Annotated in this window: 91 protein-coding genes and 1 tRNA gene; 39 read left to right on the top strand and 53 right to left on the bottom strand. The window is 50.9% G+C overall.

Annotated elements, in window-relative coordinates:
- The first annotated feature begins 77 nt into the window (after window positions 1-77).
- From K9N57_06785 to K9N57_06805, 5 genes are all read left to right on the top strand, one after another.
- Window positions 78-1,262: a Xaa-Pro peptidase family protein gene (locus K9N57_06785; GenBank protein ID MCF7803876.1), complete on the top strand. Its 1,185-nt coding sequence runs from the start codon at window positions 78-80 to the stop codon at window positions 1,260-1,262.
- 30 nt (window positions 1,263-1,292) lie between these two features.
- Complete coding sequence (locus K9N57_06790) at window positions 1,293-2,825, top strand: tetratricopeptide repeat protein (GenBank protein ID MCF7803877.1); 1,533 nt, start codon at window positions 1,293-1,295, stop codon at window positions 2,823-2,825.
- Window positions 2,826-3,688: 863 nt separating this feature from the next.
- On the top strand, window positions 3,689-4,633 hold the full coding sequence (locus K9N57_06795) for an aldo/keto reductase (GenBank protein MCF7803878.1): 945 nt from the start codon (window positions 3,689-3,691) through the stop codon (window positions 4,631-4,633).
- Window positions 4,634-4,849: 216 nt separating this feature from the next.
- Complete coding sequence (locus K9N57_06800) at window positions 4,850-5,740, top strand: NAD(P)-dependent oxidoreductase (GenBank protein ID MCF7803879.1); 891 nt, start codon at window positions 4,850-4,852, stop codon at window positions 5,738-5,740.
- 254 nt (window positions 5,741-5,994) lie between these two features.
- Entirely contained in the window at window positions 5,995-7,260 is a 1,266-nt protein-coding gene (locus K9N57_06805; GenBank protein ID MCF7803880.1) for an Nramp family divalent metal transporter, read from the top strand.
- 476 nt (window positions 7,261-7,736) lie between these two features.
- Here K9N57_06805 and ubiE read toward each other — a convergent pair whose 3' ends face one another.
- Both ubiE and K9N57_06815 read right to left on the bottom strand, forming a co-directional pair.
- Entirely contained in the window at window positions 7,737-8,459 is a 723-nt protein-coding gene (gene ubiE, locus K9N57_06810) for a bifunctional demethylmenaquinone methyltransferase/2-methoxy-6-polyprenyl-1,4-benzoquinol methylase UbiE (GenBank protein MCF7803881.1), read from the bottom strand.
- Window positions 8,460-8,529: 70 nt separating this feature from the next.
- A complete protein-coding gene (locus tag K9N57_06815; protein ID MCF7803882.1) occupies window positions 8,530-9,759 on the bottom strand; it encodes an amidohydrolase family protein in 1,230 nt (409 codons plus the stop codon).
- Between the two features lie 228 nt (window positions 9,760-9,987).
- Here K9N57_06815 and K9N57_06820 point away from each other — a divergent pair, with 228 nt between their 5' ends.
- The 3 genes from K9N57_06820 to K9N57_06830 all read left to right on the top strand — a co-directional run bounded on the left by K9N57_06820 (window position 9,988) and on the right by K9N57_06830 (window position 12,220).
- Window positions 9,988-10,605: a hypothetical protein gene (locus K9N57_06820; GenBank protein MCF7803883.1), complete on the top strand. Its 618-nt coding sequence runs from the start codon at window positions 9,988-9,990 to the stop codon at window positions 10,603-10,605.
- A gap of 72 nt (window positions 10,606-10,677) precedes the next feature.
- On the top strand, window positions 10,678-11,778 hold the full coding sequence (aroB, locus tag K9N57_06825) for a 3-dehydroquinate synthase (GenBank protein MCF7803884.1): 1,101 nt from the start codon (window positions 10,678-10,680) through the stop codon (window positions 11,776-11,778).
- Window positions 11,765-12,220 carry a type II 3-dehydroquinate dehydratase gene (locus K9N57_06830; protein ID MCF7803885.1) on the top strand — a complete coding sequence of 152 codons (456 nt, stop codon included), beginning with the start codon at window positions 11,765-11,767 and terminating at the stop codon, window positions 12,218-12,220. Before aroB ends, K9N57_06830 begins: the two co-directional genes overlap by 14 nt.
- A 256-nt stretch (window positions 12,221-12,476) precedes the next feature.
- Here the strand turns inward: K9N57_06830 and K9N57_06835 are convergent, their stop codons facing one another.
- The 5 genes from K9N57_06835 to K9N57_06855 all read right to left on the bottom strand — a co-directional run bounded on the left by K9N57_06835 (window position 12,477) and on the right by K9N57_06855 (window position 18,056).
- Window positions 12,477-13,355 carry a DMT family transporter gene (locus K9N57_06835; protein ID MCF7803886.1) on the bottom strand — a complete coding sequence of 293 codons (879 nt, stop codon included), beginning with the start codon at window positions 13,353-13,355 and terminating at the stop codon, window positions 12,477-12,479.
- A gap of 147 nt (window positions 13,356-13,502) precedes the next feature.
- Window positions 13,503-13,709, bottom strand: coding sequence for a heavy-metal-associated domain-containing protein (locus K9N57_06840; GenBank protein ID MCF7803887.1), 207 nt, complete (start codon window positions 13,707-13,709; stop codon window positions 13,503-13,505).
- Between the two features lie 284 nt (window positions 13,710-13,993).
- On the bottom strand, window positions 13,994-16,498 hold the full coding sequence (locus K9N57_06845) for a heavy metal translocating P-type ATPase (protein MCF7803888.1): 2,505 nt from the start codon (window positions 16,496-16,498) through the stop codon (window positions 13,994-13,996).
- Window positions 16,499-16,758: 260 nt separating this feature from the next.
- Window positions 16,759-17,040 carry a metal-sensitive transcriptional regulator gene (locus tag K9N57_06850; GenBank protein ID MCF7803889.1) on the bottom strand — a complete coding sequence of 94 codons (282 nt, stop codon included), beginning with the start codon at window positions 17,038-17,040 and terminating at the stop codon, window positions 16,759-16,761.
- Between the two features lie 383 nt (window positions 17,041-17,423).
- Window positions 17,424-18,056: a cation transporter gene (locus tag K9N57_06855; protein MCF7803890.1), complete on the bottom strand. Its 633-nt coding sequence runs from the start codon at window positions 18,054-18,056 to the stop codon at window positions 17,424-17,426.
- A 173-nt stretch (window positions 18,057-18,229) separates the two neighbouring features.
- Between K9N57_06855 and K9N57_06860 the strand changes: the two genes are divergently transcribed.
- Together K9N57_06860 and gdhA are read left to right on the top strand one after the other, a co-directional pair.
- Entirely contained in the window at window positions 18,230-18,682 is a 453-nt protein-coding gene (locus K9N57_06860; GenBank protein MCF7803891.1) for a hypothetical protein, read from the top strand.
- Window positions 18,683-19,114: 432 nt separating this feature from the next.
- Complete coding sequence (gene gdhA / locus K9N57_06865; GenBank protein ID MCF7803892.1) at window positions 19,115-20,455, top strand: NADP-specific glutamate dehydrogenase; 1,341 nt, start codon at window positions 19,115-19,117, stop codon at window positions 20,453-20,455.
- 411 nt (window positions 20,456-20,866) lie between these two features.
- On the opposite strand, the gene K9N57_06870 is transcribed toward gdhA, so the two are convergent.
- The 3 genes from K9N57_06870 to ligA form a co-directional block, all read right to left on the bottom strand.
- The gene (locus K9N57_06870; GenBank protein ID MCF7803893.1) at window positions 20,867-23,812 is read right to left on the bottom strand and encodes a hypothetical protein; all 2,946 of its coding nucleotides are present in this window, start codon (window positions 23,810-23,812) and stop codon (window positions 20,867-20,869) included.
- Window positions 23,813-23,915: 103 nt separating this feature from the next.
- Window positions 23,916-25,661 carry a DUF2207 domain-containing protein gene (locus K9N57_06875; protein ID MCF7803894.1) on the bottom strand — a complete coding sequence of 582 codons (1,746 nt, stop codon included), beginning with the start codon at window positions 25,659-25,661 and terminating at the stop codon, window positions 23,916-23,918.
- Window positions 25,658-27,682: an NAD-dependent DNA ligase LigA gene (ligA, locus tag K9N57_06880; protein MCF7803895.1), complete on the bottom strand. Its 2,025-nt coding sequence runs from the start codon at window positions 27,680-27,682 to the stop codon at window positions 25,658-25,660. Before ligA ends, K9N57_06875 begins: the two co-directional genes overlap by 4 nt.
- Window positions 27,683-28,318: 636 nt before the next feature.
- Here ligA and K9N57_06885 point away from each other — a divergent pair.
- The 5 genes from K9N57_06885 to K9N57_06905 all read left to right on the top strand — a co-directional run bounded on the left by K9N57_06885 (window position 28,319) and on the right by K9N57_06905 (window position 32,638).
- A complete protein-coding gene (locus tag K9N57_06885; GenBank protein MCF7803896.1) occupies window positions 28,319-28,696 on the top strand; it encodes a hypothetical protein in 378 nt (125 codons plus the stop codon).
- Window positions 28,696-29,325, top strand: coding sequence for a hypothetical protein (locus K9N57_06890; protein MCF7803897.1), 630 nt, complete (start codon window positions 28,696-28,698; stop codon window positions 29,323-29,325). The genes K9N57_06885 and K9N57_06890 overlap by 1 nt, the downstream gene beginning before the upstream one ends.
- Window positions 29,326-29,408: 83 nt before the next feature.
- On the top strand, window positions 29,409-30,539 hold the full coding sequence (locus K9N57_06895) for an esterase (protein ID MCF7803898.1): 1,131 nt from the start codon (window positions 29,409-29,411) through the stop codon (window positions 30,537-30,539).
- 783 nt (window positions 30,540-31,322) lie between these two features.
- Window positions 31,323-31,994, top strand: a complete 672-nt coding sequence (locus K9N57_06900; protein MCF7803899.1) for a TIGR00730 family Rossman fold protein — start codon at window positions 31,323-31,325, stop codon at window positions 31,992-31,994.
- A gap of 452 nt (window positions 31,995-32,446) precedes the next feature.
- Complete coding sequence (locus tag K9N57_06905; protein MCF7803900.1) at window positions 32,447-32,638, top strand: hypothetical protein; 192 nt, start codon at window positions 32,447-32,449, stop codon at window positions 32,636-32,638.
- A 12-nt stretch (window positions 32,639-32,650) separates the two neighbouring features.
- Here K9N57_06905 and K9N57_06910 read toward each other — a convergent pair whose 3' ends face one another.
- The 4 genes from K9N57_06910 to K9N57_06925 all read right to left on the bottom strand — a co-directional run bounded on the left by K9N57_06910 (window position 32,651) and on the right by K9N57_06925 (window position 37,363).
- The gene (locus K9N57_06910) at window positions 32,651-33,583 is read right to left on the bottom strand and encodes a glycosyltransferase (protein MCF7803901.1); all 933 of its coding nucleotides are present in this window, start codon (window positions 33,581-33,583) and stop codon (window positions 32,651-32,653) included.
- A gap of 4 nt (window positions 33,584-33,587) precedes the next feature.
- Window positions 33,588-34,700, bottom strand: coding sequence for a glycosyltransferase (locus K9N57_06915; protein MCF7803902.1), 1,113 nt, complete (start codon window positions 34,698-34,700; stop codon window positions 33,588-33,590).
- A 70-nt stretch (window positions 34,701-34,770) separates the two neighbouring features.
- A complete protein-coding gene (locus K9N57_06920; protein ID MCF7803903.1) occupies window positions 34,771-35,901 on the bottom strand; it encodes a glycosyltransferase in 1,131 nt (376 codons plus the stop codon).
- Between the two features lie 4 nt (window positions 35,902-35,905).
- Entirely contained in the window at window positions 35,906-37,363 is a 1,458-nt protein-coding gene (locus tag K9N57_06925) for an oligosaccharide flippase family protein (GenBank protein ID MCF7803904.1), read from the bottom strand.
- Window positions 37,364-37,463: 100 nt separating this feature from the next.
- On the opposite strand from K9N57_06925, the gene K9N57_06930 reads away from it, so the two are divergent.
- The 3 genes from K9N57_06930 to K9N57_06940 all read left to right on the top strand — a co-directional run bounded on the left by K9N57_06930 (window position 37,464) and on the right by K9N57_06940 (window position 39,563).
- Complete coding sequence (locus tag K9N57_06930) at window positions 37,464-37,895, top strand: response regulator (GenBank protein MCF7803905.1); 432 nt, start codon at window positions 37,464-37,466, stop codon at window positions 37,893-37,895.
- Between the two features lie 293 nt (window positions 37,896-38,188).
- A complete protein-coding gene (locus tag K9N57_06935) occupies window positions 38,189-38,668 on the top strand; it encodes an HNH endonuclease (GenBank protein MCF7803906.1) in 480 nt (159 codons plus the stop codon).
- A gap of 283 nt (window positions 38,669-38,951) precedes the next feature.
- Window positions 38,952-39,563, top strand: a complete 612-nt coding sequence (locus K9N57_06940; protein MCF7803907.1) for a cell wall-active antibiotics response protein — start codon at window positions 38,952-38,954, stop codon at window positions 39,561-39,563.
- 26 nt (window positions 39,564-39,589) lie between these two features.
- Here K9N57_06940 and K9N57_06945 read toward each other — a convergent pair whose 3' ends face one another.
- Together K9N57_06945 and K9N57_06950 are read right to left on the bottom strand one after the other, a co-directional pair.
- On the bottom strand, window positions 39,590-41,500 hold the full coding sequence (locus K9N57_06945; GenBank protein MCF7803908.1) for a PAS domain-containing protein: 1,911 nt from the start codon (window positions 41,498-41,500) through the stop codon (window positions 39,590-39,592).
- Window positions 41,501-41,787: 287 nt separating this feature from the next.
- Window positions 41,788-41,860 (bottom strand) — tRNA-Lys (locus K9N57_06950).
- 166 nt (window positions 41,861-42,026) lie between these two features.
- On the opposite strand from K9N57_06950, the gene K9N57_06955 reads away from it, so the two are divergent.
- The 6 genes from K9N57_06955 to K9N57_06980 all read left to right on the top strand — a co-directional run bounded on the left by K9N57_06955 (window position 42,027) and on the right by K9N57_06980 (window position 47,059).
- Window positions 42,027-43,145: an N-acetyltransferase gene (locus K9N57_06955; protein ID MCF7803909.1), complete on the top strand. Its 1,119-nt coding sequence runs from the start codon at window positions 42,027-42,029 to the stop codon at window positions 43,143-43,145.
- Entirely contained in the window at window positions 43,142-44,125 is a 984-nt protein-coding gene (locus K9N57_06960) for an NAD(P)-dependent oxidoreductase (GenBank protein ID MCF7803910.1), read from the top strand. The genes K9N57_06955 and K9N57_06960 overlap by 4 nt, the downstream gene beginning before the upstream one ends.
- Window positions 44,076-44,978 (top strand): phosphatase PAP2 family protein, encoded by a 903-nt coding sequence (locus tag K9N57_06965; GenBank protein ID MCF7803911.1) that lies wholly within the window; start codon window positions 44,076-44,078, stop codon window positions 44,976-44,978. The genes K9N57_06960 and K9N57_06965 overlap by 50 nt, the downstream gene beginning before the upstream one ends.
- The gene (locus K9N57_06970) at window positions 44,965-45,354 is read left to right on the top strand and encodes a hypothetical protein (GenBank protein ID MCF7803912.1); all 390 of its coding nucleotides are present in this window, start codon (window positions 44,965-44,967) and stop codon (window positions 45,352-45,354) included. Before K9N57_06965 ends, K9N57_06970 begins: the two co-directional genes overlap by 14 nt.
- A gap of 820 nt (window positions 45,355-46,174) precedes the next feature.
- Window positions 46,175-46,756, top strand: a complete 582-nt coding sequence (locus tag K9N57_06975) for a thioredoxin family protein (GenBank protein MCF7803913.1) — start codon at window positions 46,175-46,177, stop codon at window positions 46,754-46,756.
- A gap of 21 nt (window positions 46,757-46,777) precedes the next feature.
- Complete coding sequence (locus tag K9N57_06980; protein MCF7803914.1) at window positions 46,778-47,059, top strand: co-chaperone GroES; 282 nt, start codon at window positions 46,778-46,780, stop codon at window positions 47,057-47,059.
- 379 nt (window positions 47,060-47,438) lie between these two features.
- Here the strand turns inward: K9N57_06980 and K9N57_06985 are convergent, their stop codons facing one another.
- The 14 genes from K9N57_06985 to K9N57_07050 all read right to left on the bottom strand — a co-directional run bounded on the left by K9N57_06985 (window position 47,439) and on the right by K9N57_07050 (window position 61,329).
- Window positions 47,439-48,017 carry a biotin transporter BioY gene (locus K9N57_06985; GenBank protein MCF7803915.1) on the bottom strand — a complete coding sequence of 193 codons (579 nt, stop codon included), beginning with the start codon at window positions 48,015-48,017 and terminating at the stop codon, window positions 47,439-47,441.
- 413 nt (window positions 48,018-48,430) lie between these two features.
- Window positions 48,431-49,207: a biotin--[acetyl-CoA-carboxylase] ligase gene (locus K9N57_06990; protein MCF7803916.1), complete on the bottom strand. Its 777-nt coding sequence runs from the start codon at window positions 49,205-49,207 to the stop codon at window positions 48,431-48,433.
- Entirely contained in the window at window positions 49,185-50,171 is a 987-nt protein-coding gene (locus tag K9N57_06995) for a hypothetical protein (protein MCF7803917.1), read from the bottom strand. Before K9N57_06995 ends, K9N57_06990 begins: the two co-directional genes overlap by 23 nt.
- The gene (locus K9N57_07000; protein ID MCF7803918.1) at window positions 50,152-51,798 is read right to left on the bottom strand and encodes a methylmalonyl-CoA mutase family protein; all 1,647 of its coding nucleotides are present in this window, start codon (window positions 51,796-51,798) and stop codon (window positions 50,152-50,154) included. Before K9N57_07000 ends, K9N57_06995 begins: the two co-directional genes overlap by 20 nt.
- A 94-nt stretch (window positions 51,799-51,892) precedes the next feature.
- A complete protein-coding gene (locus K9N57_07005) occupies window positions 51,893-52,864 on the bottom strand; it encodes an NAD(P)-dependent alcohol dehydrogenase (protein ID MCF7803919.1) in 972 nt (323 codons plus the stop codon).
- A gap of 21 nt (window positions 52,865-52,885) precedes the next feature.
- Window positions 52,886-53,857, bottom strand: coding sequence for an NAD(P)-dependent alcohol dehydrogenase (locus tag K9N57_07010; GenBank protein ID MCF7803920.1), 972 nt, complete (start codon window positions 53,855-53,857; stop codon window positions 52,886-52,888).
- Window positions 53,854-54,825: an NAD(P)-dependent alcohol dehydrogenase gene (locus tag K9N57_07015; GenBank protein MCF7803921.1), complete on the bottom strand. Its 972-nt coding sequence runs from the start codon at window positions 54,823-54,825 to the stop codon at window positions 53,854-53,856. Before K9N57_07015 ends, K9N57_07010 begins: the two co-directional genes overlap by 4 nt.
- A gap of 39 nt (window positions 54,826-54,864) precedes the next feature.
- A complete protein-coding gene (locus K9N57_07020; protein MCF7803922.1) occupies window positions 54,865-55,104 on the bottom strand; it encodes a helix-turn-helix transcriptional regulator in 240 nt (79 codons plus the stop codon).
- Window positions 55,105-55,106: 2 nt separating this feature from the next.
- Window positions 55,107-55,553 carry a hypothetical protein gene (locus K9N57_07025; GenBank protein MCF7803923.1) on the bottom strand — a complete coding sequence of 149 codons (447 nt, stop codon included), beginning with the start codon at window positions 55,551-55,553 and terminating at the stop codon, window positions 55,107-55,109.
- Window positions 55,554-55,752: 199 nt separating this feature from the next.
- Complete coding sequence (locus K9N57_07030) at window positions 55,753-56,502, bottom strand: LytTR family DNA-binding domain-containing protein (GenBank protein MCF7803924.1); 750 nt, start codon at window positions 56,500-56,502, stop codon at window positions 55,753-55,755.
- Window positions 56,499-57,524, bottom strand: coding sequence for a histidine kinase (locus K9N57_07035; GenBank protein ID MCF7803925.1), 1,026 nt, complete (start codon window positions 57,522-57,524; stop codon window positions 56,499-56,501). The genes K9N57_07030 and K9N57_07035 overlap by 4 nt, the downstream gene beginning before the upstream one ends.
- Window positions 57,521-58,372 (bottom strand): hypothetical protein, encoded by an 852-nt coding sequence (locus K9N57_07040; protein MCF7803926.1) that lies wholly within the window; start codon window positions 58,370-58,372, stop codon window positions 57,521-57,523. The genes K9N57_07035 and K9N57_07040 overlap by 4 nt, the downstream gene beginning before the upstream one ends.
- 258 nt (window positions 58,373-58,630) lie before the next feature.
- Window positions 58,631-60,814, bottom strand: coding sequence for a TonB-dependent receptor (locus K9N57_07045; protein ID MCF7803927.1), 2,184 nt, complete (start codon window positions 60,812-60,814; stop codon window positions 58,631-58,633).
- Window positions 60,811-61,329 carry a hypothetical protein gene (locus K9N57_07050; GenBank protein MCF7803928.1) on the bottom strand — a complete coding sequence of 173 codons (519 nt, stop codon included), beginning with the start codon at window positions 61,327-61,329 and terminating at the stop codon, window positions 60,811-60,813. Before K9N57_07050 ends, K9N57_07045 begins: the two co-directional genes overlap by 4 nt.
- A gap of 410 nt (window positions 61,330-61,739) precedes the next feature.
- Between K9N57_07050 and K9N57_07055 the strand changes: the two genes are divergently transcribed.
- Window positions 61,740-62,780: a site-specific DNA-methyltransferase gene (locus K9N57_07055; GenBank protein MCF7803929.1), complete on the top strand. Its 1,041-nt coding sequence runs from the start codon at window positions 61,740-61,742 to the stop codon at window positions 62,778-62,780.
- A gap of 314 nt (window positions 62,781-63,094) precedes the next feature.
- Window positions 63,095-63,712, top strand: coding sequence for a methyltransferase domain-containing protein (locus tag K9N57_07060; protein ID MCF7803930.1), 618 nt, complete (start codon window positions 63,095-63,097; stop codon window positions 63,710-63,712).
- Between the two features lie 401 nt (window positions 63,713-64,113).
- Here K9N57_07060 and K9N57_07065 read toward each other — a convergent pair whose 3' ends face one another.
- From K9N57_07065 to K9N57_07075, 3 genes are read right to left on the bottom strand one after another with little or no spacing between them, the layout of a single operon-like run.
- The gene (locus tag K9N57_07065) at window positions 64,114-64,422 is read right to left on the bottom strand and encodes a hypothetical protein (protein ID MCF7803931.1); all 309 of its coding nucleotides are present in this window, start codon (window positions 64,420-64,422) and stop codon (window positions 64,114-64,116) included.
- Entirely contained in the window at window positions 64,423-64,905 is a 483-nt protein-coding gene (locus K9N57_07070; GenBank protein ID MCF7803932.1) for a hypothetical protein, read from the bottom strand.
- On the bottom strand, window positions 64,902-65,246 hold the full coding sequence (locus tag K9N57_07075) for a helix-turn-helix domain-containing protein (GenBank protein ID MCF7803933.1): 345 nt from the start codon (window positions 65,244-65,246) through the stop codon (window positions 64,902-64,904). Before K9N57_07075 ends, K9N57_07070 begins: the two co-directional genes overlap by 4 nt.
- Window positions 65,247-65,788: 542 nt before the next feature.
- Here K9N57_07075 and K9N57_07080 point away from each other — a divergent pair.
- The 4 genes from K9N57_07080 to K9N57_07095 all read left to right on the top strand — a co-directional run bounded on the left by K9N57_07080 (window position 65,789) and on the right by K9N57_07095 (window position 72,367).
- Window positions 65,789-66,772 carry a hypothetical protein gene (locus K9N57_07080; protein ID MCF7803934.1) on the top strand — a complete coding sequence of 328 codons (984 nt, stop codon included), beginning with the start codon at window positions 65,789-65,791 and terminating at the stop codon, window positions 66,770-66,772.
- 576 nt (window positions 66,773-67,348) lie between these two features.
- A complete protein-coding gene (locus tag K9N57_07085) occupies window positions 67,349-68,422 on the top strand; it encodes a hypothetical protein (protein MCF7803935.1) in 1,074 nt (357 codons plus the stop codon).
- A gap of 491 nt (window positions 68,423-68,913) precedes the next feature.
- On the top strand, window positions 68,914-71,241 hold the full coding sequence (locus K9N57_07090) for a TonB-dependent receptor (protein ID MCF7803936.1): 2,328 nt from the start codon (window positions 68,914-68,916) through the stop codon (window positions 71,239-71,241).
- A gap of 343 nt (window positions 71,242-71,584) precedes the next feature.
- Window positions 71,585-72,367 (top strand): DUF4249 family protein, encoded by a 783-nt coding sequence (locus K9N57_07095; GenBank protein ID MCF7803937.1) that lies wholly within the window; start codon window positions 71,585-71,587, stop codon window positions 72,365-72,367.
- A 170-nt stretch (window positions 72,368-72,537) separates the two neighbouring features.
- Here K9N57_07095 and K9N57_07100 read toward each other — a convergent pair whose 3' ends face one another.
- From K9N57_07100 to K9N57_07110, 3 genes are all read right to left on the bottom strand, one after another.
- On the bottom strand, window positions 72,538-73,731 hold the full coding sequence (locus tag K9N57_07100; protein ID MCF7803938.1) for a radical SAM protein: 1,194 nt from the start codon (window positions 73,729-73,731) through the stop codon (window positions 72,538-72,540).
- A 373-nt stretch (window positions 73,732-74,104) separates the two neighbouring features.
- Window positions 74,105-74,992 (bottom strand): VOC family protein, encoded by an 888-nt coding sequence (locus tag K9N57_07105; protein MCF7803939.1) that lies wholly within the window; start codon window positions 74,990-74,992, stop codon window positions 74,105-74,107.
- Window positions 74,993-74,994: 2 nt separating this feature from the next.
- Window positions 74,995-75,276, bottom strand: coding sequence for an Lrp/AsnC ligand binding domain-containing protein (locus K9N57_07110; protein ID MCF7803940.1), 282 nt, complete (start codon window positions 75,274-75,276; stop codon window positions 74,995-74,997).
- Between the two features lie 190 nt (window positions 75,277-75,466).
- Here K9N57_07110 and malQ point away from each other — a divergent pair, with 190 nt between their 5' ends.
- Window positions 75,467-76,972 carry a 4-alpha-glucanotransferase gene (gene malQ / locus K9N57_07115; GenBank protein MCF7803941.1) on the top strand — a complete coding sequence of 502 codons (1,506 nt, stop codon included), beginning with the start codon at window positions 75,467-75,469 and terminating at the stop codon, window positions 76,970-76,972.
- A gap of 17 nt (window positions 76,973-76,989) precedes the next feature.
- Window positions 76,990-78,033 (top strand): alcohol dehydrogenase catalytic domain-containing protein, encoded by a 1,044-nt coding sequence (locus K9N57_07120; GenBank protein ID MCF7803942.1) that lies wholly within the window; start codon window positions 76,990-76,992, stop codon window positions 78,031-78,033.
- 415 nt (window positions 78,034-78,448) lie between these two features.
- Here the strand turns inward: K9N57_07120 and K9N57_07125 are convergent, their stop codons facing one another.
- Window positions 78,449-80,209, bottom strand: a complete 1,761-nt coding sequence (locus K9N57_07125; protein ID MCF7803943.1) for a sodium:solute symporter — start codon at window positions 80,207-80,209, stop codon at window positions 78,449-78,451.
- Window positions 80,210-80,736: 527 nt separating this feature from the next.
- Between K9N57_07125 and K9N57_07130 the strand changes: the two genes are divergently transcribed.
- From K9N57_07130 to K9N57_07140, 3 genes are read left to right on the top strand one after another with little or no spacing between them, the layout of a single operon-like run.
- The gene (locus K9N57_07130) at window positions 80,737-82,392 is read left to right on the top strand and encodes a ribulokinase (GenBank protein ID MCF7803944.1); all 1,656 of its coding nucleotides are present in this window, start codon (window positions 80,737-80,739) and stop codon (window positions 82,390-82,392) included.
- Window positions 82,393-82,398: 6 nt separating this feature from the next.
- Window positions 82,399-83,094 (top strand): L-ribulose-5-phosphate 4-epimerase, encoded by a 696-nt coding sequence (locus K9N57_07135; protein ID MCF7803945.1) that lies wholly within the window; start codon window positions 82,399-82,401, stop codon window positions 83,092-83,094.
- 54 nt (window positions 83,095-83,148) lie between these two features.
- On the top strand, window positions 83,149-84,549 hold the full coding sequence (locus tag K9N57_07140) for an L-fucose/L-arabinose isomerase family protein (protein MCF7803946.1): 1,401 nt from the start codon (window positions 83,149-83,151) through the stop codon (window positions 84,547-84,549).
- A gap of 351 nt (window positions 84,550-84,900) precedes the next feature.
- Here K9N57_07140 and K9N57_07145 read toward each other — a convergent pair whose 3' ends face one another.
- The 12 genes from K9N57_07145 to K9N57_07200 all read right to left on the bottom strand — a co-directional run bounded on the left by K9N57_07145 (window position 84,901) and on the right by K9N57_07200 (window position 102,230).
- Window positions 84,901-85,875, bottom strand: a complete 975-nt coding sequence (locus K9N57_07145; protein MCF7803947.1) for a DUF3500 domain-containing protein — start codon at window positions 85,873-85,875, stop codon at window positions 84,901-84,903.
- Between the two features lie 121 nt (window positions 85,876-85,996).
- The gene (locus tag K9N57_07150) at window positions 85,997-86,947 is read right to left on the bottom strand and encodes a ParB/RepB/Spo0J family partition protein (GenBank protein MCF7803948.1); all 951 of its coding nucleotides are present in this window, start codon (window positions 86,945-86,947) and stop codon (window positions 85,997-85,999) included.
- 473 nt (window positions 86,948-87,420) lie between these two features.
- Entirely contained in the window at window positions 87,421-88,356 is a 936-nt protein-coding gene (locus K9N57_07155) for a hypothetical protein (GenBank protein ID MCF7803949.1), read from the bottom strand.
- Entirely contained in the window at window positions 88,335-89,318 is a 984-nt protein-coding gene (locus tag K9N57_07160) for a hypothetical protein (GenBank protein ID MCF7803950.1), read from the bottom strand. The genes K9N57_07155 and K9N57_07160 overlap by 22 nt, the downstream gene beginning before the upstream one ends.
- 163 nt (window positions 89,319-89,481) lie before the next feature.
- A complete protein-coding gene (priA, locus tag K9N57_07165) occupies window positions 89,482-91,938 on the bottom strand; it encodes a primosomal protein N' (protein MCF7803951.1) in 2,457 nt (818 codons plus the stop codon).
- Window positions 91,939-92,228: 290 nt separating this feature from the next.
- A complete protein-coding gene (plsY, locus tag K9N57_07170) occupies window positions 92,229-92,873 on the bottom strand; it encodes a glycerol-3-phosphate 1-O-acyltransferase PlsY (protein ID MCF7803952.1) in 645 nt (214 codons plus the stop codon).
- A gap of 308 nt (window positions 92,874-93,181) precedes the next feature.
- Complete coding sequence (locus tag K9N57_07175; GenBank protein ID MCF7803953.1) at window positions 93,182-94,987, bottom strand: DegV family EDD domain-containing protein; 1,806 nt, start codon at window positions 94,985-94,987, stop codon at window positions 93,182-93,184.
- A 137-nt stretch (window positions 94,988-95,124) separates the two neighbouring features.
- The gene (locus K9N57_07180; GenBank protein MCF7803954.1) at window positions 95,125-96,738 is read right to left on the bottom strand and encodes a 1-acyl-sn-glycerol-3-phosphate acyltransferase; all 1,614 of its coding nucleotides are present in this window, start codon (window positions 96,736-96,738) and stop codon (window positions 95,125-95,127) included.
- A gap of 365 nt (window positions 96,739-97,103) precedes the next feature.
- Window positions 97,104-98,315, bottom strand: coding sequence for a hypothetical protein (locus K9N57_07185; GenBank protein MCF7803955.1), 1,212 nt, complete (start codon window positions 98,313-98,315; stop codon window positions 97,104-97,106).
- Between the two features lie 120 nt (window positions 98,316-98,435).
- Window positions 98,436-99,224 (bottom strand): outer membrane lipoprotein-sorting protein, encoded by a 789-nt coding sequence (locus K9N57_07190; GenBank protein ID MCF7803956.1) that lies wholly within the window; start codon window positions 99,222-99,224, stop codon window positions 98,436-98,438.
- A gap of 10 nt (window positions 99,225-99,234) precedes the next feature.
- Complete coding sequence (locus K9N57_07195) at window positions 99,235-101,592, bottom strand: MMPL family transporter (GenBank protein ID MCF7803957.1); 2,358 nt, start codon at window positions 101,590-101,592, stop codon at window positions 99,235-99,237.
- The gene (locus K9N57_07200; protein MCF7803958.1) at window positions 101,589-102,230 is read right to left on the bottom strand and encodes a TetR/AcrR family transcriptional regulator; all 642 of its coding nucleotides are present in this window, start codon (window positions 102,228-102,230) and stop codon (window positions 101,589-101,591) included. The genes K9N57_07195 and K9N57_07200 overlap by 4 nt, the downstream gene beginning before the upstream one ends.
- A gap of 394 nt (window positions 102,231-102,624) precedes the next feature.
- Here K9N57_07200 and K9N57_07205 point away from each other — a divergent pair, with 394 nt between their 5' ends.
- Window positions 102,625-103,992, top strand: coding sequence for an MFS transporter (locus K9N57_07205; GenBank protein ID MCF7803959.1), 1,368 nt, complete (start codon window positions 102,625-102,627; stop codon window positions 103,990-103,992).
- 49 nt (window positions 103,993-104,041) lie between these two features.
- On the opposite strand, the gene K9N57_07210 is transcribed toward K9N57_07205, so the two are convergent.
- Entirely contained in the window at window positions 104,042-104,809 is a 768-nt protein-coding gene (locus K9N57_07210) for a DUF4249 family protein (protein MCF7803960.1), read from the bottom strand.
- Window position 104,810: 1 nt separating this feature from the next.
- Window positions 104,811-106,997: a TonB-dependent receptor gene (locus tag K9N57_07215; GenBank protein MCF7803961.1), complete on the bottom strand. Its 2,187-nt coding sequence runs from the start codon at window positions 106,995-106,997 to the stop codon at window positions 104,811-104,813.
- Between the two features lie 334 nt (window positions 106,998-107,331).
- Here K9N57_07215 and selD point away from each other — a divergent pair, with 334 nt between their 5' ends.
- Both selD and K9N57_07225 read left to right on the top strand, forming a co-directional pair.
- Window positions 107,332-108,318 carry a selenide, water dikinase SelD gene (gene selD / locus K9N57_07220; protein ID MCF7803962.1) on the top strand — a complete coding sequence of 329 codons (987 nt, stop codon included), beginning with the start codon at window positions 107,332-107,334 and terminating at the stop codon, window positions 108,316-108,318.
- Between the two features lie 109 nt (window positions 108,319-108,427).
- Complete coding sequence (locus tag K9N57_07225) at window positions 108,428-110,866, top strand: AAA family ATPase (protein MCF7803963.1); 2,439 nt, start codon at window positions 108,428-108,430, stop codon at window positions 110,864-110,866.
- Window positions 110,867-110,940: 74 nt separating this feature from the next.
- Here the strand turns inward: K9N57_07225 and K9N57_07230 are convergent, their stop codons facing one another.
- Window positions 110,941-111,561, bottom strand: coding sequence for a DUF1684 domain-containing protein (locus K9N57_07230; GenBank protein MCF7803964.1), 621 nt, complete (start codon window positions 111,559-111,561; stop codon window positions 110,941-110,943).
- A gap of 207 nt (window positions 111,562-111,768) precedes the next feature.
- Here K9N57_07230 and ychF point away from each other — a divergent pair, with 207 nt between their 5' ends.
- Window positions 111,769-112,869 (top strand): redox-regulated ATPase YchF, encoded by a 1,101-nt coding sequence (ychF, locus tag K9N57_07235; GenBank protein MCF7803965.1) that lies wholly within the window; start codon window positions 111,769-111,771, stop codon window positions 112,867-112,869.
- Here the strand turns inward: ychF and K9N57_07240 are convergent.
- The gene (locus K9N57_07240) at window positions 112,866-115,169 is read right to left on the bottom strand and encodes a hypothetical protein (GenBank protein MCF7803966.1); all 2,304 of its coding nucleotides are present in this window, start codon (window positions 115,167-115,169) and stop codon (window positions 112,866-112,868) included. The genes ychF and K9N57_07240 overlap by 4 nt on opposite strands.
- Window positions 115,170-115,343 lie beyond the last annotated feature (174 nt).

Below are 115,343 nucleotides of genomic sequence, written 5' to 3' on the forward strand. Positions count from 1 at the left end.
TTACCGCCCGTGTGACCTATTTTTATCTCTGTCGGTTTGTAAAGATGGCAGCAGGGATATTAATTTGGGAGGCAAGTATGGCATCACCCGATATCGAAAAAATTCAGGCGACGCTTCAGGAATGGGATCTGGATGGCTGGCTTCTGTATGATTTTCATCATTCCAATCCCATCGCCTATCAGATTCTTGGGTTCGATCAGGGGATGATCACCCGCCGGTGGTTCTACTGGATTCCCAAAGAAGGTGCCCCGATCAAGCTGGTGCACAGTATCGAGGCCGACTATTTTGACGAAACCCCCGGCCGTAATTGCGTCTACACCGGCTGGCAAGACATGAATGCTCACCTGGAAGGTATTCTCACCAAAGTGGACACCGTGGCGATGGAATACTCACCAAAAGGCGCCATCCCGTATATCTCACGCGTGGATACCGGTACCTTCGAACTCGTGAAATCCTTTGGAATCGAAATTGTCTCCTCTGCCGATCTTGTACAGCTCTTCCAGTCCCGCTGGGATGACGAGGCCTATCAGCTCCATAACGAAACCGTGCCCATCATGTTCGATCTCAAAGATGGTGCTTTCCAGTTGATCTCTGAGAAAATCGAGGCCGGCGAGACAGTTACCGAATGCGACGTACAGGAATGGATCACTGACGGCTTCCGCGAAAATGGTATGGAGACCGAAGATCCGCCTATCGTCGCGGTGAACGAACATTCCGGTCAGCCGCACTATTCTCCGTCGCGGGAGCACGACACAGAAATCACCGAGGGCGACTTCGTCCTCATCGACATGTGGGCCAGAAAATCGCAACAAAAGGCAACCTACGTCGATATTACCTGGACCGGATTCGTGGGGGACAGTATCCCGAATCGATATACGCATATTTTTGACATCGTCGCAGAAGCCCGGGATGCAGCCGTACAGCTTATTCAAAATCGCTGGGAAAGCGGGAAAGAAATCTCCGGTTGGGAAGTGGACAACGCTGCCCGCGCCGTCATCGAAGACGCCGGGTACGGAAAATTTTTCACCCATCGCACCGGACACAGCCTGGACACGTCAGTCCATGGCAACGGAGTAAATATCGACAACCTGGAAACCCAGGATCGCCGCAAGATCATCCCTGGGATGGGCTTTACTATTGAGCCGGGCATTTACCTGAGCGAATTCGGCATCCGAAGTGAGATTGACGTCTATATGAGCGAAGATGGGCCGGTTGTTACCACCACACCGTTGCAAAAAGAAGTGCTTCCACTGCTCGCGTAAAAATTAATCATCGTTCCAATGAGGTGCTCTATGAAGAAGTTGCTCCTTCTTGTTGCACTCTGTTTTACCGTGCCGGTATTCGGTCAGACCATGCCCGGAATGCCGCCCCTGCAGGATTCAGTCGTCACAGAAAGCGACACACTGCTTAGTGAAGATCTCAAAAGTGATCCCGCACTCCGTAAATGGAAGTCCATGCTCGTGGATTCGGTAGCCCATTACTATCAGGATTCAATCCGGACGCTTCGGGATTCTCTGGCAAGGTTGGAAACAACCGGCACCCCGGGCGCCTCTGCTACCAGTGCCGTCTACGATCGCTTTTTAGAGGAACGTTACTTCCGGTATCTGGAATCCCTGGCCGATCAAAAACAGGAAAAGGTACTATTCGGTCTCTTCTCCCGATCCAACCCGGAGATGGAAGCATTTCGCATCAATGAACTCCAGCAATACCTGCAAATGTTTCCACCGACCGCCCGGCAGGACAAGGTGCTGGAGATGCTTGGTGACGTCTACAGTCAGGCCCGGCAACCTGCGATGGCACTGGGAGCATACCTGAAGCAAATTATGGTCTTTCCTGCCACTCCGACTTTCTCGGAAACCCAATCCAAAATCATCAAAATGCTGGGCGAAGAATCGGTGTTCCGAAACCAAAAAACGACCGTCATTACCTATCTGAATAACGGTATAATGGATCAGGACTATCGGGATAATTACTACCGCTACCTAGAATTCCTCCACCGTATCCGGATCCCCGACATGTCTCCCTGGTATTTTTCCCAGGTAGAGGGCTTTCTCCGGGAATTTCCCCATTATGAACAGAACGACAATCTCCGCCTCTGGCAGGCTGAGATGTATGAGACACTCAATCAGTTTAAAAAAGCGGCATACGCTTATCAAAAACTCCAGGTACTCCACCCCGAAAGCGGCTACATCCCGCAAACCTATTACCGTTTGGGAGTTATCTATCGGGACAATACCGGTGAAAATCGGAAGGCTGCGGATGCCTTCACTTCTCTGGCCAGAGATTTCCCGTCCGACTCGCTGGCCATTCCGGCTCAAATCGCTGCGGCAAAGGTATATGCTGATAAAATGGGACAATTTCCGGAGGCCATCGAGGCCTATCAGCGTGTGGTGAACAATCATCCGGAGAACCCAAAGGCAATAGACGCCATGTTTGATCAAGCGGAAATTTACCTCAAGAAGATGAACCAGCCCGCCAAAGCCATCGAACGATACATCGCCATCACAGAAAAATACCCGGACTTCAAAGAGCAAAGCGGTACCGCCTTCCGGAACGCCGCAGATATCTACGCCGATGAAATAAAAGATTATGCCACGGCGGTGGATATGTACATGAAATTCGCTCAGCGATATCCCAACCATCAGTCTGTGCCAAGTCGGTTGGCCAAGGCCGCCGACATTGCCGAGGACGAACTAAACGATTACTTTACCGCCATCGACCTGTTCGAGCTGGCCCAGAAAAAGTATCCCGAGAGCAACGCCGCCAAAACCGCCGAGCGGAAACTCCCGGATCTACGGGAAAAAGCGCAGCAACCGGCGGAATAATAATATCCGGTTGGTGACCGTTGCCGATTCCACAGGAGTGGGGCTTGGCGACGGGAGGCCAAACAATATCAGCCCTGGAATCTCCTTTTAAGTGCTCCCAATTATCACAGTAAACTACTAGTCATCCTGAGTGAGTCCGACGGCTGCCGGACGAGCTGAGGGATCTCGTTCATTCACCGCAAAAGATAACTTTATTGATAGGCCGTCCGAGATGAAGCCCATAGTGCCGAAGGTATCTCTGGTGAAAGTATACGCAATAGGACCACCATCACCTGTGTTGAAAGTAATTGACTGTCGAAGCACAAGCGGGAAACAGACCCTTTCAGAGGTCTGCGAACTCTGAAAGGGTCAAATACGATTGACGAAAAACTGTGTGAATAAAACGCGATGGTATAGAGCCGGAATTTCCAGCCACATTCCTCCACGGTAGGCCACCTTTGAATGAAATTCAAAGGCTCCTATAAAGAGCCTCGCAATCTTATTGCGAGGTGGACAGAGGGGTGCATTGTGGCCTCCCAAAGAATGCTTCACGAGATTCCTCCTCCGGTAGGAGTCCCTGCCGGGGCGTTCATGCCGAAAACGCCGGGGTTCAGTCGGAATGACTGGTTTTAAGTTGCGCAATAGAATCAATATTCAGTCATCCTGAGCGATCCCGACGTGTCGGGAGAGCCGAAGGATCTCGTAATTATAACTCCGGAGATTCCTTCACGAGATTCCTCGGTGCGCCTCCGAAGCGGCTTACTCGGAATGACTACCTACATATTCTGTTGCCATCCCCCCACTCCTCCCTTCATACTTTCTCATCTCATAGTTACCTTTTAAACGAAATTTAACAATGTGTGGACAGGAAGGAGCATGGAATTATGGAATACCGACAACTGGGCAATTCCGAACTGGAAGTTTCCGAAGTAGGCCTTGGCACTTGGGCCATGGGCAACGATTTTTTCGGGGAGGTGGACGATCAGGAATCCATTGGCGCTATTCAGATGGCAATCGACAACGGCATCAACTTTATCGATACCGCACCGGCATACGGTGACGGTCATTCCGAGGAGGTCGTCGGAAAAGCTCTCAAGGGCAGACGGGACTCGGTGGTGCTGGCGACGAAATGCGGCGTCATCCGGGAGAACGGGAAGTTTAAGATCAACCTGGAGCCGGATTCCGTCCGTCAGGAAATCGACGACTCGCTCCGGCGCCTGGATGTAGACGTCATCGACCTCTACCAAATCCATTGGCCGGACGAGGACACCCCCATCGAAAAAACCCTGGATCCGCTCCTCAAGGCACAGGAAGCCGGGAAATTCCGCTACTTGGGTCTCTCGAATTTCCAGCCGGATCAGATGGACGAAGTCCGGGCGCTTACAGATTTCGTGAGCCTGCAGCCGCCGTATTCGCTCCTGAAGCGCAACATTGAAGGGGGCATTCTTCCGTACTGCCAGCAGCATGACATTGGCGTCGTTTCCTACGGTACACTGGCCGGCGGCATACTGACCGGCAAGTTCAAGGAAATCCCGGAATTTGAAGAAGGCGATCACCGGGATCATTTTTATAAATATTTCCAGGAACCGACCTGGAGTAAAGTCCAGAAGTTATTGGATGTGCTCCGTGAAATCGCAGCGGAACGCGATGTACCAGTCACGCAGATCGCCATCAACTGGGCCACCCAGCAGCCGGGAATCACTACCGCCCTCGTTGGAGCAAAAAACGCCGACCAGGCAAAAGCGAACGCCGCTGCCGGCGACTGGAAACTCTCCGATGAAGAACGGACGCAAATTGCGCACGCGTATCAGGAGATCTTTGGGAAATAGGGAAAGAAGGTAGTTATAAGGGTATAAGGGTATAGGGTATAGGGTATAAGGAAAAAGCCTGGAGACCGGAGGCCGGAGACAGGAAAAACCGAAAAACAACAAACAACGAACCACGAACAACAAACAACTCACAAAATCGAATATCATTAAGATTAAGAAAACGCACAACTATAACACGTTAACACAGTAACACGATAACACGGGAACACTGTCGTTATGGATAAAAAAATCGGATTTATCGGACTTGGTACCATGGGTGCTCCCATGGCGAAAAATATTCATTCAGCGGGATACGAGTTAAGCGTTTACAATCGTTCGCCGGAAAAAACTGAACCATTTCGGGGTTTGGGTGTTCCGGTATATGGTAACCCGACCGAATTGACCGAACATTCGGAGGTCATATTTATTATGGTAACGGGACCTGATGCACTGAAAGATGTGTTGCTTCGCGACGACGGCGTCATAAATGGGATGCGCCCCGGCACCATCGTTGCAAATATGAGTACGGTTTCACCGGAGGCCACGCTTGGAGCGGCTGAGCTAGTGGAGTCTGCAGACGGACGATTTGTCGATGCGCCGGTTTCCGGTACGAAAAAACCTGCAGAGGACGGAACCCTGGTGATGCTGGCCGGCGGAGACGAATCTCTGGTGGAAAACCTCACTCCCGTACTGAGTACCATGGGCAAGGAGATTATCTACTGCGGCGAAACCGGTCAGGCGACGAACATGAAGCTGATGATCAACCTGCTACTTGGCTCCATGATGCAGGGACTGTCCGAAGCGCTGATGCTTGGGAAAAAAACCGGTCTCTCTCCGGAGAAAATGCTGCAGACTATAGAGGCCGGCGGACTGAGCGCGCCGTTCTACACCGCGAAGGCAAACGCTATCCGCTCCGGGAATTTTGCGAAGAATTTCCCGGTGGAACTCATGCTGAAGGATCTGAATCTGGCGCTTGAATCCGGCGGGAACAACGGCGTGGCACTTCCCCAGACCGCTGCCGCCAGAGAGATGTTCAGCGCGGCGAACGCCTCTGGATTCGGTGACGAAGACATGGCGGCGGTAATCAAGGTATTGGAGCAGATCGCCGGGACAGTAGTGCGGGATTAATCTCCGTTGTCGGTGATATAACGCCAAAGAATTCACTGGGAGACCTGCCGGCTTATCTTCCTCGAAAAGCCAGAGTTCCAGTGCGACGCCGATGTTGGAATCAGTTTTTGAAGTCAGTCACTGTTTCATGATAAACTCTGGCGATATCCGGAACCGGCCCTGTTTTCTTTCTCCTTGTTCCCAAAGAATTTGATAACTAATTTTGTCACCAATATTCGTCTATCGGCTTCAACAATTACAGAATGGAAACCGACATGCCACTGAATTCCGAGAAGGTGAAGGGCATTCTCCAAACCCTTGGCCCCGGTATTATTATGGCCGGCGCTGCCATCGGAGTTTCTCACCTGGTGCAGTCCACCCGGGCCGGCGCGGATTACGGATTTTACCTGGTCTGGGCCGTGCTCCTGGCGTTAATCTTTAAGTACCCGTTCCTGGAGTTCGGCCCGCGGTACACGGCCGCCACCGGCGAAAGCCTCCTGGAGGGCTACATGAAGCTCGGCAAATGGGCCATGGGGGTCTTCCTGATTTTCACCTTCGGTACCATGTTTACAATTACGGCAGCAGTGACGGTGGTGACTGCCGGGCTCACCGCGAACATGACTGGCATCACGCTGAACCCCATCCTCTGGAGTGCCATTATTTTGGGTATCTGCGTGGTAATCCTGGCCACCGGCCAGTACCCGATACTGGATAAACTGGTGAAGATCCTGATGAGCGTACTGGCGATCTCTACCGTTATTGCGGTCATCGCTGCTGTCACCCACGGGAGCAATGCGGCGCCGGATTTTCAGCGTCCGGTACTCTGGAACGTCACAGGGGTTTCCTTTCTGCTGGCACTGATGGGCTGGATGCCGATTCCCATCGATGTGTCTGTCTGGCACTCGCTCTGGACCCTGGAACGCACCAAAGAAACCAAACACAATCCCTCCATAGAAGAAGCCACCTTTGACTTTAAATTCGGGTATGGCGCTGCGGCGTTTATGGCCCTGGGGTTTCTGACGCTTGGGGCGTTAGTGATGTACGGCACCGGTGAATCGTTTGCCGACAGTGGCGCGATCTTCGCCGGCCAGCTGATCGATCTCTATGCCAATACCCTGGGCGAATGGAGCCGGCCGATTATTCTTGCTGCAGCATTTACCACGATGTTCAGCACCACGCTGACGGTGATCGATGCCTTTCCCCGGGTCCTGCGTCGCGCCACGGAACTGACGCTGCCGAACCTTGTCTCAACCCGGGACAGCAAGCGACTCTACCTGGGATTTATGGTTGTTGTCGCAGGTTTGTCGGTTCTACTTCTATGGGGATTAGGCCGGTCATTTACGGCCATGGTCGATCTGGCAACCATCCTCTCCTTTTTAACCGCACCGGTGTTAGCCTACATTAATTTCAGAGTGGTGACCAGTCCCGAGATGCCCGAGTCGGCAAAACCCTCGCGAGGCTTACGTGTGTTGAGCTGGTTGGGCTTACTCTTTCTGATCGGATTTGCGCTCTTTTATTTGTATAGCTTGCTGTTTATGTAGGATTGTACCTGGTTGCATCCGGACAACTTTCAAAGGTAACCGAAAATTCCCGAAAGGACTTCTCTGCCAAAGAGGAAGCACCTGCGATGGTCTTAGATGCACAGGAAAACGGAGACGGGAGACGGGAATCTGGAAACTTGAGACTTGAGTCTGCTCTAAAAAGGGGCTGAAGCCCCTCTATTATACTCTATACCCTTATTTACCCCGGCATAAATGCCGGGGCTATTCATATTCTTCTTATTTTTCTTTAGTAACTTAAATTACCAAATATTAATGTTCTTTTTAGAGTACACCCAGACTTGAAAATAGAAACTTGATATTCAAGACCTCATTCTTTTTGACACAGGACTGAGGACCCTCGACGCATGACCCTCTTTAACTATAACACAGTAACACTCTAACACGCCATTACCTAAACACTTGAACACCCGCCCCGAAGGGATCCCTTTGGGGAATACTATTTAACTGTATCGTTCCTACTTCTTAAACCCGATATACAGCGTCGATATCCCCATGGTCATGGTATAATTGTGAACGCTGTCGAAGCCGACGGCTTCCAGTGCCCGGGAAAAATCCGCCCGGGACGGGAATTTGCTCACCGACTCCTGGAGATAATTATAGGCATCCCGATTCCCGGAGAAGACAAATCCGATGGCGGGCATAATATTTCGGAAGTAAAAATAGTATACCTGCTTAAACGCCCTGTTTTCCGGCTGACTGAACTCCAGCACTCCAACCCGTCCCCCGGGCTTCAGCACGCGATAGAGCTCCGCCAGCGCACTCTCCATATTGCCCATATTTCGGATACCGTATGCAATAGTGATAATATCGAACGTGCCGGTACCAAAGGGCAGTTTTTCCGCGTCGCCACCGATGAGGTTGTAGCGATCATCGTCCTCATCGCTCACCTTCTCCTTGTTCAGCCGGAGCATTCGCATGGCAAAGTCCAGGCCGAAGACCTGAGCATCGGAATGCGATAAAATCGAGTATGCCAAATCCCCGGTGCCGGTAGCCACATCCAATACCCGCTCGTATTCCTGGGGCTGAAGAATATCTACGGTGCGCTTACGCCAATACCAGTCGATGCCCCCACTTAACAAATGGTTGAGGAAATCGTACCGGTGCGCAATGGAATCGAACATTCCACGCACATACTGTTTTTTATTTTGGCCTGTCAGTTGAGCAGGTGGTTTATCCATAGGTGTCTATATTTGATTCGTTTAAGCTAATTTTCGATTTCGTGTATCGATATTCAAGCTGTATTTCCCGTCAGGCTGTCGCCGACTCGAATTCCCCCAGATTTTCCAGCCACGTGATAGGCTTATCGCTTTCCAGCAGAGCCTCATACGGATCCTTATCCACGGCAAACGGATTTTCCATCATCAGCAGATAGCCGTATTTTCCCTTTTCTATGGAACCGATCTGCTCCTCAAATCCGAGTGCCTTGGCCCCCTGATATGTCGCCATGCTCAGGATATCTTTGGGAGAAAGACCGTATGTCTCCTGCGCCGCCCGCATTTCGTTTTGCATCTGGTAATCGCCACTGGAGACGATATTATCTGTCCCCAGACAGAGATTAAATCCGCGCTTCTTATATTTTTGCGCCGGCGCCAGACCAAGCCCCAGAGTTTTGTGGGAGCGGGGACACAGACAGATATGGATATCAACGTGACACTCGGCCATGTAATCCATATCCTCGTCGGAGACATGAATCATGTGCACGAGAATATTACTCTGTGCGTAGTAGTAGTTATCGAAGAAGTACCGCACCGGCGTTGTTTCCGGTACCTCCCACATGTAATCGTACATCTCGTTGGCCAGCAGCATCTGTTTGATGATGCCCTGGCCGGACTGGAAAAATTCCAGCTCCTCCGGCAACGAGGCCAGGTGCAGGCTAATCAGCGATTCGCGCTGTTCAATTTCCTGAAACAGTTTGCGCCCAACCAAATACGGAGAATGCGGCGCCACATGGTGTGTGGTTTTTTCCGTATCATCAAACCGATTCATTAACTTTTGGATTTCTTGCATCTGATACGGCACTTTAAAATTGCGAAATCCCTGCACTTCATGGAAGATCCGGGCGAACATTGATGTCTCTCCAATGAAATCCACCGAGTGATTGGTCGAGGTGACTTCTCCAATCCCGATGGTTCCGGCTTCGTGCAGTTCCTGCAGCCCCTGCTGGATCCCCTGCCGAATCTCTTCCTCGCTGCTCTCCCGCAATTCCTGGCTGGTTTGCCGCATCCATGGGATAAATCCGCTGGTTTCCGTCACCCGGTTCCTGAGATGGGTCAACTCCAGATGCGTATGTACGTTTACAAACGCCGGGAAAATAATCGTATTACCGAGATCGTACACCCGGTTACTGTACTTGCCCTCGATCTCGCTTACCGGGCCGATATCAAAAATTTTTCCTTCTCTGATTACCAGGGCATGATTTTGTAGCGGCGGATTTCCATTGCCGGGCAAAATCCAGTTCGCAGAAAATATTTTTACCATATGAAATAATTCCAGTGCTGCATTAATTGCTCTGCTGTGAAATTCCGATTACGCTCTTCATAATTGACGGAAAAATGAAAATAGTTCCCGCCGGGGATGAATACAAGACGGAATTACCCTATTGCTTGATACCGAGTAGTTGTAAAAAGTCTGGGCACAGAAAAATATTTGGGAAGGCTGCGCCAGACCACGCTTGCAATTTTCTCACGGATTGTCCAGATTCCACACATGATTCGAATACTGATTCACGGGATTACAACCAAGACAGATGCGCTGGCGGCCGCAAAACTCGGTGCCAACGGACTCGGATTTATCCTGGACAAATCTGATGAGCGCTACATCGAATTCACACTGGCCAGAGATATTCTTCACGATTTACCCCCGGTGATGTGCAATTTTCTACAGGTAGACGATTACGATACAGAATTGCTTCGAAATATGGTGCAGAAATTACGCATCGGGGCATTGATAATTCCTATCGAGGCGTACAAGACCGAATTTGAATCGCTGGGATGCCGGCTGACGCTCACCGGAACTGCCGAAGAAATCCTGGACCATGCATCTACCACCGCAGCGAAACGTCAGTATTTACCCCGGGACGTTGAACTCGGGCAGCTCCATGATAAAAGTGCCCAAGCATTGCAAATTTGGCGGGATGTGAACGAGGCGCATCATCTGCTAATTCCGTGCAAAGCGGAGCCGGCGACTCTCCCGACACTCCTGGATCGATTCAAACCGGCTGGCCTTTTCTTTCAGGGTGGCACAGAAAGCCATACCGGTCTCCAGGATTATCCCCGGATTCAGGCATATATCCAGGCTATTCATTCAATTGTTGAGCGCGTGTGATTATTTTTGCTGGTAAGACCGGCGAAGTTTTTCTAAAATAAACTCTTTCCACCGAAAAAAACTGAACGAGATATGACAAAAATCCATCTGCCCCTGGGCGAACGAAAATATGATGTCCACGTAGAACGGGGAATTCTCCCCGAGGCCGGTAAAATACTGAGCGATCTCGGACTCCGTGGTAAGGTAGCAGTGTTCACTAGCCCGACCATCGAAAAAGAGTATCTTCCGGAAGTCCTGCCGGGGTTGAAAAAGCATGGCTTTGAGGTCTTCACCAAATGCCTCCCATCTGGCGAGCAGACGAAAAATATGTCCGTGGTGGAGGACCTCTATTCCCAGCTGATTGAATGGCGGTTCGAGCGGGGCTCGACGATTATCGCCCTCGGAGGAGGCGTCGTCGGCGATATCTCCGGCTTTGTGGCGAGCACGTTTCTGCGCGGAATCCAATACGTGCAGATCCCGACAACCCTGCTTTCTCAGGTGGACAGCGCTATCGGCGGGAAGGTCGGCGTGAACCATCCCCTGGGGAAAAATCTCATTGGAGCAGTTTATCAACCGAAAGCGGTAATCGTTGATCCGGATCTGCTCCAGACCCTGCCGACCCGGGAAATGCTCAGCGGCTTCGGTGAGATTATCAAGTTCAGCCTGATTCGTGATTTCAAGTTCTTCAGCCAGATTGTAACCGGTCGGCACGCAGTGCTGGAAGAACGGGAACCGGACTTTCTCCTGGATATCATTACCAAAAGTATCCGAATCAAAACCAATTACATCACCGAAGATGAGTTCGATTCCGGCAAGCAGCGAATTTTAAACTTTGGCCATACGGTGGGCCACGCCATTGAGGCCGTCGCCGGATTTGATGCACTCCGGCACGGGGAAGCCGTCATCAAAGGGGTGCACTCCGCCGTCGAAATCTCCGAAAATGTGAAACTACTCGGATCCAACATCGCCACCCGGGTGCACGAATTCCTGGATCAGCTCTCTGTCCCTGCAGTGAACCTTGACGTGGAGGACGTTCTGAACAGGATGAAAATTGATAAAAAGGTCATCGATGGCAACGTCACTATCGTGTTACTCAAGAATATCGGGGATCCGATCATCGTGAGTAACGGTTCCGGGCAAGTCACCATCCGCGACAGTATTCTCAGACAGGCCATCGAGCATGTCTGCCGATGATTCCCGCCACATTTTAGTCATCCACGGGCCGAATATGAATCTGGTGGGCAAACGTCCGAAGGAGACATTCGGCACCCTGACCCTCGATAAAATCAATCGATCCCTCAGGCGATACGCTCAAAAGAAAAATGTCACACTGAAGATCTTTCAGTCCAACAGCGAGTCCGATATCGTTACCAAGCTCCAGCGCCAGCGCAACTGGGCGGATGGTATATTGTTGAACCCGGCTACCCTCTGTTTTACAAGTTACACCATCCTGGATACGCTCGAATTAATCAACCTCCCTACCGTTGAAGTCCACCTCACCGACCCCATCGCCGGAAAATCCGTCTCGGATTCCCTGCTGAAACCCTATTTTCAGGACCAAATCGTTGGCCCCGTGGACAGCGCGTATGAACGCGGGTTGGATGTGCTTTTGACCATATTCATGGCACGCAGATAAATTCTCCAGGCAAAGTCCCTCCCATCTCGACTTTAATATTGTTTATTGTTTTTTTTGTTATTGAAAACTTCGTGTTTGAGCACCATTATAGAAATTCAATCGAATACGATCGATGAGTTAGCTAGTTATGAAAGACAATCTATAGTTATACAAAGTGCGAGTTCGAAGTTTTCTTGATTTTTTCATCCCTTTTGTATCAAGACAAAAGGGATAACAAGAGAAATATTTCAGTCCGTGAATTGTATTTTTCAGCACACTAATTTCGATTCTCCAATATTTCTGCCAAAATAATAGCTAACAAAATTAGACCTCCCCCAATCACCCCGGAAACACCAAGCACTTCCGACAACACTACATAACCCGTTAACGCCGCGAATACCGGCTCAAGTGTCAGAATGAGCGCCGTCCGGGTGGCGGTGGTTATCCGCTGGGCCCAGTTTTGCAGAAAGAATGCCAGTGCAGTAGCAAACACCGCAGTGACGATCAGCGCTCCCACCACGTACCAGGTCAAACCGTGCTCCAGAATGTGAAGCGTGCTGTTTTCAAAGGGCAGGACGATCCCACTTAATACCGTAACGGTTAGGATCTGGATAAAAAAGAATCCCATCAAATTGACCCGCCGGGTGTAGTAATCCAGAGCGATGACGTGGAGGGCAAACCCCACTGCGCAGAGCAGCGTCCAGGCATCCCCCTGGTTGAACGACTGCGCCTGGGGATTTGTTAATAGATAGAGACCGATGACGGCAAGAGTAACTGAAATTGCCGTCCATCTTCCCAGGGATTTCTTTTCAAACACCGCTGCAAAAATGGGAACCATCACCACTGCCAAACCGGTAATGAATCCCGACTTCGAGGCTGTTGTGTACTGGAGCCCGATAGTCTGCGCCATATACCCGATAAACAGAAAAAAGCCTGCCAGCGATCCGGCCTTCCAGGGGAGTCTGCTAAATCCGGACTTATACCAAATAATCGGCAGTAGTATCAATGCCGCCAATCCGAAACGCAGTACCAGGAAGGCGAACGGCTCGATGTCCTCCAGTGCACTCTTCACAACGGTAAAGGTCGTCCCCCAGATGAAGGCGATCAGTACGAGGGAGAGGTCGGCAATCAGCGGCTTTTTAGTGGCAGAAATCAATGGGATTCAATTGTATTTTTTAAAAATTTCGGTGATAAACATACAAAAAACCAGTGAGAGAGGATAGTTGGCAGGGTAGGGAATCCAAACAAAACCTAAAGATGCCATCCCGTCCAAACGGGATGGCATCTTTGTATGTCCGTTTTTCTAGTCTATAACCGTATACCCCAGATCATCGATCTTGGATTTCACCGCAGAGAGCACGTCATCCGAACCATTGAATTCAAACTCCACCGACTCGGCATTCCGGTCGGCTTTGACGTTCTCCACGCTTTCAATCCGCGGCAGCATCTTCCGGATTTTATTCTCGCACCCTTCGCAGTGCATGCCGGTGACTTTTAGAGACTTCTGCATAGTGCAACTCCTTATGTAAGTGTTTAAGTATTCAAGTGTTCGAGTAACACCGTGTTGTCGTGTTATTGTGTTAATGTGTTATAGTGTTATTGTTAAAAACCGTCATGTGTCAGGTATCCTCAGCCCTGGGTCTCATCCGTCTTCCCTGTCGGTAGTTCCCACTTGAGCGGGAATTGTTCGTTGTTTGTAGTTTGTTGTTTTTTGTTTTTATTCAGTGCTTTCGGTGTATTTCCGTGTTTCATTTATTTGGTTTTTCTCTGCGCCATCTGCGTCTCTGCGGTGAATTAGTTTGTCGAGTACTCCGGCTGGATGTTCACCTTCTGCAATCGCCTCGAATTCGTCACCACATTAATAGAACTGAACGCCATGGCTATCTCTGCCAGGACCGGATGCATCATGCCGAGGATGGCCAGCGGCACCATGACCACATTGTAAAAGAATGCCCAGAACAGGTTCTGCTTGATCTTGGTAAACGTGGCGCGGCTCAGTTTCACCGCCTTCACCACCGCGCTCAAGTCGCCTTTGACCAGCACAATGTCGCCGGATTCGATGGCCACATCAGTTCCTGTCCCGATGGCGATGCCGACCTGCGCCTGGGTCAGCGCCGGCGCGTCGTTGATGCCGTCGCCGACCATAGCGACGATTTCGCCCTGCTCCTGGAGACGCTTTACCTCGCCGGATTTGTCGTCCGGCATTACATTCGCGATGACCCGGTCAATACCGACCTCGGCAGCGATGGCTTTGGCTGTCCGCTCGTTGTCGCCAGTCATCATCACCGGTTCCAGTCCGAACGAACGCAGCGCCTCGATAGCCTGTTTGCTGTCCGCCTTCACCTTGTCAGCCACCGCGATAATCCCGGCGACTTCGTTATCGATTGCCACCAGCATGGCCGTCTTCGCCTGTTCCTCCAGAGATGCCATGGCCTGCGACACTTCGTCGGAGACCGTAATGTCCGATTCATTCATCAGCGCTTTGGTGCCGATACGGACGGTTTTGCCATCGATGTCGGCGCGGATACCGCGACCGGTGATGGCTTCGAACTCTTTTGCATTGCTCAGCTGGCCGTTTTGAGATTTGGAATAATTCACAATCGCTTCGCCCAGCGGATGTTCCGACCCGCTCTCGGCGCTGGCGGCGAAGTGAATCATTTCATCTTCAGTCAATCCGTTAAATACCTGCACATCCGTAACGCCCGGCTTGCCTTCGGTGATGGTACCGGTCTTGTCCAACACGATAGTCGTCACATCCTTCATGCTCTGGATGGCGGCTCCCTTGCGGATGAGCACACCGTTTTCCGCGCCCATACCGGAGCCGACCATGAGAGCGGTCGGTGTGGCTAGTCCGAGTGCGCACGGACAGGCGATGACCAGCACGGCGATGGCGGCGTAAAACGCCAGCGCCACGGCGCCCATATTCGGGTTCACCCACGGGATAAATCCGGCGGCCCATTCGGCGACCCCGCCGAAGAAGCCGGGAAAAATCAGCCAGGATGCCAGCGTCAGCAACGCCACGCCGATGACCACCGGTACGAATACGCCGGTAATCCGGTCGGCGAACTCCTGGATCGGCACCTTGGAGCCCTGGGCTTCTTCCACCATTTTGATGACCTGGCTCAGGAAAGTCTCCTTGCCGACCTTGGTGGCGCGGACTTTCAACACGCCGTTCTTGTTGATGGTCGCACCGATGACTTCGTCGTCCGCTGACTTATCCACCGGCATAGATTCTCCGGTTGCCAGCGATTCATCCACGCTGCTGGAACCGTCTACGACCACACCATCGGTGGGAACCTTTTCGCCGGGACGCACGATCATGATGTCACCCTTCTGCAACTCACGGACAGGAATACTGACTTCCTCGCCGTTTCGTTCAACTCGGGCCTCTTTGGCTTCGAGGGTGAGCAGCTTTTTAATCGCCTGGGAGGCGCGCCCCTTGGCCTTGGTCTCCACGTACCGGCCGGTGAGATGGAAGGCCATAATCATCCCGGCGATGCCGGCGAAACTGTGAAACGCCGGAGCGATACCGAACTGGTGCAGGAGCGAGACGAATCCTGTGGCCAGCGAGGCAAGCGTACCCATGGCGATGAGGACATCCATATTCGGCGCCAAATGACTCGCGGACTTCCAGGCGCTTCGGATAGTCTCCCAGCCGGGATAGAAAATCGCTACCGCCGAGAGCAAAATCATGCCGATATCGTAACCAATTTTGCCGAGAAAGGTGTAGCCGAAGAACATCTCCGGGATCATCCAGAGAATAATCGGGATGGTGACACCCCAGGCCCACCACATCTTCTCCCGGGCGTCATCGACTTTGCGCTGATCCTTGTCCATTTCTGATTCAACTTCCGCTGGTTCATCGGACAATTCTTCCTCAATGACTTCGTATCCGACGTTCTCAATGGCCTTTGCGAAATCCCGGAAGGTGGCTGCATTCGGTTCATATTTTACCTGGGCGGTTTCGGTTGCCAGATTTACCGAGGCTTCACGGACGCCCTCAACATTCGAAAGCGCCTTTTCCACGGAACTGACGCAGCTCGCACAGTGCATCCCTTCAACCTGGAGAGTTTTGGTCGCCAGATTGTCACGGACATCGTAGCCGACGTTTTCCACGGCCTTCTTGAAATCGTCGTAACCGACCGAATCTTCATCATATTCCACCGATGCCGATTCCGTCGCCAGGTTGACGCTCGCCACCTTGACGCCCGGCACCTTCTTCAATGATTTCTCCACCGACGCCACGCAACTGGCGCAGTGCATGCCTTCGATTTCCAATGTGGTCTTTTTATTACTCATGTTTTTGCCTTTATTTCTTTTTCTTAATCTTAATCCTAATCTTACTCTTAATCAGTATTAGAGTTTTCGGGTGTTCAGGTGTTCGGGTAACAGCGTGTTACAGTGTTTTTGTGTTATCGTGTTAAAGTTAGAGCCTGTCTTCGGTTGAGAGTATTTTGTCGAGTCTTTTTCGTTTATCATCAGTTATTTCGTTGTTTTTTCAGTGTTTCATATTTTTTGTTTTTCTCTGCGTTCTTTGCGTCTCTGCGGTGAATTAGTTTTCAACCATGTTTGCGAAACTTCGACAACACCGTCATCACCTCATCGATTTTTTCCTGCTTTTTCGCGGCATCATCACTTCGCATGGCGTCCGCGACGCAGGTGTGGAGGTGCTGATCCATCACCAGATCTTCCACGCCTTTGAGGGCTGAGACAACGGAGGCCGTCTGGGTAAGGACATCTATGCAATAACGATCCTCCTCCACCATCTTCTGGAGACCGCGAACCTGTCCCTCGATTCTCTTGAGCCTATCAACAGCCTGTTTCTTCTGTTCATCGTTCATCATAATTATTTTTCACTCCCGTTTCTCCAATTCGCTCGTAATATACCATACCCCCCTATGGTATGTCAAGAGATAAAAGGCAGTGTTATAGTGTTCATGTGTTCTGGTGTTATCGTTTCTATCCAAAATGCGGGAGTAGCAGGAGATAACTAATGTTTAACTGAATTGGAAAGGGCGGAAACTGGTTGGTAGTTCCCGCTTCAGCGGGTTTTTGTGTGTTGGTTTGGTACTCTTTTATTGTAATAAAATTTGCGTATATTCGCGGCTAAATTTTTTTATAGATTTTTCTGCGGTTGTTTTTTTGTCAGTGTTAGTTGCATCAGCGTTTTCAGTGGTTAGTCAGTTTTCTTCTTTGCGTCTTCGCGCCTTTGTGGTAATGCTTTTTAATCATGCTCATCCTCAAAACCTTCCATCCCTTCTTTGATGAGCCACGGTACCATCAGCAACGCAGCCGCCGGATCCGCCCACCAGAGGTTATCAAAGACGGCATTCAGTGAGAGGCCCAGCAGGAGCGCGAATGAAAGATACATACATGCCAGCGTCTCTTTAGCTTCCGAGCGCAGCGCGCCGCTATCGAGATGATCCGCTGCTCTGAATTTGAAAAAAGCCAGGATCGGCATAATAATCAGCGACAAAATCGCGAGGACAATCCCTACCGGACTTTCCGCCGGAGCCTGCTGATTAATCAGGGTGATAATTGCATCGACGGTTACATAGGCAGCCAGGAGGAAGAAAGTTATCCCAACGAACCGATGCACCCGGGTTTCCGCCGCTTCGATTTCTTCGGCTGAACCGCCGCCGGTCTCAACCGAGACCCGCCAGAGCAGTACACCCGCCGCTGCCGATTCGATTATACTGTCAAACCCAAAGCCCACCAGCGCATTACTGCTCGCGGCAAAGCCGGACCAAAGTGCTACGACGGCTTCGGCTACATTGTAAAAAAGTGTCCCGAGTACCAGCCAATATGCGATTTTTGCCCAATCTCTATCAGGGGCTGATGTTACAGTCTGTTGCATAGATCTTTTCCCTGTCTTATGTTTGCCCGGAAACTAAGGAACTCTCGGGATTCCGGCAACGGAAACCCAGCAGGCTGAACGGGTCTGAACCCCGCAATTTTTCGGATGAATCGATCCGCCTGAATTGATGGAGCTACAAATTTCAATTTCTAACTGCTGAAAGTGATTACACAATGAACAATTCCATAGAAGAACTCTTTTGGACGATCGACGAAAAAATCGCAGGCTGGATGGCAAAATACGGACTCCTGTTACTGCGGTATTCCATCGCCATCGTGTTTATCTGGTTTGGTATTCTGAAGCCGCTGGGAATGAGTCCCGCCGCCGATCTGGTGGCTCGAACCGTCGTCTTGTTTTCCCCGGATTGGTTTGTGCCGTTCCTCGGATGGTGGGAGGTATTGATAGGTTTGACTTTACTTTATCGTCCAACTATTCGCGTTTCCATTTTTCTCCTTTTCTTGCAGATGCCGGGTACGATGCTGCCACTGTTTTTCCTGCCGGAGGTTTGCTTTACCCAGATCCCGTTCGGGTTAACATTGGAGGGACAGTATATCATCAAGAATCTAGTGTTGATCAGCGCTGCATTGGTTATCGGGGGGACAGTACGGGAAGATACAGAAATCTGATAATTATTTTTGGTTTACGGAGGAGCCAACAGATTTCTTTCCAGAAGTGAGAATACGGAAGTTCCCGGCATCAACCCATCTTTGGAGTAATGGGTGTTTTTCTTTGAAATAATTCGATATTCCATCACAAATTATCCGTACTTATTCACACATTCGTTGAAATGCTGAATGGGTATTGTTTTTGCATTTCCCAATACCGGTCGGGTAAAAGAAATAACCCCGACTGTAAGCAGGGAGAGAATGAATTTCGTATCGCGGGTACAGATTTTTGTTGCATACCTATCCGAATTTTCACAACCTTTTCACAACATTCCCATGGATACACCAATTTCAATATCTCTGAATAACCCCCAGGTTCTGCATGGAATGTAGATTCTGTCCATACCTGTTGAAAATACAGCCAACCCCCTAATAGCAAGGAGGATCCCCCCAATGTATTCATCAGTTGACGACTTTATGGAGACCGTGATTGCAAAGAATCCCGGCGAAAAGGAGTTTCACCAGGCGGTCAGAGAAGTTGTGGAATCACTCTGGGCATTTTTACAGGAGCATCCCCGGTATATGCACTCCAAAATTCTTGAGCGGATCGTTGAGCCGGAACGCGTGATCATGTTTCGCGTCCCGTGGACCAACGATCGCGGCGAAGTGGAAGTGAATCGTGGGTTCCGCGTCGAATTTAACTCGGCTATCGGCCCATACAAGGGCGGGCTCCGGTTTCATCCGTCGGTCAACCTGAGCATCCTAAAATTTCTCGGCTTCGAACAGGTGTTTAAAAACAGTTTAACCACGCTCCCCATGGGTGGCGGCAAAGGTGGATCCGACTTCGACCCCAAAGGAAAATCGGACAACGAGGTCATGCGCTTCTGTCAGTCATTTATGACCGAACTCCAACGCCACATCGGCCCGGATACGGACGTACCAGCCGGCGATATCGGCGTAGGCGGACGCGAGATCGGCTTCCTGTTCGGTCAATACAAACGCCTTCGCAACGAATTCACCGGGGTTCTCACCGGGAAGGCATTAAACTGGGGTGGCAGCCTGATCCGACCTGAAGCTACAGGCTTCGGTACCGTCTACTTCGCCCAAGAGATGCTAAAAACGCGGGATGAATCCCTGGAGGGTAAAACCGTGGCCGTCTCCGGTTCGGGTAACGTGGCCCAATATGCCACGGAAAAGGTCATCGATTTCGGCGGCAAGGTCGTGACGCTTTCGGATTCAAACGGCAGTATCTATGATCCGGATGGCATTGACGGTGAAAAACTGGAATATGTGATGCATCTGAAAAACGTGGAACGTGGTCGCATCAAAGACTACGCCGAAAAATACGGTGTGGAGTACTGGGAGAACGAGCGTCCATGGAAGACAAAATGCGACGTGGCTCTCCCTTGTGCCACGCAGAACGAAATCAATGGCGCCGATGCCAAAATGTTAATTGATAACGGCTGCATCTGCGTCGCAGAAGGCGCAAACATGCCGTCCGAACCGGCCGCTATCGACACCTACCTCGAACACAAGATCCTCTACGGCCCGGGCAAAGCAGCGAACGCCGGCGGCGTCTCGGTTTCGGGACTGGAGATGAGCCAGAACAGTATGCGCATCTCCTGGACACGAGAGGAAGTAGATTCCAAACTACACCGAATTATGCGGGACATCCATGATCAGTGCGTGAAATACGGCCGGGAAAGCGAAGACTACGTGAACTACTTCCGCGGCTCCAACATCGGCGGCTTCATCAAAGTCGCGGACTCGATGCTGGATCAGGGAGTAGTGTAGTAACTACAGTATTAAAGTGGTCAGGTCTCAGTCTAGTTAGCGCTAGTACGAAAATAGCACCCTTTACGAGATCCTTCGACTCGCTTCGCTCGCTCAGGATGACTGGTTATGTTTCAATTGTAAAATAAAAAAAAGAGTCATCCCGACCGAGTCTTGCAGCTTCCAGACGAGCGGAGGGATCTCGTCATTCGAACTCCGGAGTTCATATTAGGAGAGACCCCACCCCCCGTTAAAACGAGGTTGGTCGGAATGACTGCTTGGGATTCGGTTAATAGGGAAGTGATAGAGGAAACCCGTCGTCGAGTCCCTCCGCGGCGGGGAGCACCGACGGGATCTTCGAGCGCATTTTTGGTGTAATCTGTGTTTATCCGGTGCTTCTGCGTTCATCTGCGTGCTATTTTTTTGCGCAGATCAAATCCCCGACGCTTCATGCTCATCCATCTCCTCCGGTTCCGGAGGCTGGGGTTTGAGGCAGACACCTTCGCCAGAGCTGCTGTCGATCTGGACGGTCACGGGATGCTCCAGTCGCACCCATTTCAGATACTCCGTCTCGTCCTGCACCTCCTGATCCTCCAGCCAGTCCCATTCGATGAAATCGTCGCCGCTCTTCTGATTCACCATGAGATAGCCGATACGCAGCCCGGCGATGTTCTGGAAAAAGTGCCCGCCAAAGGACGGTTCGATGTCGAAGTCTTCCGTGTTGTACTCCACGATGACCTTCGCGTGCGAAATGCCATCCCACTCCACCGGTATTCCGAGCCACGGGTCTGCTGATCCCCAGCGACCAGGGCCCATAAGCAGATAGGGATTTTCCTCTCCGAGTTTCCGATTGAACTCACCGACTTCCTGTCCAATTTCCTTGGAACGTGCAGCATCGAACGTATCCGGCTTCACATACAGAATATTTCGGATTTCCTTGATAAGTCCGTCGCCCAGCGTCTTGTCGCTTTTGCAAAAGACCTTATGCCGGCTGGTTGAGGAATAGTCATCGCTGAAAGAATATTTGTTTATCGACATGGGCCGAATCTGCAGCAGGTAGAATTCAGACGGCTTGTCGGACTCTTCGTGCATATTGACGGCAAACTCAATCTCTGCAGGGCATCCCAGTGATTGCTCGCTCAGTTCCAGCATTTCAGCTAACAGATCTGCCAGCGGAAACGCCTTCCACTTCAGGATGTTCGCAAAGGTCACGACCCGGGTACCCTCGTAATTCAGCGAGTCCCGGAGGATATTATCCTCCGCGCTCATCACGCTGCCGACCCACCGCAGAGAGCCGTCCTCCTCGGCGACGGTCAAATCGTATTGCCCCAGGTTTGCCATTTCGGCGCGCTCCAGGAGATTGTTATTGCCGTCCAGCCGCAGCGCGTAAAAATGTCGCTGGGAATTTTCCAGGACAGCCCGGCTGGAATAGAACTGCGGCAGGATGTCCGGATATTTCGGACAAAACCGGAGCGACTTCTCCATCTCCACCACTGTCTTTCCCAATCCCAGTGCCACATAGGCGATGCCGTCCTCCCGTTCCAGATACGATATCGGATAGTAATTGATGCTCTGCGCTACCCCGCTAAAGCTCGGATAGTACCGGTCGTCCCCGTAATTCTGTCCCACCAGCTCCTGGATTATCACCGCCATCTTCTCCTCCTCCTGGCGGTGGATACTGGACTTCAGAAACGCCTTCGGCGCCTGGAAAAACATGGAAGCGTACACCAGTTTCACGGCCTTGCTGAGCTGATGGAGATTCCTCTCTACGTCGTCGTGGGAATTCGGCAGCAAATAGGTGGAATACATGCCAGCCAACGAATGGTACTGGGAATCTTCGAACAGACTGGACGACCGCACCGATAGCGGGTACCGGTTCCGCTCCAGATAAAACCGCAGCGATTCCACCAGATCCTCCGGGAGACTTCCGGCGTAGAACTCCCGTTTAATCTCCTCATTGCTTTCCCAGTTCATGCCCTTATCCCAGAGATGGTTTTGGCGCATGAATTCATCGAAGGCGTCGGTACCGATGACTGCAATCTTCGGGATGCGAATGTTGATATCCGGAAATTTCTCCTCAATGTCCGAACGGTGGAGCATATTGGTAGCGAATGCCAGTCCGCGGGCCTTCCCGCCAAGCGATCCGCTGCGAATATTGGTGATAGAAGCGGAGGGATCGTAGGAAGATTCTGAAAACTCCACGATCCGTCCCTTCTGCTGGACGTGTCGGGCCTCATCGATGGCATCGATCAGATAGTCCCGCATCTCCTCAAGCGTATCGAAGTCAGAAACCTGCACCGGCCGGAGCAAGCTGGCCAGTTGAAACTCGCCGCGGACAGCAAGCCAGTTGGAGAAATGATTGCTCGCAGCGTGGTACAGCAGGGATTCTTTGGGCAGGGTAATCAAATGCTCCTCAAACTCCAACAGATCCGTGGCACGGCCGATCTCCTCGCCGTCCTGATCCCGGAATATGAAGTCGCCGAACCCAAAATTATTCACCATAAATTCCCGGAGATCCCAGAGAAGTGTCTGGGACTTCTTGTACAGGAAGTGCGCCTGTACATCCTTGGCCTTGACGGCGTTCTTCTCGCTGGTGGATTGCAGCATAATCGGCATATGCGGATCCTGCTCCCGGAGATATCGCACCAGTTTCAGTCCGGCTTCGTCGTCGAACACGCCACCCTTGGGAAACCGGGTGTCGGAAATCACCCCGAGGATATTCTCCCGGTAGCGATCGAAATAGTCTTCAACCTCCTCATAGGTATTGGCCAACAGAATCTTGGGGCGGCCGCGCATCCGCAGGAGCCGGTGGGCGTCGTTCAGGCTCTTGTCCAGCAGGTGCCGGGTGTGATAATAGATTTCTGAGTAGAGCAGCGGCAGGATGACCGAATAGTAGTACGGATCGTCCTCCACCAGGATCATGGCCCGGACGTCCGCCTTCCGGATGTCTCGATCCACGTTGCGCTTGTCCTCGAAGTACTTGATGATCGCCATCAGCACCTTGGCGTTCCCGGTCCAGATAAACGCCTGGTCAACGGCATCCCTGGGCAGCGGATCGGGCAGGTGCTTCAGCTGGGCGGTGTCGTAGGTCATCAGTACCACCGGCACATCCTGATATTCCTCCTTCACCTGCCGCCCGAAGGAGATGGGATCCATGTCCGGCACCCGGAGCATTGTGACTACCAGATTAATCTTGCGTTTGGCAAGCAGCTCCATTGCCTCGGCGGCGGTGGAGGCCCGCCAGACCCGCGGCGCATACCGAAGGTTGATTCCGAGGTACTCGTGCAGGATCTGCTCGGACAGGCGACCGTCCTCTTCGATAATGAATGCGTCGTACGGTGACGCCACAATCAGTATCTCATGGATGCGATGCAGCATGAGATCGTGATAATTGAACGAAGACGCCGAGAGATCTTTGGCAACACGGGGGGTAGTTTTTGCTTCGATGGTATTACTCCGGGTTCAGGGTTTGGTTTGATAACTATCCGGCACCGCCGCCGGTTCCGCCACCTGCGGATCCGGCTGTAGCGCCTGATCCACCGGCCACGGAGGAGACGGACTGCATTCCGGTACCGGCGAGAGTGGCCATGCTGCTCGCTACTGCCGCAGCGTCTGAGCTGGCGCCTGAAAACACGATCCACGGGATGGCGTGTGCTCTTGGGGAGGCCTCTGTCAGCCAGTGACCAAGGTGCTTCTCGGAGACGGCCAGCGCTACGGCATAGACAAACATCTTGTCGATATTTTCAGCGCTGAACCTGTTCCGATCGCCATTTTTTATTCCGGTCTTAAAGGCCTTCCATTTCCGAAATACTTCCTCACCGGATTCGGTTCGTCGGACGATCACAAAGGAGAGAATAATAAACACTGCTGTTGTGAACGCGGCAATAAGACCGAATAGCCCTGTCCAGTAGATAGCAAGCAGACTGAAGGCCAGAAGCAATCCCTGAAGCACGCCGTGTATTATAGCACCCTTTATACTCTCGCTGTCCAGCCAGGCGTGGGATTTTGCGTCCTCCTTCACGACCTTGGCCCAGCCTGTGAACCACTTCCGCATATTGCTCCGCTGATCGGTTAGCTGATCGAAATAGACCACACCATCCTCCATCACACTGGTGACGTACTCAAACAAATCCTGTTCCCAGTCCAGCAAATCCGCAGTTTCCGTCGTCCCGGCTCCTTCCGGTAATTCGATCCGGAACCGGGGCTTTTTCTTCTGGAGGAATTTTTTTTCGCCCTCTTCCTCTTTGAGAACAAAATATCCGCGCCTGGCAAGATCGAACAAAGTGGCCACCAGATGACTCCCGTTTACAGAGCGGTTCTGCATCAGCCATCCAACCGTGGCCGGCGGATGCGATGTAGGCGGAGAATACAGGCGCTCCGGGATGCCTTTGATCCTGTGCCGGACGCCGTATTTCCGGAAAAAGTAGACCCAGATCAGCAGACTCAGCACGGCGATGATGATAGTCAAATACCGTCCCAGCGATGCGTAGTGCGCTTTCCGCTCCAGCTCCGCTTCGAGCTCTTTCTGATACATGGCCTCGTCAGCGCGAACGTCGGTGAGGGTCAACTCCGGCGCGGTAATCTCCGGATTCGCCAGCACAGGCGTGGGAAACAGAAATCGGCTCTTCAGGCTCTGGTTGGACTTCAATCGCTCGACCGTAATCAGGGCACCATCTTCCCTGGGGGTAACCGCCGCTGATTCGTTCAGCGTCCTCAGCCAGACGTGCATCGAATCGGAGCCCACGGCTCGCGGCAGCATGCTCCGAACCGTTGCGGATCGGGTGGTAGTCTTCCACTGATCGCCAATAAAATTCCAGAAGAATTCCGCCCACTCCGGCCCCACTGCCAGCGCGCCATGGATTGTATATTCGACAGTAAACGTTTTGGTCTCGTCCTCCGCCTGGTAGAACCACTTCAGGTTGATCTCCTGCTCGTTGGTCGTCACCTGAAATGTCCGTGGTTCTTCAGAATCTTCATGAGTATACAGTCCCTGACCATCTCTAATTGAAATGTCGGTGAGCTCTGTAAATCCTGACTTCTGAATGGTATAGTTTGCCCAGGTGAATTCCTCCTCGAAGGAGTAGGTGCGGGCCTCGGTGAGCCGGACGGTGCCGTCCGCGTTGATGCGGGCTTCGATCTCCACGTTGTCGATAGTATAGTCTTTTGCAAAAACAGAAGTTGCCGTAATAATAGTGAGGAAACTCAACAGCGCGATTTTGCGCATCATGGTCTGCACTCCTCGGGTAACATGTCAATGAATTCCTGTTCGGTGAGGACGGTGACGCCGATCTCCTGTGCCTTGTCCAGCTTGCTGCCGGCGTTTTCACCGGCAACAACGAAGTCCGTATTGCCACTCACAGACGATGTGGCGCGTCCACCCAAACGTTCCGCTAGTTTTTTGGCATCTGAGCGGGTGAAGTGCTCCATCGCACCGGTAAAGACGATGGTTTTGTCTGCAAAGGTATCGTCACTCGCCTCGGCTTCCGGCGTTTCAATTGCGATATTGGCGTCCAGCAGCTTGCGAATCAGCTCCCGGTTCTGCTCCTCGTCGAAAAAGTTGTAGATGCTCTCCGCCACGATAGGGCCGACCTCGTTCACCGACTCCAGCTCGTCCAGAGATGCAGTTCGCAGGGCGTCCAGTGAGCCGAACTCCCGCTCCAGCACTCTTGCGAGATGCTCGCCCACGTTCCGGATTCCCAGAGCGTAGAGAAACCGAGCCAGGGTCGTCTCCCGGCTGGCGTCGATGGCGTCCAACAGATTCTGCGCAGATTTTTCCGCCATCCGCTCCAGCTCTACCAAATCATCTTTGGCAAGATGATACAGGTCCGCCGGATCCTGAATGAATTCCTCGTCGAACAGCTGCTCCACCAGCTTGACGCCGAGCCCGTCGATGTCCATGGCCGCCTTGGAGGCGAAGTGCTTCAGGTGTCCCTTCACCTGGGCGGGACACGAAATATTCTGGCACCGGTGAATGGCCTCGTCCTCCACCTTCGCCACGTGACCGCCGCAGACCGGGCATTCCTCTGGCAAATGATACGGCTCCGTATTCTCCGGTCGCTTCTCCAGGATCACCTTTACCACCTCGGGTATCACGTCGCCGGCCCGCTGCGCTACCACGGTATCGCCAATGCGGACGTCCTTCCGGTCGATCTCGTCCTGATTATGGAGCGTGGCCCGGCTCACCGTTACTCCGCCGATGTTCACCGGCTTCAGATGCGCCACCGGCGTCACCGCTCCGGTGCGGCCGACGCTGGCCTCAATATCCTCAATGACCGTCACCTCCTGCTGCGCCTTGAACTTACCCGCCACCGCCCAGCGGGGACTCCGGCTCCGTACGCCAAGTTCGTCACGCAAAGCGTAGTCGTTCACCTTGATCACGATGCCGTCGATCTCGTACCCCAGATCATTCCGCCGGGATTCGAGACCTTCGTAAAATTCGATGGCCTCTTCGATGCTCGAACACCGTCTGGCCAGCGGATTTGTGCGGAATCCCCACTTGGGAATCGTCTCCAAAAACTCCCAGTGAGAGCCAAACGATTTACCCTCGATGACACCCCGCTCATAACAGTAGATTTTTAGATTACGGCCAGCGGTCACGTTCGGATCAAGCTGCCGAAGGGAGCCTGCAGCACAATTCCTTGGATTGGCAAACGGTTGCTCGCCGGCTTCCAGGCGCTGCTCGTTCAGGTGCTCGAAGTCCTCCTCTTCCATGTAGACCTCGCCGCGCACCTCAAGCAGTGGCGGGAGGTCCAGCTGGTCGTTTCGGAGCTTCAACGGGATGTACGGGATGGTCCTGAGGTTCTGGGTGATGTCCTCGCCGGTGGTCCCGTCCCCACGGGTGCTGCCCTGGACGAATACGCCGTCCTCATAGACAAGCTCCACAGCCAGTCCATCCAGCTTCGGCTCGCAGACATACTCCACATCTTCCTCGGTCTCCAGTCCCCGCTTCACCCGCTCGTCGAACCCGCGGATCTCCTCAACGTCGAACGCGTTGGCCAGGCTCAGCATCTGCTGGCGGTGGGTGACCGTTTCGAACGCATCCAGCGGCGGGGCCCCGACACGCTGGGTGGGGGAATCCGGCGTCCGGAGCTCCGGGAATTCCTCCTCCAGTTCCTGCAGCTCCCGAAGCATCCGGTCGTACTCCGCATCCGAGATCACCGGATCATCTTTGATATAATAGCGGAAGTTGTGGTAGTGCAGCTCTTCGGTGAGTTCCCGGGCTCGTTCTCTGTCTTGATCTTTATTCATAAATCACTCCCAAAAATGGCACGCAGATTAACGCAGAAACACCTGATAATCACAGATAAAAACCTATTAGCCGCGAAGTAACGCGAAGAAGCACGACTTGGTTACAACTAACTAAGAACTGTTCCTGAAGGTATCCCTCCGGGACAATCAGCCATTTGCTCTACTTTCTCCGCATTCTCGTTCATCTATTTATCTGCGTTAATCCATTTTTTCTGTGTTCATCTGCGTTCTATTGAAAGCAAAATTAGAGGGAGGCCGGGTTGGATACAAGGGGTTTTGATCAACAGAGGTGTTAGGGTGTTCGAGTGTTCCGGTGTTCAGGTTAAAGACGTCATGTGTCGAGTGTCGGATGTCCCCTGTCGATCGTATTCAGTTGCTCGGTTGGACGTTCTCCTTTATATCCCGTCCAGTTTTTCCGGTCTCCCGTCGCCGGTCTCCAACTTTTATACTTCATCGTTTTTCATTCATCATACTACATTATTTATTTTTCATTCTTGAAGGCGTTTGGATGGGGCACTTCGATATTCGATATTGGATATTCTGAAGTTGGAGATTCTTATCTCTTGCGTTTACTCCCAATAACCCGCACCAAATGTCTGGACAATAGAGGCTTCCAAATTTACTTTTTACCCTCGTATGAAACCACATGCAGACGACATCACAAATCTGATTGCTGCCGCGTTTCGATCTGTGGAGCATGACAGGGATTTTCGGGCCAATACGGAGAATGCCGACCTTACAATTATCTTTGAAATTACTGAACCAAAAATCAGCGGTGTGGTTTCAATACTAAACGGTCGCATATTTTGGAACACGACTACGCCGGAGAGTCCGGATTTACATCTTTCCTGGCGTTCCTGGGATGCACTACGAGAGTGGACGGAGAGTTGGGCTCCGCTGTGGTGGTATCGGTTGACTCGCCGGCTTCGGATTGACGGAGAGCAGAATCCTGTCCTGCAGGAATGCCTGTATCTGTTCCGGAATTACCTTCAACTTTTATTAAAGAACAGCTAATGCATAAAATTCGATATTATTGTACCTGCGCTTTTACCGGCATAATACTCATCAGTTGTGCCGGTACTGGTGAATTTACCGGCTCCCGTGCCATCAAATCGCTGGACAAATACGAGTCACCTCTCCTACGGGATATTGCGCAGATGCTCTATCCGGGATTTCGGGAAATGGAAGAAGCTCTGGACCAACAGTTCCCCGATAGGGATGTCCGGTTCCGCAAAGAAGGACTGGAAATCCTGGAGATGTCATCGGGAACGCCAGGAATTGAGCAGGGTTACTATGCCGGGCTTGCGATTACGACTCCGGCAACATTCGCAGTGCCCTACGACTTTCTGGAGGAGGCCCAACGGATTGGTGCCACGTATTTTCCTCCTATACTGAAGCTGATGAGCCTGGACTGGAACACCGTCTTTTCTTCTTCTCTGGATGGGATCGTACTCGACATCGTCTGGGAAAACGATACAACGAACCGGCTGCGGGTCATTTTTGACAATCAAAATATTGAGGCCTATCTCAATGCCAGAATGACCCTGCAGGAGTTGGTGGATAAAAGCTGGGTTGAGGCCTGGCACGGCGAAGAATCGCTGGGACGGATCGAATTGAACAATTTGCGGCCGCAATCCGCGTAATTTCACCCGGGTGCCCTTTTCCGTGGATAGCACGCAGGCAATGCAACATCGTTTATCTCTAACCGAAACAATGGAGCGATAAAATGAATACGTGGTTCCGAACTACAGCGGTTGTTTTATTTCTGATTTGTGCTCTTACCATCGAGGTGAAAGGCCAGCGTCCGTCCTGGATCACCTCGCCGGAAATTCATCCTGACAAGTCTGTTACGTTTCGGTATCGCGCTCCCCAGGCCGATACTGTGAAACTCTCCGCCGAATTTCTGCGGGAATCCCGCCTGATGACTCAAGATACCTCCGGCATTTGGAGCATAACCGTGGATTCTATCGACCCCGATATTAACCCATACTTTTTTATCGTGGACGGCACCAATGTCGCCGATCCGAATAATCCGGACATTTTTCCCAATGAACGGTTCAAGCGCAGCCTCCTGGATCTTCCCGGCAACAAACCGCTGATTCACTCCAAACAGGACGTTCCCCACGGAAAGATAAGTTACGAATATTACACCTCGGAATCGCTGGGACTCACTCGGCCGGTCGTTGTCTACACTCCACCGGGATATGAGGAAAATACAGGGACGAAGTATCCCGTGCTCTATTTAATTCATGGGATGACGGATACCCATGAGACCTGGTACAAGGTTGGACGCATCAATTTTATCCTGGATAACCTGATTGCACAGGACAAGGCCGAGCCGATGATTGTGGTGATGCCGTACGCCAATCCGTTTCCGGCGCTGATGAAAAACGATCCGGACATGGAGATGGATTTGCTGCGCACCGATCCGTTTACCGAAGATCTCGCAAAAGACGTTATCCCGTACACGGAAGAAAACTATCGTACCATCGAAAATGCGGCGCATCGGGCTATCGCCGGTTTCTCGCTGGGCGGTCGACAAATACTGGCTGCAGGACTGGGTTATCCGGAAATGTTTTCATATGTCTGTGCCTTCTCTCCGGCTGTTTGGGAGCGGGAATTCCAAGACAATTTCACTAACCTGTACGCCTCATCCGAGACGCTCAACAGGAAACTCAATTTATTGTGGCTGAGCTGCGGCACCGAGGATATGCTGTACGATTCCGCGCAGGCACTCGCGGCGGCGTTCGATGAGAGAGGTATTGAGTACACCTCTTCCTTTCCCGGCGGCGGACACACCTGGATGAATGTCCGGGACTATATGTCGGAGACGGCACAGCTGTTGTTTCAGGAGTGATAGAATAATTAGAGACACCAGTCATCCCTGACGGGATTCCAATTTTAAGAATGCGACAATTTACCCCGGGCTGAAGCCCGGGGCTATGCATCAATCGTCCCTCCGGGACTTGGATTTATCTGTTCAGCGCCCGGGGGGTTCGGTCTCCGCTAATATCCTTCTTCATTCTTCACTTTTCATTCCGCCTTCTCCATTCGGGGAGGCGGGATAGGGCACTTCGACATTCGATATTGGACATTTTTCGGTTTGTTATTCATTCTTCAATATCCAATTCGCCGCGGTGAACCAACCACAGAAGTGTTTACCTTCTTCATTCTATAGTACTACAGGGCACTTTGATATTATCAAAATTGGGGTAAATTTTTTCAAAAAACAACTCCATCCCTTTATCCCTTCCTCTTCAGAAGAGGAAGGGAAATGCGTTTATCGGCGACCCTGCTGCTTTTCCCCTCTCTTCGAAGAGAGGGGAACTAAAGGGGTGAGTTGTGTCTGTAAATGTGTGAAGCCCGGCCTGTTTCCGAACGTAATTGCCTAATCTGGTCAACCCCATGCGGGGTTGTCTCATTGTAAATTTATCCCGCTTTGCCGGTTTCACCGGCGGCTATTCATGTTGAAGCCCATTGGGCTTCTCCCCACTTTCCCAATTCTCACTCTTCACTCTACATCCTTCATTCGGGGAAAGTAGGATATCTATATCCGCTGCGATCAAATCTGGTGGACCGTCGAATCACATCCTATATTACACGCTGAAGCGATCTCTTATCTAACCGAAGGATTTATTCAATGGCAGACAACGAAGATATCCGGTTACCGGAAAACCTGGAATCACTCTACAGCGACCCGTGGCGAATTTTTCGGATTATGGCAGAATTCGTGGATGGGTTCGACACCCTTTCTCAGCTTGGCAAAGCAGTAGTATTCTGGGGATCGGCCAGAACCCCGAAGGATCACGCAGACTATCTCATGACTGAGCGCATGGCGAAGAAACTCGGGGATCACGGTTTCAGCATTATTACCGGCGGCGGTCCCGGTTCCATGGAGGCGGCTAACAAGGGCGCCAAGGAGGCGGAGAGACCCTCCATCGGCTTAAATATCGAACTCCCGCATGAGCAGGATTCCAACCCGTACGTAGAAATCGGAATAGACTTCCGATACTTTTTCGTTCGCAAGGTCATGTTCGTCAAATACGCCTCCGCTTTTGTTTTGGTTCCAGGCGGATTCGGAACCATGGACGAATTCTCAGAAGTCATCACCTTGATTCAGACCAAAAAAATCGAGCCGATTCCGGTGGTTCTAATGGATTCGGATTACTGGGCCGGCCTCGTCAAATGGATGCAGACCAGACTCGTACGCGAAGGTAAAATCAGCCCCGAAGATATGGACATTTTTCACATCAGTGACGATGAAGACGAAGCGATCAGTTATATCCTGGACTGGTATGAGAATCATAAGTAGTGCTGCGTACAATTTTTTTTCTCGCAATGGGTGAAAACCCGTCATTCCGACCGGAGCGAAGCGGAGTGGAGGAATCTCGAGAAGGAATCTGCGGAGGTAAACCCACGAGATCCTTCGGCTGCGTTCCGACAAATCGGAACTCCGCTCAGGATGACTGGCGTTGTGGTATTATTCAAGTAAATTAACATATTTCACTGTAGTGTACCATGGTCAACTAATGGAAGAGTTCTACGTAGCACGCAGTACACCATACTCATCCACGGTAATAAATTCCTGAATATCCGCATTTTTATTCCCACAATTTGTAAAACACCTTCCCCTTTCGGAAAATGAGATTCCCCACAACGGACTGAAACTCAGGCGAGGCAGGGATTTCATGGAACTTACATTCTTTGGAGGAAAGGCGGTACGGAAGTTGCATTTTTCTCAGGGAATGTAACCGAAAGGGTTTTATGGAAACTCAAACAGCGCCTCCCGCCGCCAAAGATACCTGGTGTCCCCTGCTGGATGTGCCGTGTCCGAATGGACCGGCTTCGGCCGCGGAATGTCACCGCCGCGTCGAGGGGGACTTCAATCCCCTGCACAACTGGCGTGATTTAGCCATTCTTTGTTGCGCGGACGACCGCCGTACTTCTACAGACTGATCCGTCGAAATACTATTCCGTCGCTTCGAAAAATCCCCGTAACACAGCGACGCCCAGAAGATACCTGACAAAAATGTGGGATACCGGCGGTGGAGTTATCGTATACAGAAATCTTCCTAGCCCCTCAGTAATACTGGAGAGTAGAACGGCTTTTCTCACCGAGGAATATGTGCCGTCTGCCGACCAGCCGACAATATCCAGTCCTACTCGTGATGACAATTCAGGATATTTTTCGACCAGATACGGCACGGATTCTTTTCCGTATTGGTACAGCAGCGTCCGGGTCCGATCCAACGTCCGAAAATGGTGATGTTGTAATTCCGTCTTCGCTGTATAGATAAATTGGCTTTGGATCTGTTGCGTTATTCGGAAGGCATATTCCGTATCGTCTCCCCCGTATGCCTTTAGGTTTTCGTCAAACCCGCCCACCTGCTCATAGACTGTTCGTCGCATACTGGTACAGCCGAAGAGTATCTGATGCGCCGGGACCGTTCCACCTTCCCCCGACTGGCCGGCTCCGCGAGATTTTCGGTAGAGGTATCGCGTAAATTTGGTTCTCGGCGTCTCGTCTCCCGGCACGTATTTGTTAATGATGCCGCTGATATCCGGAGCTGATTCATAATACTCGAGATGGGATTGAATGTAGTCCTTTTCGGCGGTCATATCCGAATCGAGAAAAAAAAGTATCTCCCCGGAAGAGGCCTCCAGTCCCGTATTTCTCGCCGCGGCCAGTCCCCGGTTCTCAGAGTGCTGCAGGATCCGCAGTGTCGGTTCACTCGAATTGTAGCCTGTTACCTTTTCGCGAGTGTCGTCGGTGGATCCGTCATCGACAACGATGATTTCACCGGTGATTGAGTCCTGTAATTCCTGATTCAGGATTGACCGTATACAGAGCCTGATTGTATTCGAGGCGTTGTATGCCGGAATAATGACGGAGTAATCCATGGATTTACCGCCCATTTCCCCAGGGAAGTGAATCGATCCAGCCTTCCCGGTGATATATCATGTAAACTGAGCGGATAACGTTTTTCACATCGTGATATTTTTCCACCCACCGCTTGCCGTACCGGGCGCGATCCCGAATTTTTTCCGGATCGTCAAGGAGTTGATTCAGATCTTCGTAGAGCGTTTCGTTCGAAACGTTGACAAACGGATGATCCGGCAGAAACTCTTCGTATTGCTGGATCAGGTTGGTGCAGCAGCATAATCCCATGGACAGGGATTCCACGGAATTCATGCCGTAACCCCAGCCGCCGGTGTTGGAGATCTGGTCGATGTACACATCGGAAGAAGCTTTCAGTTCCAGCGTTTCGTCGTGGGGCCGGTTTTCGATGAGGACAAACTCGGCGTCGTCCCGCTCTGACGCGATCTGCTCGCACACTTGGATAATCCGCGATGAACCTTTAAAGTACCGGTTTCGCGTAGCGTGACACATCCGGATCGGACTGTGGAGATCGTAGTTCGCCTCGTACTCGGTGGTCTCAAACGGAAGAAATACATACTCGATGTTCGGATGCTTCTCCAGGAGGTCAAGTTCGCTGGTGATGTTGACGTCCGCCACTGCATCGATGGCAGGAATAACCCCCCTGAGCCGCAAATCCGTCCCGTGATAGCTGCAGACGATATGCTTCCCGGCGGCACTCAGATCCTGAATAACGCGGGCATCCCGGAAAAACCCGATGCCGCCTTCCAGGTGATAGATGTCGAAATCCCACAAGTCGTATTCCCTGAGAGCACTCCGGATAATCGGTGACCAGATGGCATCCCGGATCGTGAAAAACCACTTTTCCGCAAAATTCTGTGGCTCCCAGTACGGCGGATACCCGTCCGGCTCCTCGTACATGCCGGCCGGTCCATGAGCTTTGTATGCGAACTTTTTAATCCACTGGAGCCACTTGGCGTTGGGCGTCAGTGGCAGGTCAAGATGGATATCCTCCGGGAACTGGCTTTCGTTGGGGAACAAAGTCACGTACCGCGCCTCGTTCCCGAGGTCCCGGTGCGCACGCTGCCAGATTTCCAGCGTGCCTGCGTTGTTTTCTGTTGTGAGATAAAGGATTTTCAAGAATTTGGCCTTCTAATCTGTTCCATTTCCGTTAAAATTAGAAAAAACCGCCGGTAGCCGCAATTGACGGTTATCCGCGCTTCTTTGCGAATATCCGTGTATAAAATTTGTGTAATTCCTCCTGCATTCGGGACCAATTCAGATGGCTCTCCACTGCCCGGATACCGTTTTCGCTCATTTTGTTGCGAAGTTTTGGATTTGCATACAGTTTTTCGATAGCCGCGGCAATGTTGGACGGCGTTGTTTCTTCCAAAATAATACCCGCCCGATTTTCACCGAGAAATTGATGGGCCGAAGGATAATTCCCGGCAATCACCGGAAGGCCCGAGGCAAGGTACTCGAATGTCTTACCCTGGACGCTTTTTCGAAAGGCCGGCGTTGGAAAAAGCGCCATAATTCCAACAGAGGCTCTCGCCAATACTTGAGGCATTTGTGAATGCGGGACCGGGTCGTTAAGCACAACTACTGGCTCAAGATTTTGATCGGATATACGGCAGCGCAACTCACTCTCATATTCTGGCGGGTCATACCTCCCGATAATCCGGAGTTTCCCCGCCTTTTCTCTTTGATAGAATTTGCCAAATCCGGTAATCAATTCCGATATTCCCCGGGCGGGAGCGATTTGTCCCTGATACAGTACGGTAAAATCATCCTGTGCGATTTCGGGATCCGGTCTATTAAAAATATCACGTCGTGGGAAATTATATATTATTGCATGGTCACGCGTAGCCCATCTCATCTGTTGAGCGAGCGGTCTGGCCGTAAAAACCACCCCGTCGACCAGGGGAAGCCCGATATGTTCGAGTGCGCCCAGCAAAAAGGACACAAGCATTCGCTTCGGATAACTTGCCGGCGAAAAATCCCGGATGACTTCGGGGAGCGGTTCATGCATGTCGTAAACGATGGCAGCATTAGTCCGGCGGCGTAACCACGGGGCCAGCATCAACAATTCCGCCTCGTGTAGATGGTAGAGATCAGCCTGTAATTCCACGGCAAGGTTACATATACGAACCAAATTTTTCCTTAGGGATTTGAGCGGAAACGGGACAACCTGAATGTCGGAATAGGATATCTCGGGTTCCGAAACCTCCCGGGCAATCAGGGAAATTGTATCCGCCCAACCGCGTAGACTCCAAAGTTCCTTATAATAAATCCGATCATCATACGGCGAATGGCCGAGTGTCAGGTGGCAAATATGCATCGGCTTACGCGCTCACCCGTTTGAAACGGCCAGCCAGTTGTTTCAGTTCGCTCATCCGAACGAATCCAAAGACGAAATGCAGTACGACGTATGCGAGAATCATCAAAATTCTGACTGATAATGACAGGTCTGTGAGGTAATAAATTCCGACGAGAACGACAGTAATCCCAAAGGTGGTCGCCACTTTTCTCCACTGATACGGAATGGGATAGAGTGTCCGGTTCGCCCGGTAGAGCAGCACCGCCATCACGGCATAGCCCAAAAATGTAGCCAGAGCAGCCCCTGTAATTCCCAGCGATGGGATCAGCAGGAAATTTCCGGCGATATTTGCGATAGCGCCAACACCGGTATAAATGGCCAGTTTTCCGGATTTGTTTTTCAGGTATATTCCAGGAAGGAAGTTAATGTAGGCACCGTACATAATGTAGGCGGCGAAAATAATCGGAACGATGATGGTGGCACTGAGGAAATCCGGACCTAGCAGCGTCCCCATACCGGGAAGCGGAATTCTCACCAAATATTCCAGGAGAAAGGTTAATCCTATAAATAATCCGCAGAGAATAAACATGAAATAGGTAAATACGCGGGAGAAAATCTCCGGCCCGTTCTCCTGCTGGCCGGCCTTCATAAAAAACGGCTGCCACGCAAAGTAAAACGCGCTGACCACCAGCATCATGAAGATACCGAGTTTGTAGCCCGCGCTGTAAAGGCCAACGGTGGCTACATCGGTCAGTTCTTTCAGGATCGGCCGGTCGATGAGCTCCATGATCATGCTCCCAATTCCCGCAGGAATTAGAGGCAGACCGAATTTGAAGAGAGCGAGCCATCTTTCCTTTGAAAATCTCGGCGTTAGCTCCCGGAAAAGTACCGGTGTCAGGGTTACAAACATCGCCGAGCTGGCAATAATATTGGCGATGAAAACGCCAACCACGCCCATTTGCAGATATCCGACCAGGTAAATGTTCAATCCAAGGGTTACCGTTACATTCACAAAACTCACAAAGACATAATAGACCGGTTGCTCCCGAATGCGCAGCAGGGTCTGGGGGAGCACATTCAGCGTATCCAACAGGATAATTCCAGCCAGTAACACTATAATCAGGGAGAGTTCGGTCGTCTCAAACAGGGCGGAGGCAATGGGATTGGCCGCAAGCAGAATCAGCAAACTCAGAATTAGTGAGGTTCCGGAAACCGACCAGAATCCTGTGGAAAAAATAAGTCGTTTGTTCTCCGGCTCTTCCGCGAGCTCGTAATTCCGGATCAACGCGGAGTCCGTGCCGTATCGATACACGATCTTGGCGAATCCGGCGAAGAAGAAGCCCAGCGCAATAATGCCATATTCTTCTTTGGTAAGGGTGTTCGTGTAAAACGGTAACAAAAGAAATGTGATAACCCGGGTGGCGATATACCCCACCCCGTAAATTACGGAATCCGTAAATAACTTTTTTAACTGGTCAAACACCCGACCACCATAACTCGTTGGAAAACCCCATAACGGCGTGCATTCTAATGAAAAAAGGGAAGTTTGGCAATGAAAGCTTCAATAACTTATACTCTGAACTATGCATGGACAATCAAAATCGACCACCTGCCCCGTGTTGTTCGTGGAGGACAGCGCCGAGTTCAGAGAACTCGTCCATCGAAAATATCTGAACGGATGTGACGTGACTCTCCTGGAATCCGGCCAGCGATTTTTAGAGACTCTTCGCCGACGGCAGTTTCATTTTATGCTTATGGATTATCAGCTCCCCGGCGATTATTCCGGGGAGGAACTGATACAAATTGCGCGCTCCAATGGTTATGACGGGGCGGTTATCGGCGTCTCCTCATCTGAATACCTCAACCGGAAGTTGCTCAAAGCCGGGGCCGACGTCGCACTCCCGAAGCGGGAGCAGTATTTTCTTCCGCAAACAATTCGCCAGGGACTGAGTCTCGCCGAGGCGCGTGGAGCAACTGTACAGTGTACTTTTGGACTCAATTCCGATAGCAACTGACGGCGTTACTCTGGGGTTTTTCTTAAAAAGTAATTCACACTAAAAAGTTGATATTCAAAAACTTATACCAATCATAGATCCAAAGATATAACGCATCCAACCAATCTCTTTAAAATAATTGTATATCCAATGGCGAAATTTATTTCATAAATTAATTATAATGGGTATATTTAATATACATTATCTTATGGGCGGAATTCACCGGCGCAATTGAAAAAGAGCGGGACACGGCATTCGTGAGGCGTAACCGGCTCTAAAATACCCTGCCCTTAAACCGGAAAAAGGACAAGACTATGATACTCAAGACTAAGGACCGCAGACGCTTCATGGACAGCCTGGGATCCAGCGGAGATGAAAGCTGCTGGGTCTGGGAAGGAACAAAAAATAATTCAGGTTATCCCCTGTTCAGCCTGCAGGGGGAAATGGTCTCCGCCCTGCGGTTACTGTACCAAATCTATTACGAACGTAAAATCCCCAAGAACTGGGTAGTCTCTCATATCTGTGAGGATAACAGCTGCGTCAATCCCAACCACATCTATATTACCACCCGATCTGAGCGCACCCGGCAGGCATATCAGAAGCGGGAACTGATTCCGGCTTCACAGCGCGGAGAAAAAAATCCAAATTCCAAGCTGTGTGAACAGGATATCCGGGCCATCCGCGCTGCCAAAGAGGACGGCATTACTCATCAACAACTGGCAAAAGAGTACCAGGTAACAAAAACCACGATTTCTCAAATCGTAAATAACAAATTATGGGCTCATGTGACCTGATTTCTCACCGGACCTGGTGTATGTTTCAAATATTATCAATGTGAGCCTCCGGGACGTGAGCAATTCGTTTCCTTTCATTTGAAGTAACTATAGTCTGAGCGGCCGCTCAATATTTTTACTTTTTATCTATCTGTTTCATAGCCATATTGAGACAATTAGCATTCTACAACGAACTCTCACAACGGAGGGGCTTATCAATACATCACAGCGTGACACGTCCACCCAATTTCCCTGGGTTGGCATCGTTCTCATTCTGGCTGGAATCGTCTTCCTGCTTGAGACGTTGGACATCCTCAGCCTTGGGCATATTCTCGGCGACTGGTGGCCGCTTATATTCATCATTGTTGGCGTTATAAAACTCCAACGTGGCGAACGCAAGGGTGGCCTGGGATTATTCCTGGGTGGTTTGGTGTTCCTGAGTGTTACTCTTGAGGTGATCAATTGGTCCCAGGTAGTGCAGTTCTGGCCACTAATTTTGGTCGCGATCGGCATTTCGTTGATTCTGAAGCGACGGGGCATCAAACTCTCTGCGCATACGGCCTCCGCAAAGGACGACGAAATTATCCGTGCTCACGCCCTGTTTGGCGGTATCAGTCAGCGGTTTACTGTTCCGGCTCTCAAACACGGCGAGGTTTCTGCAATTTTTGGCGGAGTGGAGATTGATCTGGCCGATACTTCCGCTGCGGCCGAAGAGGTTACCTTTGATGTCACGGTCCTGTTCGGTGGCGCAGAAATCCGGGTGCCGCGCAATTGGGACGTTCGGGTGAAAGGCACCCCCATTCTGGGTGGCATCGAATCGAATGTTTTACCCCGGGAACAGCTGGAGGGCGAAAAATTTCCGGTGGTGACATTTTATTGTACAGTCGGGTTCGGCGGAATTGAAATAAAGCATTAAATGTTGTTTTAGTACCAGCCTCGGAACTATTCTGAAGAATTAAGCACCTGATCAACAGATTCCAATATTTGTTGTAATTTACATGGCTTCTGGATAATTGTTTGGAATCCGTAATCAAACAGTTTCTTATATTTTTCGGTATTCACATATCCGGTGATGGCGATTATCGGAATGTCCGGATTTATTTCCCGGATCTGTTTTGCCACCTGTTTTCCGTTCATATCCGGTAGTCCGAGATCGGTCAGGACTGTATCGATTTCGTTGTGATTTGCTCTGAATAATGATAACGCATTCTCCCCGTTTTCCGCATTATATGTGCGATACCCGTTGTTTTCCAATACCTCCACAATGACATTCCGGATTTCCGTCTCATCCTCCACCACCAATATGGATTCCCCGTTTCCTGTGGGGATCCCGTCCATATTCTCCGGGAGATCCTCTGCCACGACCTCTGAAGAAATCGGAAGAAACACGTTGAATATTGCCCCCTGACCATGGATGCTGTCCACATTGATCCAGCCGTTATGACTGTGGATAATTTTTTGCGCAACGGTCAGACCGAGTCCGGTTCCTTCCTTATCTTGTTTTGTGGTAAAAAACGGCTGGAAAATTTTTCTTTGAGTCGCTTCATCCATACCAATCCCGGTGTCCTCAACAGTGATACAGAGATAATCCCCATTTCCGGCATATTCGGATGCCTTTTGTTCGTCTTCTGATACCTCCCGGAGTCCCAGATACAGGGTGCCGCCCTCCGGCATGGCATCTGCCGCGTTTATACAGAGCGTCATCAGGACCTGTTGGAGCTGAGCTTCGTCGGCAAGCACCCGATCGTGCCCCTTAAAATGGCGAAGTTTTATCCGGACATTCTGCGGCAGAGAATGCTGCGCCATATCCTGAATTTCGTACAGAAAATCCGAGAGGGATACCGGCCGGACTTCCGGCGCTTTGGCCCGGGCAAACGTCAGCAGTCGCTCCGTTACCGATACACCCCGGGTGATGGCCGAATCGATCATATCGATATACTTTTCGAGTGGTCCATCCAGTTCCTTTACCTTAACCATCTGCACTGCACCGGAAATCATCGTCAATACGTTATTAAAGTCATGGGCAATACCGCCGGCCAGTTCCCCCAGGGCTTCCATCCGCTGCGCCCGGATCAGCTCCTGCTGTGTCTCCTTGAGTTCGGTAATATCCCGGGAGATTCCCATGGTCCCGATAATTTCACCATCTCGGCTTCGCCGAGGTAATTTGGTCACAGACGCCCAATGGCTCGATCCATCACTGTGAACGACAGATTCCTCTTTTCCGATAATAGGTTCACCGGCATTTATCACGTACTCATCGTCTTCCCAGGCCCGTTGCGCTTCATCTTCGGAAAAATAATCAAAATCGGTATTTCCGATCATCTCGTCCGGCGTGGTATCGTGGTGGTTGGCCTTCTCCTTGTTTACCCGAATAAACCGATGTTGCTTATCTTTGAAATAGACCGAATCCGGAATGGCATCAATCAAGGTCCGGAACAGTTCCCGCTCCTTATACAGATCTCTTTTCGCGCGAATTTTGTCCGTGATGTCCCGGCCCTGTGCCAGGAGAAATTGCACCGTCTCGGAATCGTTATATACTGGAGTCAGTGTAAAATCCACGTAGATCTCGGTATCATCCGGCCCGAGATGTTGTGCGTCGAACCGAATTGATTCTCCCTCCAACACTTGATCAATACCTTGCTTTAGCCGGTCCCGGAGATCCGGCATATCGTCCCACCAGGGAGTATCCGGAAAATATTGTCCGAGGATCTCCTCTTCGGTACAATCAATAAACTCAAGCGCCTGTGAGTTTATCCGGACGATATTTCCCTCCGGATCCAACACGCCAACGAAGGTCCCCGGGGTGTCGAATACCGAATCAATTAGTGGATTTTTTTTCAATTGTTCGTTCATTTAAGGCGGGCCTGATGAGAATTTATCATAACAAAGGAATTCGCGTCATGGAATAATCTCTTTGAGTCTATATTCAATTTGATAAGCCTGTGCTTCCCTGAATGTCCGAAATCCGCCGGTAAAGATAAATAAGCATTTAGCACAGTATCAATGCATTCTAATGGTTCCGGAAAGTTCTGCAAATACATTGGCTGTTTTGATAGAACGGGATCCCTGAAAACGGGAAGACCCGCCTGGTGAATCTTATAAATTGGCCTATAGAGAAAAACGGAGACGCCAGAAAAAAGTGAGCCCGGGAGGAGTCGAACCTCCGACCGACGGCTTAAAAGGCCGCTGCTCTACCAACTGAGCTACGGGCCCACACAAACATGAAATATCACAAAGCAGATAAAGGTAATTTTCGCCCCCCCGAAAAGCAAGATGAAATCGGCAGTGCGGGGGCCATCTTTTCGGTTGGCTAAACCCGTTTCACCTTTGTATCTTTGTCTTTCTTCTACCTATTTCTATCCATGACAAGCGAGGGGCTATGACTGTTACGATACGAGCCTTGGCTAATACTTCGGCTGATCGGCGCAAATTCATTAAATTCGCCTGGAAAATTTACCAGGATGATCCCAACTGGGTCCCACCTTTGATGGTGGACCTGCACACTCTGCTGGATCCGGAAAAGCATCCATATCACGAACACGCTACATCTCAATTATTCCTGGCGGAGCGTGATGGCGAACCAGTCGGCAGAATTGCAGCCCATATCAACCACCGCTATAACGAATGGTGGAATGACCGCACCGGCTTTTTTGGGTTTTTCGAATGTATCAATAATCAGGCGATAGCCGATGCATTAATTGACCGGGCGAAAACATTTCTCCGTCATCACCGGTGCTCCCATATCCAGGGACCGTTTAACTGGTCCACCAACGAAGAGTGCGGCCTTTTGGTCGACGCATTTGATATGGACCCGGTCATTTTGATGAATTATAATCCGCCGTATTACCCAAGATTATTGGAAAAGGCCGGATTGACCAAAGCCAAAGATCTCTATGCCTATCGTATTCAGGAAGCGGCGGTTATTCCTGAGCGGCTGGAGAGGGGGGTGAACGTTCTTAAAAAACGCTATCCTTTCAGCCTGCGCACACTGGACATGAAGAACTTTTGGGATGAAGTGGAACTCATAAAGAGCGTCTATAATCCCGCCTGGAGCCGAAACTGGGGCGCCGTCCCCATGACCGACGCCGAATTTGAGCACCTGGCCAAAGACCTGAAAATGATCGTAAACCCGGATCTCTGCTATATCGCAAAGATGGAGGACGAGGTAGTCGGCTTTTCGCTGACCATCCCCGATGCAAATCAGGCGATAAAGTACGCCAACGGCCGCCTGTTTCCATTCGGACTGTTTAAGATCCTGTGGCATATGCGGCAGGTAAATTTCGTCCGGGTGTTAGCCCTGGGTGTAATCGACAAATATCGGAATCACGGCATCGATGCCGCCCTGTATTATGAAACGTTCAAACGTGGAATTGAAATGGGATTTAATTCCGGCGAAATGTCCTGGATTCTGGAAGACAACTATCCCATGCGGAACGCGCTGGAAAAGATGGGCGCAGAAATCTATAAGACATACCGGATTTACGAACAGTCCCTATGAAGGTCCTCGTCACCGGCGGCACCGGGTTTATCGGATATAACCTCGTTTCCCGACTGAAACGGGACGGGCACGAGGTCACCTGCCTTGTTCGACCGACCAGTAACACGCGGTGGTTGAATTCTCTGGGAGATATTAGCTATGTCACCGGTGATCTCCTGGCCCAGGAATCTCTGGAAGGAGTGGTTGACGGTTTTGACTGGGTATTTCACCTGGCCGGCGTGGTGACCGCGGTGAACCGGGACGGCTATTTCCGGGTCAATCACGGCGGTACCCGCAATCTGGTCGAATCTATCGCAAAACAAAACACCCGGCCGGATAAATTCATCTTTGTCAGCTCGCTAGCGGCCGGTGGCCCGTCGGGAGTCAGCCAACCCCGCACCGAAGAGATGGCGGACAATCCCATCAATCATTACGGCGAAAGCAAACGGGCCGCCGAAATTGCGCTCAAGGATTACCGGGATCGGTTTCCCATTTACGTCATGCGATCGCCAATTGTCTACGGCCCGCTCGATACCGGAGTGTACTCGATTTTTCAAGCTGTGCAAAAAGGGTGGCAGTTTAAATTAACCGGCGAAGATCTGTACCTGAGTTTGGTGTACGTGGAAGACCTCGTGGACGGCCTGATCCGCCTGGCTGAACATGATATTCCCACCGGGGAAATGTTCTATATCAGCGATCACTATCAATATACTGTGGATCAAATACAAACCACGCTGGCGCATGCTCTGGACAGCGACACCCGGACCATCCGGGTTCCCCGATCGCTCCTCTATCCCGTGGCAGGCATCTCCGAACTGATCATCAGAGCCAGGAAAAAGCCCTCATATCTGAACTTCCAGAAGCTGAAAGAGATTATGCAGAATGCCTGGACCTGTTCCTCGGAGAAGCTCACCCGGATGACGGGCTTTCAGGCAGAATACGGATTGATGGATGGCGCCTACCGAACCGCGGACTGGTACAAATCACATGGATGGCTCTGACAATACATTCCGGCTGACAGACTGGCTCTTCTGGATCTACAACGCCATTGTGGTGATCCTCCTGCTGCTGATGGGGAATCACGTGGAAGGCCGATGGGTCTATCTGGGGGCCAATTTCGGCCTGATTATCTTGAGCGTTCTCCTGATTCATCTCCGCCACCGATTTCCAGGGTCACCGGTCTTTTCCATCCTCCGGAACTGGTACCCACTCCTCTATTTCTTTTTCCTTCACTGGGAATCCGGGATGATCGGTGACATCTTATTCCAGGGATCGTTCGACAGTCTGGTGGCCGCATGGGATTATGCCCTGTTCGGCGATTATTTGCACAATATCCTCTATCGCTACCAGCCGATCTGGTTTTCCGAATTTATCCACTTCACCTACTTCTTTTATTATCTGCTCCTGATTGCTCCGGCATTATTGCTCTACCGGGACGACCGGGAAAAATTTGCCTCTTACGTTTTTGACGTCAGCTTGTTTTACCTGATTCAATACACCATTTTCTACATGTTTCCGGTTATCGGACCTATCGAACATCACTACGCCAAATTCCCGGACGGGGTCCTGTTTATCCCGTTGATGAAAATCCTGTACGTTCTGGGGGACAGCCCCGGCGGCGCGGTGCCCAGTTCGCACGTCTCTGTGGCGCTTCTATCCTGGTACTGGCTCTACAAAATTAAGCCTCGCCTGGCCCTGCCATCACTGTTTTTGGTGGCCTGTCTGGTTTTTTCCACGGTCTATCTCTCGTTCCATTATGCCATAGATGCCGTGGCCGGTCTGATCTTCGGCGTACTGCTTATTCGGTTCCTGGACTATTTACGCTCCCGGTACGGCGAGTATGCGCTTCGATAGCCTGATCCTGTTACTGATTCTGATCACCCCCGTATTTCTCGGCGCGCAGGAAACTGGCGTCTACCACGAATCACCCGATTCTCTGCCGAATAACCAGACCATTGAACTGAAATTTATCGTCATTGCCAACTTCACCGACATCACCTGGGTCAACGGTTTTTTTCGCACGGATACCAGCGCAGCCTACAGGGAAAAATCCCTCCGGCAAAACCGGAAGGGCATGTACGTCTTACCGATTGCCCCCGAGGAACTCACCGGTGATACCCTCTACTATTTTGTCGCCACGCACCTGGACGACGGCCGCATGTTCTCCTGGCCGCCGGATGATCCGGAGGCAAATCCGAGGGCGTGTCCGTTGTACGGAACTCGTGAGTGAGGCTCACAGGGTATTCAGTTTTTTTCTTAATCTTAATCCTAATCATACTCTTATTCTTGTATTAGTTTGTCCCAAAGGGATCCCTACCGGGATTGTTCGTTGTTAGTCGTTTGTTGTTGGTTGTTATTAGTACCCTGTAAATTACTTCCAATACCGCAAAACCACATGTCTTTCACGACGAACAACCCACTACCAACAACTAACAGGTTTTTTTCCCTTCTCCCTTTTCCGTCACATCGTTCCCGAATTCCGTACATCTTATGGTAATTGTCCATTGAACACGACGAGAAATTACGGGCTGTTCTTTTGAAAGCCATGGCCAATATTTTCCGATTATCCCTGGCGGGATTTGCCAACGAGGAATTTTGTGTGGTTTCGGGTGCTTTGTTATCATTCAATCGTCCCTGACGGGATTGAGAAAAAATTAACTGACACTGATTACCCACCAATAAATTGGTGGGCTGAATGCGATCGTCCCTTCGGGACTCTAAAGAACATCCCTAACACAAGGTGGATTCTATTTCACCTTTGAATGAGATTCAAAATCTGTAAATAATAGCCTCCGCTTCCCCACACACCAGCCGGGATTGTTCGTTGTTTGTCGTTAGTTGACGGATGGAATTATCACCCTGTAAATCTCTTCCAATTCGCAAAACCATACGTCTTTCACAACGAACAACCAACCACGAACAACTAACAGGTTTTTCTTTTTTTCCCTTCTCCTTTCTGCTTTCTCCCTGCTCCATTTTTTTTGTAACTATTCCCTAATCATTCCCTCTATACATATTGTGACGAAAATGAGAGCAGCACGGAGGAAAGAATGATTGACCAAATTACCACACGCGAACAGTTTGAAGCCATAAAACAAGAGACCGATGACCTGCTTCTGGTCGTGTTTTATACGGACAAATCCCGGAAAAGCCTGGAGGCGGTGCGAGCGTTATCCAAACTGCAGGAGCACAACGGTGATGCCAATATCTACCGCGTAAACGCCGTGGAAGTCTCGGATATTCACCCGGAATACGATATTACCACCGTCCCGACGTTACTGGTCTTCCGCCACGGGAAACCGGCGGAGTATATTTACGGCGTCCAGACCGAAGGCTTCTACAGCAAGATCCTGGATAAATTTCACGCAGCCGCAAACGGTGACATCGAGGAAGGCTCCGCCCACCAGGTGACGGTCTACACCACGCCGACCTGTCCGTACTGCACACAGGTCAAGCGGTATTTGGACGAACACAACGTCCGATATTCGGAAGTCGATGTTGCTTCGAATCCGGCCGCCGCGCAGGAACTGGTGCAGCGCACTGGACAACAAGGCGTACCGCAGACCGAAATCGACGGCCAGTTCGTCATCGGTTACAACACCGCAGAAATTGACAGATTGTTGAACCTGTAATTATCAAAGGAGCGAACTATGATCAATTTTCAGCCACTGAACGACAACGTGCTCGTCAAACTGGAGGGCACGGAAGAAGAGCAAACCGCCGCCGGCATCATTATCCCGGACTCGGCCAAAGAGAACAAGGACGAGGGCGAAGTCGTTGCCGTCCCGCCAGGCGCCGGTGAAGAGGTCGCCGTTGGGGACAAGGTCATGTTCCGCCGTAACGGTGCCACCGAGATTAACGACGGTGACGATGAGTTTCTGGTACTCCCGTTTAAAGATCTCATTGGAAAATACGTAGAGGTCGATAGTATTTAACCAGGAAACAAGCAGCACCTGAATAGATGGAGCACCCCGGCTATACAGCAGGGGTTTCTCCCTTGATTCCGCCCTTAGGTAGAACCTATGCGGAATCCCGCTACGGCGGGATGAAAAGCCCCGGGACGCCGGGGCTTTTTTTATTACATTTTTTCATCGCCTTGAAATGAGATTTCAAGGCTTTTTGGATAAAAAGTATTCACTTTTTCAATTAATAAATGTAGCCTCGTAATCTTATTGTGTGGTAAAAAAAATGCCATCTCCCCAGAGATGGCATTTTTAAAACCGTCACTCTGGGCCTGTCGAAGAGTGACTCAATATTCAATTCGTTTTTTTAATCCGCGTTCATCCGCTCCGGGAGAAGCCCTTCCGGGGCGTGCTATTCCTTTCCGGAATCTTTCCCCAGGAACTTCCATCCCGCCGGCAGCAACAGCGTCGCCAGCGAAATCTTGATCAGCGCGCCAGGCAGGAATGGAATCACGCCCATATTCAGCAGCTGCCCTTCGGGCACTAGATGCACCAGCCAGGCGACGCCGGAAATAAAGATAATCGATGTTCCGATGGTCATCATCGAAAACGCCGACCAAGTTTTCCGATCCCAGCCGCGCTCGGCCAGGTAACCGGTCACATATGCCGCGGCAAGAAAGCCCATAATGTAGCCACCCGTCGGACCGACGAGCACCGCTGGACCGGCCGCTGCACCGGCAAATACCGGCAGACCGCCTACGCCCTCAAGAATATAGGCGAAAACCGCCATGGTACCGCGCCAGCGTCCCAAGAGCGCACCAACTAACAGCACGCCTAATGTCTGTCCGGTAATCGGCACAGGACTGAACGGCAGCACCACCTGCACCTGCGCCAGCAGCGCCAGCAACAGACTGCCTCCAATAACCAGTGAAAAATCGTACACCAGTGCCTGCCGCTTCACCGCAGGTCGCAAAATATCTGAATATGTCATGAGTCGCTCCTGTTCTTCATAATTTGTCTAAAATATAACCGAACCAGATGAAAGATAAAGTCAGTTTTTAAAAAGATATGGCACGCCCCGGAAGGGGCTCCTCCCGGAGCAGATAAACGCAGAAACAACGGATGATCTCAGATAAAAATCTTTTTGCCACAATGAAACGCGAAGAATCACAAATGATCACAATCGACAACTAATCCCGAACATTCCCTGCTTCGTTTCCTTTATTATAATTTTGATTTCCGTTTGTCCCAAAGGGATCCCTCCGGGATTGTTAGTCGTTCGTTCTTGGTTGTCTTTATTTCAGTGCTTTCGGTGTTTTTCAGTGTTTAATCTGTTTTTTTATCGGCGGTCATCCGTTGTTTCTGTGAATCCCGGCTTGCCGGGATCAGCGTGCTATTCTTTCATCAAAGCAGGTCGCCGGAGATGATCTCTTCCGTCGATCCGTCCTCGAATTCGACTACCGCCGCACCGTCCGGAGAAATATCCCGGAGCACGCCGGTACGCTCGTTATCATTTTCGAGCCATCGCACATTTCGGCCTAGTTGATTGCTGTTCTTCTTCCAGTCATTCACAATTTTTTCAGACTGTCCATCGAGTACCTGATTGTATCGTTCTTCAAAATGGTTGAGGATATGACCGGTCAGTTCATTCCTGTCCAGTTCCCGGTTAGCGTCGATCTTCAGAGACGTTGCCGGCATGCGCAAATCGTCCGGGAAATCGGCGGGATGCTGGTTCACATTGCAACCGAGCCCCACCAGAATTTTGGAAATACCATCGCCGCGGAGCTGGCTCTCCACAAGGATGCCGCAGACTTTGCGCTCATAGATGGTCAGATCGTTCGGCCACTTGAGTCGTGCCGGAAGCAAATACAATTCCCGGATGGCCTCCACCACCGCGATGCCAGAAGCCAGCGTTATAATCTGCATGGATTGAATTTCCCGCTCCGGTCGCAGCACGATGGTCATCAGGATACTCGAACCTTTTGGCGCCATCCAATTACGTCCGAGTCGCCCCTTGCCGGCGGTCTGCTCCTCGGCCAGCACGGCGGAGCCGTGGGCGAAATCTTCCTGTTTTGCCAAATCGTTGGTGGAAGGCAGGGAATCCTTCAGGATAATATTCCAACCAAAGGTATCCGTGGCCAGGTGAGACCGGATGGACTCACTCGTCAGGGGTATCTGCATTGCCGAATATGTCTATCTGTTCCTGGAGCACCGGATGCTTCTCCACGCCGTGCTCCAGCATAAATTCTTTGATTTCTTCCAAATCCGGGAGGTGTCTACGCACACCCAGATGCATACAACAGATGGCGGCCACCGCGCTGGCGAACTGTCCGATGGCCTTCAACGGCCACCCACTCAAAATCCCATACATGAGTCCGCCATGGTAGACGTCCCCGGCGCCGGTAGTGTCTACCGGCTCAATGTCGAACGCCGGGAAGTAAAGCATTGCATCTTCATTGGCGAGATAGCTCCCCTCATCGCCCATAGTAATGCCTGCAATTGTCCCGCCGAATTCACGTATCTCCCGGCACGCCCGTTCCATGTTGCTGTGACCGAAGTAGTCTTTCACGAACCGGCTGGAGAGAATTGGATAATCCACCAGATGCAGTGCATCTTCCGTGTGTTTCTGCACGCTTCCGGCGTCCATCAACACCTCGGCGCCGTGCCGCTTCGCCTCCTCTGCCATGGTCAGAATCCCCGGCGAGGGACGGCTGTCTATCACCACGAGTTTCGTTTCGGCCAGGAGACTGTCCGGCGCCTGATCAGGGCGAATCTCCGGCAAATCGTCCGAATTCAGAATCACCGTACGGTTCCCGGAATCCTGCTCCACGATGATGTGCGCCTGAAGTGACCTCCTTTTACCATCTCTGCGAAAGCCCTTCAGGTTAATCCCATACGAATCCAGTTCCTGATAGACCTGTTCCGCATAGATGTCGTCCCCCATGGTGGTCACCAGCGCCGTCCGGCACTCCAGCCGCGCCAGTACGGCAATCGCATTCGGTACCGGCCCGCCACCCTGTCCGTGGTGTCGGAGTGCTACGTTCTTGCTGTTAGTCTCGGGATGTCGCTCCACCTGCACCGTAAAATCGTACGGCGACAGCCCGATGCCCACGCAGTCGTACCGCTTAGTAGTTTGCGGATTCATATTCTCCGAATACTTCCCGTAACACGTTGGAAATTTCCCCCAGAGTCGCATAGGATTTCACGCCCTCCAGGATTGCGGGCATTAAATTCTCATCCGAATCCGCCATTCTCCGGATTTTTTCCAGAGATGTCTGCACGCGTTCAGCATCCCGCTCCCATTTCACACTCTGCAGTCGATCGATCTGACGCTGGGTCTGTTCCGGATCGATCTGCAGGATATCTGGTTCCGGATCGTTCTCTTCTGCGTATTTATTGACGCCGACCACGATCTGCTCGCCCTTTTCCACTTCCTGCTGATAGCGATAAGCGCTCTTCCCGATCTCCCGCTGGAAGTAACCGGATTCCACAGCGTTGACCGCGCCGCCGAGTTCCTCAACTTCGCCAAGGATTTCCCTGGCCTGTTCCTCGATATCATCGGTAAGCGATTCCACGAAATAGGATCCCGCCAGAGGATCCACCGTGTCGGCCACGCCGCTCTCGTGCGCCAGGATCTGTTGAGTCCGAATGGCTGTCCGCGCCGACTCTTCGGTAGGCAGGCCTACGGCTTCGTCTTTCCCATTGGTATGAAGCGACTGCGTCCCGCCCAGGACAGCCGCCAGCGCCTGGATCGTGGTGCGGGCAACGTTGTTCTCCATCTGCTGGGCTGTGAGCGTGGAGCCACCAGTTTGGGTGTGGAACCGTACTTGCATCGCCCTGGGATTGGTCACGTCATACCGCTCGGTCATGAGCCTCGCCCAGAGCCGCCGCGCCGCCCGAAACTTGGCAATCTCCTCGAAAAAGTTGTTGTGTGCGTTGAAAAAGAACGAGAGATGGGCGCCAAAGGTATTCACGTCCAGTCCCCTATCGATGGCCGCGTCCACGTACGCCAAACCGTTGGCTACGGTAAACGCCAGCTCCTGCGCGGCGGTAGCGCCGGCCTCCCGGATGTGGTAGCCGGAGATGGAGATGGTATTCCACTTGGGAAGATTATCCTCGCAGTACTCGAATATATCGGTCACCAGCCGCATGGAGTGCTCCGGCGGATAGATATACGTCCCGCGGGCAATGTACTCCTTCAGGATGTCGTTTTGTACGGTGCCGCGAAGCTTTTCCGACGGTACTCCCTGCTGCTCCGCCACCGCGATATACAGCGCAAGCAGGATCGGCGCGGTGGAATTGATAGTCATGGAGGTGCTTACCTCGTCCAGCGGAATGCCGTCGAACAGGACCTCCATATCCCGAAGCGAGCTGATTGGCACGCCGACCCGGCCGACCTCGCCCTCGGCCAGTTCATGATCCGAGTCGTAGCCGATCTGCGTCGGCAGATCGAATGCGACGGAGAGCCCCTTCGTTCCCTGCTTCAACAGATATTTGTAGCGCTTATTGCTCTCCTCGGCCGATGCGAATCCGGCATACTGCCGCATGGTCCAAAGCTTGCCCCGATACATGGTCGGCTGGACGCCTCGCGTGTACGGAAATTCGCCGGGATATCCCAGCTGTTCGTGATAATCGAACTCCGGATCAGGCGTATACAGGCGCTTGATTTCGATATTCGAAGACGGCGTAAACTTCTCCTTCCGCTCCGGATATCGCTCCAGCGCCGGATGCAGGGTTTCCCGCTTCCACTGACTCTTTGAGTTTGAGGTCATAGTAATCTTTGGCAGTAATTACACCTAATGGAAATTAAATATAAAACGTATCGGTGAAAGATCATTGGAAAAGCTGTGGCACAACGATGGGGTGCTACTTAATTGTAATAACCACATTGCCGGTTTTGCGTCCGGTCTCCACATATCGGTGCGCGTCGGGGATCTGCTCCAGTGGATAGCGTCTGTCGATGACTGCCCGAATCTTTCCGGCTTCTATGAGATCCCGCAAATGATGCAACTCTTCCATTGCATAATCCGCCAGATCGCTTATTACGTTTTTAGAGGTTGTTTTTGAAATCCAAAATCCCCGGATCATATCTGCCAGACTTAGGTTTGCCAGCAGATAGCGGCCGTTCGGCCGGAGTGACCGTACGCTCCGGGAAAATGGGCTTGTACCCACAACATCAAAAATGACATCATACGTGTTTCCATCTTTGGTAGAGTTTTCTTTGGTGTAATCGATGACATGATCGGCGCCAACTGAACGTAGCATATCCAGTTTTTCCTGACGATCCACGGCGGTGACCTCCGCTCCATCCAGTTTCGCCAGCTGGATGGCATAGGTTCCGATACTTCCGCCAGCGCCGTTGATGAGCACTTTTTCTCCAGGTTGGATATTTGCTTTTCTCAAAAAATGCAGGGCGTTCAGTCCGCCGGTAGGGACGGTCGCCGCCTCCTCATAGGTCATGTTTGCGTGCATTTGCGCCATCATAGAACTTTCCGGTAAAGCAATATATTCCGCATGAGCGCCCAGCGTAAACTCGGTCGGACCAAATACCCGGTCCCCTTTTCTAAATTTGGTTACCTCCTTGCCGGCCTCCTCAATCTCGCCGGCCAGTTCCTGTCCAAGGATTCTCTTTCGTGGTTTCCGGATGCCCATAAACAATCGCGCAGGAATCCAGAACAGGGGATCGATGTCGAACCGCCGGAGTTCGCAGTCCCCGGCGGTGACGGTCGCCGCATGGATTTTAATCAGGACTTCATCGTCCCTGGGAACAGGTTTTTCAACCTCTTCTAATTTGAGCACATCGGGTGAACCGTATTCGGAATATGTCACGGCTTTCACTTAATACTCCAGACTGTTTTTTTAGTTTGCCACAGAGATAACAATTTTCCCCTTATGCTTCCCACTACCGAAGTATCTGAAAGCCTCGGCTGTTTCGTCCAGGGGATACACTCTGTCAATCACCGGCACAGCTTTCCCGGATTCAAACAACTCTATCATTCGGTCCAAACCTTGATTGGGCTCGTATATTACAAGTGCCATTTTTTTGTCCTTCGCCAGCGAAAATATTCTGCCCAACAGGGCTATATGGAAAAGCACTGCCGTATCACCCCCAACTGCTGCATATCTGCCTCCGGGGCGTAATACCCGTTGATATGTGAAAACCGAACGGCGCGCGGTCACATCGAGAATCAGGTCGTACTGCTCCCCGGTCTTGGTGAAATCTTTCCGGGTAAAATCTATTACGTGGTCGGCGCCAAGGGATCGCATCAGTTCCAGTTTATTTGTCCGGTCGACACCCGTCACCTCGGCTCCGCGGGTTTTGGCGATCTGGATTGCAATCGTTCCGGCGCCTCCACCGGCGCCATTAATTAGAACCTGTGTTCCCGGTGGGATATCATTTTCATCTCCGAGGCCCTGGAGAGCAAGAAGTCCTGCCTGGGGAATAGCAGCGGCTTGCTCGAACGACATGCCGGCCGGTTTCAGGGTTAAAGCATCCTCTTTGGCACACACCCATTCGGCGAAACCGCCCCAACCGCATTCACAGAGATCGCCGAATACCGCATCACCCGGCTGTAACCGTGTGACGTTTTCCCCGACTACTTCCACAACTCCTGCAATGTCCGATCCGAGGATTTGCAGGTTCGGCTTGCGGAGACCGTGCATTATTCTGTTCACGAACGGCTTCCCCCGGAGCAGACCCCAGTCCCAGTCGTTCACCGATACTGCGTGTACCCGCACCAATACTTCATCATCTTCAGGTACGGGCTTGTCCACCTCACTGAATTGTAAAACATCGGGCGTACCGTATTCGGTGTATGTTACTGCTTTCATTCCGCCTTTCTCACGGTGATAACAACGTTACCTTTTTTATGTCCTTCGTCCACGTAGCGGTGCGCCTCAACGATCTGTTCCATCGGATAGCGCCGATCAACGACCGCCCGTAATTCTCCGGATGCCAGCAGCTCCCTGAGAAAGAGTAAATCCTCCCTGTCCTGATTCAGCCCCGAAGCGGCAAATATCGCCTGCTTTCCCTTACCCACCGATGTCCACGCCATCTGAAGAAAAATGGCAGCCGAGGGAACGGTAGTGAGATATAACCCATCTTTGGTCAATACCTTTTTGCACTCCGAAAATGAACTTTTGCCCACCGCATCGAATACGATATCGTAGGTCTGATCGCTCTCGGTAAAATTTTCTCTGGTATAGTCGATCACCTGGTGGGCTCCCAGCGATTCGGCTAATTCAATGTTCGTCGTGCTACAGACGCCTGTCACTTCCGCGCCAAAGTACCGGGCGAGTTGCACCGCGTAGGTGCCGACGGCGCCGGAAGCGCCGTTGATCAGGATTTTTTGTCCGCTCTGAATATTCGCCTTATTTCTCAGAAAATAGAGCGCCGTAAATCCGCCGTCGCAAATGCCGGCGGTCTCTCCGAAGGACAACGTGGACGGCATTTTCACCAGCATTCCATCTTCCGGCAGACACTTGTACTCGGCATGCGCTCCAAAATTGATATCCGTTGACCCGAAAACACGGTCACCAGGGGTAAACTTTGTTACGTCTTTTCCCACTGCCTCGATGATCCCGGCCAGTTCTCCTCCTGGTAACTTTTGAGGCCGAATCAATCCGCTGAAAAACCGTGCGATGAACGGCTTGCCCTTCCGGAAGGCCATGTCCGCATTGGTAAGCGGCGCCTCATGGACGCGCACCAGCACTTCATTGCTTTCGGGGACCGGTGTTTCAACCTCGCGGATCTTGCACACATCCGGTGAACCGTATTTTGCGTATGTTATCGCCTTCATTATTCTATACCTCTTAAACGAGTTTATCGGATACTTCCGTTACTGGTTTTCTCCATTGGAATCACCTTTCGACTCATAGGTGAAGACCTCCTCCAGCGGCTTATCGAAAACCCGGGCAATCCGGAATGCCAGTTCCAGCGACGGCGAATACTTTTCGTTCTCGATGGCAACGATGGTCTGCCGGGTGACGCCGACCTTCTCTGCGAGTTCCTTTTGGGTCATCTCCCCGCTGAGGAACCGCAGTGTGCGGATGGTATTCGTGACCTGAGTCTTTCCCATGTTCAGACACCTTTGCGATAGAAATAGAGTTGGGAAATATCTGCGCTCATCGCCGCCAGGGTAAACGCGCCGATCAGCGAGCTGAACATAACCATCACCGGCATTCCGAGTATGAGTGTTACCAGGGAGAGGATAAACCCTGCTAAAAATACCACATACGCATTCCTGGTTGCCTTCAATTCGATCAATTTTTCCAGTTCATCCGTATCAATTTTTTCGTACTCCCTGGTAGCGATGGCGTGGAGGATGGTAAATATGATGTAGCTGATGATTTTGAATACAACCATGATCCCAATGAAGATCAGGGTTGCCATGGCCCAGAATCTGAGTTCCTCAGACAGTTGCAGGGTCTCTCCCTGATATCGCCGGAGCAGAAAATAAAAATAGATTCCGAAAATCAGCAGCGTGCTGATAAATGAAGCAACTGTTCTTCGTTCCCTGAAAGTCATTTTGCCCTCAAGCGTCTGCTTATCTTGACATATTGTCCAATTAATTTTACTAAAAGATAAATATATTTTACTTAAAGACAAGTATTTTTTACTTATCAGGAAAAATATAGCTCGAATTCAAGAGATGAGAGTTGGTGGAAGAAATTGAATTGAAAATACAGATTCTAGTTACCAAGAATCGGATAAGCTATTAACTCGCTCACCGATCCATCCACCGCTTGAAGTCGGCAACGCGCTCCCGGCTCACGATAACGTTTTCAGAGCCCGACCAGTTGTTCAGCGCTAATTTCAGGCGACTGGACGAATGCGCAATCATATCCCGAATTGCACCTGCCCGCACAATAATACTCCGATTGATGCGGAAGAATGTCTCCGGATCGATCATTTCCTCGATGGCATCCAGGGAATAGTCAATGACATACTGCTTGCCGCCATCAACACAGATGTACACACTGCGATCCCGGACAAAAAAGTACTGAATCTCCGAGACCGGCACGGACTTGTAATGCTCGCCGATTTTGATGAGGAAGCGCTTCTTTGTCCCCGGTCGCAGGAGATTCAGCATGACGTCTAGCTTTTGCGCACCGTTCTGCTCATGGACACGCCGGAACTTCTTTATTGCCTTTTCGAGTTCCCCGGCATCGATGGGCTTGAGTAGGTAGTCCACGCTGTTGACCTTGAACGCCTTTAGCGTATACGCATCGTACGCCGTGGTGAAGATAACCGGCGTCCCAATCCGCTGATGATCGAATATCTCGAAGCAGAGGCCGTCCTCCAGCTGGATGTCCATAAAGATCAGATCCGGCGCAGGATTGGTCGCCAGCCAGTTGGTGGCGTTTTCCACCGATTCCAGGACGGTGACGACTTCTATGGAGTCGTCGATCTCCCGGAGCTGCCGGCGGAATTTCTGCGCCGCCAGCGCCTCGTCTTCTATGATCACGACTTTCATTGAGCGGCCCGTCTGATTGGCAATTTCACGATGAATCGGTTGTCTTCTTCCCGGATATCCATCTCCCGATCCATCAGCAGTCTGACTCGTTCTCTCAGATTTGATAGCCCGGTTCGGGTGGACTTTTCCAGCGTCTCTTTCCGCTGGATATTATTGGATACCGTAATATAATTTTCCGCTTGAGATATCTGTATTCGCAGCGGATTCGATTGGGATCGGGTGTTATGCTTGAGCGCGTTTTCTATGAGTATTTGCAATGACATAGGTATGATTTGATATTGTTCGGTTTCTGCTACATCAATCTCCAGCACAATTTTATCCCCGTCCCGCTCCCGGTGCAAGTCGAAATATCGCCGGGCGAACCGGAGTTCTTCCTCCAGTGGAATGAAGTCCGTCTTCTCGTTTTCCAGCACGTATCGGTAAATGCCGGATAATTTCTGGACGTACTCCTCGGTTTCACGCCCCTCCATCTCTGAGAGAATATTCAGACTGTTAAACAGAAAGTGCGGATTCACCTGCAATTTCAACGTATTGTACCGGTACCGGAGGTTCTCCGCTCGCAGGCGCTCTTCCCGCTTCGCCGCTTTCTGCCACAGGATGTAGAAAAAGGCGATGCAGAAGAAGAGCAGCCAGAACGCGAACCGGATGTTTGCGGTAGCCAGTTCGTTCCGGAACAGGTGTGTCCAGAAGTCGCTCAAATCCAACCCCGCATACACGAACCAACCGAAAACGCCCAGGGAGACGATCACGTTGACGATGAGAAATGAGGCTACGAAAAACAGTAGCAGCGCCGGGAGGATTTTTTTGCGCAGTTCTTGCTGGCTGTACCCCCGGGATTTCCGCATCACGTAAATTGCCATGTATCCCATACTTTCCGAGATAAGAAAAACAGTGGGAAATATGACCGGAAGAACGCTGCCCTGCTGAATAAATTTCATCACTATGGCCATCAGTGCGCTGAACAGTAACAGACCGATATGGTACCACAGCCAGAATTTGGTTGACGTTTCTCGCGCTTTCATCGCTTTTCCTCCGGCGACATTTTATTGATTCGGGATACGGTCATTTTTCGCACAGTGTACCCTAGCATATTGTTCGGTTGTCCCATGATGGTGATATCCGTCAGTACATCCTCTGTGAGTGTGGCGTACTCGATTTCTTTATCCTGCATTGAGACGTACACCTCGCCCCAGTAATGGCTGCGCCCGTGCATGGTTATGGCGTCGGTCTCAATGGTGAGTGGATTATTCATGGTGGAAAATTTGATGATCGCACACGGCTCGGAGTTTCTGTCCGTCACGCCGATCCAGGTGAGCCTGATATCTTTGTTTTCGAACGTGCCTTCGCCGGCGAGGTCCACCTCGGAATTTAATGCATTTGCCCGGAATTCCTGGTTAATTCTCAGGGAATCCCAGTACCAGTACGCGAATCCCTCCAGGCCTAACATATCCCAGACGAGGTTTTTCATGCGCATGTCTGCTTCGGGGATCTCTGCGAAAAAGCTCTTCTGTACGATTGTCTCAGAAGGAATGTATGTAAAATTCTCCATATACTCCTGTGGATTGCCTTCCGAAAACGACGAAAATGATGCGTTCTCGGCATTGCTATACCTGATGGTGACGTCATTCCACCTGACTGCGCCATTTTCCAGTCCGGCGGTATATTTTCCCGTCACACGGGTCTTCCTGAGAAAATTTCCACGGAGATCATAGTCCAAATAATCCGTTACAACTTGATAAAACCGTTCGATGGAATTATTGAGAACGAGATGGTGCGGCAGTCGGTCAAAATTCAGTACAGGAAACTTATCCTGTCCATGTAACCCTGTTGCTACAAGAATGAAACTGAGACAGATAATCAAGGTTCTCATCGGATTTTCCTCCCTTTTGGGAGCCAAGATAGATCGAGGAAAACCCCTAAGACAAATTGTCGCGTTTGAATTGCGGATTGGTGTTGCTGAATTGGCAATTTTGGAGGGTAAATCGGAACCGCGAAGTTGCTGGTAGTACCGCCTTCGGGCGGTGTTTGGAATCTAAAACAAAAACACGACTAAAGCCGTGACTACCAACAACTATTTCCTAAAGATGCCATCTTTTCGATAAGATGGCATCTTTTAATTTAGTCCCTTCTAAAAATTGTAATCGATCCCTATCTGCACGTGCCGCGGTGCTCCCATATTCCGTTCGAACATGACGTAATAATACTGAAAGAGATTTGAGACGGAGAGCCGGAGCGTCAGCGCCTTTGTCGGTCGATACGCCGCATTCAGACTCCAGAGATGGATGGGCACGCGCTTGTCCGCGCCGGTCTTCGGATTGTAAGGAAAGAGCTGCACCCGCTCCACCTTGCTGCGATATTGATATTCGATGCTCGTCATGAGTTTACTGCTCCAGAGAATCCGGGTTTCGGTGACTACGTTGTGCCGGTGCCGGTACGCCAGCACCGTGTCCATAGTGACATCTCTGGGATGCAGAAAAGTATACGAAACCGACTGATCCACCGGAATCCAGGGCACCCGAAACTCTACAGTGGACTCCGCGCCACTGATTTGTGCATCGGTGATGTTTTGAAACGAGATTTTTCCTGTCTCGGGATTCTGGATCGGATCGATAAAGTCTCTGTACCGCGAGGAAAAGACCGCAATATCAGCGGTAAACCCGGAAACTTCATAATGTGTGCCGATTTCGCCGGTGACGCTCGTCTCTGGCTGCAGGTTGGGGTTAGGTTCCACTTCAAAGATATTCTGGCGCGTGCGGATAAACCGCTCGGCGATGGACGGCACCCGAAACGCTCGTCCCAGCGATGCCCTGAGCATCCAGACATCGGTGAGCTGATGGTTCACGCCGATCTTTGGATTCACCTGGAAGTAGCCCTCGTAATCGTCTATTTGCGAATAATCTGCCCGAATGCCAAAAGTCATTCGCCTCCGCACCGACATCCGCCATTCATCCTGGAGATAGCCGGCGACCTCATATCCGGTGTGACTCTCCCAGATATTGGCTTCCGTCCGCTGAAAAGAGGCTTCCATCCCGGTAGTCGCAATGTGATTTTCCTTCCAGTGGAAATCAGTCTGCCAGTTGGTAGTTACACGGTTGGAGGTGGAGTAGTCGTCGTTATCGTGCTGGTAATTCTGGAAGGCCGTCCGGTAATAGATGGTCTTCCACGTGTGAGAGAGCTTCTGTGAGACGATATTCGACCAGGTCAGCGCCCACTGGAATTTATCGTTGATGATATAGTCGCCCAGGGATTCCTCCGGCGCGCTGAACGGCTCGTGAGCACTCTTCCACTGGGTGAATACGCCGTGGATATCGTTCATCAAAAAGAGCCGGGATTCCCAGCTCTGGTGTGAGTTCGGTCTATACTGAAACTTTCCGTTGACCGACCACCGCCGGTACCAGCTGTTCTGCAGGTAGCCTGGCGAACTCTGTTGGCCGAGTCCGATCCGGTAGCCGAGTTTCCCGCTCCGGCGTTCGGTCTGAACGCTCCACTTTCCGGTGAACAATGGCCTGTCACGCCACTGCCAGTTGCTGTAAGATGGTTTCGAAAAATGTCCTCCCTGTAGATGAACGGACGTCCGTGATCTTCGTGAAATCGGCGCGGTAATAATATTGATGACGCCACCCAGCGCGTTGGAACCGTAAAGTGCTGAACCCGGCCCCTTCAGGATTTCCACGCGCTCGATATTTTGCGTCGGTACAGCATCCCAGTAGATGCCGCCGTTGTCGGATGCCAGGAGCGGCACGCCATCCACCAGCACCAGTACGCGGCTGCCGGCGCCGCGGGTATAGCCGCTGCTGCCGCGAATATTCACGTCCCCGCCGACCATCTGCACGCCCGGCTGGAGGGAGAGCACCTCATTGAGCGTAGTCGGCATCCGGAGCTGCAGATCGTCTTCACTTAGTGTTCCAATTGAGACCGGCGACTCGGTCACCCGCACCGAACGTTTGCTCCCGGTGACCACCAGCTGCGGGGACTGTAACGCTGTCGGCGTCAACTCAATTCGGAGGAACCGAGACTCTCCGCCCGTAACATCTACGGTATCAGTTCTGGCTTTGTAACCTATATTGGTAAATTGAACTGCATATTCACCGGGAGACAAGCCGTCCAACCGAAATTCGCCATTTTCGTCTGCAGCTGTGCCCATCACGGTGCCAACGACGACGATATTGGCGCCAGGGAGCGGTTGTTGAGTTTCACTGTTGAGTACAACTCCTGTTATTGCCCCGGTGCCCGTGGTTTGTGATATTGCATTGCCCGACAGCCCAATCGCAACAAGCAATGCCATTACGATATTTGTATATGACTTTCTCAAAATGTGATTTCCGTGTCGTAATCGATGGCAAAGTTGATGCTGTCGGTGACCTGTCCGTCTTTGACGGTTATCAGTCCAAACGGTACAGGATTATTCGGTTTATATCCGTAGAGTCCGAGCACTTTAAAATACTCCGGATGAGCAACGAGGGAGTCTGGCGGCTGTCCCAGCAGTTGCGTGATCGGTACGGTGGTCGCGATGACGCCGGCCACGTAGGAATACGGTGTCGGCAGTGCTTCCAGAAAATACTCCTGCGTTTCTCGTGTGGTATCAAGCGGCTGACTGAATCCCAGGAAATTTTCGATGATCTGCTGGAAGGAGAGGTTTGCCGGATCGAGGCTGCGTGTGGCGGCAAAGGTGACCACGGCACCTTCCAGCGAATCCGGCCAGATGACGGCTCCGGAGTTATCCGTTGGGAGTGTCACCGTACCCTGAAAGCCCGCCACCGGTTGCAGGCCTTGCTCGCAACTCAGTAGTAATGTGCAATAGATTAAAATCAGGAGTGTTTTTCTCATAATTCGCCGGAAACTTACCGGAGTTTGGCATCTCTGGCAAGGGAAATGGTGTGGGATTGTGCTAGACTTCGGGCTTTCCCTGAACTATTTTAATAGCACGCAAATAAACGTCCCGGGAGGGACTCCTACCGGAGCAGATTGAGCGGATGACCGCTGATAAAAACCAAAAAGAAGGACAGATTAAACACTGAAAAACACCGAAAAGAACAAAACCAACAACGAACGACAAATAATCCCGGAAGGGGATCCCCTGGGGACTAACAAATCCCGCTAAAGCGGGTACTACCAACATGATAGTCATGATGGACACAGGACTGAGGACGCAAGACGCATAACAGTTTTTAACAATAACACCGTAACACGCTAGCACGCTAACACTTACTTTAAGAACACCCGAACACTTTAACACTATGGTCAGATTAACCACTCACACACTCCACTTCACAGACGCCCGCTCACTGGACGGTATCGACGATAAGAGCATTCAGTTAATCGTCACCTCGCCGCCGTACCCGATGATCGAGATGTGGGACGAAATTTTCGCAAAGATGAATCCGGAGATCGGCGCAGCGCTCTCCAATGAAGAGGGAAGCCGTGCATTTGATTTGATGCACGGTGAACTGGAGAAAGTCTGGACAGAATGCACGCGAGTGTTGAGTCCCGGCGGGATGCTCTGCATCAATATCGGCGATGCGACCCGAACGGTGGGCGGGGATTTTCGGCTGTGGTCGAATCATGCTGAAATTATCCGGCAATGCGAATCACTGGGATTGCAGAATCTGCCGAACATCCTCTGGCGGAAGCCCACCAACTCGCCGACCAAATTCATGGGCTCCGGGATGCTACCGCCCGGCGCTTATGTGACACTGGAGCATGAGTATATCTTGGTATTCCGAAAAGGCGGTAAACGAGTCTTTCGCGCCGAAGAAGAAAAGCAGAACCGCCGCGAGAGCGCCTTCTTCTGGGAAGAGAGAAACAAATGGTTTTCCGACGTCTGGATGGATTTGAAGGGCATCGGTCAGGAATTGAACGATACGCAATTGCGCAAAAGAAGCGGCGCGTTCCCGCTCGAGCTGGCATACCGGCTGATCAATATGTTCTCCGTGAAGGGAGATACGGTGCTCGATCCATTTCTGGGGACCGGCACGACGATCCTGGCATCTATGGTAGGAGAGCGGAATAGTATCGGCGTGGAAATCGATGCGGAATTCCGTCAGCGTATCGAATCCCAAATTGAAAAGGTGTCGGAATTATCGGAACGGATTGTAAGCGATCGATTGCACAGTCATACAAAGTTCGTTGCTCAGCGCGAAAAACCGTTGAAGTATCAAAACGATTACCATGATACGCCGGTGGTGAGCCGACAGGAGAGGGCGTTGCGCATGCGGAAGATTCACACCGTAACCCATCCCAGTAAAAATGTGTATCGGGTAGAATATCAAAGAGGTTGAAACCATGTCTCGCAATACGATTGCGAGGCTAATCATTATATTCGAGATTTGCCATTTTATTCCAACGCAAGGTAAAATGGTCACTCAATCCTCACGGATCGTCTCAGGCATCGGTAACAGTATTCAGGCGACTGCCTACAAACGACTAAACTGTCAACTAGGTTAAACGCAGTCCCCGGCAGTGTCCTTCAGGACTGATATCATCTTGCAGATAAAAATCACCGGTTGACACGTATCTTATTATTATTTATATATTTAACTTTGAAATTATTCCTATAAGTGTAAGTGTCAATAGAATACAAGGGGGAATCATCATGGAGACGCAAACCAGTACTGCCCCGGATATAGATTTCAGCGAGTTGCGTACAGAAATCCAGAAAGAATATGCCACCGTCGCCACGGAGCCTGATCGTGGGTTTCATTTTCATACCGGACGACGAGCAGTCGCACTCATGGAATACGAAGAGCGGTGGCTTACAGCGATTCCTAAATCGGTGATCGCCTCGTTCTCCGGCACCGGGAACCCCTTCCTTTCAGGGGCATTGCAGCCCGGAGAGCGGGTCGTGGATATCGGTTCTGGGGGAGGTATGGATAGCCTTGTCGCAGCTCAGATGGTAGGTGAGAACGGCTATGTTATCGGTGTGGATATGACGCCTGCTATGTTACAAAAAGCCCGGCGGGGAAAACAGGAAATGCAGCTAGAAAATGTCGAGTTTCGAAAAGGACAGGCAGAGGAACTCCCGGTACCCGATGATTGGGCAGATGTCATCATATCCAACGGCGTATTCAACTTAATCCCGGATAAAGTCCAGGCGGTGCAGGAAATGGACAGGGTGCTTCAACCGGGTGGCCGGCTCCAGATCGCCGACATCAAGGTTAAACGCGCTGTGTCCGAAGAGGCGAAATCCGATATTGACCTGTGGACCGGGTGAATAGCCGGTGCTCTGCTGGAAGCAGAGCTGGAAGAATTGTTTCGTGAGATCGGTTTTGAAGGGTTCGAGGTTGTCTGGCGCAAAGCAGTATTTGAGGATACCCCGCAGCAATCAAGCGCCGATAAATTCGATACCAGGGGCATTGCATTTCAGGCTCATTTGCCCCGGTAGCCCCGTGTAGGTGCATGGCTTATTGGTGATTCCACAGCTCGCGCCACGTCAACGCTCATCCGACAGGCTGATTCCCGGAAGATCGGTAGGGCTCCTCCCAAAGTATCACGGTCTTTCGAGAGAAATACCGGGGATCTATGAGTTCTCCCGTCGCCGATCGCTTAAAGCGTCGGTGACGGTTGCTTTTAACTACTGCCAACGACGCCGACAGCGGTCGTTGGCAGTAGTTTTTAATTTATCGTTTCCCGGAGAAATTCCTTTACTCCGTCATTTCCGGTCAACGACACCCAACAGGTCTCCGCATTCCCTTTAATCTCGATCTTGAAATCTAAAAACGGACAGCATCGTCGCTCCATATCGATCCACAGGATAAGCCGTTCCAGGTGAGATTGAGATGCCGGATATTTGAACCGGAATCCGTCATCGGTTTCTTCTTTGCCCAGAACATCAGACTGAAAGTGTTCGGCAAGATACGCATGGCGCTCCCGCTCCGTCTCATTGAAAACGGACAGGTCACAGGCGATGGGCTTTTTGCTCATTCAGAGGTTCATCCGTTCCGAATTGATCGAAGCACCGGTGCCTTCGGATGAGACGGTTCCGGCGTTCCTGGCGAACAACCATCCGATTGTTCCGCCGTAAATCAAATGCAGAATTAACGTGGCTACAGCAATCTTCGGTGTGATATTCGAACCGAAAATTCCCCATCCGAGAATCGGCAGAAAAACCACCTGCATAATCAGCCACAGGATGGCGCCCCAGAGAAAACCGACACCCAGTGTTCTGTTTGAAAACAGCCAGGCAAAGATACTCCCGGCAATCCCGCCATAGATGAAGTGGGCGATCATACCAAGCGCCATCAACGCCGGTTTCGGCATAGCGCCCAGAAGCGTTTTCACCAGGGCGACCGGAATCGGTGCCGGCATCGGGGAGATTTTCGTCGCCACGCTTAGCAACATAATAACGGTCATCGCCAGGGTGGCGAGCAGTCCGTATATGAATCCGTCCTTTATTGATGTATTCATGGTGTTACCTCCGTTTCTGGTTGAATTGGTTCGAGAAACGACTCGAAATAGTCGCTTAATTCCCGAAACAGCGGAAAATTTAGTTCCACGTAGACCTGCTTACCGCGCTTGGATGTTTGCACTAGTCCGGCGCGCTTCAGCTCCTTTAGATGATACGAGGTCGTGGAGATTGCCAGACCGATCCGGTCGGTGATTTCGCCGACGTTGCAGCACTTTTCGGAGAGGTCGCAGCATTGATAATCGTTACACTGTATTGCTTTTTCCTCCAGTGCCTGAAGTAATTCCACCCGTTTGGGATCGGAAAGTGCCTTGGCGATTTGTGCGAATGTGTGTGAATCCATTTCAATTTTTCTTCTTTATTTTGATATTTCGATAACTGTAGAAATATATAAATTTATCAACTTTTTGCAACAGATCAATTTGATGTCGAAATCCCGCGACTCGCTCCGTTCGATGAGGATGACTCATTCTATAAATCTTCAAAACCTCAGTCATTTCGAGCGACTCCGATTTATCGGAGGAGTCGAGAAATCTCGTCAGGACGCCACTTTTTCGCTGGAAATTCTGAAAGCGCTCCATATCCGAACACTTCAGTTACTATCTGTTCCTGATCATAACAATTGTGCATTGGACACCTGAGACCCTTTCTGGGTCGCTGACCCCAGAAAGGGTCAACATATCTCTCGTCAACAAATATTCCGGGTGTATATTGCCTAGCCTATCATGGAAAGAAAGGGTCCAGTATAATAACCGGCCAAATTCGAACTTGAAAAACAAAGGCTGAGCATTATTTTCACTTTCGTCGTGTAAGTATGTACTTACGATGCGATTGTGTTTTCTTGATTTGAGTGTGAAAAAGAGAGGCAATAATAAGGAGCAATATATGAAGTATATCATTCAATCGTTCTCCATCGTTCTGTCTTTTACCGTAGTAATCCTGCTCCAGGCCGGAGCCGGAGATCTGGTTAAAAAGGAACTGCCGGCAGATTTTCAGGCCAATCGAATATACGTAACGCCGGTCACTCAATCCGGCGATACACTACGCTTTTATACCGATACCGGTGGAGGCGTTAATATGGTGTGGCCATCGGTGGTTAAAAGTCTGGAGTTGGATACCATGCAACGGCAAATGCGTGGGCAAACCGGGGCCGTCGCTTCGCTCCCGGATTTTTCAGCCGAGGCGGAAATCCCGTTACCGCCGAAATCGTCCAGCGCGTTTGGGAACAAACTCGGAGTCCGGAGGCCACATCAATTACTCAAGCCTGGCGGTACCGGATTTCTGGGTGCTCCGTGGTTCGCAACCCGGATTTGGGAGTTCGATTATCCGGGACAATCATTATCCATAATCCCAGAGATGGCCTGGACGGGTCGGTCGGATAAACACACGGTTCATCTGGGATTCTATACCGGACCTGACGGAAACAAGACAACACATTTTCCAAGGATGACCATAGAAGTCGACGGCGATTCCATCGATGTCCTGTTCGATACCGGCGCAACCGCCCTGGCAAAGGCTGGCGCCGCCGAGCAATTGGGATATCCGAATATTTCGGAGATTGGCACATGCTTCATCATCGATTCCATATTTACCGGATGGCAGGAAGCCCATCCCGAATGGGAGGTTATTGAAAATGCGGAGCGGCAAACAGGTATGCCAATGATTCAGGTGCCGGAGGTCGGAATTGCCGGCTATGAGGTCGGACCGGTCTGGTTCACCAAACGTCCTGATAAAAGTTTTACCGGGCGCATGTCCCGGTGGATGGATAAACCCATCTACGGCGCGGTGGGCGGATCGGCATTTCAGTATTTTCGGATTATCGTGGACTACCCCAACCAGATGGCAGAATTTCATTTGGAGGATTCTTAGAGGAGCACCACAAACCTGTCATTTCGACCCGAACGTAGCGGAACGGAGGAATCTCGTATTTTGATCTCCTAACCCTTGATAACGAGATCCTTTCCCGTAGGGATCCCTGTGGGGCGACTTAAGCCCTCCGGGCTTCCGCTCAGGATGACTCAACTATTAACTTTAAGAAAAACTAGTCATTTCGAGCGACTCCGAATTTATCGGAGGAGTCGAGAAATCTGGTAATTACCACCTTTTCTATCCGGAGATTCCGTTCGCCGGGGCGTACTACATCTCCGGCTAATTGAACTACTGTTCGTCCCATACACCCGGACTCTATGTGGAATCCTGCAGAGTCCTCCTCGCAATGAGATTGCGAGGCTAATCATTTTCGAGCCCTGGAATTTTATTCCAAGGTGGGCTAATTCGCCACTCCCTTGTCACCGTTTCCCGCCGGCGGGATTGGTGACGATTAATCGGAATCACTGCCAACAACGCTGACAGCGGTCGTCGGCAGCAGACTTCCCTTTCCCATTGCATTCAGCCGTTATTTGCCTAGATTATTGGAAGTTCTAAACCGGAGAAGTCAAAACTTCAATGTCGAATCCAGACGCAGTTTTCACACATCGGGCGACTACACCTCTCGCCGCATTCCTCTTCCTGGTCATCCTTATCCAATCCGTTCCGGGAAACCTTTCGGGACAAATCATTGATCCTGACGAGCTCATCGCCGATACACTACACATTCCCCTGGAGTTTGCACAGGAGGAGCCGGCTTCAGCTACAGGTCTCAGAGTAACCGACAACCGGAAATTGCCCGGCTGCATCCTGGATATTCATCAAATCGATAAATACCTGGTCATCCCCGTTGATCAATATTTGACCATGGATGATTCACTCTCGGAGGTTTTCCACAGATTTCTCGGTGCTTCAGTAAATTCCAAGGATGTGACGTTGCAAATCAACCATCTGGATCTCTGGTACGACTCCAAGCCGTTCTTTGCGCCCGGCTGGATGTTGAACGCCGAGACGCGTCTGGTGGACAAATCCGGTGATATACTCAGCGTGTGGCAGTGGGAGGAAAAACGCAAGCCGGCCCGGAAAGAGGCTCTGGATCAAACTATCGCACAATTGATGCGCGAGTGGCTCATCGAACAGCAGAGCGCGCTGATTACCAAAGATTATCATGTGCCGGAAGCAATCCGCCCGTATCGCCGGGTACTTCGCCCGTGGGTCGATATGATAGTGTATCCGGACGGCTACGCCATCGATGCCCGGCTGTCGCTCTACTATCCCGCCGATCAGCAAACAAATTATTTGCGGGGCGTACCGAGCATCTATTACCGAAATTCGTCCGAGCGGGAATCGGTGGCTATTGGCGGCAACGACCTCCAGTGGTATCACAGATTATCCCAGAATTGGCTAGCGAGAGTCGATGGGACATTCCGGCTGGGGTTCAACCAGTTCAACGAGCAGAAATTCGACCATGTGCCGTGGTACAATCTTTTCCTGGTGAACCTGAGTTTTGCACAGACTATCGAGTGGCGACCGCAGTATTACAGGGGAGTCTACGCCGGCATCGGCCTGCATCAGAGCGTGAATATCCTGCCGGAGGTGACGGAGCGCTTCGAACCGGGGATTTTGGTGACGATCGGGGCGCGATTGCCGTGAAACAAATAGAACATGGATAAACGCTGAAACAGCGGATGATCACAGGTAAAGATTCACCGCAGAGACGCAAAGAACGCAGAGAAAACCGCTAAAAAAAAGACAGGTTAAACACTGAAAAACAGAAAGACCTGTTGGTAGTTCCCTCTTAAGAGGGTTTATGTTGGTGGTTAGTGGTTCGTTATAAAAGTAGGAAATTTTTGTAGGATTTAGATATTTGAATCAGAACACCGTAACCGAGGAACAACAAACGACTAACTACTAACAACGAACAAAATAGATTAAGAGTATCCTGAAGGGATACCTGCGGGACGAGTAAGATTAAGAAAACCCACAACTATAACAAAATAGCTCTGAAACACTCTCCTCCGCCAAGGCTACGGGGAGCAGGCGGTTTTACTCGAACACGTGAACACCCGAACACTTGAACACTTGAACACTAGAAAACTGTTGTTTTACGCAATACGCAGTACGTAATACGAGACAAAATGAGAATGAGAGCAATACTAAAAATATTAATTGTAGTAATGTTCACATCTCTACCGGTGACCGCCGCGACAATTTCCGGCTACGTGGTCGATGCCGAAACCGGCGAAACCATCATCGGGATGAATGTGATGGTGAAGGATACGGAGCTGGGCTCCGCCACGGATACCAGGGGATTCTTTTCCGTCTCGCGGGTTTCAGCCGGTGAAGTCACGCTTCTGTTTTCCCACGTCGCCTATGAACAAAAAAGCAGAACGGTGGAGGTGGGCCGGGACGACATCTTCCTGGGGAACGTGGAAATGCAACCGACGGCCATCGAGGGGGAAGCCATCGAAGTGTCCGGGCGGCGGGGACAACTTATCGCTCCGGAGACCGACATCGCCAGCTTCCAGGTGGAGCCGATCGTCCTCAAGGAGGTGCCCCAGCTGAACAAGGACGTGTTCCAGGTCATCAAGTACTCGCCAAGTGTCACGATTTCCGATGCGATTTCGCCGCTCTACTACGTCCGCGGGGGGAGTTCCGGCGAGAATCTGGTGCAGCTGGACGGCATGACCATCTACAATCCGCAGCACGCGCTGAGTATGCAGGCGATTTTCAATCCCTACGCCATCAAGAATATCGAGATGCTCATGGGCGGATTCGGCGCCGAGTACGGCGGACGGAATTCCTCCATCCTGAATATCGCCACCAGAGAAGGGCACCAGGAGGAAGTTCACGGCGAATTTCGTCCCTCGACCTCCGGCATCACCGGGGCGATTGAATTTCCCGTGAAATCCGGTGGTACTGCCATGGTCTCCGGCCGGTTGTTGAGTTCGCTGACCAACAAAATCCTCCTGGGGATTCCAAATGTGATGGCGGATTTCAACGCGGCGTACCAGGTGACGAAGGGCCGCACCAAGCTCCGGCTTTCGGCATTCTATGCCAGAGATTACATGGACTACGACTTTGCGCGGTTTAACCTATATTTCGACGAGGAGATTTTTCGGGATCTGAGCGTCGGCTATAAGACCAACACCTCCAACCTGGCCACCGGATTGCAATCCCGCGTGCTGTTGAACCCGGATTTGGTGTGGGAGTCCCACCTGTATTATTCTGGTTTCGACGTCGACAATATCAATTTTTTCACATTTAACTTCGAGGACACCACCGAAAATGCTGATGTAATTCTGGACTACCGGACGCACGTGCAAAACAGTGTGTCGGATTACACAGTGAAGTCCGAAATCACGGCTTACACGCCGTGGCGGCAGACGCTGAAACTTGGCTACGAGGGGACGTTTTACCAATTCATGAATCAGGTTGGCGAAACCGGCGCGGCGGCTGCAGGCGACAAACTGTCGCCGCAGCTCCACGCCCTGTATTTCCAGGATAAGCTGGAAATCGGACGCTTCATCGGGAAGGCAGGCGTCCGGATGAGCCGGTTTTGGGATCACCCGGAGTGGCGGGCCGAGCCGCGATTGTCCGCGGTGTTCAAACTTCCGAGGGCGTCGCTAAAGCTCGCGTGGGGGCGCTATTACCAGTACATCACCGCAATGAACAGCCAGGATTACGAGCTGAGCCAGTTCCTGGATTACTACTATCCGCTGGGCGAGAAGACACCGCTCACGTCGATTCATCACATTGCGGGACTGGAGGGTACAATCTCCGAGCACCTAGATTATACCGTCACCGCCTACTACAAGTGGATGCCGACGCTCTACCGGTTCGACTACAGCAGCACGGCCCGCTCCATCTATGCATACCAGGCAGTGCTGGAGCGCGGCGAGGGCGAGGCGTACGGCATTGAGTTCCTGTTTAAGGGATCGTGGGGCAAACTCTCCGGATGGGCGGGGTATTCCTGGTCGAAGGCAACTCGCCGGTATCCGTCCATCATGAACGGGAGAACCTATCTATATGATGGCGACCAGCCGCATAACATCAAGGCAGTAGCGCTGTACAACTTTACCGAAGATATTACCGGCAGTGTGACGTTTCAGTTGACGTCGGGATTTCCCAAGACCTGGGAGACAGGGCAGGTGAATCACTTCAACTACAATCCCAGGGAGAACAGTTACGGCGCGTACCCTATCAACATTACGCCGGCGAAGAACAACGTGCGGTATCCGCCGCGACTGGTGCTGGATATCGGGTGGAAAAAGCGCCTCCGGAGCGGCTTCGGCAAGCATCTGGCGGAATATCTGGGCTCTGACAACGCCTACTTTACGCTGACCGTCCAGAACCTGCTCTTCCTGTGGCGGAATCCCTGGATGTATTTCTACATCCCGGACTACGGCTACTTTGGGTACGACTTTCTTCCGGTGCCGATCGTGGCGGCGGGATATGTGATTAAGTTCTGAGAAATAGCACGCAGATGACGCAGAAACAACCGATAACCGCAGATACAACAACAAATAGACTGCCAAGCCGCCAAGAACGCAAAGAAAATCGCAAAGATAAAACTGATTAAACACTGAAAACACCGAAGACACTGAAGAAATTGTTTTAAAAACACAACTCACCCTCTTGTTCTCCCTCTCTTCGAAGAGAGGGAGAGACGATTTTCCGAGCCTATCGAAACTCGTTTCCCTTCCTCTTCTGAAGAGGAAGGGATTAAGGGATGGAGTTGTGTAAGCGTTTAAAAGGAAAACACCAATGTACCGCGCTACGCAATACGCAGTACGCAATACGAAATAACTGATTATGGATATTCTCAATAACGTAAAGAACCTGATAATCATAGGAACAATCGCGTTCCTGACGACCACCTGCTCCCTCCCCACCGATCCGGGGCCTCAGCCGAAGGATATCATCGAGACGGAGTTCGAGCCGGGGTATAATATTTTAGGTGTGTTGCGGAATGACGGGACAGCCGGTTCATCCTTTATTCGGGTGGAGGAGGCGTTTAAACTCACGGAAATCACCGATGAGTTTACGCCGGTTGTGGAGGGCGTCACCGTTCAACTACGTGAGGAGTCGGCGGCGGAAACTACTCAGTTCACACTAACGGAAGACAGTCTCCGAGGTAAAATTTATTCTGCACCTTCATTTCAACCCGAAGCCTGCGCAAAATATTCACTGACCATTACCGGGAGCGATCTTCCTGATGTGACCGGCGAGGTTGTTGTTCCCGGATCGCCGATGCTCGACTCCGCTTCGGTGAGTATATCGGGGAATACCGTGAATTTTACGCTGGAAGAGGTGCCGGGAATTGCACTGTACGAAATATATCTCATCTGTGAAAAAGCGACCGTTTCCGTCCGCCGGTTTCCTGCCCATTCAGGCGAAATTAATATAAGCATAAATTATTCCGGCACTGCCGGATCCCCGCAATCTCTGGAAATCTATGGCTATGAATCTAATATGATGGAGTACATCACTGCACCCATAACCATCAAGCCACAGACGTATCGCGAAACGGTCACGACGGTCTCGGGAGGGTACGGGGTGTTTGGGGCAGTGAGTAAGATGGTCTACCAATTCTAAAACCTATTTCACCGCAGAGGATACAGAGAACAACGAACCACTAACAACTAACAACTAACAACTAACAAAAAACGAATAAGAGTAAGATTAGGATTAAGATTAAGAAATACCCTGGAAGCTCCTCTGTTTTTACTTGAACACTTAAACACACGAACACTCTAGCACTGTCGTTATATTCCCATATGCCCCGCCGCCTTCTCGTGATGCAGCGGCGTACCGGATTCATACACTTCCCGTCGGGGCGGCTCGTCCATGAGTTCGGGAAAGCGATTATAGAGGCTTTCGGCGAATAGGTAATCGAGATGTTCGTTGGACTCCGGTGACCAGCCCATAATCCGCTCCCAGATCTCGGCGTTTTCCATGCAGAAGTAAATAAACAGATCCTCGCCGCCGTACTCGCGGATCCAGTCGTAAACTTTGCGGTAGAGTTGCAGCCGCAACGGTTTGACGTAACGCATCTTCCCGTCGTTCCCTTTGATGAGCTCCTGGTATACGATCTTCGTCTTCGGAAACTTGGAGACGATCTTGGACTTCATCTCCGGCGGAAACCGCAGACTGCCCATGGAAATCCAGGTGATACGATCCGGATCGACTGTCTCAAATAATCGTTGGATAATCGACTCATACCCATTTTCCCAATCTTCATAGTATAAAATCGGATCGAAGTGCAGTCCCAGTTTGAATCCGTGCTCCTGCACCTTCGCCATGGCTTCCAGTCGCTCCTGGAAATTCGCTGCTTTGAACTCCTCGCCGGCCACCACGTCAGGCGGATTCACCGACCAGGAGCAAACGACCTTCCCCTGGTGATCCATATCCAGGAAATTGTCGACGGTATTGGATTTGGTTTTCAATTCCAGCAGCACGTTCGGCAACGCGGTGAAGACCGGAATAATCTCCCTGGAGAACTTGCTGTAGTCGTCGAACGCCAGCGAGTCGGTCATTTCCCCGGTACCGATCCGAAAGAACCGCTCCGGCTGGCTCTTTACCTTCTCGTGAATCTCCATGGCCAGATTTTCCGTGTCGGCGTACACAGTCGTCACCGGATTGTTCTGATAGAATTGCAGGATACAATAGGTACAATCGATGGGACAACCTGAGGTCTGGTTAATCACATGATAGTTGCAGCAGCGGTACGACCGATCCGTGCCTGGACACTGTTTCAGTACGTGTCCTTTCTTTTTGGTGAGAAAGATCTTCCGCTTCCCATTGGATGTGGTCTCGTGGAGGAACTGCTCCTTCTGCTCGTCCGGATTTTCCACGTACTCCACCTCTACATTCGGGAGGGACTCAAGATAATTTTTGGTGATTTGATGATCCTTCACGGATTTATCTATGAGAAGAGAATCGACGGTGACGGGTTTCATGGTTTTGGATTCCTGTTTATATATAGTGACCCTTTCAGGGTCGTTGACCCCTGAAAGGGTCTATTGTTGTTTAATTTAGTCCTTCATTATTCGAAAGTATAATCATCCCCGGGCGGCATCGCAATCTTCTGGTGTGAGGTCTTTCTACCGTCAAAGAGTTGAGAGCCCATTCATAATAGAAAGAAAAAGCCATTTAGACTGGAACGTGGCGGAGGAGAAATCTCGCAAAGTTATTCTCTGTCTTTTCCTTCTCAGGAGCGAATTGACAGTTATGGCCACTGTCGGTGACGCTAAAAGCGATCACCGACAGAAGAAGTGGCTTCTGCCTGCATATTTATCGAATTCAGAATTTGTCTATATTACACCAGGCCAATCAGGAGAAGGTAAACCGAATCGTATTCTCCGACGGATCCCGCACAAGTATATCGCCGTCTTCTTCGTAAAACGGTATTCCGTGCTGTTCCAGTCGTGCCGTGATTTCCCGCATCGAAGATTTGTCCGGGAGTAGCAGTTCAAACCACTGTAATCCCCGCGCGCCGTCCGGCGGTGAGGGAGCGCCGCGACCGTTCCAAACGTTGGCACCGATGTGATGATGGTACCCGCCGGCGGACATGAATGTGGCTTCCGAACCGTAGCGTGCCATCACATCAAAGCCGAGTATATCAGTATAAAAGTGCTCTGTTTCCTCAATATCGCTCACGTTGAGATGCATGTGTCCCATACGTGTATCGTCCGGGATTTGCTCCAGCGGTATACGGCTATCGGTTGAACTCATCAGGTCTTCGACGTCGAGCGGTTCGGTTGCCATTTTGACTTGGTCATCGGAATACTCCCACTCCTCCTTTGGGCGATCACAATAAATCTCAATGCCGTTGCCCTCCGGATCGGAGAGGTAGAGCGCCTCGCTTACCAGATGATCCGCGGCGCCTCGGGGCATTGCATTCTTCTCCTGCATCCGGAGCAACATACTCGCCAGGTCCGCCCGGGTTGGAAGCACGATTGCCATGTGAAATAAGCCGGTGGTTCTGCGGGGCCGGTTGGGTGCCTTTGGATCGCCTGTTAATGCGACTATCGACGTTCCGGAGCCGGTTCCAAGGATGATTTCTCCCTCCGACTCAACAAGTTTCACCATTCCGAAGGTTTCCGTGTAAAATTCTGTCATTCCTGCCAAATCGTTGACAGCTAAATATACAGTGCCGATGTGCGTCTCTGGCGGAATGCGAAATCCATCGCCGGGATTATTTTTTGCGTCAGCAGACAAAACTATTCCTCCATCCCGATGGCGAACATCCGCTCCAGATCGTGCCGGGAGAACACCCGGAAAGCTGTCAGTGTTTCGGTGGATTCCACCCCTTCGAATCCCGAAAGGGTATTCGTCACGAGGTTCGCCAGCTTTTCGTTTTCGTCTACCCGGCAAATCGCTACCAGATCGTACCGTCCGGCGACGGAGTATACCTCCGAAATCTCCTCCAAATCCGCCAGGTTCTGGGCCACGCTGTTAATCTCCGGGCCGTCACAATTTACCAGTATAATTGCCGTAACCATCTTCTCTCCTCCTTCATACGTTATTTTTATCATTGGATTAAATTAATGTAAACGGTTTGGAGGTCAAAAAGTACCGTGAATTATAGCATGGATTAGGATTTGTCATGAATGCTTTGAGACTTGGATTGTACGTGTTCAGCGTGTAGCTTCATCTCAACATTTAAAAATATAATGACAGTCGGAGCACTTTATGAACAGACGTGGCAGCGGCATACTGCTCCATATTTCTTCTCTTCCCTCACCTTTTGGTATTGGAGATTGCGGTCCAGTCGCATATCGGTTTGCTGACTTTTTACAGGATGGCGGTCAATCGTACTGGCAGATTCTCCCCTTAACTCCGACCACCGGTATTAGTGGTCATTCTCCGTACTCAAGTCTGTCGTCCTTCGCAGGCAATCCATTGTTCATCAGCCCACAACTTCTCTGCGAACAGGGATTACTACAGGAAAGTGATCTGGAAGTTGAACCGGCATTCCCTGAGCACCACGTGGATTTTTCCCGGGTCACCTCTCTGAAATCGCAATGGTTACACAAGGCCTATAGCGCCTTCCAGTCCGCCGGAGAACAGTTGCATGCGGAATTCAAAAAATTCCGGAAAGAGCATCGGGACTGGCTGGACGATTACGCCATGTTCGTCACATTTAAAGATCACTTTGGGGATAAGGCGTGGTCGGACTGGCCAGCGGAAATCAGGGATCGGGAACCTGATGCCGTTACGGATCTGGCAAGCCAGCTGAGCGAAACCGTCCAATTTCACCGCTTCGTACAGTTCATATTTTACCGGCAATGGACTGACCTGAAGGAGTATTGCAACGACGGGGGAATTCGAATCGTCGGCGATATCCCCTACTACGTTAGTTATGACAGCGCCGATGTCTGGACAAACCAGGAACTGTTTAAACTGGATTCGAGGAAAAAACCGACATACGTGGGAGGCGTTCCCCCGGATTATTTCAGCGAAACCGGCCAAAGATGGGGCAACCCGGTATATCGCTGGGATATTATGCGGCGGCGGAATTACGAATGGTGGATATCGCGACTGAATCAAAACGCTGTACTGTATGATACCGTCCGGATCGATCATTTTCGCGGGTTTATTGCTTATTGGGAAATTCCGGCAGCGGAAGAGACGGCCGTCAACGGTGAGTGGATGACGGTACCCACCGATGATTTCTTCACCACGATCCAAAAATACGCGCCGGCGCTCGATGTCATAGCCGAAGATCTGGGGGTCATTACCCCGGAGGTCCGGGAGACTATCCGGAAGTACGATTTCCCGGGGATGCGCATTTTGCAGTTTGCGTTCGATGACGAACTGCCTGTGAATCCGTACGCGCCGCACAACCATATTCAGCATTGTGTACTATACACCGGCACCCATGATAACAATACAGTTCGCGGTTGGTACGAAAACGATATCGACGCGGCAACCAGGGAACGACTCCGCCGGTATCTTGGCCATCATACCGATGCCAATCAAATCCATAATGACTTTATCAGGATGGGCATGAGGTCTGTCGCCAACACTGTGATTATTCCGCTCCAGGATATACTCGGCCTCGGCGGCGATGCCCGGATGAATATCCCCGGGACTGCGCAGGGAAACTGGGAATGGCGGGTCAGTCAGGATGCAATCAATCCGGAAGTTTCCGGCCACCTTCGGAAACTCACAGAATTTTTCGGCAGGAAAAAATAACTATACTGAGGACAACCATGCGCGCAATGGCCCTGACCGGCCTCCGGCAATTTGATTTTATCGAAAAAGAAAAATCGGCAATTTCCAATGAAACGGATGCGCTGATCCGCATCACCCACGTCGGGATCTGCGGTTCGGATATTCACTATTTCCTAGAGGGCGGCATTGGCGGTCAGATCGTCGATTATCCCTTCGTCATCGGGCACGAATGTTCCGGTATAGTCGAAGAAGTGGGGCGGAAGGTAACCTCGGTAAAGCCGGGCGACCCGGTAGCGCTCGAACCGGCGGTCTCCTGCTATGATTGCGACCAGTGTAACGCCGGACGGCCCCACACCTGCCGCAACCTCGTCTTCATGGGAGCACCGGGACAGAAATCCGGCGCCCTGGCGGATTATGTGATCCTGCCGGAAATAAACTGCTATCCTGTCCCCAGGGAGATATCGCTCGCCGGGGCCTGCCTGGTGGAACCGCTCTCCATAGGCTGTTATGCGACACAACTGGCAGGAAAGATCAAGGATAAAACTCTTGGTATACTCGGGACGGGACCAATCGGCCTCGGTACACTTTTCAGTGTATTAGATAAAAACCCCACAAATATTTATTCCACGGACAAGCTGGATTTCCGGAACGACATTGCCAGGGAGACCGGAGCGGTCTACTCGGGAAATCCCGAGACTGTTGATATCGTAAAAGAAATCCGTACCGAAGTACCTGAAGGCCTGGACGTCGTCTTTGAGTGCTGCGGCCAACAGGAGGCACTGGATCAGGGGATCCGACTCTTGAAACCGGGGGGCTCGTTAGTCATTGTTGGCATTCCCAGCGAGCATCGCATTTCGTTTGACGTAAGCGCTCTCCGTCGGAAAGAAATTACCATCGTCAACGTGCGTCGGCAAAATCACTGTATGAAACCGGCAATCCAGCTATTAAAGCAGTACCCGGAAATCGAATCCCGACTCCACACCCATACCTTTCCCGTGGCAGAAACCAACCAAGCGTTTGATCTAGTCGCGAATTATCAGGACGGCGTTGTCAAAGCAATGATAGCTTTGGGGGATTCCTGATAAGCTTTAACTGAATCGTTACCAGAAAGTGCGCGAGTCTTCAACTGTTACAAACCAATTGCCAAATAATCACTTCCAATCCGAAAAAATATAGTTGTTCACAGGAAACTCAGTGTCTGAACACCCCTTTGGATACTATGTGTTGAAAAAAATTCATGATGAAATTATAAAAAAGCCTTTATAGGCATAGGAGTGTTAGCTTTGAGTTTCCCCCGGCGGGATCTCTACGAGGCTACCCATTTTTCTCCGGAAGGGATCCCTATGGGATATCAAAAAAACGGGTGATCTAATAGAATATGGAAAAAGTGAGAGAGAGCAACTTAATCCCTTGAATTGTCCCCCGGGGTATAAAGCCCTCCGGAAATCCGTCTGGATCCCCGGAGGGCTTTTCCCTTCTATGGAATTTTTTTGAGTCTTAGCCTCTGAAATAAACGTAAGCCAGAACAATCAACACCACGACCACAACGGAGGAAACCACATCCTTGGCATTCCAGCTTTCTCTGGTCTCCGCCCTGTCTTTATCGGTCAGTGTGCCATAGGTCAGGCCGCTGATCTTATCGTAGGACGGCGCTTCCGTCTTGTAACTTACCACGTACAGTACCACCGTCGACACGATAAAGATGAACAGGCTGTAGTACTGGAAGTAGATATTGTGGATAAACCAGAAGAAGGAGCCTTCGGTGTAGTGGAAATTTTCTATCAGCGCCGCAGGCGTATCGACGATCAGGCGGAACAGCCCGAGGGCAAATCCGGAAATCATGGAAGCCATACAGCCATATTTGTTCAGGCGCTTGTTAAAGACACCGAAGAAAAAGACCACGAAGATGGGTGGCGCCAGGTATGACTGCACGCCCTGCAGGTAGTCATACAGACCGCGACCACCCTGAATCACGGGGATCCATGCTAACCCAATCAAGACCATAACAGCAGTGGCGACCCGGCCCATCCAAACCAGATGCCGCTCGCTGACATCCGGACGGAGGCGTTTGTAAAAGTCCATAGTAAACAGGGTTGATGAGGCGTTAAATACGCCGGCCAGCGAACTCATCAACGCCGCTAAGAGTCCCGCGACCACAATACCGCGGACGCCGACTGGTAAAATCGTCGTGACCAACAGCGGAAACGCCGCCTGTGAATTCGCGACATTGGCACTTCCGTCAGCCATAAGCAATGCATTCTGCAGTGAATTAACCTGCCCACTCTTGGCCAGTGCAAAGGCGATGATTCCGGGAATGATGAAGATAAAGACCGGGAGCAGTTTCAGGAAGGAAGCTGCAATGGAACCACGGCGGGCTTCTTTTTCACCAGGCGCGCCCAGGGCACGCTGGACGATATACTGGTCAGTGGTCCAGTACCACAATCCGATAATCGGCGCGGCGAAGAGCATCCCCAGCCATGGATAATTACCATTGAAGTACCAAGCCATTTTTCCGGTTTCTACGACCGGCGCCCAGGTTCCTTCAACCCCTTCAGGTACCAGCGGCTTCCAGAGATTGAACATTTCCGCACCGGCAATAGCCTTCAGTTCTCCCCAGCCTCCCAGTGCTTTCAAACCAAAGATTAGCACCAGAAATGAACCAATGACCAGGACGACTGTTTGAATCGCCTCGGTAATAGCCACCGCCTTCAACCCGCCGAGAATGGTGTAAATACCGGTCAGGATGATCACCAGGATCGATCCGATCCAGAAGCTGTTCATTCCAAGGAAATGGATATCCGGGAGCAGGACGGTAAAGACGATGCCACCTGCAAAGATCCCGACTGCGATTTTTGTGAGCACATAGGCTATCAGTGAGATAACCGAAAGCAAGGTCCGGGCACTGGGCGTAAACCGTCGCTCAAGGAATTCCGGCATGGTAAACACTTTTGAGCGCATATAAAAGGGCACCATGATCCATCCGAGCACCAGGAGACACCAGGCGTGGAGCTCATAATGTGCCATAGCCACACCGTCGGTAGCGCCTGAACCTGCCAGGCCAACGATATGTTCTGAGCCGATGTTCGACGCAAATATCGAGGCGCCCACAACCCACCAACCCAGATTTTTTCCAGCTAGAAAGTATTCTTCCGATGTGTCCTGTTTCTGACGAATTACCCACCAGGCAACTCCCAAAATTATGGTAAAGTAGCCGGCAATAATTAGCCAGTCAATGGTTCCCAGTGTTCCGGTATCCATTACCTTCCTCCTGTTACGCTGTCATGTGTTCGTAAGCATCCTGCCTGTTTCCCGTCCAACCTCATCAGCCAAGTACGCAGTATTTACGGATTGCTCGGACGGTTTTGAAAATCTATCAGCAATATTTTGGTTTTGTTCAATTGGAAGATTGTATCCACCCGGATTAATAAACCGAGGACGGATTATCCAAGTATACGATGATCTCATCCCGAGAATCAACAGAATATTTTGTAGTCCAGACAGCATTTTAATTAGAGAGTCTTGTACTACATCCTGCGTTTATTCTTTAATAGCAGTCCCGAAAATGGATTTTCTGCTTGAAATGGTACACCGGGTTTGATAAAATAATATAAAACAATTTAAATATCTTTGAAACGGTTTATTTGTTTATAACCGTTTGCTCTAATCACCGAACAGGACAAGGATTCCCGCCTCTAATGGTCGATTTTGTAATCTCTCGAATACGGCGTAATTTTATTCCAAAATCTGACTGGCATTATTAAACCCAATAAAGGGGTCAAACCTTCATGAAAAATTCTGATTATGTTATCGGATTAGATTACGGAACAGACTCTGTCCGGGCAATTATTGTCGATACGGATGATGGAAAAGAAATCGCCACGGCTGTCTCCTGGTACAAACAATGGCAGGACGGCAAATATTGCGCCCCGGAAGATAACCAGTTCCGTCAGCATCCGCAGGATTATATTGATGGGCTGGAATCTTCCATCACGGAGGCGCTGAAAAAGGCACCGGACGGCACAGCAGAACGGATTCGCGGTATTTCCATCGATACCACTGGCTCCACGCCGGTCGCCGTGGACAGAAAAGGCACGCCGCTGGCACTGCTCCCGGAATTTCGCGAAAACCCGAACGCCATGTTCATTCTCTGGAAGGATCACACCGGCATTCAGGAAGCGGAAGAAATCAACGAAACTGCCCGCACCTGGGGCGGCATCGACTACACGCACTATGAGGGCGGAATATATTCCTCGGAATGGTTCTGGTCGAAAATACTGCACACCATGCGACACGATGAAAAGGTCAGAGAGGCCGCGTATTCCTGGGTGGAACACTGCGACTGGATGCCGGCGCTCTTAACCGGCAATACCGATCCGCTGACGATGAAACGCAGCCGGTGCGCCGCGGGACACAAAGCCATGTGGCACGAATCGTGGGGTGGTCTGCCGCCGGATGAATTCCTGCATGAAGTGGATCCGCTGTTGGAGGGGCTCCCCGAACGTCTGTACGGAATCGAGACCTACACGGCGGATATCTCGGCTGGGACGCTCACTCCGGACTGGGCGGAACGGCTCGGACTGTCCGAAGATGTCGTGGTCGGTGTCGGTGCGTTCGATGCGCACCTGGGCGCCGTCGGTGTCGAAATCAAGCCGCATATTCTCTGTAAGGTGATGGGTACTTCCACCTGTGACATGATGATTATCCCGCCGGATGAACTGGGCGATACCACCGTGCAGGGCATCGCCGGTCAGGTCGACGGGTCCATCCTGCCGGGCATGGTTGGGTTGGAAGCCGGGCAATCGGCGTTCGGCGATATTTATGCCTGGTTTCAGTCGGTGCTGATGTGGCCGGTGGAGCAATTCGCTGATTCCGGCGATTTTGCAGAAAAGGTGGAAAACGAATTGATTCCGGCGTTGACGGACGCCGCCGAAAAGGAACCTATCGATGAATCCGGCGTGGTGGCCACCGACTGGATGAACGGCCGACGGACACCAGACGCGAACCAGCGTCTAAAGGGTGCCATCACCCGGCTGAATCTCGGCAGCAGCGCTCCGAAAATTTTCCGGGGGCTTGTGGAGTCGACGGCATTCGGCGCCAAAGCCATCGCCGATCGGTTTGAATCGGAAGGCGCACGCATCGACGGCATTATTGCTCTGGGTGGCATTCCAAAGAAGTCGCCGTTTATTATGCAGGTGGTGGCAGACGTACACAATCAGAGCATCAAGGTCGCCAGTTGCGATCAGGCACCGGCGCTGGGTTCGGCCATGGCAGCGGCGGCTGCGGCAGGTATTTACGATTCCATTGAAGACGCACAAGACGCCATGGGATGGGGATTTGACGAGGAATATCACCCGATTCCGGAAAATGTGGAAAAATACCGGAAACTGTTCGAGCGGTACAAGCAACTTGGCGAGTTCATCGAAAACGATTTTACCTATTAGGTGATTATGAGCAAATATCAGGACTTAAAGGAGCAGGTATACGAATGTAACATGGAATTGCCCGAGCACGGGCTGGTTATCTACACCTTCGGGAACGTCAGTGCAATCGATAGGGATGCAGGTGTGTTCGCCATTAAACCGAGCGGTGTCGACTACGAAAAGCTGAAGCCGGAGGACATCGTTATCGTCGATCTGGACTATAACGTGGTCGAAGGCGATCTCAGGCCGTCCTCGGACACCAAAACTCACGCCGTCCTCTATAAAAATTTCCCGAACATCGGCGGCATCGTTCATACGCACTCCACCTATTCCGTCGCCTGGGCTCAGGCACTGAAGCCATTACCCATCTTTGGAACGACCCATGCGGATCATCTGCAGAATGACGTCCCAATCACGGAAGTGATGAGCGATGAGATGATTCAGGGCGATTACGAGGAAGAGACCGGCCACCAAATCGTGAATACCTTCCAGGATCTTTCCTATGAGGAGACTCAGATGGTCTTGGTCGCAAGGCACGGCCCCTTCACCTGGGGCAAAACGCCGGAAGATGCCGTATACAACAGCGTAGTACTGGAGGAGCTGGCGAAAATGGCGCTTTTTACGCGGCAAATTAACCCGGAGATTCCACGTCTGAAGCAATCCATTATCGATAAGCACTATCTCCGCAAGCACGGCGAGGATGCGTATTACGGGCAGGACTAAGGCAACAACTCTATACAGCACAGCGATATTAATCCTAACGGAAGGACCATAACAATGCCACAAATTGCGAAACCAAAAATCGGCCTGCTCGGAATTATGCAGGAGTTATACGACGATACGCTTCCGAATATTACAGAGCACCAGGAAGCGTATGCCAGAGAAGTGATTGATCAGTTATCCGATGTTGTGGAGATCGATTTTCCGAAGGCGGCCAGAAACCGTGCAGACATCGAGGAAGTCGTCGGCGGATTCAACGCCAAGGGGCTCGACGGTATAATGATTGTGATGCTGACTTACGGCCCGGGGCTCCGGACTGTCCGGGCGCTTCAGCAAAATCAGCTCCCGCTCATGCTGGCCAATATTCAGCCGGTGCCCAGGGTGACCGACGACTGGAATATGGATGACCTCACCTACAACCAGGGCGTCCACGGCGCACAGGACATGGCCAACATGATTCTCCGTACTACCGGCAAGCCGGCCACCGTGATTTCCGATGACTGGAAATCGGATCGGTTCAAAGATTTTGTGGACGATTGGGCTCATGCGGCGCAGACGGCCAGCCGGATGAAACGGATGCACCTGCTGATGGTCGAACAGATGCCAGGTATGGGCGATATCCTCGCCGATCCCGCCGCCATGATGCGGAAACTCGGCCCGCAAGTAGATATCCGCGGCATCGGCCTGATTCACGAAAAGATGGAATCCGCCACCGATGAAGAGGTGCAGGCATCCATCGCAAAGGATCACGAAAACTTTGAGGTCGACTCGGATATTACCGACAAGCAGCACGAATACGCCGCACGCTTTGAGGTCGGTATCCGGAAATTCCTCGAGGAAAACAGATATGAAGGATTCAGCATCTACTTTGACGCGCCAGGCAACGACGGCCGGTTCGATCAGATTCACATGCTGGCCGCCTCGAATCTGATGGCCGACGGCTACGGTTACGCCGCCGAGGGCGACATGAATACCGTCGCACTGACGGCTGCGGGACACAGTCTCGCCGGCGACGCTCACTTCACCGAGATGTACGCCATGGACTTCGAAAAAGATACCGCGCTACAGAGCCATATGGGCGAAGGGAACTGGAAGATCGCCCGGACGGACGAACCGGTGCAGCTCATCGACCGTCCATTGGGCATCGGCGCGCTGGACAATCCGCCGACTGTGCTGTTCCGCGGACAGCCCGGCCCGGCAACGTTAGCTACGCTGGTTTATATCCAGGGCGAAGAATATCGTCTGGTCGTTTCCCAGGGCGAAATCATGGACACCGAAGTGTTGCCCACTGTGGAGATGCCGTACTTCCACTTTAAGCCGAATTCCGGCGTCCGCGCCTGTCTGGACGGCTGGCTGGAAAACGGCGGTACCCATCACCAATGTCTGTTGCTGGGTGACCAGCGCCGCAGATGGCAGATGTGGTGTAAGATTCTGGATGTGGATTACGTGGAAGTCTGAGCAAAGATAAATCTGCACACTTCAGCGCGGTGCGTAATTGGGTTACTTTTCCAAATTGCGCATCGCGTTTTTTATTAATCTGAATAATCCGGGAATTTTCCATCTCTGCACTTCCTAAAGCACATCCGCCTGTCGGGCACAGAGTTGTAAAGATCCTGACTAGCCTCGAACGCATAGCCGCGGAGAGCAAGAGTAACCTGTGACGGAAGGATCTATTCGACCCTTTCGGGGTCGCTGACCCCGAAAGGGTCTTTCCTGATCGAGAGAAACGCTTGTCCGACATTACTCATCAGCATTCTTCTGGGAGTGGTCCTGATACAAAGAGCCCATTGTGAGATTCAGCCAATCCAATTATTCTGTGTGATCATTTTTGTAATGCTCTCTCAGGAGATCCCGGCCGAAATCGTTCGCAATATCCCGGATGACGGTATGTACGTGGTTGGCGTTATCCTGGGTATTGGCGTACTCGATTAACATGGCCGGACTGTGAATCCGGTAGTAATGTGGCTCTCCTGGGTTTATTCCCCCAGCCCAGCCGAAGTAGAGGGAGTCCAGTCCGCTGGCCGTGAATATATCAGAGATGTCTTCAGCCATATCTTCCCGAAAACTCGATGCATATTCCCTGATGACATCCACCAGTAGATCCTGTTGTTTTCCGGACAATTCCGATGCGGGAATGCCTTCAAATTTTTCCAAAGATGCCCTGGGTTGTCGTCCCGTCAGCAGATCCCACGGCGGCCGCGAGGAATATATCGCTCTTTTCTTTCGCTTGGATGACAACGACTGAACCAACTCTCTGGCTCGCTCCTCCTCGCCGGAGAGCAGGCGCATTCCCTCGTGTTCACCAGATGGAACCGTCGCAGGATTCGCGCCGAAAAACATCGGCAACGTCAGGATCGTATCGCCCGGTAAATTGGTAATATTCACCGAGAGGTGATGTCCTTCCAGACGGAATCCCAGTGGATTTCCCGTGGCCGGATCGCCGAACAGGGTAAAGTAGTACCGTTCCGGATCCCGATAAGTATCAGACGGCCCTCTCCCTTCCAGATTTCTGAGTATCCCCTCCAGCGTGATTACACCTTTGACTTTCTCGAAACCTCGGTTACTCATCACCTGGTCGAGGGCGGCGAATCCGGCCTGTTCCTGTCGTTCGGTCAGTTCTCCCAGCGATAATCCTGGCCGTGAACCCGGGAAATAATCCCACTCCACGCGCTCGTTGGAATCAAAGGGTAACCGTACGTCGGATTGCTTCTCTGAACCGAGCGCTCCGTAAAAATCTCGGACTGATTCCATAAAATTATCGGAGGTTACCTGTGAATGTATCATTGAGTTTCCTGTAAATATGATTCCTATTATTAGTGTAAATTCTGTTATCAATAACAAGTATTTCTGTGTATTGAATTTCATAGCACACCCTTTTCGAATCGCCCTCAAACTCAAAATCTCTCTACACCTTCTTAAAAACCCTCCCAAACAACCGCAAGGTCTCCTCATCCGATAACCGTGCTACGGACCGCTCTATCTCTTTCACCTTTTCCCAGTGAAACGACACGTTGATGCCCCGGTTCTCCAGCCGTTTATCCCAGTTGACGTTAACACGATCGCCCAATTCCAGCTGCGCGGTTAATTTTTCGATTTCGCCATTCGTCTCACTGAGCACCGGATACCGATATTCCTGCAACCGCTGACGGATTTCGCCCAGCGCGATGTGCGGCTGGCCTGCCTCTTCCAGGATGGTTTCCACGTCCAGCTCTTCATAGATCTCCGCCACCGGTTTTTCCGTCCGGTGGCTGATCTCGTAGAGATTGGTCAGCAGCTCATCCAGCACGTTGATTCCGGGACTGAACTGCTCCAATAACTCCACTGCGATTTCCTGTCCCTCGTCTGACAATTTCTGAAACACCTGCGTCCGACTGACCGGCGTATCTTTTGAGACGAAAAATTCAATCAATGGCTGCGGTAGCCGGATAAATCCTCGGTACTCATCGTAGACATTTTTGTGTGCGTGCAGCCCCAAAATCGGGAGTATATCAGCGGTTATTTCCGACACACCGGCGCCAAGATTATGCGCGACCTGAATCACCCGGGACTGCTCATACAGGTTAAATTCTCCCTGCACTCTGTTTTCGATAAGGCTCCACTTGAGGTTTTCCAGCGGTGACTTCTCGGAGATCAGCGCAGGGATTTCTCCGATATCCTGTTCATTCGCCAATTCGATACGCCGGAATCCGTGCACAATTCGATAAGCGTCTTCCGATTCCTCCAGCAGACACGGCGTCAGAATCCCGTGCGCCTGAACGGATCGCCTGAACGGATTTTTGTCGTATTCGTGATAGTGATAATGATAGGTCTCGTCGGAGAGAGCGATTTCACTAATTGAAATGTGTTTGGATTTCATGGTATTTTCATCAGTTAAAATTTCAGAGTGCCCGATATTTGAATATAATAAACAACCTGTTGGTAGTCGCAACTTTAGTCGCGATTCGAAAATCCCGTCAATGACAGAACGACTGCAATTCGCGACAGGAAATTTGGGATCAGTTATAAGAAAGGAGGTTACGAATCTCGAAGTTACCAAGGTAACTCCTCCCACTTATTTCTTCTGAAATCGAATATCCCGTATAGCCTGTTCGGCAGGATTATTATCGTCTCGCAATAAGATTGCGAAACTACCAAGAGGAGCCTTGGAATCTCACTCCAAGACGATATTAGCGATTAAGAGCCCCGAAAGGAGACATAAATTTCCAACATTTACAGTCTTAAATAGAAAATTGAGGACACTCGACTTGTGACGTTTTTAACGATAACACAATAGCACCGTTACAAGTCGTTACCTGCACACATTAACACCCGAACACTACAGCACTGTCGTTACATTCCCCACCGCACCGTCACCGAGTGAATCATCCCGGCGCCGCCGAAGGTTTGGGTGCCGTAGTCAATCTGGATTGGGCTGACGCGCACACCGAATCCGAAGGAGGTGCCGGCGAAGAAATCAGCGCCGACAACTTCCGTCTGTTGGTCGAAACGATCGGTGGTCAACCCAAATCTGAGAAACAGGTTTTCGCTCTCGGTGATAGTGAACTCACCACCGACCTTTCCGCGAAATCCTTCAGTATGAATATCGTACTCGCCATCCATAAAAAGTTGTAGCGGCAAATGTGCCAGCTGTTTGGTGAGTCCCGCCATAATCTGGTTGGGATATGGTTCGGGAGATTCCAGCCAGGAATCTAACACTCGTCCCCACCGGGACAATGCAAACCCGATTCGCAAATCCTGCTGTGGGAAATATCGCTGCACTCCTGCGCTGTAAAAAAGGACTGTACTTCGATTATCGGCGTAGTCACGCTGAAACAGCTGTACGGAAGCGCCGATGCTGATATCTTTGGAAATTTCCATGCCGTACCCGGCGCTCAGCCAGCCTTCATATGCGGAGACCGGATCGCCGATGATTGCCCCCTGACTGTTTCGCTGGTCAAAGTTACCGTAATCCCAATAGTACAGCCCCACGGCTAATCCACCCTTCCAAACCGGAAAGGCTGACAGCAGTTCAGTGGCGTTCACGTCCACCAGGTGCTTTTGATAAGAGATCTGGCCACTCAGTCCATCTATGGAAAACAGTCCTGCGGGATTCCAGTTAACCGCCGAGGCGTCGCCGGCCTGGCCGGTAAACGCACCGTTCATCCCCACGGCACGGGCATAGAGCGGCTGCCGGAGCGCGTGATATCCGGTGTTCGCTTCTATGGAAATAAGCGGAAGTATCAGTAGAATTGTCAGCAAAAATGTCAGTGAATATCGCCGCGCCATTTATCATCCTCGTCCGGTAAGTATTCGTAATCCCAGTCCGATTTGGAGTCGAGTTCGTCCTCCTCCTGCTCCCATTGCTGCATTTTTCGCCGGTTCCGCCAGCGGACGGCCAGGTACGCCAGCAGCGCCAACGCCGGGAATATCAGCCAGAAAACTGTATCAGAACTGAGCACGGTTAACCAGTTATAATTACCTTTTACCTGTTTTCTCCAATGCCACTCGAAATAGAATTGCGACACGCCCGCGATTTCCTCAAACGCTCGTGCCCACGAAAGTTCCGGGTTTTCTTGCATGAAGTCAAATACCCGCGGGAGGGTGTTCGGAGGAAATTCCTGCCGGATAAACTGGACGGCGTCGTACGATTGAATATATGCCAGCGATGCCTTCTGCGAGTGAAAACCCAACATCCCTTCGATCTGATCCAGGGGAATCAGCGCATCCCGGATGGCCGCCTGTGCCAGGGTATACATATCCCTGATAGAATGCTGATTCGCCACGCTCATGGCCAGGCCTTCGTTCAGCCACCGCGGCAGTCGATTGGGATTAATATGCTGTCCAATGATGACATGCGCCACCTCGTGCTGAAGCGTGGCGTCGTAATCCCAGATGCTGGTACGTCCCAGCGATGGGGATTTCAGCACGATTCGTCCACTGGGATAGGTGGTGGCACCCGCCGACCACTTCGGGAGGTTGCCGGCGTATTTCTTATATACGGCATCCGTCGGCGCGATAACCACCTCAAACGGCTTTCGCACGTCCAGTCCCAATATCTGGTCGATCCGTTCCAGACTCAGCGCCACCTTCTCCGCCGATGATTCGGCATGCCTTCTCTCGTCCGGCGCAAAGTAGATAGCCCCCCAATCCTTTTTGAGAGAATCCAGTGACTGGGCCCCAGCCGGTACACTCCATAACAGTGGAAGCACCATGAGGAGCAGGATTAATATGATTCGTCTTGGTTTCACTATTGAAGGTGTAGTTCCCCGTAGCATTTCAGTTTTTATGTTTAACGCCTAGACGCAAAAACGAGTTTCTTATAATACAAGAGAGCCATTTTTCTTTCTGCATTAATAAAACCGATTAAGATTATGAAATGACACTACCCTTATACCCTTGTACCGGTTTTTTTCACAACATATCCCCGGGATCAATATCCAGGTTAATGCGATAGTTCCCTGAACTCGGATATTCCTTCATTGGCAACAGCGCAGTCCGCAATAGTTGCCGTAGCTTCGATCCCGTGGGATCCTCCTCTTTGCGGGATTTAATGGTCAGCCGCCAGTGATAGTTCCCCCGGATGCGCTCCATGGGCGCCGGCGCCGGGCCGAGAACCTGCATTTTTCCCTTCCCGGAAAAGAGGTTATGCCCAATCTTCGCTGCCAGTTCTTCCACCCGGTCCCGACGCGGACCGCGGACGGTGATATTCGCCAGCCGGCTGAACGGCGGGTAATCCAGCTCATTTCGATCTGATAATGTGCGATTATAGAACTGTCCGAATTCATTCTGTGTGGCGCACTTGATGGCATAATCATCAATGGCCGAGGTCTGGATTATCACCTCTCCCGGCTTCTCGGCGCGACCGCTGCGACCGCTCACCTGCGCCAGCAGCTGGAACGTTCGTTCCTGCGCCCGGAAATCCGGGAAGAAGAGACCGGTATCTGCGTTCAGCACGCCGACCAGCGTCACGTTCGGGAAGTCCAGTCCCTTGGCAATCATCTGGGTGCCCAGCAGGATGTCGTACTCATGCTGATCGAATGCATCCAGGATCTTTCGGTGGGAGCCGGATTGAGTCGTGGAATCCGCATCCATCCGGACAATCCGGGCATCCGGAAAGCGTTCATCCAGCAGCTCCTCTGCCCGCTGGGTGCCCATGCCGGTGTATTGAAGCTTGTCGCCCATACAATCGGGGCACTGAATCAGCGGCGCCATCTCTGCATCACAATAATGACACAGCAGATAATTCCCGGTTTTGTGATAGGTCATGGAGATGTCGCACTTGGGGCACTCGGCATGCCAGCCGCAATCCATGCACTGGAGGATTGGTGCAAACCCCCTGCGGTTCTGCAATAAAATGATCTGTTCTTCCCTCTTTAGCCGCGCCTCGATTCCTTCCACTAAATCAACACTCAGAAAGTATGGGTACTCTGCGGTCTCCTCCCGCTCCTTCTTCATGTCCACTAACCGAATGGACGGGGGCACGGCGTCCGTATGCCTCTCCGGCAATTCCAGCATGGTATATTTATTCTGCACAGCGTTAAAGTAGGACTCCAGACTCGGTGTGGCCGTGCCAAGGATTACAACCGCATCGTTATTCCTGGCGCGTACCATAGCGGCATCTCTGGCGTGATATCGAGGATCGGGGTCAGACTGCTTGTACGAATTCTCCTGCTCCTCGTCGATAATAATGAGGCCGAGATTTTTTACAGGGGCAAAGATGGCGCTCCGGGCGCCAACGATGACGCCGTAATCCCCGGCGGCGATTTTCCGCCAGGTATAGGCGCGCTCGCCGGCGCTCATATTGCTGTGCCACAATGTGACCCGCTCGCCGAAATGGCCACGAAAACGTCTGGCCGTTTGCGGAGTTAAGGCAATTTCGGGCACCAACATTATCACCTGTTGTCCTTTTTCCAGGACTTCATCCGCCGCCCGAAGATAGATCTCAGTCTTTCCACTGCCGGTGACGCCATATAACAGGTATGGATGAAATTCCTCTGAACCGACTCCCTCCAACACAGCATCGATAGCCGCCTGCTGGTCCGTGGTATATTTTACCTCTTTCTTGATTGGCTCGCCGTAGACCTGCAGTGGATCCTGTACTACCGGCTTTTCCTGCACCTGGACTAACGATTTCTCTTCCAGGCTTCGGAGACTGCTATACCCGGTATCCGCCAGCTGCACCGCCTGCGCTGCCGGAAGCCAGTCAGTATGATTTCGAAGCTCCTTGAGTAGACGCTTCTGTGCGACAGCCCGGCCATCCAGATCGTCCAGAAAGGCATCGAAGTTGTCACGGACAGTGCGTTCCAGCTTGACGGTCTGGACTTTTCGCCCCGCCGGCGGCTGGTACTGAATTTCCCTGACAATATATTCTTCCTCCAACAGGGTCCGGAGTTCCCCCTGAGTGAGATCAGTTTGCTCCAAAAACGTGGATTCCCGGACATCCTGTTCCCTGGGAATGTTGAGCAGACCGGGGAAATCTCCGTTACTCTCCAGCTTTTCATCGGATATCAATCGTTTATAAGTTACCGACTTCCGCACCTGTATTTCCGAGGGTAGTGCGGTGTGCAACACCTTCCCGAACGGTGTAAGATAGTAAGTGCTGATCCATTTCAGGAGTTTGACCAACTCCTCGGTAAAGAGCGGTTCATCGTCGATAATTTTGATTATTGGCTTCAGCTTTTTGCGGATATTCTCCCCGATCTCCGGATCGATCTCGACGATATATCCCTGGGATTTCCGCCGGCCCAGCGGCGCAATGACCCGTGAGCCGATCTCAATCTGCCGGGAATATTGGTCGGGCACCAGATAGCTGAACGTCTGATGCGTACCGATGGGAAACGCAATATTTACGATAGTTTCGTTACTCATGGAAAATCAAATTAGGCGATGGATGGATTGAAAACAAGCCGGAAACGATATTACAAATAGCACGCAGATGATGCAGAAACACCAAATAACCGCTGATTAAAAAACGACCAAACGCCAGAAAGCCACGAAGAGGTGCGAATGACCGCTAATAAAACGAATTTGAAACAATTATTATATTAGTTGGTTTTTTCTTTATTCGCGGTTTTTCGCGTGGCTTCGCGGCTAAATTATTTGTTTATATTATTTGTTGCTAATCTGTGTTAATCCGTTGTTTCTGCATCATCTGCGTGCTATTTATTTTCTGAAAAGAGACGGATTTTCTCAAACCGGTTTTCGGTCCCCTTGATCAGACGTTTAATGTTTGCCCGGTGGGTAAAATAAATCAGGATGACTACAGGGATTGAAAAGTAAAAGAGCGTCGGACTCACCAGCCGCCAGCCGGTGGCGTCCATAATCCAGAGGACGATGGGCAATGCCAACGCTGCAGAAAGGGAGCCTAAGGAAACGTAGCCGGAGAGCATGATAACAATTCCAAAGACGCCGATACAGATGAGCGTTGCGACTGGATAGAGCGCCAACAGCATACCTGCCGCCGTGCCTACGCCTTTGCCACCGTTGAAACGGGCGAAGATCGTCCAGATGTGCCCGATGACGGCGGCGCACCCGGCCATCAACTGGATGGCTTCGTATGAGAACAGATCCGGTGCCGGCAACTGAGAAACAAAAAGCGTGGCTACAACGCCTTTTCCCAGGTCAGCCAGCATCACGAACAGGCCCGCCTTCCATCCGAAGGTCCGCCAGGCGTTGGTCCCGCCGGCGTTTCCGGAGCCGTAATTCCGGACATCCTTGCCGAATACGACTTTTCCCACGATGATACTGGTGGGAATGGAGCCGACCAGATAGCTCAGAACGATTATAAGGACGATTTGTATCATGATTTGCTATTCAACTATAAATTAACGAATTGGTTTGAGTTCACCCGTTACTGGAAATTGTTGGGTTTTTATTATTTCATCTTCAATTACACAACTCCATCCCTCTGGCTCCCTTCCTCTTCGGAAGAGGAAGGGAGAACTGGGTAACCAACGTATAGCTGCGTCTCTCCCTCTCTTTAGAAGAGAGGGAGAACAAGTGGGTGAGTTGTGTCTGCGACAACACATCTCTCTCTTTTGCTTTTGCTGTCTCCCCTATTCCAAAACCTGCATAAGATTAATATACATAGGATCCGCTTGGGACAACAAACTCACTCTGCTCCAGCAGGTTCAATGTAGGCAATAGCTACTACCCCGAATCCGGCGTGAGCAGCCAATACCGGCGACGCATCCTGGATGAAGATATCGTGGTTCAGGGTAAATTCATTTTCGATCCGTTCCGCGAAGGATTTTGCATCATCCATGGCATCTACATGGGCGATGGCAAAATCGAGAGGGACGGAGGAGTCGAGCCGTTCCTGCAGAAGTTTAAAAATCTTCTTCTTACCGCCTTCCACGCCGAATACCGTGCCAAACTGCTCCGCTTTGCCGTCTTCATCAATTCTAATCACCGGCTTCAGGTTCAGCAGATTGGCGATCAGGCCTTTCATCTTGCTCACCCGGCCGCCACGGATTAACGATTCCAGAGATGGCACAGCCACCAGCAGTTTCGTCCGCGGTACCAGGGATTTTGCCAGAGATGTAGCTTCCTCGATGGATGCCCCATCCTCAATAGCCTCGGCGACTTTTCGGACAATGAGTGCAGCTCCGACTGTCAGGTTTTTGGTATCGATGATCTCGATATTGGCGTCGAATTCGCCGTTCCGGACTGCCGTCATCGCGGACTGATAGGTTCCGCTCAGTCCGCCGGACAGGCTCAAGCACAACACGTTGTCATAATGTGAGCTAAGAAACTCGAATTTGTTCAGGAAATCGGCCGGGGTCGGCTGGGAAGTCGAGGGATGGGTATCCGGATTATTCCGCATCATCTGGTAGAAATCATCCGGTGTGAGTGAGAGTTTATCCACATACGTTTTATCACCGAAAAGAACACGAAGCGGTACCATTTGAATGTTAAACCGTTCCACTAAATCTCTGGGCATATCGCATGCGGTATCCACAACAAGCGCTATATCACCATGTTTGGTGTGGGCCGAACGGAACTGATCCCGCATATCGTCGGCTTTTTCTCCGGTGATTTTCCCCCACTTTTCCGCAATGCGGAAGACCTGTCTGGGATCGTTCGTGTGGACATGGACTTTCGTCTTTGTTCTTGAACCGGCGATAATCAGCGAATCCCCCATATCGGACAGCGCGGATCGCAAATCCTTGTGGTCGATGTCAGTCCCTTCAATAATGCATTCGGTACAGAACTGAAATGCTATCTCTCCCATTTCATCAGTAATGTTCGGCCCGGTCTCCTGAATCTCCACCTGGAGCTGCTTGAGTTCACGGATTTTTCCGCGCTTAATAAAATTCGCCATGCCTTCCAGCAAATCTACGAAGCCCCGGGCGCCGGCATCGACCACGCCAGCCTGCTTCAGTACATGCAGATGATCGGGTGTATGGGAAAGGGAATCCTTGGCTGCGCCAATGGATTCCCGGAGGACCTCCACAAAATCGTCGGTGTGCTGGGCTTTTTCATGGACATGGTGCGCCCACTCCCGAATGACCGTCAGAATCGTCCCCTCTCTGGGATTGGAAATAGCATCGTATGCATAATCAACGGCGTTACTGACTGCGGCGCCAAACGACTTTGTGCTGACGGTGATATTATCGGAGAATTCTTCGGCCAAACCGTGGAGAAACTGCGCCAGGATTGCTCCACTGTTGCCCCGGGCACCCATCAACGCGGCATCGGCTGCCACCCGACTGATTTTATCCACGGAATGATCCATACAGGTGACCAGTCCGTTCATCATGTTTTGGAGTGTGCTGGCCATATTGGTGCCGGTGTCACTGTCCGCCACCGGAAATACGTTAATTTTGTTCAAATATTCCCGATTACTGATCACACTATTGGAGCCGGCAATGATTGCACGCTTCAGCCGTATACCGTTTAAATACCGTATCTGCATACCGTTAGGTTTCTCCCCTACATTACAAATCTTAAAAGATTAAAGACGGGGGTATATAATGTCAAGTGGATTTGGATGAAATCCCCCTCCGTTGCGGCTGTTCGCCGTAGGTTTTTACAAAAGAAGACCGGGTAAATCTATGTGGGTTTCCCCGGGGCGTTTGTGGTCAGATTTTGTCCCGTTTTTTCTTCAGGCTGATCCGCATTTTGCCCCGGGATATCCTGAGTAAAATAATGCCGGATTGTATTGGCATAATATTCCAGAAACGGTCGTTTCTCCGGAACGATGAGAATTTTCTCTTGATTCACCTTGATAATATTCCGCCGGGTCAACAGCTCAACCGCCAGCTGGAGTGTCTTTTCCGCAACATCCCCGCGAAGCAGATCCTCCTCAAACTGCACCAATTCCCGCTTCCGGAACCATTTTTCCGTTTCCAGGCGGTGCTGACTCTTGATCTGGTGTTCGTAATCTTCCCCCATGATGAGCTGAGCTCCCTTTGCTTCCAGGTGCTCCAAGTTGGTGTTCAGCAATTCGATGCATTCCTGCTTGGAAATAGCCGTACCCTCAACCTGTAGCAGCGTTTTGGATACTACCGCAACCGGTGTAACCGGTACCACCCCACTGATTTTGTCCAACAGGCGATTCGCAACATCCTTTAACATGCGGCGGCGCTCCGCATATTCATTCCGCGCCTCGAATTCCGGTACATTCAATAGATCATTGAGTTTCACCGGGGAGCCGAACTTGATGCTGGCGTATCCGTGTTCCTTCAGTCGGCCGGTGATAGCGCGGAAGGAATTCACGATTATCAGGTAGGGCGATTTGATCAGAATCCGGATGAGCGACATCAGGTGATCGCCCATTGTCATGGTTTGCTTGCCCTCTTTCCACTCGCTGATCAGAGTCTTATCCTCCAGGATCCAGTCGTAATTAATACCTACCGGGACGAACACCACATTTTCCGCGTCGGACTCGTTTGCGGTCTCATTCAGAATATAGTCAAGCAAACCGGTTTTGGGGGGGCGGAATCTCCCATCTCTGGACAGACCACCTTCCAGAAAGATCCCCTGGGTCACCTTATTCCGGCTGATAAGCTGTACATATTTTCGCAAGATGATATGGTAGAGTGGATCCCGATAATTTCTGCGGATAAAGTAGGCCCCGAATGACTTGAAAATGTATTCCAGCGGGAATACCCGGGCCCACTCACCGACGGCATAGCTCACCGAAATGTTTTCCATCAGCATGAACGCCACCACGATGTAATCGATGTTACTCCGGTGGTTCATCACATAGATAACCAGGGAATCCTCGGAGAGCTCCTTGATTTCGTCCTTGGCCTCCTCATCGATGACGACTTCATACAGAAATTTCAGGAGAAAGTTGGCGATACTATAGCCAAACTTGTAATACGAAAGCAGATTGAAGGTCGGCACGATTTCGTCAATATACTGTTCGGCGATTTCCCGGGCTTCCTCGTACGGGATATCCTTTTTCCGGGATTCCTCCAGGATTTCTGTGCTGACTTCCCGGTCGTGGAGCAACTGATCTTTAATGATGAGTTTATTAGTGAGTTTATACTGATCGAATCGGACTCCGTGTTTCCGCAGAAAACTCGTGACCGATCGCATGAACCGGCGCTTGAAGAAGGAGACTACGCCCCAGCGGAGCAGCTCGTAGGTCACGATGATCAGCAGAAAAAAGGCGATCCACTGAATTAGCGAAAAGGTGATTGATATCGCTGTGCCCATACTGTCCGATCGTCAGGGGTTATAACAGATGATTTCTCGTCCGGTGAAATTGTAGAGAAAAAGCCTGTGAAACGCAAAAGAAAAGGGTATAGAAATAATACGCCCCAGTAGGTGCTCCTCCCGGAGCAGATTGAGCAGATGACTGCAGATTAAATACCGCAAAGCTGCAAAGATTGACAGACGAAACACTGAAAAACACCGAAGACACTGAAATGAATACAACCAACAACTCCCGCTAAAGCGGGTACTACCAACACGAAAGTCACAATAGAAGCAGGACAGAAGAGACTTGACGCATGACGATTTTAACCATAACACGGTTTTTAACTCGAACACCTGAACACTCAAACACTTTAACACAGCTGTCAAAACGATACTTTAATCTCCGCAAAGATCTGATCCTGTTTCGCTGATCTGCCGAAAGGTGAATTTGCCGGGCCCTGTAAGAGGAGCCCGCCGAAGGTCACTCCGACACCGTCCGCCATATCCCAGTTCAAGAAAGTGAGCGTAAAGGAATCTCCATCTTCGAAATTGTACACGCCAATGAGCTGGTAAGAGACGAATTTCATCACCTCCCACTGGGCGCGGATGGCGGTGGAAAAAGTCTGTTGCGGCGGAGCGCCTTGTGGGTTGAGTTGCTCAACATCCTTGTCATACTGGAATGTGTAATTGTGCACTAATTGCCCAGTGAGGGAGAGTTTGTCCGTCGGAATGTAGTCCACCCCAACCACCGACTCGAGGTACGGATTATCCACGAACTGATTGGTGCCGTCGGTATCTTCCGTGCGGAAATACGCGGATTCGCCCTTGATCGCCCAGGCGCCCCGGGTGGTGATGAAGTCAAAGCCGTACACATCGATGGGAAGGTATTCGCCGTACAAAATTGGTTGTCCGCCCACAAAGTTATGCTGGATAGTCGGAGAGTGCTCGTACCCGTGAAAGTAACTCAGGGAATAGTCCAGTGTACCGATGTACGAGGAGAGTTTCAGTCCGAACTGTGCATTGCTTAACCGGTTTTCCGGCGTAATCAGCGAATCGGTCGGCGCCGGCATTTTGTCCGGTTCGAAAAACGGGAGTCCGACGGCTTGGACTTTGAACGGCCCCAGGTAGAAGTTGCCTCTGGCGGCTACCACAGGAATACGATAGTCCTCGATCTCCGACGAAATATTCTCGTAATCCCAGGGATTGATATTGTCGGTGGGATTCACCCAGTCCGCTGTCCCCCAGAAGATGAACTGCTGTCCCAGGCGAAAGTCAGCATGATCGGTAAAGATATCCACGTACGCCTCCACGGGATAGACGGTGAGACCACTTCCGCGACCAGCAAACGGGGAATGCGCCGATTTTGCCGCGTCGTAATTAAAATCCATAGCAGCAAAATAAGCGGCACTCATGCCCAGGCGACCGTCCACCTGGAGCTGCAACCGTGCTCCGGCGCGATCAAACCGGATGGAATCGTTGGGATTGACATAGCCAAATGATTTTACATATCCGCTCAGGTTTTGGGCGTGGATTTCACCAGAAAACAAAATGATGAAAACGGAAAATATCAGGTGAGTAATTTTGTGGATTCTCATAGTATTTTCCTGGTAAAATTAGCAATCATGGGCGATTGGTAATTTTTTGAACTTCGGCCGGAGCTGATCTTGTCGGCCCGGAAGGGCTCCCTGTCGGGAAAGGGTAGACGCCGGAGGCCCTCACCGCATCCGTTGTAAATAGCGCTGCGAAAAGAAATCATCCGGGATGCCGGTATTCGTCTGAATGTCATCAAATTCCATAATGCTGGTATGATCGATCTGCACGTCGTGCATCACCATGTTCGATTCGAAATCCGTCCCATTGACTTCGGTATACTCTTTGACATTGAGAATTTTTTTCTTCTGCAATGACTCATCGAAATACACCGTTTTTATATTGTTCAGTTTGTCCTGCAGGACGTACCGGATGATTTTCCCGTACCCGGTATCCTCGCTGATCTGGTCGGTTTTCGGGAGGCTCTCAATGACATAGGTTTTTTGATCGGCGATAGTCGTATCTGCCAGGCGCTTGTATGTCCAGTCCTCCAGCTCCGGCTCGCCGATGTCGTAATAAGTGAAATCCGACGACATGAAATTCCCGCCGGAACCGCTGGCGGCAATCCGCTTGACGCGGCGCAGCGCCGGGAGATAGAGATAGCGCTCATCTTCGGCGTTATCGTGCTCGATCATCAGAAAGCCCGTACCCTCCACATCGGCTGGCCGGGTAAACCGCATGAGCATCCGGCTTTCGTCATCTCTGGTATTCTTTGAGTAGAAATCGATTGTGCGCACCCGGGTTTCGCCGCGACTGGTTTTCAGTGTGAGCGTCACCTTGGCCTGCATGGCATCCCAGGTGGATTGATTGAGCATTTCCTGCATGATTTCGTATCCGGTGGGTTCCTGGGCAAATCCCAGCGATGTGATGAACAACATGATGAGTGCGGTACTTGCGTAAGATAGATATTTCATACTTTCCTCCTCAGGACTTCTCTGGAATAAGGGACTTCGGCTTAACGATCATGAAAAATGCCGGCAGAATCGTCAGGGCACCAAAAGCGCTGGTGAGCATGGTCAGCGTAATCAATATGCCCATGTGCGCGATGGCGACAAATTGCGAGAGCGCAATGATGGAAAATCCCAGCGCTACGATTATGGAATTGATGATAATCGCCACCCCGGACTCGCGCATAGTCGCCGGAACCGCTTCATAAAAATCCAATCCTTCGCCGAGTTTGATCCGGTACCGGTGGATAAAGTGGATGGCGTAATCGATACCGATCCCGATGGCGATGCTGGAGGTGACCATGGTCTCCAGGTTCAGTGGAATTTTGAACCAGCCCATGATCGCAAAATTTAAAAAGAGCGCAAAGAAGAGCGGAATCGTGGAGAAAACGCCAATCACCGGGGACTTGAACATAAAACTGGTGAGCAGCCAGACCAGCAGCAGCGAGACGATGATACTGTAGACCTGTCCCCGGACGATTAGGTTATCCACTACAATGATGATTTTTGCCATGCCGGTGATTTCCGCGGTGGTCTCTGGAAATAGTTCATCGAGTTTTGCTGAGAGTTTCTTGTCAATTTTCCGGAGAATGGACTGCTTATCGGTGTTAATAAACACGGAGACTTTGGCATTTTGATAACCGTAATCCACCAGGTTTGCAAAATCCTCCGGCTCGCCGGACATCTCGTAGAGCTGGAGGTACTGGGCCACCAAATGACGTCCGGAAACAGTGTCCTGTACCTCCCGCTCTATCCACTCCCCGTTTTGCTGTACCCACTCAGTCCCTGTGACGATTTCCTGCTGATCCGGAATGCGGTTGTATGCCTCTTTGTCGCTGTGGAGCACTTTGTTGATTCGAGCGACAAAATCCGCCAGCGATTGTGAATCGCCCACATGATCCAGCGTTTTTGCGTAGCGCTGGAATTCCAGCATTCCCTTGAGGAGACGCGGCGATTTGATTGCACCTTCCTCCTCACCTTCAATCATGATTTGAAATGCAGTGGTTCCGGCGAAGTGTTCGTTGACAAAATCGTTCGCCTGCCGCAAAGGATGCTCTTCAGGGAAATTTTCGATGGAAGAAAATTCGTGATGCAGTTTGGTCATACCCCAGACCGAGACGAGCGCCACAATGATGATAAACGGAATAAATCCCTTCTCAAATTTGATGAGCGCGTTGCCCCACCAGGAAGCAAATTTCTGCGAAGCAAAAGACTTTTCCCGTTTGCGCATCCATTTCGGTACGGGGACAACGGAAAGCCACGCCGGGAGCCAGGTCAGTGAGATCAGCAGGGCAAATAAAACGCCAATGGAGGTAAAAATGCCCAGTATACCGATGCTTTCGGTCCCGGATGTGTTCAGCGCGAGAAACCCGGCAGCGGTGGTGAGTGACGTCATAATCACCGGGGATTGCATCTCCAGAAATGTTGATTTGGCTAGTAGTTTTTTATCAGAAATCTTCAACGCGTTCTGGGAATAGTGAGACAGCAAGTGAATGCTGTCCGCGACCGCAATTGCCATAAGTAAAATCGGCAGAATCTCCGTGGAATGGCTCATGGGAATGCCGAAGAGTGTCATCAGTCCCATAGTCCAGAGCACGCTCATAATCACAACCGTGAGCGGAAGAATTATCCCACGAATACTTCGGAAAGCGATAAGGAGCAGGACGAAAATCACCGCCAGCCCGCCGCCAAAGAAGACTGCCATGTCCCGCTGCATACCCAGGCTGACGTAGTGGTTCACTACTGGCTTCCCGGCAAGCAGGTAGTCCAGGTCGGACTGCTGATCCATCCGCTCGACCGTGGGAATGAATGCCGAGACAAAGTCATCCGGGTCAATGGAATTTTTCAGGAAGATCATGATCCCGGCAGCTTGTTCATCTTTGGAAATAATATTGCCCAGCGCCAAATCGCTGTTGAAGAGATCCTGTTTATATTGCTCTACTTCCCGCGGTGTCTCCGGGAGTTTCGTAAGAATATCACGGACATTCATTCCGTCGGGTGTGCCCTCGATCAGGCTGATATTGGTCGGAGAAATGATATTGTAGACCTCTGGATACGCATCGATGGAATCGGTCAGCGCTGCAATAGTGCGGATGTTCTCCGGTGTAAACAGACTGTCCCCGGTGATGCCGACGAAAACAAATTCTTTGGAGGGAAAAATCTCGCCCATTTTATCGTAGAGACGCTTGGCAGGAATGTCCTGTGGCAGTGCGTTGGTCACATCCGGATCCATGTGCATATTTTTCAGTTGGTAAGTGAAAAATACGGTCAGAATCACGTTGATGAGAATAAACCACCACGGGTGTTCTGTTATCAGATCTGCAATCCGCTTCATGCCGTCTCTCCCTGAATAATGCTGTTGAGTGAATCGATAAATATTTGTGCTTCCAGCACTACTGCAGAATATTGAGCGCCTCGAATTATTTTTATGCTAAGTCCGGATAGCATAGTCCATATCAGCTCTGTTAACTCCGGACCTGATAGCGGGGACTGATTTTTTTCTAGCACACTGTTGAGATGTTCGTCAATCGGTTTACGATGGTCATCTACCTTTTCGCCAATTTCCCTGTGCCGGGCGGAACCCATGGGAGAACTCTTACCCAGCGGAAAAATAATCTTTAAAAAATCCGTGTTTTCATATCCATAGTTGATATACTGACGAAAATAGAGGGAAATAATTTCTGCTGGATCTTCAGTGGATAGGATTGCGTCCGACACCCTCTCGTAATACCTGATGGTTTCCTCCTCGTAGATCGTCCAGTAGATAGTCTCCTTCTCCGGGAAATAGTAGTACAGTGTCGCCTTACCGAGCCGGGCGGCTTCGGCTATCTCCGTGAGTTTCGTTTCCGTGTACCCTTGCTTCGCAAAGAGAGTCAGAGCCGCGTCTAATATGGACTGCCGCCGCTGATCCCGTTCCTCCGCCCGGCGATCTTTCAGTTTTGGATTCGACTGATTGGTTTGTTTTCGACTCATCGGTCGAAAAGGTACAAAGAAAAGAACGTTGAGCCAAGAAAAAAAACTAATAGCACGCTGATGACGCAGATTGAGCAGATGACCGCAGATTAAATACCGCAAAGATGCAAAGAATAATGACTAAACACTGAAAAACACCGAAGACACTGAAATGAACACAACCAACAACTCCCGCTAAAGCGTGTACTACCAAGACGAAAGTCACAATGGACGCAGGACAGAGGAGACTCGACACCTGACAGTTTTAACCATAACACTTCTCCGCCTCCGTGGAGCGGCGAGAACACAGTAGCACATTGACACGGTTTTCTAACTTGAACACCATAACACTCTTACACTGTCGTTACAAAATCTTGCTTTCCGTTCACAACCTGAGTATCGTACTGCGATTGCAATGAAACGACGCTTTATTCATATCAAACAATCGCTGCGAAACTCGCTGTGGGAAGGGGCTTTGAGTGCGCCTTTTAATACCATTTCGACTGGTGTTTTATTAACCGGATTTGCCCTGTACCTTGGCGCATCACCCTTGGAAATCAGCATAATTATTTCCCTCCCGTTCCTGACGCAAATTGTACAGTTTTTTGCTCCATGGTTCATCGATAAAGTCGGTAGTCGCAGGAAACTGACTTCGTATGGCACACTATACTCCCGGTTGGTCTGGATGTTGGTCGCAGCACTTCCAGCCCTCCTGTTGTTCGATTTTGATCCGGTTCCCCTGTTTATCGTTTTGTCGGTTGTGTCCCTTCTTTTCTTTAATCTCGGACTCAACAGCTGGCTTTCCTGGATGTCGGACCTCGTACCGACAAGGTTTCGCGGCAGATTTTTTGGAATGCGCAATATGTATGTCGGATTGCTCAGCATGGGCATGCTGGTCCTCACCGGATTGGCACTCGATTTTTTTCGCACCATCCGCATGGAAGGATTCGGCTATTCGCTGATCATCCTTTTCGGCATCGCTTTGGCATACTTTTCCTTCCGGTTTACGCTTCTCATCGATGATGTGCCGCAAACGGTATCAGAGCGGATTTCGCCATCCCTGATATGGAGGCAAATCCGGGAAAATCGCAAATTCCGATCGATTTTATCTTTTCTGGCAATTTGGACCATCGTTACCGGCGTGGCGGCGCCGTTTTATTACGTTCATCTCTACGAAAACCTGCACTGGAATTACAGTCAGGCAACACTGTATGCGGCGATTACCGCCGGACTGCCGTTCCTGCTACAGCCGATTTGGGGAAAATTATTGGACCGAGTCGGCCACAAACCGCTCCTCCAAATTTGCCTCTCTGGCGTGTCGGTAATTCCGTTGATTTGGTTGCTCATGGCGCCGGAGTGGTCGTGGATTCTCTGGATCGAGGCGTTTATCTCCGGCACATTTTGGGCAGGACTAAATATCACCCTGTTTAACATTGTCCTCTACGGATTACCGGGAGAAAAGAAGGCCTCGGCGCTGGCAGTCGTCTCAGGCATTACCGGGCTGCTCAATTTTTGCGCGATGCTCCTGGGCGGATTCATCGTGACGTGGTTTGCCTTTATTGAATTCCACATCGGTGCCTGGGTCTTCTCGCCGTTTCATATCACGTTTCTTCTGAGTTTTCTTGGTCGGTTGCCCATGTCCCGGTTTGCCCGAACTATTGACGAACCGGAGGCCAAAGATATCGGTGTTGTTGTGCAGCTAATCCAGACCGGGATGGCCAAACGGGTCGGACTTGGCAGGCAATTCTGGATTTTCCGGGGCAGCCGGGATACGGAAGCCTAACCCAACTTCAGGCTCCCGGATCATCGGAAATAATTTTTGAATCGAAAGGTTATCGCGATCGCGGTCCGCGCTGCGTGTATATATACTCCTCCCGGCTTTGCGAGCCGAACACGCCCCGCCCGCCGGAGATCCCGGCACGCGTTGATTCGTTAATGATGTATTCGAAATAATTCGAGTCTACGGCCGTCACTGCAAACCGAAAATTAGAAATTTCGCTGTATTGATCAGCCGGGATGGTGTACCGTCCGCTCACAAGATCGTTTCGGTTAAGCATCGGGGTCCGGTCGTGCAATATGGTACGGTTCTCTTCATAGATACCTCTGTTTGACGAGGCGGAAAAATAGAACAACGGTGCGTCGGGCGCAACCCATTGAAAAGTTCGGTTCGGCGGGGAAAATTCCATAGACTGAATTTCCGGCACGGTGGTTTGACCGGTAATCAGCGTATCGCGATTCCGTGTTACCACGAGTGTATAGGTGTTTTCATTTTCGACCTCGAGCCGCGTATAATAATTATAGTCTTCCTGGTAGTTAAAGCCCCGCCTGTGGAGTAGATTACTCTCCACTTCGCGGTGCTCTAATGGGAAATTATTTATCTTTACCTGCACATCGTTCACGTAAATTTCCTGAAAATCCTCCGGCGGCAAAACCCTGGAAATGACGACTTTTTGTCTATCTTGGTCCGGGTCAAGAATTGCATGAACGACCAGGGAATCTTCAACGAAGATATCACCGGTCTGTACCGGCGTCTCGTCACAACTGCAGACAACCACCAAAAGACTCATCATCATACTCAACCTTTTCAACTGATTGCCCATGTCAGTACCTCAATACGATTCCAAAAGACGGGATCAGCGGCAGTCCGGTAACCGTGCCACCGTTTTCATCCTGAGACTGCGTTTGGTTGTAGTAATAATCATACCACTGGTATCGCAGGATATTTTGTGTATTAAACAGGTTCATTACCTGGAAATTGAACTGATACTCTAACGGTCCCCAGGTGCCGCGCTTTTTTAAACCCAGGTCCATCCGAAAATATCCTGGAAGCCGCTCCGAGTTTTGTTCACCAGGTTTATAAATAACAGTCAGACTGTCCTCCGAACCGCCATGAAACGGATTTTGAAACCGAAGATATTTCTCTACGACAGGAGTGTAGGGTGTACCGCTGTGATACAATATCCGGGAGTTTAGCGCAATGTCATCCGTGATATTCCAGTTGAACAGCGCATTTATATTGAATGGAACATCCCAGTCCGGATTAAACGAATTCCCGGAAAACTCTACGGTATTCTGCTGAACCGCCCCTGAGAGCTGATAGGTGAAGGTGCCCAGCCCCTTCTTCAGATAAAAATCCAAACCTATAGCGCCGCCTGTTCCGTATTCAAATTCCGGGAACTGTGCATTCCGGTAAATCTGCGGTACGTCGTGGAAATACCGTCGATACGCTTCCACATTCAGGCTGTAATACCGATTCAGTTTTTTAGAGTATCCCAGCGAGATTGTGAGCGCCCTGGATGCCCGCTGGGTCGGGAAAACCGGTGCATTCACGCTGCCTTCTCTCGTCTCGGCGCCCTGGGAAAAATTCTGATGGTACACTCCGGCAGCTAATTTGAAAAATGAGTCTTCCGTACGGCGCCACTTGATGTTCAACCTGGGCGAAAAGGGCTCAACTGACCGCCAGTGGTCCCAAATAACGCCACCGGAAACGAGAAGCTTCGGCGTGATGGTGATTTCATCCTGAAAGTAAATCCCGTAGAGATATTCCCGGTAGTTATACTGGAAAACTGTTGGAATATCAGGATAAAATACTCGCTCAAGCGTATAATCGCCGTTCCAATTATAAGACAGATGTTTATTGGTCAGATAAAATCCCACATGCACCACCTGCTTCCCGTACGGCTGGATCACGTCCGCCCGCAGAATGATATCCCTCAAGCTATTATCAACGGAGTATGCGTCCTCGCTGTACATTTCGAGATAATTCCGGCTGACCGCCAATGAAACACGACTGTGCTGAGAAGAGGTATTATATTCCATCTGGAGGGCGCCAGCCTGATTGCCCCATCGGTTTACCAGAGATCCGGGTGATTTATCCAGGAGATCCTGCAGAGAATTCAGCCCGGGCCGAAAGCGATCCTGACTAAAATAGCCCCAGGCTCTCAGCTGAAGCGCCTCCGTAAACTTGTGGACGAACTTCAGGTTGGTGTCATAGAAATAATACGGTAAATCTGCTCCCAGTATTTGGGACATTAGATCCAGATAAGAGCGTCTTGCCGAAACCAGAACGGCCTCATCCTTCCAACTCCGGGTAACTGTCGCCCCGGAGGACACCAGGCTCAGATTTGCAATTGTCACGTCCCCGGACCAGGGATCTCTGGTACGGATATCGATAATACTGCTGAGTCGCCCGGAATACCGCACGGGAAACTCCGCCGGATACACATTGAAGCTCTCCAGCGCCCAGATATTAAAGCTGCCGAACAACCCGAACAGGTGATACGGATTGTAAATCGGGACTCCGTCCAGCAGAATACGATTCTGGTCCGAAGCGCCGCCACGAACGTACAGGTTTCCGGTTAAATCATTCGTCTGGATGATTCCGGGGAGTGACGTGATTGTCGTAAATACATCCGGCTCGGCTATGGAAGTAATATTCTGTGCGGTATACGGTGTCGCACGGTATTGAGTGTTTAAATACGGGCTCTGGCTCTCCTCTTCCACCACGATGCCGCCGCGCATCCTGACCGGTTCAACGTCCAAAGTAATATTCAACGATACTTCTTCGCCTGCAGTAATCGGAAGGGTGCGCGTTTCCAGGCGATACCCGATCCGGTTAAAAAAGACGGTATACTCGCCTGGTGGGACCTCAATTTGAAAATGGCCCGCCTGATCGGTCGAGCTGCCAAACGGTGAATCCGGGATCCAGACATTGGTGCCGGGTAACGGTTTGCCCAGAGAATCGGTCACCTCCCCGGTAATAGTTGCCGGCGACTGTGCTAGCCCCACCGGCGCAATGCAGAGAAGGTAGAGTACACCGACGATTCCGAAATGAGCAAATATACGAATAGTAGATTGCCTGCTTATGAGTGAGCCAACAGAAAAATCATCGCTTATATGGAATATATAAGTGGCAAATTTCTGATCAATAAAAAGATTTTACTTTTGCTTGCCATTCACTCATCTCCTTAATCGAGAATTTATTGAATTTTTTTGATCTGTTCCTCCTGCTGCAATCCATCTTGATTGCCAACGCAGGCTTGTCTACCTTTTCTCATCTATGGAATCAAACGAACCAATCGAACTGATCCAGTACAGTCATGGCGCCGGGTGAGCATGTAAACTGAGTCCTTCGGACCTGTCGCAGGTGCTGCGATTGCTCCCGGAAGTCGATGATCCCAATGTCCTGGTGGATTTCGCCACCAGTGACGACGCCGCCGTATATCGCCAACCGGACGGCTCCCTGCTAATCGCATCTCTGGACTTTTTTACGCCCATCGTGAATGATCCGTACGACTTTGGCGCCATCGCCGCCGCCAATGCCCTCAGCGATATTTACGCCATGGGTGCTGAGCCGATGTTTGCCCTGAATATCATCGGCTTTCCCAAGAATGAGCTGCCATTGGAAGTCCTGAGCGAGATACTCCGGGGCGGCAGCGATATTGCCAGCGAAGCGGGTATTTTTGTCCTGGGCGGACACAGCATTGACGACAAGGAACCTAAATATGGGATGGTGGTCATCGGCCGGATACCGGACGAAATCAGCATTCTGCGGAATACCGGCAGCCGCGCGGGCGACTCACTCATCCTGACCAAACCGTTGGGTACGGGTATCCTGAATACTGCTATTAAGCACAGGGTGTTGGACGAGTCCGAGGTTCAGGATATGATTCACGTAATGAAGTCGCTGAACAGAGATGCCGCTGAATTAGCCAGCCAATATGGCGCAAACGCGGTAACGGACGTCACCGGATACGGCCTGGTCGGCCACCTGAAGGAAATGCTGTCGGATGGCAACACTTCGGCCGCACTGAATATCGATAAGTTACCCGTTTTTGACCGTGTGATGGATCTCATCGATAAGGGTGAAGTCCCAGGCGGAACACGCCGAAATCTGCAATCCGCCGGGGAAAGCATCGATTTTGGCTCATTGACCGAGAGTCAAAAACTCCTGGTAGCCGATGCCCAGACCTCCGGTGGCCTGCTTATCAGTCTCCCGGCGATAAACGCCGACACATTCGTCCGGGAAATGCATGACCGGGGACATACCGCCACCACCATCATTGGACGTATGGAACAGGCCGGATCGCATCCAATCATATTCCGGTAATACCGGTCCCGGGTCCGGAGTATACTTATTTATGCATTTTGAACTGTCTTACCCAATAGTTACCATTATTTATTGCTAATTACCCGGCATAAAGAAGGGAGTTCTATCGATGAGCACATCCGAAATTCAGAAATTAACAGCAGAACAACTCACCAGTCACATTTCGACCGATCAATTCTCTTTTGAATCCACCATTGAAGTTGAATCTCTGGAAGATGTCATCGGCCAGGATCGGGCCGTCAGGGCGCTGGAGTTCGGCCTCAATGTGGAGAACAAGTCCTACAATATATTTGTTACCGGCATGAGCGGGACGGGCAAGGCCACGCTGGTGAAGCGTCTCCTGGAGGAAAAAAGCGCTGATGAGCCGGTGCCGGATGACTGGTTGATGGTAAACAATTTCGAGGATTCCTACAGACCAATTTCATTTCCGTTACCCTTTGGAGAAGGTGTTGAGTTTTCCCGGAAAATGGATCAACTCATCGAGAATTTGAAAAACGAAATGCCCCGGGCATTTGAGACCGAGGATTACCAGGAAAAACGATCCAGGATTATGGAAGAGTTCCAGCAGAAAAAGCGCGAAAAAATCAACGAACTGGAGGAGGAAGCCCGGGAACACGACATCCAGATTCAATCGACAAACGCCGGATTCCAGACTATCCCGATGGTCAACGATAATCCCATCGATCAGGAAACCTACAACAATTTAGAGGACGATATCAGGCAACAGGTGGACGAAAACATCGACTACGTACAGCGGGAAATCCAGTCCACAATGCAGGATATCAACAAGCTGGAAAAGGAATTCCAGGAAAAAATTAAGGAGCTGAATAAAGAAGTCACGTTGTTCGTGGTTGGTCACCGCATTGACAATCTGAAAGAGGAGTATGCGGATCACGAAGAAGTCGGCGAGTATCTGGAAGCGGTTAAGGCGGATATTATCGAGAATGTCAGCGATTTTACCCAGGCGGCCCAGGGTGACGGCGGACAACAACAGCAGTTAATGGCGATGCTCGGACAGCAACAAGACGGCGAGCCGGATTTTACCAAATACAAGGTTAATGTCCTCGTCGATAACACTAAAACCGAGGGTGCACCTGTTATCGAGGAGATCAATCCCACCTATAACAACATCTTTGGCAGGATGGAAAAACGAGCCAAGTTTGGTGCGGTATATTCGGACTTTACCATGGTTCAGCCGGGGTCGCTGTTGCGCGCGAACGGCGGGTATTTGATTTTGGATATTGAAGGAGTGCTAACTAATCCCTTCGTCTGGGATACACTGAAACGGTCGCTTCGCAACCAGGAAGTCCGAATAGAAGATGTGCAGGAACAGCTGGGATATGTTACCGTGAGCAGCCTGAAGCCGGAGCCGATTCCACTGGATGTGAAGGTTATCCTTATTGGTCGCCGGGAAATCTTTGACTTGCTGCTGGCATACGACGAACAGTTTGAGAAAACATTTAAAGTCAGGGCGGATTTTGACCATGAAACTGATAATGAAGCCGAAGCCATTGCCCAGTATGTTCAGTTTATTTCACGGGTCTGCCGGGAGGAGAACCTCTGTCATTTTTCGCCGGACGGTGTGGCGGCGCTTATCGAAATCAGCCAGCGGGCTGTGAGTGATCAGAAAAAGCTTTCACTGCGATTCGGCAAGGTCGTGGAACTGATGACCGAGGCCAATTACTGGTGCAACCAAAATGGAACTGATTTAATTGGCCGGGACGAGGTGAAAACTGCCTTCAGGGAACGGCGCTACCGCAGCAGCATGGCAGAAGAAAAAGTCCGCGACCAGGTGCTGCGTGATATCAAAATGATTGATACTCAGGGCGTGGAAATTGGTCAGGTAAACGCACTGGCGGTGTATCAGATTGGGGATTTTGCCTTTGGACAGCCGTCTAAAATCACCGCCGAGTGTTATATGGGCAAGGATGGTATCATCAATATTGAACGAAACGCCAAACTCAGCGGCAAAATTCACGATAAAGGGGTGGAGATACTCTCTGGCTGGCTCGGAAAGCAGTTTGCCCAGGACTTCCCACTGAATATTAACATCAGCATCACCTTTGAACAGTCCTACGGCGGCGTGGATGGCGACAGTGCTTCATCAACCGAAGCGTACGCAATTCTCAGTAGCCTGGCCAGGGTGCCCATTAGCCAAAAATTTGCTGTCACCGGCTCAGTGAATCAGAAGGGCGAAGTCCAGGCCATTGGCGGCGTAAACCAAAAGATTGAAGGTTTCTTCGATATCTGTAAAGAGCGGGGACTTACCGGTGATCAGGGGGTGCTGATTCCACGCGCCAACGTGGAGCATCTGATGCTGAAATCCGAGGTCATTGACGCCATCGAATCCGGCGAATTCCACATCTACCCGGTGGAACATATCAGCCAGGGCATCGAAATCCTGACCGGAATGGAAGCCGGTGACGCTGATGGAAACGGTGCCTATCCGGAAAACACTATCTACGGCAAAGCAAAAACCCGGCTGGAAGAATATGTGAAGCGATCGTTCGAGCTGCGCAAGAAATATGGAGGGAACGAAGAGGGTTAACAGTCATCGCCGCGCAATAAGTTTGCGAGGCTTATAACTGTAGCCTTTGAATCTCATTCAAAGGCGTACTAAAATCAATGGTGTTCATCTTTATATAGTAACTTTTCCCCCGCATCAACCGGAAAGTCGACTCGGTTTTCCATCGGCGGCATGGGACAGCTCCAGCGCTCATAGTCATACGCGCAATACGGATTGTATGCCTGATTAAAGTCGATTACGTATTTTCCCGATGCCTGCACCGGAATATCCAAATATCGCCCCCCACCATAGGTCATCTGGTTATTGGTTTCGTCGTAGAACGGAATAAAAAAGTACGGCTCGTGATCTGCACTGATTTGCAGCGGTTTGTATACCTGGAGAGTATCCGTATTTCCGTCGATGGTAAAATCAAAATTTCCCCAGCGAAGATAGTACTGTTCGCGATCCTTGGTCGTCGGCATGACAACCGTATCTTTGTCCGAATACTCAACGATATTAGTCGTAATCCGGTAATTCAGATCAATGGGAAAATAATTCAAGCCATCGAAATCATTTCGCTTGTTCTCCGGGATAGGAGAATTGGTGGCGGTGCTAAAATAGTCGTCCTTTTTCGTCCGGCTTTCCTGAATGGCTGTTCTGATATCAGCCTGGTTGGGTGAAGTCCCGCAGGATACCATGAAGATTGGAATGAGAATAAGTATTGATAATCGTAGCACGGAATTCAATAATACCTCCCCCTGTAATTGATTCGATGTGCTTCCCGGGTTTCATTTTGAATTTAAAAATCAATGGGGAAAATAAAGATATCAATTTTACCCCCGATGTTGTGTACGGATGTTGAATATCTTTGTTTCCCATCCCCTGAAAATTTTATAATATTCAGGATTGACAATTTTAAAGGAAAAAGGAGATACAAAAATTATATGGGCTTTCAATGTGGAATAGTCGGGTTACCCAATGTCGGGAAATCCACCATTTTTAATGCACTGACCTCCACGGAGGTCCCGGCGGAAAATTACCCCTTCTGTACCGTTGAACCGAACGTTGGGGTGGTTCCCGTTCCCGATCCACGGCTGGACCGATTGTACGAAATCTATCAGCCGGCGGAAAAAATCCCCACGACTCTGGAGTTTTTAGATATTGCTGGCCTGGTCAAGGGAGCCAGTAAAGGGGAGGGTTTAGGGAACCAATTCCTGGCCCAAATCCGGCAGGTCGATGCCGTCGCGCATATCGTACGGTGCTTCGATGACGGTAATATCACGCATGTTGGTGGCAAAGTGGACCCGGCGGGCGATATCGAAACCATCAATACAGAACTGTACCTGCGGGATATGGAATCCCTGCAAAAACAGATCGACAGGCTGGAAAAACCGGCAAAAACCGGAAATAAAGAGGCTATCACCAAACTGGACCTGTTTCAACGAGTCTACGAACATCTGTCTGACGGAAATCCCGTCCGGAATATGTCACTTAAAGATTCAGAACGGGAATATTTACGGCCGCTGTTTCTGCTCACAGCCAAAAAGGTGCTCTACGTTGCCAATGTCAGTGAGGAAGAAATTCTCTCAGGCGAACCCAGTGAATATACCAAAGAAGTATTAGCGCACGCCGGCGATATTGGCGCAGAAGTCATCACCTTGTGCGGAAAGCTTGAGGCGGATATCGCTGCACTTCCGGACGATGAAAAATCCGACTTCCTTGCAGAATATGGGTTAAAAGAACCCGGGCTCTTTAAACTGATCCGGGCCGGCTACCGCCTGCTCCATTTGATCACCTTCTTTACGGCCGGAGACAAAGCCACAAGAGCATGGACAGTTCGGGAAGGTTCCAACGCCCCAGAAGCTGCCGGTGAAATTCACACCGATTTTCAGCGGGGATTTATTAAGGCCGAAGTCTTTCAGTTTGAAAAGATTGATGAATACGGCTCAGAGAAAGCACTGCGGGATGCGGGGCTCATTCGCCAGGAGGGGCGGGATTATGTGGTGCAGGACGGGGATGTGATATTCTTTCGGTTTAACGTTTAATCCGGTGGGGCTCCGCGAATTGTGTTGATATACCTGGCATTAACCGTCCGCTCAGGTTGCCAGGATTCCCCGTTCCAATACTGTATTTTACGAAACCGGTTCAGGAGATCCGGATCTTTAGTAATCAGGGCATCTCTGTCCGGATACGCTTCCCGGTACAGCTGGAAATAGGCCTGGGAAATATTCATCGACTCCATCCGGAAATCGAATCCGAATTTGTAATAGACACCGCCCCCGATTAAGCCGTCGAAATATTGGGTTGAGACCTCGTTCACTATATAAAACAAAAACGAATCCTCTTCAATCGGCCCGATAAGGATACTCGCATCCCTGGTAAACTGGGTCCGAAAGTGAGTTTCGGGCAAATTGAGGTAGTAAATCTCATTCCCGGCTGGCACGCCGCGGGTAATATAGTACGGGCTGCGCTGAGGCGAACTGCCCGTAGCACGAAACGGATCTAGTGCAAGGACCACGCCGGTTTTATATTCCGCATTGGTACCGCTCAGCAGTACTTCTTTGGTATTATTACCAGGATAGATATCATCAATAATCACTGACTTCCGCAGATCCCCGGCATGCCAATAATCCGAATGTAATTTTCCTGCATTCGAAAGGACCAGTATCCGACTTGGGAAACTTCCGGCACTTTTGAGCAATGCGATAATCTCCTTGGAGCCGTTCCCCTCCAGATCGGTAATGGAAATGTAGGCCAACTCGGTGATGTCCCGGAATGTCTGATCCTGATAGGTGACTTCCTCAGCCATCTCTTTTTTCCACCTGATTGAGCCGTCCGCATTATAGCACGCGGCCGTGCTACGAAAGCCTTCGATAGTCGAGCGGTCATAAAAGATTAAGATCTCCGGCACCCCATCATTATTCAGATCTTCAATCGCGGCATATTCACTGGCGGCCTTCGCTGCCTCATTGGAGCCGTACGGCTCCGACTGCCAGGAAACGATACCGTATTTATTTTTAATAACAATACGATTTTGTACTACGACAATAGATTGTGGTTCAGAATTTTTGAGAATAGTCTGATACAACACAATACCAAGGACGACTAGTAAACTCACGGCAATCAGACTGAAGATAGCGGCATGGTTCTGTATTACCCTCAATACCCGTCGGCGAAATGGTACCTTTTGAAATCGAAGGATATCCGGAAGATTTTTTATATCGTCAACACGGGCAACGGTGATAATTTCCAGATCCCGGCGGGGATATCGCTCTTGCAATTCGGTGAGAGCTTCCCGTGCGGTTTTCCTGTGCTGTTCCGGAATAACCAGTGTACGAGTTCGACCATAAAATGCGGCTTCAACCTTCACCGGGATATCACTGTCTTTAATCTCACGTACATTGCCACGGTTATCCGCGGCCCCGGTAAAGACGGCCTGCTGGTCAAGCCGCGCAATCCATCCGGGCTTGTCGGACATTTTCTTCAGCCCATACTCGCCAAGCAATGCGAGGGCGACTCCGACAGAATTGCCGGTGAGTAACGATGTGGGTTGATTTATACCGTACTTCAGGCGAATTTGGCGAGAGTCTGATATCCCGAGGAGCTCTCTGAGGTGATGGCATACATCCCTGGCCTGGAGCGCTATAATGTCCTGCTCATCTATTAGGTGAGTTGCAATCCGAACCTGATCACTTCCGGCATCCCGCACCAATTCTGCGTTTTCAAGGACAATTTCGCCTAAAACACCGGCAGAAAAGTCATTCCAATTGACAGCAAACACGCCGGTGAGGCGGTTCGTTTTATACATTTTGTCTTCTAATTCTACCCGGAGGGCCGTAAGCAAATACTCCGGGAGATCACCTTGCACCGTATTAAGGTATTCCTCTTTCGTCCATTCAGATACATTCTGCCGTAGAATTTTATCTCGCTTCGGCTTGTTTATTATCTTTTGTTCAGCCAGAAATTCCGTGAGGTGCGCAAACGCCAGTAACCGGAAGTATGATTGGGCAATAATTTGCCGACCATTTGTTTCACAGTGCTCAAAACTTTCATTTGGAAATTTTTTTATGGCGGTATCACTTGTGATCAACCTTGTATAGTGACGAACTAAAAGTTCTGGGGGCAGGCTCTGTAAGTCATCACCCATGACGGTAAACAGATCGAAGATAAACGGATAGATTTCTACGAGAAAGGATTTTTGATCGGAACCGTTGAACTGGAGGGTAACCTCTTCATACAACTGATCCAGGATTTTCGCCTGGAGCGGCGCCCACGGAGTATATTCCAGCACGTTCAGCTGCTGTTCAAAATACCGTTCAAACTGAATGAGGGATTTTTTCGCCATATAGTAATTGCAGGTTAACGGCTAGAGGACATTATGATAGATACACTTTCATCTTCACATTTTTAGCAAAACCATACTAACAGATGAACACAAACCGAAAACAGATCGATTTAATATAGATAAAATGAGTGGTGATCGCATCACGGAATAACAGCGTATTGAGGCGATTATTAA

Source organism: Candidatus Neomarinimicrobiota bacterium, assembly GCA_021734025.1.
In the GTDB taxonomy this organism is placed as follows: domain Bacteria; phylum Fidelibacterota; class JAANXI01; order JAANXI01; family JAANXI01; genus JAANXI01.

What these genes read in the sequence shown, in the direction of transcription:
- K9N57_06785 (MCF7803876.1), top strand. Translation starts at nt 78, where the DNA reads ATGGCATCACCCGATATCGAAAAAATTCAGGCGACGCTTCAGGAATGG.
- K9N57_06790 (MCF7803877.1), top strand. Translation starts at nt 1,293, where the DNA reads ATGAAGAAGTTGCTCCTTCTTGTTGCACTCTGTTTTACCGTGCCGGTA.
- K9N57_06795 (MCF7803878.1), top strand. Translation starts at nt 3,689, where the DNA reads ATGGAATACCGACAACTGGGCAATTCCGAACTGGAAGTTTCCGAAGTA.
- K9N57_06800 (MCF7803879.1), top strand. Translation starts at nt 4,850, where the DNA reads ATGGATAAAAAAATCGGATTTATCGGACTTGGTACCATGGGTGCTCCC.
- K9N57_06805 (MCF7803880.1), top strand. Translation starts at nt 5,995, where the DNA reads ATGCCACTGAATTCCGAGAAGGTGAAGGGCATTCTCCAAACCCTTGGC.
- ubiE (MCF7803881.1), bottom strand. Translation starts at nt 8,459, where the DNA reads ATGGATAAACCACCTGCTCAACTGACAGGCCAAAATAAAAAACAGTAT.
- K9N57_06815 (MCF7803882.1), bottom strand. Translation starts at nt 9,759, where the DNA reads ATGGTAAAAATATTTTCTGCGAACTGGATTTTGCCCGGCAATGGAAAT.
- K9N57_06820 (MCF7803883.1), top strand. Translation starts at nt 9,988, where the DNA reads ATGATTCGAATACTGATTCACGGGATTACAACCAAGACAGATGCGCTG.
- aroB (MCF7803884.1), top strand. Translation starts at nt 10,678, where the DNA reads ATGACAAAAATCCATCTGCCCCTGGGCGAACGAAAATATGATGTCCAC.
- K9N57_06830 (MCF7803885.1), top strand. Translation starts at nt 11,765, where the DNA reads ATGTCTGCCGATGATTCCCGCCACATTTTAGTCATCCACGGGCCGAAT.
- K9N57_06840 (MCF7803887.1), bottom strand. Translation starts at nt 13,709, where the DNA reads ATGCAGAAGTCTCTAAAAGTCACCGGCATGCACTGCGAAGGGTGCGAG.
- K9N57_06845 (MCF7803888.1), bottom strand. Translation starts at nt 16,498, where the DNA reads ATGAGTAATAAAAAGACCACATTGGAAATCGAAGGCATGCACTGCGCC.
- K9N57_06850 (MCF7803889.1), bottom strand. Translation starts at nt 17,040, where the DNA reads ATGAACGATGAACAGAAGAAACAGGCTGTTGATAGGCTCAAGAGAATC.
- K9N57_06855 (MCF7803890.1), bottom strand. Translation starts at nt 18,056, where the DNA reads ATGCAACAGACTGTAACATCAGCCCCTGATAGAGATTGGGCAAAAATC.
- K9N57_06860 (MCF7803891.1), top strand. Translation starts at nt 18,230, where the DNA reads ATGAACAATTCCATAGAAGAACTCTTTTGGACGATCGACGAAAAAATC.
- gdhA (MCF7803892.1), top strand. Translation starts at nt 19,115, where the DNA reads ATGTATTCATCAGTTGACGACTTTATGGAGACCGTGATTGCAAAGAAT.
- K9N57_06870 (MCF7803893.1), bottom strand. Translation starts at nt 23,812, where the DNA reads ATGCTGCATCGCATCCATGAGATACTGATTGTGGCGTCACCGTACGAC.
- K9N57_06875 (MCF7803894.1), bottom strand. Translation starts at nt 25,661, where the DNA reads ATGATGCGCAAAATCGCGCTGTTGAGTTTCCTCACTATTATTACGGCA.
- ligA (MCF7803895.1), bottom strand. Translation starts at nt 27,682, where the DNA reads ATGAATAAAGATCAAGACAGAGAACGAGCCCGGGAACTCACCGAAGAG.
- K9N57_06885 (MCF7803896.1), top strand. Translation starts at nt 28,319, where the DNA reads ATGAAACCACATGCAGACGACATCACAAATCTGATTGCTGCCGCGTTT.
- K9N57_06890 (MCF7803897.1), top strand. Translation starts at nt 28,696, where the DNA reads ATGCATAAAATTCGATATTATTGTACCTGCGCTTTTACCGGCATAATA.
- K9N57_06895 (MCF7803898.1), top strand. Translation starts at nt 29,409, where the DNA reads ATGAATACGTGGTTCCGAACTACAGCGGTTGTTTTATTTCTGATTTGT.
- K9N57_06900 (MCF7803899.1), top strand. Translation starts at nt 31,323, where the DNA reads ATGGCAGACAACGAAGATATCCGGTTACCGGAAAACCTGGAATCACTC.
- K9N57_06905 (MCF7803900.1), top strand. Translation starts at nt 32,447, where the DNA reads ATGGAAACTCAAACAGCGCCTCCCGCCGCCAAAGATACCTGGTGTCCC.
- K9N57_06910 (MCF7803901.1), bottom strand. Translation starts at nt 33,583, where the DNA reads ATGGATTACTCCGTCATTATTCCGGCATACAACGCCTCGAATACAATC.
- K9N57_06920 (MCF7803903.1), bottom strand. Translation starts at nt 35,901, where the DNA reads ATGCATATTTGCCACCTGACACTCGGCCATTCGCCGTATGATGATCGG.
- K9N57_06930 (MCF7803905.1), top strand. Translation starts at nt 37,464, where the DNA reads ATGCATGGACAATCAAAATCGACCACCTGCCCCGTGTTGTTCGTGGAG.
- K9N57_06935 (MCF7803906.1), top strand. Translation starts at nt 38,189, where the DNA reads ATGATACTCAAGACTAAGGACCGCAGACGCTTCATGGACAGCCTGGGA.
- K9N57_06945 (MCF7803908.1), bottom strand. Translation starts at nt 41,500, where the DNA reads ATGAACGAACAATTGAAAAAAAATCCACTAATTGATTCGGTATTCGAC.
- K9N57_06955 (MCF7803909.1), top strand. Translation starts at nt 42,027, where the DNA reads ATGACTGTTACGATACGAGCCTTGGCTAATACTTCGGCTGATCGGCGC.
- K9N57_06960 (MCF7803910.1), top strand. Translation starts at nt 43,142, where the DNA reads ATGAAGGTCCTCGTCACCGGCGGCACCGGGTTTATCGGATATAACCTC.
- K9N57_06965 (MCF7803911.1), top strand. Translation starts at nt 44,076, where the DNA reads ATGGCGCCTACCGAACCGCGGACTGGTACAAATCACATGGATGGCTCT.
- K9N57_06970 (MCF7803912.1), top strand. Translation starts at nt 44,965, where the DNA reads ATGCGCTTCGATAGCCTGATCCTGTTACTGATTCTGATCACCCCCGTA.
- K9N57_06975 (MCF7803913.1), top strand. Translation starts at nt 46,175, where the DNA reads ATGATTGACCAAATTACCACACGCGAACAGTTTGAAGCCATAAAACAA.
- K9N57_06985 (MCF7803915.1), bottom strand. Translation starts at nt 48,017, where the DNA reads ATGACATATTCAGATATTTTGCGACCTGCGGTGAAGCGGCAGGCACTG.
- K9N57_06990 (MCF7803916.1), bottom strand. Translation starts at nt 49,207, where the DNA reads ATGCAGATACCCCTGACGAGTGAGTCCATCCGGTCTCACCTGGCCACG.
- K9N57_06995 (MCF7803917.1), bottom strand. Translation starts at nt 50,171, where the DNA reads ATGAATCCGCAAACTACTAAGCGGTACGACTGCGTGGGCATCGGGCTG.
- K9N57_07000 (MCF7803918.1), bottom strand. Translation starts at nt 51,798, where the DNA reads ATGACCTCAAACTCAAAGAGTCAGTGGAAGCGGGAAACCCTGCATCCG.
- K9N57_07010 (MCF7803920.1), bottom strand. Translation starts at nt 53,857, where the DNA reads ATGAAAGCAGTAACATACACCGAATACGGTACGCCCGATGTTTTACAA.
- K9N57_07015 (MCF7803921.1), bottom strand. Translation starts at nt 54,825, where the DNA reads ATGAAGGCGATAACATACGCAAAATACGGTTCACCGGATGTGTGCAAG.
- K9N57_07020 (MCF7803922.1), bottom strand. Translation starts at nt 55,104, where the DNA reads ATGGGAAAGACTCAGGTCACGAATACCATCCGCACACTGCGGTTCCTC.
- K9N57_07025 (MCF7803923.1), bottom strand. Translation starts at nt 55,553, where the DNA reads ATGACTTTCAGGGAACGAAGAACAGTTGCTTCATTTATCAGCACGCTG.
- K9N57_07030 (MCF7803924.1), bottom strand. Translation starts at nt 56,502, where the DNA reads ATGAAAGTCGTGATCATAGAAGACGAGGCGCTGGCGGCGCAGAAATTC.
- K9N57_07035 (MCF7803925.1), bottom strand. Translation starts at nt 57,524, where the DNA reads ATGAAAGCGCGAGAAACGTCAACCAAATTCTGGCTGTGGTACCATATC.
- K9N57_07040 (MCF7803926.1), bottom strand. Translation starts at nt 58,372, where the DNA reads ATGAGAACCTTGATTATCTGTCTCAGTTTCATTCTTGTAGCAACAGGG.
- K9N57_07050 (MCF7803928.1), bottom strand. Translation starts at nt 61,329, where the DNA reads ATGAGAAAAACACTCCTGATTTTAATCTATTGCACATTACTACTGAGT.
- K9N57_07055 (MCF7803929.1), top strand. Translation starts at nt 61,740, where the DNA reads ATGGTCAGATTAACCACTCACACACTCCACTTCACAGACGCCCGCTCA.
- K9N57_07060 (MCF7803930.1), top strand. Translation starts at nt 63,095, where the DNA reads ATGGAGACGCAAACCAGTACTGCCCCGGATATAGATTTCAGCGAGTTG.
- K9N57_07065 (MCF7803931.1), bottom strand. Translation starts at nt 64,422, where the DNA reads ATGAGCAAAAAGCCCATCGCCTGTGACCTGTCCGTTTTCAATGAGACG.
- K9N57_07070 (MCF7803932.1), bottom strand. Translation starts at nt 64,905, where the DNA reads ATGAATACATCAATAAAGGACGGATTCATATACGGACTGCTCGCCACC.
- K9N57_07075 (MCF7803933.1), bottom strand. Translation starts at nt 65,246, where the DNA reads ATGGATTCACACACATTCGCACAAATCGCCAAGGCACTTTCCGATCCC.
- K9N57_07080 (MCF7803934.1), top strand. Translation starts at nt 65,789, where the DNA reads ATGAAGTATATCATTCAATCGTTCTCCATCGTTCTGTCTTTTACCGTA.
- K9N57_07085 (MCF7803935.1), top strand. Translation starts at nt 67,349, where the DNA reads ATGTCGAATCCAGACGCAGTTTTCACACATCGGGCGACTACACCTCTC.
- K9N57_07090 (MCF7803936.1), top strand. Translation starts at nt 68,914, where the DNA reads ATGAGAGCAATACTAAAAATATTAATTGTAGTAATGTTCACATCTCTA.
- K9N57_07095 (MCF7803937.1), top strand. Translation starts at nt 71,585, where the DNA reads ATGGATATTCTCAATAACGTAAAGAACCTGATAATCATAGGAACAATC.
- K9N57_07100 (MCF7803938.1), bottom strand. Translation starts at nt 73,731, where the DNA reads ATGAAACCCGTCACCGTCGATTCTCTTCTCATAGATAAATCCGTGAAG.
- K9N57_07110 (MCF7803940.1), bottom strand. Translation starts at nt 75,276, where the DNA reads ATGGTTACGGCAATTATACTGGTAAATTGTGACGGCCCGGAGATTAAC.
- malQ (MCF7803941.1), top strand. Translation starts at nt 75,467, where the DNA reads ATGAACAGACGTGGCAGCGGCATACTGCTCCATATTTCTTCTCTTCCC.
- K9N57_07120 (MCF7803942.1), top strand. Translation starts at nt 76,990, where the DNA reads ATGCGCGCAATGGCCCTGACCGGCCTCCGGCAATTTGATTTTATCGAA.
- K9N57_07125 (MCF7803943.1), bottom strand. Translation starts at nt 80,209, where the DNA reads ATGGATACCGGAACACTGGGAACCATTGACTGGCTAATTATTGCCGGC.
- K9N57_07130 (MCF7803944.1), top strand. Translation starts at nt 80,737, where the DNA reads ATGAAAAATTCTGATTATGTTATCGGATTAGATTACGGAACAGACTCT.
- K9N57_07135 (MCF7803945.1), top strand. Translation starts at nt 82,399, where the DNA reads ATGAGCAAATATCAGGACTTAAAGGAGCAGGTATACGAATGTAACATG.
- K9N57_07140 (MCF7803946.1), top strand. Translation starts at nt 83,149, where the DNA reads ATGCCACAAATTGCGAAACCAAAAATCGGCCTGCTCGGAATTATGCAG.
- K9N57_07145 (MCF7803947.1), bottom strand. Translation starts at nt 85,875, where the DNA reads ATGATACATTCACAGGTAACCTCCGATAATTTTATGGAATCAGTCCGA.
- K9N57_07150 (MCF7803948.1), bottom strand. Translation starts at nt 86,947, where the DNA reads ATGAAATCCAAACACATTTCAATTAGTGAAATCGCTCTCTCCGACGAG.
- K9N57_07155 (MCF7803949.1), bottom strand. Translation starts at nt 88,356, where the DNA reads ATGGCGCGGCGATATTCACTGACATTTTTGCTGACAATTCTACTGATA.
- priA (MCF7803951.1), bottom strand. Translation starts at nt 91,938, where the DNA reads ATGAGTAACGAAACTATCGTAAATATTGCGTTTCCCATCGGTACGCAT.
- plsY (MCF7803952.1), bottom strand. Translation starts at nt 92,873, where the DNA reads ATGATACAAATCGTCCTTATAATCGTTCTGAGCTATCTGGTCGGCTCC.
- K9N57_07175 (MCF7803953.1), bottom strand. Translation starts at nt 94,987, where the DNA reads ATGCAGATACGGTATTTAAACGGTATACGGCTGAAGCGTGCAATCATT.
- K9N57_07180 (MCF7803954.1), bottom strand. Translation starts at nt 96,738, where the DNA reads ATGGGCACAGCGATATCAATCACCTTTTCGCTAATTCAGTGGATCGCC.
- K9N57_07185 (MCF7803955.1), bottom strand. Translation starts at nt 98,315, where the DNA reads ATGAGAATCCACAAAATTACTCACCTGATATTTTCCGTTTTCATCATT.
- K9N57_07190 (MCF7803956.1), bottom strand. Translation starts at nt 99,224, where the DNA reads ATGAAATATCTATCTTACGCAAGTACCGCACTCATCATGTTGTTCATC.
- K9N57_07195 (MCF7803957.1), bottom strand. Translation starts at nt 101,592, where the DNA reads ATGAAGCGGATTGCAGATCTGATAACAGAACACCCGTGGTGGTTTATT.
- K9N57_07200 (MCF7803958.1), bottom strand. Translation starts at nt 102,230, where the DNA reads ATGAGTCGAAAACAAACCAATCAGTCGAATCCAAAACTGAAAGATCGC.
- K9N57_07205 (MCF7803959.1), top strand. Translation starts at nt 102,625, where the DNA reads ATGAAACGACGCTTTATTCATATCAAACAATCGCTGCGAAACTCGCTG.
- K9N57_07210 (MCF7803960.1), bottom strand. Translation starts at nt 104,809, where the DNA reads ATGGGCAATCAGTTGAAAAGGTTGAGTATGATGATGAGTCTTTTGGTG.
- K9N57_07225 (MCF7803963.1), top strand. Translation starts at nt 108,428, where the DNA reads ATGAGCACATCCGAAATTCAGAAATTAACAGCAGAACAACTCACCAGT.
- ychF (MCF7803965.1), top strand. Translation starts at nt 111,769, where the DNA reads ATGGGCTTTCAATGTGGAATAGTCGGGTTACCCAATGTCGGGAAATCC.
- K9N57_07240 (MCF7803966.1), bottom strand. Translation starts at nt 115,169, where the DNA reads ATGGCGAAAAAATCCCTCATTCAGTTTGAACGGTATTTTGAACAGCAG.